This is a genomic window from Clostridium drakei, assembly GCF_000633595.2.
Classification (GTDB): Bacteria; Bacillota; Clostridia; order Clostridiales; family Clostridiaceae; genus Clostridium_AM; species Clostridium_AM drakei.
Genome location: NZ_JIBU02000009.1, coordinates 1 through 115,343 on the forward strand (window position 1 = coordinate 1; position 115,343 = coordinate 115,343).

A 115,343-nucleotide genomic window follows, 5' to 3' on the forward strand; every position below is an offset into this window, starting at 1 on the left:
AAAACGATTATAATAAAGATGTCAATTGAAATATTTTCTAAAAATTAAACACTAGTGAACTTTTATATAAGATAATTCTTATCTAATATTATATTCTTATCCAGAGAGGTGGAGGGACTGGCCCTATGAAGCCCGACAACCGGCATTTTAATATGTATCGGTGTTAATTCCTGCAGAATATAGTTATATATTCTGAGAGATAAGAAAAGTAGATTTTTATGAAATGAAAATTTTTTAAAGCTATCTTTCTTATAGAAGAAGGATAGCTTTTTTAATGAATTATAATCAATGTAAATATTAAAAGGGGGAGACTAAAGTGTCAAATAATAATAAAAGTAATAATGGTATTTCAGAAAAAAATCTAAATAAGCTTTTAGAGAGCTTAAAGGTTGTCAAGTATGGTTCTGTAACTTTAGTTATTCAAGATGGGGTGGTAGTTCAAATAGAAAGAAATGAAAAAATGAGAATAGTATGATTTTAAATAAATTTATCAAGAATGTTATTAGCATATTCGAAATATATATTATATATTAAGGGATGTTTAAACATTGAATCTTTTATGAAATTGCAGTTTAAATTTGGAGGTGAATTTATGAACTATAAGGTAGCTTTTGTTAGTAATGATGGAAAAAGTGTAAACGAAAACTTTGAAACATCAAGAAAGCTTTTTATTTTTGAGATTAAAGAAGATATAGCAGAATATTTAGAAACTAGAGAAAGTAGTTTATGTTTTGAAGAGCGTGGACATAATGAAAAGCATATGAAAACGTTATTAAATTTAATATCGGATTGTAAGGCTATTTTTGTTAAAAATATAGGATATATGGCTTTAGTATTTTTAAAGTTTAATGGAATAAAAGCTTTTGAAACAGATTATAGTATAAATGATGTAATTGAAGGAATATTAAGTTCTGCTTTTGAAATATAATTAAAGAATATTAATAACACTACCATCATTAAAATGTATTTTAGTGGAGGTAGTGTTATTTTATGATATAATTGATTTGATTACAGAAATAGGGAAAGGAGTTTAGTTTTTGTAATGAAAAAAAAATTGGACGTAAATAAAACAATCACTACAGTAATTATTTTAAATGTAATTCAAATAACTACGATTGTTATGGTGATATTGTACAATTATTTTCATAACAATGTTTTGAATTTTCAAGATAAATTTTACAGTGGAGAACTTTTGGTATATTTAATTATATCCATAGGAATTATAAATAGTTTTTTTGCAATTAAGGATATTCGATCGTTAAATGGTAACAATGATGAATATAAAATGCTTAAAAGTACATTAAAACAACTAGAGGAACTCAATAAAACCCTTAGGGCTCAAAGACATGATTTTATGAATCATTTGCAGGTAGTATATAGTCTTATGGAAATGGAAGAATATCATGATTCAAGAGAGTATATAGAAAAAGTATTTAAAGACATTCAAAAGGTAAACAAGGTATTAAAAACTGCTAATCCAGCAGTTAATGCACTGCTTCAAGCTAAAATACTTTATGGAGAAAAAAGAGGAATAAAAACAGAAATATTGATTACTTCCTCACTTCAAGATTTAAAGGTACCATCCTGGGAATTTTGCAGAGTACTTGGTAATATTGTGGATAATGCAATTTATGCACTTCAAGAAATAGATGGAGAAAGAATTATACAAATAGAACTATTTGAAGATTTAAAGTTGTATGGGTTTAAAATAAAGAACAATGGACCAGAAATTCCAGAAGAACTTGTGAAAAAAATTTTTAAAGCAGGAATAACTACAAAAGGTGAAAAAGGAGAAGGTATGGGACTTGCTATTGTGAAGCATATACTACAGGAATATGAAGGGGGAATTAAAGTATTTACAGAAAATGAATTTACTGTTTTTCAAGGATGGATTCCAAGATAAATAAAGTTTTTAGCGTTTGTAAAGTATATTAATGATTATTAGAAAAAATTTTTGTTATTATATCAGTATAAATTATCAAATAGAACTTCAAAGATGACATTTTAAACTAAATTATGTATTTTTGAACTACTATGCATTCATTTTAATCTATGTAGGAAGTATTATATTAGTATAGACAGATAGAAAGAAGTTATAATTAAAGGAGGAGGGAGAAATGGAGCTGGTAAGTTTTTTGTCTACTATAAGTTGGATTGCCATATTATGTTTCTCATTTGGATTTTTGCTGGTAGTTATAGAAATGTTTCATCCTGGATTTGGAATACCAGGGATTTTCGGAGCTATATTTTTAATAATGGGCATAGTAATAACAGCAAGAAGTATTATGGAAGCATTGATTTTAGTTAGTATCATCATTGCAGTGTTAGGAGTAGCTCTTACTTTAGTTCTGCGATCTGCAACTAAAGGTAGACTTTCAAAAATACTGATTTTGCGTGAAACCCAAAAGAAAGAAACGGGATATACAGGCTCCGAGGATTTACAATATTTTGTGGGTCAACAGGGAATTACTCTTACAATTTTGAGACCAGCTGGTATTGCAGATTTTAATGGCATAAAAATGGATGTGGTTTCAGAAGGAGAATTTATACCAAAAGGTGAGAATGTAAAGATCATAAAGGTAGAAGGAAGAATAATTGTAGTTAGAAAAATATTTTAGAAAATGAGGAGGAATGGATATTATGAATGGTCCTATTACTGTAGTTGTATTTTTAGGAATAATCATAATTTTTTTAGCATTGTTTTTTAGTTTTGTACCAGTAGGTCTTTGGATTTCAGCATTAGCTGCAAATGTAAAGGTAAGTATTTTCAATTTAGTGGGAATGAGACTTAGAAGAGTTCAACCTAGAAGAATAGTTTTTCCATTAATAAAGGCAACAAAGGCAGGTTTAGAGGTTAGTGTAAATCAATTAGAAGCACACTATTTAGCTGGTGGAAATGTAGATCAAGTAGTGGATGCACTTATTGCCGCTCATAGAGCAGATTTTAAATTACCATTCGAAAGAGCAGCAGCAATAGATCTTGCAGGTAGAGATGTACTTGAAGCTGTAAAAATGAGTGTTAATCCAAAGGTAATTGAAACACCTAATGTTTCAGGTGTTGCAAAAGATGGAATTGAGCTTTTAGCAAAAGCAAGGGTAACAGTAAGGGCAAACTTAGAAAGATTAATAGGTGGAGCTGGTGAAGCTACAGTAATTGCTAGAGTTGGAGAAGGTATTGTAACTACAGTTGGTACATCTACTTCACATAAAGAAGTTTTGGAAAATCCAGATGCTATATCTAAAACAGTTTTAGCAAAAGGATTGGATGCAGGTACTGCCTTTGAAATACTATCGATAGATATTGCTGATGTAGATGTAGGAAGAAATATAGGAGCACAACTTCAAACCCTTCAAGCAGAAGCAGATAAAAATATTGCCCAGGCAAAGGCAGAGGAAAGAAGAGCTATGGCAGTAGCAAGAGAGCAGGAAATGAGAGCTGCTGTAGTGGAAGCAGAAGCAGAAGTACCAAGAGCTATGGCTCAAGCTTTAAGAGAAGGAAAATTAGGAGTAATGGATTATTATGATATGCAAAATGTAATATCAGATACAAGAATGAGAGAATCTATATCTAAAGTTGGCGATAAAAAAGATAAAAAGACCTCATATGGCAATCCTAGTGATGTTAAGGAGTAAAAGATTATGAGTGATTTTGATAATTTGGTGGATATTATTTTTGATTCAGGAAAAGTGTTAAAAGACATTATAAAAGCCTCCAGTGAAAAAGCAAGAAAAGTAACTAATAAAACTAAAGGTAATATTTTTGATGATACTGATAGTAAAGATGATTATGATTGGCTAAAAGGAAAAAAATTGCAAGAAGATACACAAAAGAATTTAAGTTTTCCATATGATATAGGAGAAAGCGAAAATGCAGAACTTGAAAGAAATATAGAATATGAAAAAGCTAAAGCTCAAGAATTAAAAAAGAGATTAGAAGAAAGAACAACAATGAATTTAGAATTAAAAGAAGAAAATATTATGCAGGCTATAGTATATTCAGAGATATTAGGCAAACCTAGAGCAAAAAGAAGAAGAAGTAGGTGGTGATTTATTGGAGCTTAAAGTTCTTATTGGAGACGATGAAGAAGGCATGAGAATGGTGTTAAAAAAAGCCATTGAAAAAATAGATGGATTTAAATTAGTAGGAGAGGCAGCTGATGGAGAAGCTGTTCTCTCTTTTGTAGAGGAAAAACATCCTGAAATTATATTTTTAGATGTAGAAATGCCCAAATTGAATGGGGTGGAATGTGCAAAGAGAATAATGGATATAAATCCAAGAACTATAATTATTTTTGTTACAGCACATGATGCATATATGTCTGATGCATTTCAACTTTATGCCTTTGATTATATTGTAAAGCCTTTTAAGTTGGATAGAATTTATCAAACTTTAAATCGAATAAAAACTTTAAATGATGTTCAAAGCGAAGAAAATATGTATAAGATAATTCGACATGAAAAAGGACTAGATAAAATATTAATAAGGAATAAAGATGGCATAAGCTTTGTAGATATGAAGGATATAGTGATTATACAAAGAGAGGATAGAAATACAGTTATATACACAGTGGATAATTCTTATATTACTTCTGAAGGTATGAGTGAATTAGAAGAAAGATTGGATAAATCATTGTTTTTTAGAAGCCACAAGTCTTATATTATCAATTTGTCCATGATTAGTAAAATATATCCTTATGGAAGATGGACTTATATAGTGAAACTAAAAAATACAGATAAGGATGCGCTTATTACTCATGAAAGATACGAAATGCTTAAAAAAATGTTTAGCTTTTAAATTTTTATAATTTAAAAGCTAAACATTTGAACTTAATAAAAATATTGCTTTGCATTATGCTTAAACTGTGAAAGTTGAATTATTCAGATTTAGTTACTTTATTAGCATTCTTTTTATTCATGCCTTTTCCATAGTAGAAAGCAACTAATATTATAAGCCAAATTGGTCCTACAATAACTGCTATTAAAGTATCTGGACTTAAGCACATAACTACAAGTACAAATATTAAAAATGCTATACTAATGTAGTTTGCATAAGGATATCCATTCATAGGAAACTTTAATTTTTTTGTTTCTTCAGGAGTAAGAGATTTTCTAAATTTCATTTGAGCTAGTAATATTATAAACCAAGAAAAAATTCCTGCAAAAGTTGCAATACTCGTAACATAAGCAAATACTTTAGCTGGAACAACATAGTTAAGAAAAACACCTATAAGCATGAAAAACGCAGAAATTAAAATTGCATTACTAGGAACTTGTGATTTACTAAGTTTTCCAAAGGATTTTGGAGCTGAACCTTGAAGAGAAAGATTGTAAAGCATACGACCTGTGGTGAAAATACCACTGTTACAAGAAGATAAGGCTGCAGTTAATACAACGAAATTTATAATACCTGCTGCTGCTGCAATCCCCAATTTGCTAAATGTTAAAACAAATGGACTGCCTATTGTTCCTATTTGATTCCAAGGATAAAGTGACATAATTACAAATAATGCACCTACGTAAAATATCATTATTCTATAAAAAACTTTATTAATAGCTGATGGTATTGTTTTTTCAGGATTTTTTGCTTCACCAGCTGTAACACCTATAAGTTCGATACCAACAAAAGCAAAGGCAACCATTACTAAGGCCATAACTGGACCTTTTATTCCTTTGGCGAAAAAACCGCCATGACTCCATAAGTTTGAGATACCAATAGGAATACCTTTATTACCAATTCCTGTAATAATGATAACTAATCCTATAATAATCATAAGAACAATAGTAACAACTTTTATAAGTGCGAACCAGAATTCAAATTCTCCAAAGGCTTTAACTGCTGTTAAGTTTACTATGGACATTATAACAACAGCACCAAGGGCTGATAACCATTGAGGAATGCCAGGAAACCAGAAATTAACATAAACACCTACAGCGGTAACTTCAGCCATACAAGTAACAATCCACATAAACCAATAAGTCCATCCAGTCAAATATCCAGCAAGAGGTCCGATAAATTCATTAGCATAAGCACTAAATGAACCAGCAACAGGATGTTCAACTGCTATCTCTCCAAGTGCACGCATAATAAAGAATAAAATAGCTCCACCACCAGCGTAAGCCAATAGAAGTGCAGGACCAGCTGTTTGAATAGCTGCTGCGGATCCAAGGAATAAACCAACACCAATTGCACCACCAAGAGCCATAAGTTGAATATGTCTCTCTTCTAAACCACGATGAAGTTCCTCATTTAGGCCAGTGTTATCCTTGCTCATTTTAATCCCCCTCATAAAATTAATTAATAATTTTTAAAACAGATTATTAATCACTGTATAGACATATATATAATCTTATTAACACCTCCTTAAATTTCATAGATATTGTTTGGAAATTTATAGATTAATAATAACGTTTTCATAGGATATTTTAACAATTCTATTAATTTATAAGATATATGCAAGTTGTGCAAACTCAATATTAATGAAAGATTGAAAAATGAGCGATTTCATAGAGGCACTATTAAATGATATTCATGAGAAGCTTAAAAAATTCATTGAAATAGTAGTATGGATACATTATTAGTGTATAACAAAACATAATAGAATAACATTGATTTATAATATTTTAATATTTGATTAAAGCATGTATAGAGGTTAGAATGTAAATTGATAAGAATCCTGTCAAAATTTGATGTAATTAAGCTATTTTAATGTTATATAAATCACTATGCAAAAAATTAAAGTGAGAAAAATAGTTACTAATACCTATATTAAGAGTAAGTATTTATTGGATTATTATTTTTGTGAAAATTGTGGACAATCAATATAGATGGAATTCAGATATTATTACATATTTTATTTGTTGTTATAATTATAAAATTTAATAAATAAGGAGAAGAGGGATTTTGATAACTTCAATTGGATTGAAAAAAGTTTATGAAAATAAAAATATTGTATTAGAAGATATTAATTTTAAAGTTGAAAAAGGAGATGTTTATGGTCTTGTTGGCAGAAGTGGAGCTGGAAAGTCAACACTTTTGAGATGCATTAATGGTTTAACAGATTATCAGGATGGAAGCATGAAGGTTAATGGCCATGAAGTTAAAGATTTAAACACAAAGCAGATAAAAGAATTTAGAAAAAATATTGGTATGATTTTTCAGCATTTTTCTTTATTAGAGAGAAAGAGTATTTATGATAACATTGCTTTGCCTATGAGATGTTGGAAGTATTCAAAAAAGGAAATTGATAGTAAGGTTAATGAACTACTTGAATTAGTGGAACTAAAAGATAAAGCTGGAGCAAGACCAAGAAACTTGAGTGGTGGTCAGAAGCAAAGAGTTGCAATTGCAAGGGCTTTGACCATGAATCCAAGCATTTTGTTGTGTGACGAAGCAACGTCAGCACTTGATCCTAGTACAACAAACTCTATATTAGATTTGTTAAGGGATATAAATAAAAAAATTGGAATTACCATAGTATTAGTTACTCATGAAATGTCTGTTATTCAAAGAATTTGTAATAAAGTATCTATTTTAGAAAACGGCAAAATAGCTTCTCAGGGAACAGTTAAGGATATATTTTTAAATCAGCCACCAGCTTTAAAACGTTTAATAGGAGTTGAAAATAGTGAATTGCCTGAAAAAGGTAGAAATATACGATTTATGTACAGAGTTGAAAAATTAGAAGGTTCAGAATTAATTGTTAGAATTGTAAATGAACTGAATATCAAATTTTCTATTATGGAAAGTTCTACTCAATCATATAGAAATGATAAAATATCTACTTTTGTTATAAACATAGATGATAGTAATTTTAATTTAGTTACTAATTATTTAGATAAAAATAAAGTAGAATGGATGGAAATTAAAAATGATGGAAATGAGGTGAGAAATTGAGCGATTATACATTAACTGAAATTATTAATATGTTGATTTTACCAGCACTTGGAGAAACTGTAAGAATGGTTTTTATATCAGGTATGTTGGGAACCTTTTTAGGATTTTTCGTGGGGATCATTCTGGTAATTTGTGATGACAATGGACTTCAGCCTAATAAAGTTATTCATAGAATATTGGATACTGTAGTGAATGTAATTCGTTCTTTTCCATTTGTTATATTGATGATTTCTATTATTCCTTTAACAAGAATTATTACTGGAAGCTCTATAGGGCAAGCAGCAGCTATTGTTCCACTGACAACGGCAATTACACCATTTATTGCCCGTATTTTTCAAAGTAGTTTTAAAGAAGTGGATTCATCACTTATTGAAGCGGCAAAATCCTTTGGCGCTTCAAACAAGCAGATTATTTTCAATGTAATGTTAGTTGAAGCATTACCTTCAATAATTTCAGGTATGAGCCTAGCTATAATAAACTTGTTAGGTGCAACAGCAATGGCAGGAGCAATTGGAGCTGGAGGTTTAGGTGCAGTAGCTTTAACCCATGGCTATCAAAATTTTAATCAGAAAATTATGTATTCAATAGTTGTAGTATTAATTGTATTAGTATGTTTAATTCAATATAGTGGTGATACGCTTTACAAAAAATTGAAATAGCATATTATATTTTTAATTAATCTATTTATCTATACAAATTTTATTTTTTTAAGGAGGAAAACTTATGAAGAAATTTATGAAGTTAATGTTATGTATGTTAGTGATTACAACATCAATGACAGCATGTGGAAAAAATAATTCTACAAGCAATTCAGGGGATGAAAAGAAGTCAATCAAAATTGGAATGAGGGCAGACTCTCTAGATTATGGAAATGAAGCTGCTAAAGTACTTAAACAGAAGGGCTATGATGTTAAAGTTGTTACTTTTAATGATAGTATTGGACCAGATACTGCTTTAGGTGAAGGAAGCATAGATGCAAACATATATCAGCATGAACCATACTTACAAAATTACAATAAATCTAATAAGACAAATTTTGTTATGGTTAAGCCTAAACTTTGGTCTCCTGTTTTTGGCATGTACTCTAGTAAGTATAAAGACTACAAGGAAATTCCAGATGGGGCTACTATTGGTCTTTGCAATGATGCTACAAATCAATCAAGAGGTTTGAATTTATTAAACGAAGTTGGATTGATAAAACTTCCTGCTGATAAAAAATCACCATCAATTTATGATGTTAAAGATAATGCTGCTGTTAATCCAAAGAAATTTAAATTTATAGAAGCAGACATGCAAACACTTCCACAATCTTTGAAGGATGTAGATTGCATTTTGTTAGCAGCTACTCATATGGTAAATGCAGGCTTAGATGCATCTAAATATATTGCAAGTCCAAAAGATAATGAAACATATGCAGTTGGAGTTGTTGTGAAAAACGGTGATGAAAATAAAAAATGGGTTAAAGATTTAAATGAAGCATATAGAACAGAAGGAATTAAAGAATTATTAAAAAAGAAAGCAAAGGGAACTTTGATACCTTTATTCTAGTTTGTTGCTAAAGTAAAAAGCTATCATAATTATAAGAATAAGAAGGCGCTGTCTCACAATAGAATTTTTATATGAGGCAGCACCTTTTTATTTATATATATATAATAATTAGAGTTTAGTTTACAGGATTAATCTAAAATTTTAGGATTAATAGGATATTTACCATAGGTCCTTGCGGCCTGCATAAATAGTTCAACATTTTCTTTTGAAGTTTTCATAGGAATCTTACAGCCTGTACTCAATATAAATCCTTTTGGACTATTATATGATTTCCTTATACATTCTTTTACTTCATTGAAAATTTCTTTTTTCCCTCCGAAACATACTGTTTCAATTGGTTTAACATTCCCCATTATTATTGCCCTATTACCAACTGAGTTTTTCACATCTTCCATATCAACTATATTATCAACACTAATTACTTGGACACCTGTATCTGCTATGTCTTCCCATATTCCTTTTGTATTGCCACAGATGTGAATAGATGGACCACTTCCCCAGCGTTCAATTATTTTATCAACACATTTTTTTAAATATGGTTTTACAAAGGTTCTAAATTGTTTTGGACTTATGACAGTAAGTGAAGCAACAGGCTCTGCAAGGCTTGGCTTTACACCTATGTTACTGACAGCATCAATGTAGTTAAATATGCTTTCAGTAGAAATTTCTAAAAGTTTATGTACCCAATCAGGATTTTTTATAATATCTCTTAAAAAAACATCGGTTCCCCTTAAAGAAGCTGCAGTGGTGAAAGGGCCTCCAAGACTACTTGAAATTCCAACTTCAGTGCCTATTTTTTCATTAATTATTTTAGAAGCTTCTAAAAATAATGGTAATCTGCCATCCTTATATGGATTTACAGGAATTAGTTTTTTTATATCATCATGATTTTTTAAGAATGGTATGTCTATATATGGCATATCATTGTCAGGGTAAGCTAAGGTTGTACCCATAGCTTCTGCAATGCCAAATAAATTTGGACCAATACCAGCACCATCAAAACCAAATGAGTTGTAAGAATTTATTTCTGTATCTACCATCAACTTATAATCAAAACAAAGTTCACTTATTTTTACACCTATAAATTTTGCGCCTACTTCTCCCATTAATGGACAGCATTGAATTCGATCAACTGGTTCTCCAGAATTTATGGCTAATGCTCTTTCTTTAGGAGTCATGTCATCATATTGCATTTATATACACCTCTTTTTATTAAAATTAAAACCTGCTTATATTTGTAAATTAAGCAATTTGTAGGTTTAATTTAGCATCAATATTAATATAAGTAAGTTTTCTTAAACATGTATATTATAAATTAAATTTAAGGTTAATATATTAAGTATTTTAAATCTAAATATTTTATACTTTAACTATAAACTTTAATTATAGATGATAATTGTCCTTTGTCATCTGAAAAGGTTGTGTCGCATAAGTTCTAAAGAAATTTGAGTAATTACCAAATCCGGATTATTTGTAAACACTATTTATTGGATAGTTCTCAAGAATTAATTCTTTTACTTCAATTAATATATGGTTAATTATCACTAACTATAAAATATTAATATAAAAGTGTTGGTATTTATAAGCTTTTGCTATTTGACACAATAGTAACAAGGATATACAATAAATTCGATTGGTGTCTAAAAAATGATTATTTTGTATAAAATGCTAAAAGCATATCATTAATGATTGTGATTGATGTTTGATGTAAATGATATGCTTTATAAGAGATATAATCTTAGGGAAATGATCATATCTCATAAATTACCTATATTGCTATTTTTATATAGAATGGAGGAAGAAAATTGATAATTATAGAGAATCTTAGTAAGAATTATGAAGAATTAAATGTTCTAGATAAAATCTCACTTACAATTAATGATGGAGAAATTTATGGACTAGTTGGAAGAAGTGGAGCTGGAAAATCTACATTATTAAGATGTATTAATGGATTAGAAAATTTTCAAGAAGGTAATGTATTAATTGACAATGTAGATGTTAAGTCATTAGGAAGAAAAGAAATACGAAAATTTAGAAAAGATATAGGAATGATTTTTCAACATTTTTCAATATTAGAGAGAAAAACAGTATATGATAATATCGCGCTTCCAATGGAATGTTGGAAAGTAGAAAAGTCACAAATAGATAAAAAGGTACACGAACTTGTAGAACTAGTAGACATTAAAGATAAACTAAATATAAAAGCTAAAAACTTAAGTGGTGGTCAGAAACAACGTGTTGCCATTGCAAGAGCATTAGCAATGAATCCTAAAATATTATTATGTGATGAGGCAACATCAGCGTTAGATCCAAGAACAACAAAAGATATACTATCACTTTTAAGAAAAATAAATGAAGAATTAAAGATTACAATAGTGATTGTAACACATCAGATGTCAGTTGTAAGACAATTATGTACGAAAGTAGCATTACTGGAGAATGGAAAAATAGTAGAAAATGGAGATGTTCGAGAAATATTTATAAATCAATCAGCTGCTCTACAAAGACTATTAGGAGCTGAAAGTTGTGAATTACCAGAAGGATGTAATTATCAAATAATGACTACAGAGATTGATAAAAATGAAACATTATTGTCCATGCTGGCAATGGAAATTCAGGTTCCGTTTTCTGTTATAGATGGTAGAATAGAACATTTTAGAAACGATAAAATGGGGAAGTTTGTTATAAATTTTGATAACAAATATGAAGAGAATTTTCTTTTATACTTTAAACAGCATAATATTATTTATAAAAAAGTAGATGATGAAATGGAAAGCCTAGATGACTAGGGAAAGGAGGCAGTAAAATGAGAGATATACCATGGCAAGAAATTATTAATAGAATTATGTTACCAGCATGTATTGCTACATTAAAAATGCTGGTATTGGGCGCCTTATTAGGTGGTTTTTTTGGATTTATAGTAGCCATGCTTATGTATATGACAAGAAAAGATGGCATACGACCTAATAAAACATTTAATACAATTTTAAATGCTTTGGTTAGTGTTATACGTTCTTTTCCATTTATTATATTAATGGTTTCAATTATACCTTTAACACGTTTATTTGTGGGAAGCAGTATTGGTTGGCAAGCAGCAATTGTTCCATTAACAGTAGCAGCAACACCATTTATGGCACGTATGTTTGAAAATAGTCTAAAAGAAGTAAATCCATCATTAGTTGAAGCAGCAAAATCTTTTGGAGCTTCTGATATGCAAATTATTTTTAAAGTAGTTATTGTAGAAGCACTACCATCACTTGTATCAGGTTATATTTTATCTGTAATTCAAGTATTGAATTTTACTGCTGTTGCAGGAACTATTGGTGCTGGAGGATTGGGAGCTTCTGCACTACAATATGGTTATCAAAGTAATAATGATAAAGTAATGTATTCAATCGTTTTAGTACTTGTTGTGTGTGTTATTCTAATTCAGGTAATAGGCGATTTTGTATATAAAAAAATTAAATAAATGATTCATGTTTATTCTCCTCCTTTAGGATTTATTATTTTAAGTGATATTATTTATCAATCCATATAAGGAGGAAAATATAAAAACCTAATGGCTAAAAAGTTAGGTGAATTAATGTTTGTAAAATTATGCAAACGATTAAAAAAATATATAATTAAGGGGGAAAAAAATGAAGAAAAAAGTTTTAAGTGTATTATTATGTGTTGCTATGTCAGCAGTTATGTTGATGGGGTGTGGAAACAAGAGTGCTGATAAAAATGGAGATTCAAAGGATAAAAAGACATTGAAATTAGCTTGTGTAGCCTTTAACTATGATGAGGTGAATGATCCTGTAGCAATAAACAAATTAAAAGAACTTGGTTATGATGTCAAAGTTACAGTAATGGAAGACGCAACAACAATGAATGAAGCATGTATGAAAGGTGAATTAGATGCTTCTTTGCATCAACATAAGCCATGGATGGATGCATATAATAAATCCAAGAAACGCAATATGGTAATGTTAAAACCATATATTCATTATAATGTGTTTGGTATGTATTCAAATAAGTGGAAAAACGTTAAAGATATTCCTGATGGTGCGAAAGTTTGTTTGGGAGAAGATACAAGTAATCAATCAAGAGGACTTTTAATGTTAAAAAAATTAGGAATGATTAAGATTAAAGATGGTGTAACTGTGCCAACAACGTTAGACATTACTGAAAATCCTAAAAATCTTAAATTTACAACTGTAAATGTTGCACAGGTCATGAGTTCACTTCCAGATGTAGATATCTGTTTAAGTGCAAAAATGTTCCAGCTAAGTAATAAGATTAGTGATGACAAACAGATTTATACTTCAGATGACTTATATGATTTTGGAGTAGGATTTGTTGTAAGTCCTGATAATGCAAATGCAAAATGGGCAAAGGATTTAGTTGATGCATATACAACAGCTGAAATGAAAAAAGAAATTAATAAAATATTTAAAGGCTGTTATGTACCAGGTAAATAGTAAGGAGGAAATATGAAGATAACAAAGATAGATGTAATGCTTGTAGATGTTAAGTCTATTGACAATCCTGGATGGTCTCCAGTTGTATGTAGGATTTATACAGATGAAGGTATATATGGTGATGGTGAAGCTGCTATGGCGTATGGTGTAGGTGCTACAGGAGCTTTTGGTATTCTCCAGGATTTTGCAAAAAAGATTATTGATATGAATCCATTGGATAATGAAGTTATTTGGGAAAAATTATATAAGTCTACATTTTGGGGACAGAATGGAGGACCAGTAATATTTTCTGGCATATCAGCTCTAGATATTGCACTTTGGGATATTAAAGGTAAATATTTCAAAATGCCTTTATATCAGCTTTTAGGTGGAAAAATGCGTGACAAGTTACGATGTTACGCTAGTCAACTACAATTTGGCTGGGGAGATACAAGAGTAGCTGCAACAAGTATTGAGGATTATGTTTTTTATGCGAAAAAAGCAGTTTCAGAAGGATATGATGCAATAAAAATAGACTTTTTTACTTTTGATCCTGATGGGACAAGGTATAATAGTGAGAGAACAACAAGACTGCAACCTCCAAAGTATGTAAATATGGTAATTAATCGGTTAAAAGCAGTGAGAGAAGCAGTAGGTCCTGATGTAGATATAATCATGGAAAATCATTCATATATTGATGCTCAAGTAGCTGTTCAGCTTGGTTCACTTGCAAAAGAATATGGAATATTCTTTTTTGAAGAGCCATGCACGCCAAATCCTAAAATGAATAAGTTTGTATGTGATAAGTTGAATATTCCTATTGCACAAGGTGAACGTATATATACAAGATGGGGATATGCTCCGTATTTTGAAGATAATTCAATTCAATTAATACAGCCAGATTTAGGAAACTGTGGAGGTATTACGGAAGGCAAAAAAATATGTGACTTAGCACACATTTATGATGTAGGGGTTCAGATGCATGTTTGTGCTAGTCCATTATCTACTGCAGCAGCATTACATGTAGAAGCAGTTATTCCTAATTTTACAATTCATGAGCATCATGTATATAATCTACATGAATACAATAAGCAATTATGTATTTATGATTATCAACCTAAAAATGGATATTTTCAGATACCTGATTTGCCAGGCATTGGAAATGAGTGGTCGGAGTATGTGTTTAAAAATAGTAGGTTAGTTACAATAAAGTAATTTATAAAAATTTTGCTTTTAATTAAGAATCTCTTGTAAAATATAGGCCAAATAGAAAACAAATTATATTTGGCCTATATTAATTATAAATTTGGTTTCGTTGTATATATCAAAAATTCACAAAAGTTGTTAAAGGAAATAAATTACTTAGTAAGAACTCTTCTTGCAGTTAAGTAATCACTCCTGTTTAAAGGAGAAATTTTAATAACATCTCCTGTATGTGGAGCGTGAATATAGGCTCCAAAGCCTATGTACATACCTACATGGTGAGGGTCGCTAGCAGTTCCAAATAAAATTAAATCTCCAGGTTTTAAAGAATTTCTAGGTACTTCTGTACCATCTTTTATTTGGTCATAAGTAGTTCTACCGATGGATACTCCAAAATGTGCACACACATATTGTGTGAAACCAGAGCAATCAAAGCCTGGTTTTGGAGAGGTTCCACCCCATACATATGAAGTCCCTAAAAAGCTAGCAGCATAAGCTATAACTGAATCTGTATCAGAAGGAGAAGTTGAGTTAGCTTTACCCTTTATACTGTTAATATATTTGAAAGCATCTGAGATAGCTGATTCATCATTAGTTGAATATGAATTTTCTGCAGCTTGAGCTTGAATTAAAAGTTTTTGCTGAGATTCTTTAGCACTATTTAATTGAGTTAGCTTTTTCTCATTGTCAGTTTTTAATGCATATAACATATTGTTTTTTGAAACTAAAGCATCCTTTTTAGTATTTACTAAGTCTTTATTTTGCTTGTACTTATTAATAGTATTCTCATTTAGATTTATCAATCTTACAAGTGTATCAGTGCTTGAGAGTAAATCTCCAATATCTTTAGATTGAAGAAGCACATTTAAATAACCATCAAACCCATTTATATACATTGATTTTACTCTTTTATTGAAAAGATCTTTTTGATTATTAAGATTGGCTTCGGCATCTTGAAGTTCTTTTTCGGTAGTTTTAATACTTGCTTCAGTAGCAACTATTTGCTTATTATTATTATCTGTTTGTTTCATTACAGTTTCTATCTCATTATCAAGTTTTTCAATGTTAATTAGTAAATTTTCTACAGTAGTGGTTCCATTGTTAGCATTGTTTTCAACTGGTTCAGCATATGCTGTAGTAGTAAGTACTATGGACATTGTTAATGCTAAAATAGATTTTTTAAATAAGGAATTCAAGTTAATCACTCCTAAATTATTGTGAATTATTCTCGTTGTAAGTTTACATGACTATACACAATATTATAGCATTTTGTCCAAATAGAGAATATGAATATATTGTAAATAAAGTGAAAACAACTGGATATTTTCTTTATGTACAAAAAATGACAACACACTATGTATAAATTAATGCTATGAATTTAGGCATTATGTAGCATGAATTTTCAGAATATATGTGATATTATTTTCTTGTAGAAACAGTTTACAATTATTCAATTTTTTTTCTAAGATTTATGGTTGTTAAATTAAATTTATTTAAAATTTATTTAAAATTTATTAAATTACACACGTTATGCAAGCAAGACAAAAAGGAGGAAATAGTAAATGTTAATTATTGGAGAATTGATAAATACAAGTAGAAAACTTATAAAAGAAGCTGTTGAAAAAAAGGATGGCGAATATATAAAACAAATTGCAAAATCACAGGAAGAAGCTGGAGCAACATATATCGATGTGAATTGTGGTACGTGTATAGAAAATGAAATTGAAACTATGGAATGGTTAGTGGACAATATACTTCAAGTTACTAGTTTACCATTATGCATAGATAGTCCTAATCCAGTGGCTTTACAAGCAGGGTTAAAAAAGGCTGTTAATGGTAAATCGATGATCAATTCTATAACTGGTGAAACTCCAAGATGGAATGCAGTATTACCTTTAGTAAAGGAGTTTGATACAAAAATAATAGCTTTATGTATTGATGATGGTGGAATGCCAAAGACAAATGAAGATAGGATTAGAATAGCAGATTATATAATTACAAAATTAACTGGAGAAGGAATTAATATTGATGATATATATATAGATCCACTTATAAAACCAGTAAGTGCAGGACAAAAAAATGGAATAGAGGTACTGCAAGCAATACAGCACATTATGGAAAGTCATCCAGGAGTACACACTACTTGTGGATTAAGCAATATATCTTACAGCTTGCCTGCAAGAAAATTATTAAATAGATTATTTATGGTACAGACTATGGCTCGTGGAATGGATTCTTATATAATGGATCCAACAAATAAAGAAATGAGAGCTGAATTACTTGCATCTCAAACATTGTTAGGACAGGATAGATTTTCAAGAAAATTCTTAAAAGCATTCCGTGAAGGATTATATGATTAATAGTTATTTTAATAATATAACAAGCAAAGGTGGAGAAATGATGTGAATACTGTTATTGTAGCATGTAGAACTATTACAGATGAATTAAATATGGCTATAAAGGAAACAAGCTGCAAATATCCTGTATTATGGATAGAATCAGGTCTGCATACAAACACTGAGTCGTTGAGAAAACGTATTCAAGAAGAGCTTGACCACATATCAAATGTTGAACAGGTGCTTCTAGGTTTTGGGTATTGTGGCAATGCATTAATTGGTTTGAAATCATCAAATTATAGAATGATTTTTCCAAAGGTAGATGATTGTGTTGCTTTGTTATTAGGTTCCTGTGAAAGAAGAAAAAAAATTTCAGAGGAAGAAGGTACTTATTTTCTCACTAAGGGTTGGTTAGATTTTGAAAATAATATATGGGCTGAATACAAAGAAACTGTAAGACGACATGGAAAAGATAGAGCAGATAGGGTGTATGAAATAATTTTAAAGAATTATAAAAGGTTAGGGGTTATTGATACTAATACTTTTCCAATTGAAGACTTTTTAAGAAAAACTGATGAAATTGCTAAAGATTTAAAATTGAGACAAGAAGTGATTCCTGGAACTTTAAGTTACATTAAAAAACTTTTAACTGGACCATGGAACGATGAATTTGTAGTGATGAATCCAAATGAAACTATTACATTAGAACATGTTTATGGTAATGCTGAAATAGGGCAGCATTGTAAGGGCGTTTGTGATAATTTTAACCTCAATTCTAAAGGAAGGGAGGATGAGGTTAGATGAATTTAATTATTTTTAGTGGATTTCTTGGATCAGGGAAAACGAGTTTAATACTTTCTTTAGCTCATTTTATTGTTGAAAATCAAACATCAAAGAAACCTAATTTGGTAATTATAGAAAATGAAGTTGGAGACATAGGCATTGATGATAAGGTACTTAAATCTGGAGGCTTCAGCGTTAGAGAGCTATTTTCAGGATGTATTTGTTGCCAACTTACATCTGACTTAATAATTACTTTAAATGATATAAAAGAAAAAATTAATCCTAAATGGGTAATTATTGAAACTACTGGGCTAGCTTATCCGGGTAAAATATTGGGAAATTTAAATAAGTATGGAAAAGGAATAGACAGTATAAAAACTGTAACTGTAGTTGATGCAGAACGTTTTTATGAATTAAGAACTGTAGCGCCTGTACTTATAGAGAATCAGATATCTGAAGGAGAGTCAATACTCATAAATAAAGTTGATTTAACTGGGGATTCAGAACTAGAGATTATAGAGAAGGATGTAAAACGCCTTAATGAAAAGGCTAATATATATAGGGTATCTGCAAGTAAGAATATAGATGACTGTATGTGGAAAAAGGTGGTGGAAATCATTGAATGATATTCGTAAACTGCAGAAGCCTTTAGGCAAAGTTTACAAACATCAATATCATGAACATTCAAAAGAAGAATTATATGGTGAGCTTAAGGAAGTTCCAGCTGTCTTTTCAAATACGATTTCACTTGAACTTAATAAAGAAATATTAGTAAATGAGCTGCAAAAGTCTTTAGAAGCTTGGATAGAAAGTCTTAAAAAGTGGGTGCTAGAAAATAAATATTTCATAGGACACATTAAAGCTTTTATTGAAGGTGAAGAAAATTTCAACGTTTGGATTGCAACTACTGGTAAAAAAATAAATATAAAAACTTCGGAAAACCATGAAGATGAAAAAGTTAAAAGTATAACTGTAAGCATAACAGCAATTGTATTTGGAACTGATGAGAAAACTTTAAAATTTACAACATTAAAAAAATTAGAGGAATTACTGCATGTTAAGATACATTGTTAAAATTGGAAAATATATGTTTTGAGGAGTAGATATATGGGAATTAATTTTGATGATTTAATTAAAGATGCATTGGAATTAAAAGCTACTTATGCAGCAATGGCAGATACTTCAAAAATCAAGTTCCATGAAGATTATAGAAAAGCGTGTGAAAGAAATGTATGCCGCAAGTATGATACCAATTGGATGGGACCACCAGCTATAGGGCCCATTAATGAATTAATGGATAAAGTTAAAAAGTACAAACAAGGTATTTTAATACAAACTGCACATAAGTTATCGAGTTCTTTTGACTATAGAGGTATGGTTGCAGCAGGTAAAGAGCATAATGATATATTCGGAAAAATACTTGATCATGTAAAGAATAAATATAAATTTGAGGATGTTCTAGCATTAAAAGCAGGTTGTTGTGATATATGTGAGAGGTGTACTTATCTTGATGGAGAGAAGTGTAGATTTCCTGATAAAGCACTTTCTTCAGTAGAAGCTTATGGTATTGATGTTATGGCGTTAGAAAAAAGTGCAGGTATACCTTATTATAATGGTCCAAATACTGTTTCTTATGTAGGTTTAATACTTTTTAATGAATGAATATTAAACTATTTAGATTAACAATAAAAGATATTGAAGATATATACTTCAAATTTCTAAGTAGTAAAATAGATTAAATTAACATTATATATAATTAAAAAAATATTTCATAGAGGGAGGAAATATTATGAGTAAAAAATTAGTTGTGGCAATGGCTGATCTTGATGAAGATGTTGTTTTAGAAGAGGTAAAAGCTTTAAAGGCTCAAGGAACACCTGCATTAGAAATCATAGCTAGTTTACAAGAAGGTATGGAAATTGTAGGAAATAGGTTTGAGAAAAAAGAATACTTTCTATCAGAATTAATTATGTCTGCAGAGGTTTTCAATGAAGCTTCAGAGATAATTGGGGGTATGGGTGAAACGGGTAAATCAAAAAATGGAATATTTGTTATAGGAACAATATATGATGATATTCATGACATTGGAAAGAATATAGTAACTACTGTAATGAGAAGTAATGGATTTGAAGTTATTGACTTAGGGGTTGATATTCCTACAGCTAAATTTATTGAAGCAATTAAACAGTATAAGCCTAAGGTAGTTGGAATTTCCTGTCTTCTTACAACATGTTTTGATAACGTTAAAGAATGTATAAAAGCAATAGGAGATTCAGGACTTAGAGAAAGTACAAAAGTTTTAGTAGGAGGAGGACCTGTTGACGATGCTGCAGGTGAATATATGGGATCAGATATAGTATGCAAGAATGCTCAGCAGACGGTAGAATATTGTAAAAAATTTGTGGAGGTGAAATAAGTTGAAAACAACGCAAGAATTATATAAAGAACGTTTGGAGAGATTTAGAAAAACATTAGCATTGGAAAAAACTGATAGAACACCTGTTATACTTATGAATGATGCATTTGCTGCTAAACATATGGGACTAAAATTAGCAGATCTTTGTGGAAAGGACAGTGTTAAAAAATCAAATGAAGTTATAATAAACTCTATGAAAAATTTAGGAGATGTGGATGGAGTTAATTCAGCTTATTGTGTAGGACCTGTATTTCCATTAATATTTATGGCAAGAGTTAAGCTTCCAGGACGTGAACTTTCAGATGATATGCTTTGGCAGATCGATGAAGCAGAAATGATGAAGCCAGAAGATTATGACACAATTATAAATAAAGGCTGGAGCAGTTTTATGCCTGGTTACTTAAAAGATAGATTGGGAGTTAATATTGATGAAATTGGAGCAGATTTAGCTTATTCTCCACAAGCACAGCAGAATGTTAGAGATGCTGGATTTGTGTTATATAGTCCTGCTGTAGCTATAACTGTAAATGAGTATTTAAGTGGTGGACGTTCTATGTCAAAATTCATGAGAGATTTATTTAGAATGCCAGATAAGGTTGAAGCAGTTTTAGATGTTATTCAAAAAGAGATGATTCAAGGTATAAAAAAACAAATAAAAGAATCTAAACCAGATGTTTTCTTCCTTTCTCCAGCACGAGGAGCTAGTGAATTTTATTCTCCTAAGTTGTGGGAGCGTTTTGTATGGAAATATATTAAGGAAGCAGCAGATGCTATTATAGAAGAGGGCGTAGTATGTGACATTCATATTGATGGAAACTGGGAACGTGATTTACACTACTTTAAGGATTTCCCAAAGGGAAAGATTGTATTTGAAACAGATGGTATGACAGATATTTACAAGATAAAAGAAGAGCTTGGAGGTCATGTATGTATCAAAGGAGATGTACCTGCTGCAAAGCTTGTTCTCAGCACTCCTGATGAAATATATGACTATTCTACAAAACTTATTAAGGATATGGGACAAGGATTTATTTTATCTAGTGGATGTTCAATACCTCCAAATGCAAAGGTTGAAAATGTAAAAGCTATGGTTTCAGCAGCTACAGGAAGATAAAAACAAAATAGACTACTTTTATATTAGGGCTTGTTATATTAGTGAATTTGTATCACTAGGGCCAGCCCTTTTTAATTGTTATGATTTATGATATAACTTGATGAAACTAATTAAATATTTATGGGGGGGAGAAATGTTATGGAACAAAAATTAAAAAGATCTATTATTAATTTTTATGGAGTACCATCTTTTGGATTTCAGCTGCTTGTAAATGTAGAAGTATATTATTTTGCTGCATTTTTAACCGATTATGCAAAAATATCCGCAGCCTTAGCAGGCACTGTACTTATGATTACAAGTATATTTGACCTTGTATGGGTTCCTACTGCAGGAGTTATATTAGAAAAATGCAATATGAAATGGGGTAAATATCGTTCATGGCTATTAATAGGGCCTCCTTTTGCAGTGCTATTTTATATTTTAGAATTTTCTAAGATAGGTTCTTCAACAATGAACGCAATTATAATTTCAATAGGATTTATAGTGAGCCATTTAATTTGGAATATTTTTTATGCAGCACATGTAGCAATGAACTCTTCTATGACAGAGGTAAGGGAAGAAAGAATTGCTATGGCATCAAACAGAGGTATGTTTAACTCATTAGGTACTATTTGTTTTTCTTTAGTAAGTATGCCTTTAATATTGATGATAGGTAAAGCTGTAGGAAATCCTGCAGTTGGATATACTTTTACTGTTATACTTGGAGGCATTATTATGATTGCTTGCTACTATACATTATTTTTTATGACTAAAGACTATGCAAATGCTGGAGCTTCCGCTCAAACAGGTAAAGCAGAAGAAAAAATGTCTATAGGTGAGATGTTAAAACAAATAGTAGTAAATCCACCTCTTATAGGATTGTTATTAGGTGAACTTGGAAGATATTTAGGAAGGTTTGTTATTTTTGGGATGGCATTTTATTATTTTAAATATGTTGTAAATAATTTGGCAGTAGTCACTATATTTTTTACAGGGCTAAGTATAGTATGTCTTTTTGGTGCTGTTATTACAAATCCACTGGCTAAAAAAATTGGAGAAAGAAATACTTATGTTTTGTCCCTTGCAATATTTATAATTGGATTACTCATTGTATGGGCTTTACCAATGAATTATATGTCATTTATAGTATTGATGTTTGTAGCATATCTAGGATATGGTATTCCTGATGCATTAGGTGTTGCTATGTATTCATCTACGGTTGAATATGGAGAATGGAAAACTGGAAAGAATGCAAGAGGGTTTATTATGTCATTGATAAGTTTTCCAATTAAAATTGCAATATTTTTAAGAAGTATTATTATAACTTCTGTCCTTGTAGGTGCAGGATATGTTGCAAATATGAAGCCTACAGAACAGTTAATAAGTGGTATAAAAAACGGAATGGCATTAATTCCAGCAATTATAATGATAGTAGGATTAATTTTTATTGTATTGCTTTATAAAATTACACCTAATAGTCTTGAAAAAATGCAAAAAGAAATTGCAGTAAGGAAATCACAAGATGTAAATATTTAATTGTATTGTTATGTATTATGAAATTTGTGTATATGTTAAAAGGGATGTTTACAGCATATTTTGTTGTAAACATCCCTTTTGAATTAATTCATTTATGAATTTTTTGTAGATTATTGATGCTGTGTTTAAAATTGCATTCCTTTAGCAAATGCTCTATTAAAGTTCTTTTCAGCACCTAATTCAATATATTTTACTGTAGATGCAATATTATTAGAACGCTCATATTCTGTTCTTGATAGTAGGGCTAGTTTTGAACCGGTACCAGCAGCATTTCCTACCATTTTAACTTTACCTTCAAGATCCTTGGGAATTAAACCTATAGCACAAGCACTATGAGGATTCATATAGTTTCCAAAGGCACCTGCTAAAAGTACCTCTTTTATCTCACAGGTTGTTATAGCTAGTTTATCAATAAGTATGTTAATACCAGCTGAAATAGCTCCTTTTGCCAATTGAAGTGCTGTTATATCATTTTGCGTTATCATAATAGGACGTCCATGTGCTGTTTCGTCCTCAGGTACAACTAGAAAAGCATTTGCATTGTCATAAGTAACAATGCACTTTTCAAATGATTTTGCAAAAGGATTTATAAATTCACTTGGAGATAAAATCTTTCCCCTTTTATTAATTATACCCAATTCTACAAAACCTGCAATTATATCCAAGAGTCCAGAACCACAGATACCTTCAGGTTTACCATCTCCAATAACGGTGTAAGTCATTGACTTTCCAAAATTAAAATGATCTATAGCACCGTTAGCACCTCTCATTCCACTGCTAATTTGAGCTCCTTCAAAGGCAGGACCTGCGGCAGCGGAACAAGATACGAGTTTTTTTGAAGATCCTAATACAATTTCTCCATTGGTACCAATGTCAATAGCCAATTTTATATCACTATTTTTATCCATTTCTGTAGCGAGAATTACAGCTACTGTATCTGCGCCTACAAAACCTGCAATGGTGGGAAGTATAAAAATTTTACCACAAGGGTTAATATGGAGATTAAGATCTGATGCATTTAAATTTATTGGTTCACTTATTACAGGAACATAAGGTATAGCTGCAATATACCTAGGTGTCAAACCTAAAAATATATGGTGCATACAAGTATTTCCAACTATGGTGATACTGTAAACATCCTCTCTTCTCAGAGATACTTTATTTAAAGTGTCTCCAATTAATTTATCAATTGCCTTTAGAAGAGTAGTTTGCATCATTTTTATGCCATCTACATTTTGATTAGCATAGGTTGTACGAGAAATTACATCTGCACCAAATTTAACTTGTGGATTTAAAGTAGAAGAAACAGATAATTCTTTTCCAGTATTTAAATCTATTAAATATCCTACAATAGTGGTAGTTCCAATATCAAAAGCTATACCTAATATTTTTGAAGAAGTATTTCCTTTTTCTATTCCAAGTATTTCACTATCATCATTAATTACAGTGATTTTGTGTTGAGCTTCACGAATTATATCTGGTAAATCTTTCAAAGCAGAAAATTTAATTTTTATATTTTGATAGCTGATGTTTTTTAGTGATAACTTTTCTTTTAATCGTTTTAGATCAGATTTTTGCTCTTCAAGAGAAGGCAAGTCCACTTCGACATAAGTCTTGTTAATGAGCGGATCAACATTAGAAGTTCTTTCAACAGACCATTGTAATATATTATGTATATTTTCATCATTTTTTTGCAATTCTACAGTCAAATTGTCATGAATTTTTGTTTCGCAAGCAAGGTGTATACCTTGTGAAAATTCTTTTTCAGTTAAGTAGCTTTGCTCCTTAGGAGTAGGTGGTAAGGATTTTTCTAGAAGCTTAATACGACATTTTCCACAATTTCCAATACCACCACAAGGAAAATCAAAATCAACGCCTGATTTAATAATAGCTTCTTTGATTGTAGAACCTTCAGGCATAATAATTTCATTATCAAAAGGTTTAAAGACCACCTTATAACCATTCATTAGATTACCTCCAAAGTATGTATTTTATAATATGCAATTGTTTTGAGAGGATTTATCATCAATGTTTAATTCATTATATGATTTAGTTTTATTAATGTAATCTAGTATAGTAAAGGTTAAAATAAGTTTAAAACTTGTAATAGAATCATTTAAATTGATATCCATAATTTGTTGGATTTTTTCAATACGATGAGCTAAAGTGCTTCGACAAACCTTTAAAATATTAGCTGTTTCTAATTGGTTTTTTCCATTTAGTAAATAAGTATAAAGGCTTTTCATGTAATCTGTATTATTTGTATTGTCATATTTTATTAAAGAAAATATTGAACTCAGGCAAAAATTTTTTAAATTACCTTGTGATGAACACAGTTGCAAAAGATGATATATTGTAAAATCCTCATATGAAAAAAAGCACTCATTTGATTTTAAACTTATACCAAGTTCGATAGATTTTAAGGCTTGTTCATAATGGCTTTTCACATCAGTTAAATTATGAAAGCATCGGCTTAAACCAACAAAAATTTTATTTTTCTGTACAAATTCAAGTAGTTTTGAAAAGGTTTTATTTGTAGGGGATATTTTATTAGCACAGTTTATGATTACAACGATTGCATCCTTATATATAATAGATTTACTGTCTACGAGCATATAGTCAATTCTATTTCGTATTTGATTTAATGGGATATTTACAAAGTTGTTTTGTGGAACTAGTACCATCACATAAAGATTATGTTTAAAGTGTAAGTCTAAAAATTTTAATCTTTCATCAATGGTTATTTTGTCAATTTTTTCACCACTGAGTAAATGTATAATAAAATGTTCATATCTTGATCCTCTGGTATTTTCAATAAAACTACTTTTTTGCATTTCAGAGGCAATTACTTTACATAGGGTGAAAACTAATTCCATATCATTTTCGCTGAAAGGTTTGTTACATTCTAATGCAGCTAGATATCCTACAACTTTATTATCAATTTTAATATTTGATACTATTCTAGGAATTCTAAGTTTATCCTCACTCATGAAAACAGGGGAAGTACTTTTATGGACTACTTCGATGAATTTCTTTACGTTTGACATAGAGACAAAATTGTAGGAACAATATCCCTTAGTAAATAGTTCAACCCATATAGGATCACTTGGATTGATGTCTTTAGAATGAGTAATAATTTTAAAGCTTAAATCTATAACACATATTGGGTTCCCTAGAAGTTCAGAAGCAACATTTACTATATGTTTGATGCCTTTTTCGCTGGTTAAAGAATCCAGTAATGTCGCTGAATTTAAAGCAAGAGTTTGTTCAGCTTCTACAACTGATTGAAGATCATTAAAAACTGTAGCTAAGTCTATATCATTATTTAATAATATTAAGTTTAACATAGAGTTTTTTTTGTGTTTGTTAGGTAAAGTTTTATTTAAAATACAAACTAAATTAATGACAGTATTTTGAGGAAATACTTTTGGCAAATCTGATACTGTACTAACATATAAACAATTATCATTGAATGAGCATTGATTTTTTTGCAGCAATTTAATTGATTTAATTGATGTATTACAGTTTGGTGAAATGTGTAATTCAGGATTGTAGCTTCTTAGCTTACTTAAAAAAGTACTTAAATTTATTTCCATAAAAAACACCTCTTATAAAAATAATAATCTATTATGAGTAAAATTTAAATAGTTAATTTTAAATTATAATTTATAATATAAGCTTTATATATTAAATATTGATTTTTTAAGGTACGTATACAAAGTTTATTATAAACATTAATAGTGTTTATAATAATATATACTAATAGATTATCAGAAAAATTAGAATAATAGTATATGCATGATGTTTACTTTTATGTACTTAATTTGCGCATTATGTAAGATGTTTTAGTGATATATTTATGGTAGTTTATATATAAACGTAAGGTTATAAAAAAGGTTATTTCAGATTTAATGAGTGATCTTTTAATGTAATAAAAGATTTATTAATATATTATATGGATCGGAGAGGATGTTTTATGAGCAAAGAACTTATAAAAGCAATGGCGGAGCTTGATGAAGATAAAGTAATTGCACAAATAAAAGCTCTTGTAAAAAATCATGTGTCTCCTTTGGATATTATTGGATATTTGCAAAAAGGCGTTAGTATAGTTGGAAAAAGGTTTGAAGAGAGAATTTACTTTATGTCAGAACTTATTATATCTGGAGAAATATTTAAAGAAGCTTCAGATATATTAGGAGAAACGATTCTCCCAGGGACATCAAAACGTGGAATATTTGTTATAGGAACTATTTATGGAGACATTCATGATATTGGTAAAAATATAGTAAGTGTTGTTATGAGTAGTAATGATTTTGAAGTTATAGATTTAGGCGTTGATGTGCCTACAGAAAAGTTTATTGAAGCAATTAGAAAGTATAAACCTGAAGTAGTTGCTATTTCATGTCTTCTTACTAATGCTTTTGATAATGTAAAGGAATGTATAGAGAAAATTGAACAAGAAGGTCTTAGAGAATGTGTAAAGGTATTGATTGGTGGAGGACCTATGAGTGAAGAAGCTGGTGAATATGTAAAAGCTGATATAGTTTGTAAAACAGCTCAAGAAACTGTAGAGTATTGCAAAAAAGTATATAATAAATGTGAAAAGAAAAATTATTTGAGAGTTATCAAGTGATGGTTGAATTTTTAATAACAAATAAAATAAAAGCTATTCATCAGGTTTAAATAAAGTATAGTTATTTGATTTTAGGAAAGAATATATTTTAGAGTAAATATAATATATTGTTATAAAATTTAAAGCATAAGTTTTATGCTTTAAGTATGTTATGTTTATTAAGTATATTAAATTTACAATAATTATGTGGGTCAATTATTTTTAGACAAAGTTCTGCTAATGTATAACAACTAGTCAAAAATTAGTTAAAACCCAGCTTATTCGGGAGGTATATAAGCATGTCAGATAAGACAATAGTATGTAAAGATTGTAATTCAGAATTTGTTTTCACAGAAGGAGAACAAGAGTTCTATAAGGAAAAAGGATTCGAAAATGAACCACAAAGATGTCCAGCTTGTAGAAAAGCCAGAAAACAGCAAAGAAGCAATGATAGAAGATATTAACAACACTATATTTTTGTTGACAGTTTACAGAATATAACATATACTTATTTTAAGATAGAATAATGAATACAATAGGTGTTTGATATATATAAATAAGTTTTATTATATTGGAAGCGTTGAACTACATATTTATTTGGGCACTTTGTATGTAGGAAGCAATTAGTGCAACCGGCCAAATCTTGATTTGGTCGGTTTTTTTATATTTTCAATAATAAATATGTAAAATTTATTTGATGGAGGAATTCTTATGATTTGTGCTCTTATTATGGCTGGTGGAAAAGGCAAGCGCTTTTGGCCTCTTTCTACAGATAAAAAACCAAAACAATTTTTGAATTTATTAGGGAAAAAAACAATGCTTAGAATTACATTTGAAAGAATAGAAAAGTTAATTCCAAAAGAAAGGATTTTTATTGTTACTTCAAAAGAATACACTAATTTGGTTAAAAATGATATTCCAGAAATAGATTCAAGAAATATAATAGTAGAGCCATCAAGCAAAAATACAGCTCCATGTATAATACTTTCAGCGTTTATAATAAAAAAATATTATAAAGATGCTACATTAGTGGTATTGCCGTCAGATCATTTTATAGAAGATAATTATGAATTTATAAACACTCTAAAAATAGCAGAAAAATTTGTAGAAGATCATAAACAGTCCGTTATTACATTAGGTATAAAGCCTGACAGGCCAGAAACTGGATATGGATATATAAAATGTAGTGATAATTATACTAATACCTATGAGAAAAAAATATTTAAGGTCCATAGTTTTGTTGAAAAACCAGATATGTATAAGGTTAGTGAGTATTTGAAAAGTAATTTATATTTATGGAATTGTGGAATCTTTGTTTGGAAGATTAAAACTATATTAGATTTATCAGAAAAATATGCAAATGATATTTTTAAAAAATTGAGTGAAGTTGAAGTTTTTGAGGACAATAAACTAAATTTTATATTAGAACAAAATTATAAGAAAATAGAAAGTATATCAATTGACTATGCAATTATGGAAAATGTAAAAGATATTTATGTTATACCTTGTAAATTCCATTGGGATGATCTTGGAAATTGGACGAGTATAGAAAGATATAGAAAAAAGGATAAAGAAGAAAATGTAGTAAGTGAAAATAGTGTTATGTATAAATCTAAAAAAAATATTGTTATAACTAAGAAGAAAGTACTTCTTAATAATGTAGAAAATTTAATTGTGGTAGAGACTGAAGATTATATTCTCATTTCTTCAAAAGAAAAAGAACAAGAAATAAAAATAGCTAGGGAATTAGTTGAATAGCTTTAAATAGCTGCAGCTATTTAATATTTAAAAGTTATTTTTAATAGAAATAGGTGATTTAGGAGTTTTATAATGAACAATACTCATGATAATTTTAAAATTATATATGAATTTCCAAAGCCAAGAAAAAAAGATATGATTTCTATATTTTTAATTATATTTATTTCTGAAGTGATTTTAAGTATATATTTTGGGTATTTTAAGGGAATTGTTTTAAATGATGCTTTAAGTAGAACGGCTAATTCTTTTTATGTTTTATTTGTTAAACCAATAAGGTTTGCTTCAATTGGACTCGTTTGGAATCCACTACCAAGTGTATTGCAATTGCCATTAGTGGCATTATCAAAGATTTGGAGGCCAATGGTATCTAGTGAAATAGCAGGTGGAATCATTACAGCACTGTTTTCTGCATTAAGCTGTATGTATGTTTATAAAACCCTTATTAGATTAAAAATATCAAGAATTTATAGTATTATTTTAATAGTTTTATATATGAGTAATCCATTTATATGCTTTTATGGGTCTAATGGAATGAGTGAGATGATATTTTTCTTTACTATAATTTATATCATTTTGTGCTTGACTTTATGGATGAAAGAAGGAACTGCAGATTATATTATTAAGATGGCTTTTGCATTAGCTATGGCATTTCTTTGTAGATATGAGGCAATTCCTTTTGCAATGGCAATAGGAATAAGTGTTGCGCTTGTTATATTTTTTAGCAAAAGGGAAAGAAAGTTTATTCATAATAATAGTCTTAAAGAAAAGTATTTTTATTTAGAAAGCAGTATGATAATTTTATATACACCCCTTATATATTCAATAATTTTATGGATACTATTTAATTGGGTTATAAGTGGAAATCCTTTGTATTTCTTAAACTCATCTTATTCAAATACATCACAAAGTCAGTATGCAGTATCTGTTACAAGTTTTAGTTATGCACTAGAATATGTTTTGAAAAAGTGCATACCATTTATGCCACTATTTGCTGGAATTATAATAATAAGACTTAAGAATAAAAGATTAGTAAAAATAGATTTTTTAATATTATCACTAATTGTACTAATTATGATAATTTTTCATCTTTTAATGCTTGTTAAAGGAAATTCTTATGGATGGTTAAGATTTTTTTCTTATTCATTACCCATATGCTTTGCATGGATACCTTATGAGCTATCACAAATAAAAACAAAACATAAAAGATTTGAATTTTCAATATTAGTTGTTTCTTTGTTAATATCTTCAATTTTAACAGGAGTAACTTTATCAGATTCTAATCTTTCACCAGAAGAACATAATTTAATTATATCAAATGAAAGTCATAGGGTGGCAAAATATATAAATAATGAATTAAGTGATCAAATTGTATTGACAGATTCCTTTTTGACCTCAGGAATAGTAGTTGATGTAAAAAATATTAATAATCTTGTATTAAGCAGTAATTTGAATTTTAAAGAAGCTGTAAAAAATCCATGGAAATATGAAATTGGATATATTTTGGTTCCAGATAAATCAGGTGTAGGTAAGCTAGATGCTATTAATGTTGCATATCCAAATTTATATGAAAAAGGGGAAGAATGGTGCACATTAGTGGAAGAATTTGATGGGTACAAGCTATTTAAAGTGAATTATTAATATGTATACAAAGGGGGGGGAAGTCAATGTTATCTGTTGTTGTTCCGGTATATAATGAAGAAAAAAATGTTGAGGAATTAGTAAAACGAATAAAAGCAGTTTTAACAAATATAGAGTATGAAATTGTATTTGTTGATGATAGCGTAGATAATACACCTCAAATAATAGAAAATATGGCAATGAAAGATGAAAAAATAAAATTTATACATAGAAATAATAAAACAGGGCTTTCTTCAGCAGTAATTGAAGGCTTTGAAATTGCAAAGGGCGATATAATTGCAGTAATGGATGGGGATTTGCAGCATCCACCAGAAATATTAAACGAAATGATAAAGGCTTTATATAAAGGAGCAGATATTGTAATTCCAAGTAGATTTATACCTGGAGGAGATGATGGAGGCTTAAATTTATTTAGAAAGTTGATCTCAGCTGGAGCAAGATATATGGCAAAGGCTTTATTGAAAAAAGTAAGAAAATTTTCAGATCCTACAAGTGGAATTTTTATGTTCAGAAGAGAAATAATTAATAATAAAATGCTTCGTGCAATAGGCTGGAAAATATTAATGGAAATATTGGTTATAGGTGAGTATAAAAATCCAGTCGAGATTCCGTATAAATTTTGTGATAGAGGTTTTGGAAAATCAAAAATGTCCTTAAAGATTCAAATGGATTATATAGTTCATTTATTTAGTCTTATAAATAGAAGTAAAGAGGATAAAAGGTTTTATTATTTTTGTATGATTGGGTTATCGGGAGTTTTAGTTGATATGAGTGTATTTATATTAATATGCCATATTTTCCCTAAAATTACTGTAAAAACTACTTCAGCTATATCGGCATCTGTAGCAATTATATCAAACTATATTTTAAATAGTTTGATTACATGGGGAGATAAAATTGAATATAAACTAAAAATTAAAAATGAATTATTTAATTTAAAGTTTATTAAATATGCAGCAGTATGTTTTACAGGAGTTTTAATAAAATTTACTGTTTTGTTAATTATTTATAATTTTTTAAAATTCAATAAATATTTAGGAAATTTTATTGGGATTTTTTGTGCTAGCTTTTTTAATTACTATATGAGTAAATATTACGTTTTTGAATTTAATGAACGTAAAAAAATAAAATATCGAAGATCATTATAAAGCTTATTTAGTGTATAGAGGGTGAGTGTTTAGTTGATGATTGTACAAAGTACCAATAGCAATAGGATAGGCGAAAATCTTTTGAAATTGGGGTATATTTCTGAAGAACAATTAGAAATTGCATTAAAAATACAGAAAAAAACTAATAAACTTATTGGAAACGTATTAGTTGAAAATGGATTTATATCTCAGCAGCATTTAGCAGAATATGTTACGAATAGGCAATTTTCTAAAATTGGAGAATATTTAATTTATGTAAAAGCCATAACTGCTAATCAATTAAAACAAGCTATAGAGTATCAAGAAATCAATGGAGGAAGATTAGGAAGTATTTTAGTTTCATTAGGTTTTATTAGTCAAGAGATATTGGATAATTATTTGAATTCAAATTATAAAAATAAACTTCCAATAGGAAAAATGCTAGTAGAAAATAATGAAATAACCAAGGAACAACTCAATAAGGCACTTGATTTGCAGAAAAAAAGTGGAGGGAAACTTGGAGATATATTACTATTTTTAGGATTCATAAAACCTGAAAGATTATATAGATATTTAGCAACTCAAAATAATGTTGGTAGGGTTGGAAAAAATTTCGATATAAATGTTTCTAAAAGATTACCTTATAAATTAGCAATTAAATATAATGCTATAATAATAAATTCAAGAAATGATTGTTATGTAGTTGCTGTAAAAGAGTTATTAAGTCAGAAGCAATTAAAAGAAATGGAAGATTATCTTGAAAAACCAGTTGAGCAAGTTTTAGCTACAATGCTAGAAATAGATAACTTTTGGAATATGATTTATAAAAAAAAGCAAAGTGAAGAAAGTGTATTTAAATTATATGATGATCAACCAGAGAATTCAGCTATTGTTACTTTTTCTAAATCTCAATTGATAGTATTAATAACTATTTGTATAGTTATATTATTATCCATGGTAGCTGATTTCAAAGCAACATTGCTTGTAATAAATTTATTTTTCCAAAGTATATATGCATTTATGACGGTTTTAAAATTATATATAGTTTTAAAAGGTTCATATAAAGATAATCAAATGCATTTTACTGAAGAGGAACTAGAGGATGTAGATGAAAAGGAACTGCCAACGTATACTATTTTGATACCTGTTTATAAAGAAAAAGAGGTAATTAGAACGCTTATTAAGAATATAGAAAATATTGATTATCCTAAATATAAATTGGATGTTTGTATATTGCTTGAAGAAGATGATGATGAAACCATAGATACTGTAGAAAAGATGAATCTTCCTGAATATTATTCAAGTATTATAGTACCTAAAAGTTTTCCAAAGACAAAGCCTAAGGCATGTAATTATGGACTTATTAGAGCAAAGGGAAAGTATGTAGTAATATATGATGCTGAAGATAGACCGGAATCTGATCAGTTAAAAAAAGTTTACTTATCATTTAAGAAATTACCTGAAAATTATGTTTGTATTCAAAGTAAGCTTAATTATTTCAATAGTGATCAAAATTTTTTAACACGTTTATTTACACAAGAGTATAGTATGTGGTTTGAATTACTTTTAGTTGGAATAATGCAAATAAAAACTCCTATTCCACTTGGAGGAACTTCAAATCATTTTAAAATTGAATTTTTAAAAGAAGTTGGTGCATGGGATCCATTTAATGTTACTGAGGATGCTGATTTAGGAGTAAGATTGTTCAAAAAAGGTTATAATACAGCTGTTGTGGATTCTCGTACTTGGGAGGAAGCAAATTCAGATTTAACAAATTGGATAAGACAGCGTTCAAGATGGATAAAAGGATATATGCAAACTTGGTTTGTTCATATGAGACATCCTATACAATTATATAAATCATTAGGGTTAAAAGGATTTGTAGGATATCAAGCTATGATATTAGGAACACCTTTGCTTCCGCTTATTAATCCTGTATTTTGGCTAATGTTAATAGTTTGGTATGCAACTAAAGCTAATTGGATAAGAGATATGTTTCCAGGAATATTTTATTATATAGCAGCTTTTCAGTTGTTTTTTGGAAATTTCATGTTTACTTATACTAATGGAGTAGGAATGTACTGGGTTATAAGAGATTGTTCACTTAAAAAAGGACAACCATTTTCATATAGATTAGTTAAATATGCATTACTATCACCTATATATTGGATATTGATGAGTGTAGCAGCATATAAGGCTCTAATACAATTAATTGTTAAGCCGTTTTATTGGGAAAAAACTAATCATGGTCTAGCAGAAATAAGAGAGAAAAATTGTGGTTCACTTGATGTATAGAGATTTAATATTAAATAAATCAAAACATACAAATTATTATCACTGACTTTTGGAGGTAAATAATGTATATGAATTTAAAACTTAAAATTAAATTTATAATAATGTTTTTAATAATTGTTTTAGTAATTCCATTTAGTTGTGTTTTTGCAGAAGGAGATAATAATTCCAGTGCAAGTTATGATATTCCAATATTTAAAGATGATCAAAAGTTAAGTTTGCCTAAAAATGTGGGTTCATATTGGTTTACAGTACCTAAAGGCTTTGATATTGGAGATGATTGTTATGTTCAGTTGCATTTTACTTTTTCCAATACTTTGATTAGTACTCGTTCTAATATTACTATGCTTATTAATGATTATCCAGTTGAAACTCAGTGGACTTATGATATTCAAAAAGCTACTTCAGGTTGGTGGAATGTAAAATTCCCAACCTCTAAATTAAAAATAGATAGTATCAATGAGATTAAATTTCAAAGTAACCAAAGATCAATAGAAGGGGATTGTGCAGATATGGACAATCCAAGCAATTGGGTTGTTTTTCATAAGGATTCAAAATTACATGTAACAGTAAATAAGTATCCTGATGCTATATTATCAAATTTCCATTTAATATATTATGATAATTTTTTGAAGAATAATGTTCTATCTACTGATTTCATATTACCTAAAGATATAGATGATAACTGTAAAGCTGCATTATTAAAAACAAGTTCTTCTATTGGAAAGGTATCTACTGGCAAGGACAATATAGATTATGGAGTATTCAGAGAAAGTGATACAGCTACAGGAAAAAATAAAGTGTTCGTAGGATTGTATTCAGCCTTTGCTAATATTAATAATTTTTTTAATCCAGAAGATAACAAATTATCAAAGGATGAAGGATACTTATCTATAAGGCAGCAAAGTGGAAACATTTATAATACTTTAGTAACTGGAGAAAGTAAAGCTGGATTAAATAAAGCAGTAGATTTTATGTCTGATAATAGTCTTTTAAAGCAGGTTGCAGGTGATTCAATAAAAATTAATTCTAATTTGAAATATACTCCTAGTATTACGCCTATTAACACCACCGGAGTCTACAAATTTTCTGATTTTGGATATTCTGATGTCAATTTGCAGGGAGCTTTTCATCAGAAATTGGATATGTCATTTATTCAACCAAAGGGAATACAAAGCCAAAAGGGTTCATATATTGATTTGAAGTTTAAGCATTCTAAAGTGCTAGATTCTGATAGATCAGCTATTACAGTATATATAAATGGAATGGCAGTAAACAGTGCAAAATTAACAGTTGCTAATGCAGAGGATGGTGCCTTGAAAATTAACATACCTGAGAGTGCATTGAATTTACCAGAAATAAAAGTTTCTATAGAATGTTATAATTATTTAGGAAAAATTGATTGTTCTAAGGACTATTATGATAGTGCGTGGACTGTTATAAATTCTGATTCCAAGTTATGCTTACTTTCTAAAGAAACAAGTATTCAACCTACTCTGCAAAAGTTTCCATTTTTTTATACAAATTATTCTGATAAAGATACGCAGATAGCTATAGGAATGTGGAATACTTCAAATTTGTTTAATTTAAAAATAGCGTCAATGTTGGCAACTCGTATTGGTCAAAATACTGGAGAGGTATTTAATTGGGATATACTTGGAAAAGATGGTGAATTAACAGATAAGCAAAAGAATATGAATATGATATTTTTAGGGACATATGATGATGTAAAAATGCCAGAAAGTATAAAGAAACAATTGGTAATAGTACCTTCAAAAAGTGGAAATTTAGATATAAAAAAAGAAGTTAATTTAATTCCTGAAGTATTAAAAAATAAAGTAGTATTTCAAGTTATAAGATCACCATGGGATACTTCAAAACGGGTGTATGTCATATTATGTGATAACAATATTAGTAGTTTGCAATTATTAGAATCTACATTTAGTGATAGAAGTATATTGTTAAAATTAGACGGACAAGTTACTGTAGTAGATACTGATAAAAAGATTCAAACTATAAACATTAAGGAAACTGGAAGTGTTAAAGTTACTAAAACCTTATGGGAGCAAATAAAGTATGCTGAATTTAAAACACATATACCATGGTGGATATTACTAATCATACTTATAGGTATTATTTTTGGGATAGTGATGATAATTTATTTACGTAAAAGTAAGAATGAATTTAAGAAAAAAAGTGAAAAATTAAAAAGACAGGAAGGTTTTTTCTATGAAGATATTGAAGAAGATGAAGAAGCCAAGAATAATAAGGATAAACTTGAATAATGATTATGTTAAATACTTTAAGATTTTAGTGGGAACTTATTAAAGAATTTAATGTTAATTAAGTGAAATGAAAAAAATATCTTTAAATCTTTAAAAAATTATCAAAAAACTATTGACTTATATTTATACAGTAACTATAATATAAACATAACTTGAAATGCTTAAGAAAAGCAATGATAGGGAGAGTAAATATAATTCAGATTCAGAGCGAATTCGGGAAGGTGGAAGCCGAATATGAAGATTATATTGAAGAACACCCTGGAGTATCTAACCGAAATTTTTATAAGAGTAGGCTTAGACGTATTCCCTATGTTACAAGGGATAGGTATCGATAAATAAATTTTGTTATCTGTACTGATAAGAGATAGCTTTAAGGCTAAGTTAGGGTGGCACCACGGAATAGTATCCGTCCCTATACCGAAAGGTATAGAGACGGTTTTTTATATTCAAAAACAAATTTAATTTATGCAAATGCATAAATTCCCTAATGAAGCGGTAACTCTTATTTTATTACGTATGTATTTTAAATATACGGGATAAGTGTTTAAAGCTAAATTAGGGTGGCACCGCGAAGAAATTCGCCCCTGTATCTATTAGGATACAGGGGTTTTTTATTTGGAAAATGGGAAATATATGTTTTAGGAGGCAATATTATGGAAAGATTGTATGTAGAAAAAGTTAAGGAATCAGCTTCAGATGAAGTTTTAGTTCAAGGTTGGGTTCATAAAATAATTGATTTTAAAAACTTCGGTTTTGTTCATTTGAGAGATAAGACAGGAATAATTCAACTAGTAGTTGGTAAAGAACTTCTAAAAGGATTAAGACTAGAAATGAGTTTAGAGGTTGTTGGAACTAGGGTAGCAAATGAAAAGGCTGTAGGTGGAATTGAGCTGCAGGTTAAGGAATTGAAAGTTCTAGGAAAAACTTATTATGATAAACTTCCAATAACAGTAAATGAAAGAAAAAGTTCAGCTCATTTGGAAACACAATTAGATTATAGATATATAAGTTTAAGAAATCCGAAAACTAGAGCAGCTTTTAAGATTCAACAGGAAATAGTTACAGCTTTTAGAGAGTATTTATTAGAAAATGATTTTTCAGAAATTCATACACCAAAAATTTTAGGTGCAAGTACTGAAGGTGGGTCAGAAGTATTTACTATAAACTATTTTGACAAAAGAGCATTTTTAGCTCAAAGTCCACAGTTTTTTAAGCAAATGATGGTAGGCGCAGGATTTGAAAAAGTATTTGAAATAGCTCCAGCATATAGAGCAGAACTTCACAACACTTACAGACATTTAAATGAATATATAAGTCTTGATTTAGAAATGGGATTTATAAAGGATGAAAATGACATTATGGATTTAGAAGAAGGCTTTATGAGACACTTATTCCAGCATTTAAAAAAGACTTGTCAAAAGGAATTAGAAATGTATGATGTAAGTCTTCCAGAAAAAGTTGAAATTCCAAGAATACCTCTTGCAGAAGCTCATAAAATACTTTTAGAGAAGTATGGTAAGAGATCTCCAGTGGGAAACATTGATGCTGAAGGAGAAGAACTTTTTGCAAAATATATAAAAGAAAAATATGATAGTGACTTTGTATTTTTAACAGCTTATCCAATTAAAAAGAGACCTATGTATGCTATGCCAGATGAAGATGGAATGACAAAGAGCTTTGACCTTATATATAAAGGACTTGAAATAACTACTGGAGGTCAAAGAATACACGATTATGAAATGTTAAAAGAAAATATAAAGAAATTTGGATTTAATCCAGAAGATTATGGCTTCTATTTAGAAAGTTTTAGATATGGAATGCCACCGCACGGCGGATTGGCTATAGGACTTGAAAGAATTACAATGAAAATTCTTAACCTAAGCAATATAAGGGAAGCTACATTACTTCCAAGAGATATGAAGAGATTAGAGCCTTAGGATATTTTTAAAAAATTAGTATTATAAAGTATCTTGGGTTAGAAATAGGAGGATTTAAAGATGATAAGCATTGATGAGGTTAAATATATTGCAAAGCTTGCAAAACTTAAAGTTACTGATGAAGAAGCAGAAAAAATGGCTAAAGACTTTGAAGGAATATTAGGACATTTTGCATCTATAGATAAATTTGATTTAAGCGGCGTAGATTTGAATAAATATGAAGATGGATTAAAATCCTTTGTCAGAGAAGATGAAGTAAAAGTTTATGAAGAGAAGAAAAAATTATTCCAGAACGTTAAAAGCATGAGAGACGTTTACGTTGAAGTTCCAAAGATAATAGAATAATTAAAGTAGAATTAAGGTGCTTTAACCTTTTAAAATGCCTTGATTCTCACTCTAATTTAAAATCAGGAGGTTGTAAATATGGAAATACAAGCTATGACAGCTTTTGAAATAAAAAAAGGGATAGAAGAAGGAAAATTTACTTCAGAAGAAATCGTAAAAAAGCTTTTTGAAAGAATAAAAGAAGTAGATCCAAAGGTGGAAGCATATATTACACTTTGTGAAGAAGAAGCTGTAAAATCAGCTAAAGCAGTTGATGAAAAAGTTAAAAATGGAGAAAAGCTAGGAAAATTTGCAGGAGTACCTATTGCAATTAAAGATAACATATGTACAGATGGAATAAAAACTACTTGTGCCTCAAAAATGTTAGGAGATTTTATTCCTCCATATGATGCTACTGTAATTGAAAAATTGAAAGCAGAAGATGCAGTTATCATAGGAAAAACTAATATGGATGAGTTTGCTATGGGATCTTCTACAGAAAATTCAGCTTTCATGAAAACTAAAAATCCATGGGATTTTAAAAGAGTTCCTGGTGGATCTTCAGGTGGATCTGCTGCAGTAGTAGCAGCTGGAATTGCACCAGTGTCATTAGGTTCTGATACTGGTGGTTCAATTCGTCAGCCAGCAGCCTTTTGTGGAGTAGTTGGATTAAAGCCAACTTATGGATTAATATCAAGATTTGGACTTGTAGCTTTTGCATCATCTCTTGATCAAATAGGACCTTTTGGAAAGACAGTTGAAGATTGTGCAATGACATTAGAAACTATAGCAGGTTATGATAAAATGGATAGCACTAGTTCAAGAAAAGAAGTCGAAACAGATTATTTAAGTGCATTAGATGGAAGTGTTAAAGGATTAAAAATAGGAGTTCCTAAGGAATTCTTTGGAAAAGGCTTAAATGAAGAAATAAAAGCTTGTCTTGAAAATGTTATGGAAAAACTTAGAGAAATGGGTGCTGTTGTTGAAGAAACTACTATGCCTATAACAGAAGAAGGACTTTCTTCTTATTATATAATATCTTCAGCAGAAGCTAGTTCAAACTTGGATAGATATGATGGAATAAGATATGGATATAGAGCAAAGGATTATGAATCTGTTGATGATTTAATGGCACAAACAAGAACAGAAGCCTTCGGAAAAGAAGTTAAGAGAAGAATTATGCTTGGAACATATGCATTATCTTCTGGTTACTATGATGCTTATTACAATAGAGCTCAAAAACTTCGAAAAGAAATAACAAGACAGTTTAAAGAAACTCTTGAAAAATATGATTTAATATTGAGTCCAACTTCACCTGTACTTCCATTCTTAAGTGGAGAAAAGAGTGAAAATCCTATGGAAATGTATCTTGCAGATATATACACTGTAAACATCAACTTAGCTGGAGTTCCAGCACTGTCTCTTCCTTGTGGATTTAGTAAAGAAGGACTTCCAATAGGAATTCAAATCATAGGACCTCATTTTGGAGAAAAGAAAATATTAAAGGCTGCTTATGCACTTGAAAAAGAACTTAAAGTAGATACTTTAGCTATAAAGTAAGCAGAAGGGAGAAAAAATTATGAGTTATGAAACAATAATTGGTTTGGAAATACACGCTGAATTGAATACAAAGACAAAAATATTTTGCAACTGTTCTACTAAGTTTGGGTCTGAGCCTAACAGCAATACATGTCCAGTATGTTTAGGATTGCCAGGAACATTACCTGTTTTGAATGAAGAAGTAATTAACTTAGCTATAAAAGCTGGTAAGGTTTTAAACTGTAAAATAAATAAGTTAAACAAAATGGACAGAAAAAATTACTTTTATCCAGATCTTACAAAATCTTATCAAATTTCTCAGTTTGATTTGCCAATCTGCAGTGGAGGGTATCTTGAATTTGAATTAGATGGAGTTAAAAAGAAAGTAAGATTAAACAGAATACACATAGAAGAAGATCCAGCAAAACTTACTCATTTGGAAGATGAACCATTTTCATTAATAGACTATAATCGTGCAGGAATGCCACTAGCAGAAATAGTTACAGAGCCAGATATTCATTCACCAGCAGAAGCAGTAGCTTTTCTTAAGACATTAAAATCACTGCTTGAATATGCAGAAGTGTCAGACTGTAGAATGGATCAAGGATCTATGAGATGTGATGCTAATATATCTTTAAGACCAGTTGGACAGGAAGAATTCAATACTAAGGTAGAAATTAAAAACATAAACTCCTTTAAAGAAGTTCAAAAAGCATTAGAAAAGGAACAAAAAAGACAACAAGAGCTTTATAATTTTGGAGAAGGAGATAAAATAAAGCAGGAAACTAGAAGATGGGATAGCGGAAAGGGAAGAACTATTCCTATGAGATCTAAGGAAGATGCTGATGATTATAGATATTTCCCAGATCCAGATTTAGTACCAATAGTTATTAGTGACAATCAAATAGAAGGTATAGAGAAAACTATTCCAGAGCTTGCACCAGAGAAGAAAATTAGATTCATGGAGCAATTTAAGCTTACAGAAAAAGAAGTAGATATTTTAGTTTCTGATAAGGCATTAAGTCATTTCTATGAAGATGTTGTAGCACTTGGAGCAGATGCAAAAACTGCTGCAAATTGGATTTTAGCTGAAGTGCTTAGAATACTCAAAGAAAAAGAAATGGAAAGCACTGACATGACTCTTAAACCAGAGATGCTTTGTAAACTTATAAAGTTAATAGGTGAAGGAAAGATAAGTAATACAGCAGGAAAAGAAGTATTCAATGAAATGTTTGATTCAGGAAAAGATCCTGAAGGAATAGTAAAGGAAAAAGGACTTTCTCAAATAAGTTCATCAGATGTACTTGAAAAGATAGTAGATGAAGTTTTAAGCGCTAACCCTAAATCAATAGAAGATTATAAGAGCGGTAAACAGCAGGCAGCTGGATTCTTAATGGGGCAAGTAATGAAGGCTTCAAAGGGGCAAGCAAATCCTAAGATGGCAAAGGAACTTATTGAAACTAAATTAAAATCTATGTAGAGTAATAAAAGCTATGAAATTTAGGTTCACACCGTAATTTCATAGCTTTTTAAATTATTCAACAGAAACACTGACTTCTAAATTGTTAGTATTTTCACACTCTTTAATTTTTCCATAATCTATGTGAATTATTTTATCACCTAATAAACGAGCTTCTTCAGGATTGTGTGTAACTAAAATAACGTCTATGGAATACATCTTTTTTAACTGTAAAAATTCATCATATACTATGGATTTAGTTTGTGCATCTAGAGCTGAAAAAGGTTCATCTAAAAGAAGAACATCGGGTTTTATAGATAAGGCCCTAGCTAATGCAACTCTTTGTTTTTCGCCACCTGATATTTGCTTTGGATATCTCCTTTTTAAATGATCAATATTAAAAACCTTCATAATATGTTCAATGTAGCTGGTATCTTTTAAGTTTTTGCATTGTAAGCCAAATAATATGTTTTTTTCTATGGTCATATGAGGAAAGAGAGCATAATTTTGAAATACATAACCTATATTTCTATCTTTAATTTTCATGTTTATATTTTTTTTAGAAGAAAATATAGCTTCATTACCTACGGATATTTCACCTTTTTCAGGAGTTTTTATACCAGATATACAATCTAAAATTGTAGTTTTACCAGAACCTGAGTGTCCTTGTATAACAAGCACTTCTTTATTAAGGGAAAAATTTACATCTAAATCAAAACAATACATCTTTTTAAATATTCTAACGTTAAGCATAAAATCCATCCTTAAATATTATTTGCAGTTCCGCTTTGTCCACATGTTAAGACTATATATGGTTGTGAAACTGAAAATTAAAACTATTAACACAAGTATATTAGCAGTTCTGTTATCTCCACTTTCCACAGCAAAATATATAGCAGTAGGAATGGTTTGTGTTTTCCCTGGAATATTTCCAGCTATCATTAATGTAGCACCAAATTCTCCTAGGGCTCTAGCAAAAGATAGAACTAAACCACTTATTATACCTGGTAAGGCCAGTGGCAATGTTATTTTAAAAAATACTTTAAGTTCACTAGCACCTAATGTTCTTGCAGCGTTTTCACAGACTTTGTCCATATTTATGAAAGCTGCTTTGCAGCTTTGGTACATTAAAGGAAGAGAAACAACAAAGGAAGCTATACAAGCAGCAATTAGAGTAAAGATTATGCTTTTATTAAAAATATTTAGAATAATTTTACCAATAAAACCGTACTTACCTAATATAACCAAAAGACCATATCCTACAACTGAAGGAGGTAATACCATAGGTAAAATTACTAAAACTTCTAGAATATCTTTACCCTTAAAGTCGTATTTTGTAAATAGTCTAGCTAAAGCAATTCCTACTATACATGTAAAAAGTGTGGAAACTAAAGAAACTTTTAAAGAAATAATTATTGGACTTAGTATCATATGTAACAACCCACTTCTGTTTATTTTTCAATTCGTTATACTAATAATAGTTTAACGCAATAATCTTTTTATGTAAACAATTAAATTTGTACCAAAGCTGCTATATATAAAAATTCTATCATTTTTTATTGGAAGATTTCAATTTTATATAAGTCTAAGAATTACTTGGTTTTGAAAAAGTTCCATATACAACAGGTTTATAATTGTGTACCATAATTTTACCTTTGCATATAATTGTATTAAGGTTTAACTTTTTATCCAATATTAATAGATCAGCATCAAAGCCTTCAGAAACTTTGCCTTTATTTTCAAACTTTAAAAACTTAGCTGGTGAAGAAGTTAAAGGAATAAGAGATTCTTCCATTGAGATACCATTTTCTATACATTGTTTTATAGTTTCCATATTTGTAGATGGTAAGCCTATTTTTAAAGAAAGTAGTTTGCCATTTTCATCGAATATAGGCATACTTCCTCCAGAATCAGAACTCATAGTAATATGATAAGGAGATATATTTTCTTTAAGCATAGTTTTATAAACATCAAAAGCAAATAATGCAGTATCTCCTTCTGGTTTAATACCTGTAGTTATATCAATAAAACCTCCATTTTTAGCATATTCTATAGAATGTTTAAATGCTAATGGATTTCTGTTTACATGAGTAGGAAGTAAATTTTCATATGGTACTTCAGAGCCTTCTACTATATCAAATACAGGAGTAAGTCCTTTTTTTCCATCACCTATATGTATGTGCAAAATGCCGCATTTACCAGATAACATACCGCCAACTCTGGCTTCGGAAGCTAGATGAATTAAATCTTCAGAAGATGGATTACTGCTTCTATGATCAGATACAGCGATTTCACCTACACCTATTATTTTATCTACTAAAATAATATCTCCTCTGGCACTATCTGTTATTGTTCTTGTAGGCATTTCATAACATCCTGTCCAGCAGTGAGTACTAATACCTTCTGTTTCCAACGCTCTTGATTTTGCAAGTAAGTTTCCCATACTTCGTGTAATTCCATCAGTTCCTAACAATCCAACACAGGTAGTAATTCCGTTAGAGGTAAAGTCTGTAAGGTTTAGTTCAGGAGCTCTTGTGGTGAATCCACCTTCACCACCACCACCAATGATATGAACATGAAGATCAATTAAACCAGGTGTCAAAGTAAGGCCATCACCATCAATTATTTGAATTTCAGGAAAGTTTTTGTTTGGAACTTGTATATTTTTTGCTATATAAGCTATTTTATCAAAGCATATTAAAACATCGTTTTTACCTAAGTATTCTGGTGAGTAAATTTCTATATTTTTTATTAATATCATATTATATCACTACTTTCTATTAATCTAAAAATTTTATATTATAACTAATAATAAATTAGTTATACAACATTATAAATAATTTATGCTACCCTTATTCTTTTTATTCAAAAACGTACTTTTTTATAGTATTTTAAAATATAACATGTGCCTAATGAATAAAGATTAATGACAATGGAATTAATATAAATATAGATTAAGGGTTTTTAATATTATAATAAAAAGTAAGGAGATTTTTTATGCAAATAACAGGAAGAAATAAAATCAAAGGAAAAGTAATTAAAACAAAATCTGGTCAAGTGGCTGCTGAAGTTGAAATGGATGCTGGTAATGGTATAAAGATTTCAGGACTTATAACTAAATGTTCTTTAGATGAGTTGAATATTAAAGAAGGTGATGAAGTAACTGCTTTGATCAAAGCTACTTCTGTAATGTTTATAAAGGAATAATTTTCATCAAGTAATTATTATGTTCAGATGGACTTTACTTATGAGAATGGCTTTCTTCATCTGAACTGTAGAAGAACTTATTCAGGTGTGTATCAGTGCTTATTATCCACTTCGATAAATGGAGATATTAGCAATGGTGGTCATAAGATAAAAAGGCGTGAATTTTTCACGCTTTTTATATTGTATAAAGAAGATGTAAAAAGAAAAAATTTAACTTTAGAGTGGATATTTAAATTTAATTTGCATTGTAAATTAAGAGTTTTTATTGTAATATTATGAAGTAGGTTTCTTTACTAGTTCAATGTTTTTGGGAGGATATCATGTTTTTTATAGGAATATTTGGGGTAGAGGATAAGCAAAAGCAGATAAAAGACATAAACACCATAAATTGTAAGAATTGTAATGGTATTAGACATATATTAATAAAACAATATTCTTTTTTTCACATATTTTTTATACCAATTTTTAAATGGAATATAAGATATTTATTAATATGCAATAATTGCAATACTATTTATGAAATACCTAAAGAAAAAGGTATAAGGGCAGAAAATGGAGAAGATTCAGCTATTACTTATTGGGATTTAAAAATTATAGGAAATTATAATGGAGCACAGGCACAACTAAGATGTAGTAGATGCGGGAGGGGAATAGATTCTAGTTTTGAATTTTGTCCTTACTGTGGAGAAAGATTAAGATATTAATGAAAAAAATTACAAAAAATGTTGACATATAAAGAAAAATATATTATTATAATGCATGTAGTCGAAATGCTAAAGAAAAAACTTAATGTACAAAAGAAAAAATACGAGGCCCCTTGGTCAAGCGGTTAAGACACCACCCTTTCACGGTGGTAACAGGAGTTCGAGTCTCCTAGGGGTCACCATTAGTTAGAATGTCAGTGTATTGAAATTTAATACACTGACATTTTTTTATGCTTAAGTTTATTTTAGGTAACAATTTTTTACCTCCAAAGTGTCCTTATAAAACTGAAGTAGCAAAGGCATATAAATACTGTTGTTGCTAATAATAGTTTTTTATAATGATTAGAAATTTTTTATATCAAATGATTCTTAGACTCAGGTGGAGTTTTGGATAAAGAAAGTTGGGGGATTGGCAATGGTAGCTATGGGATAAAGCTTTGCAGATAGTTTATAATTCAGGTAAAAGCAGTGTTATTATTAAAATTGTATATCAATTTATTATTTTTATTTAAAAAAATTTTTGAACCTTTTTTGTATATAGTGTCTCTTATATAATAGGTGCACCTAGAAAGGAAGTTGATGACGTGGATGAAATCAGTTTAATACAACGATGTAAAGAGGGCGATATGGAGGCGTTTAACACTTTATTTAACCAATATAGCAATAAAGCAATTAGGACAGTATATCTTATAATTGGACGAAATGACATAGCAGAAGATATTGTACAAGAGGCTTTTATAAAGTGTTATGAAGAAATTAAAAGTTTAAAAAATACTGAAGCCTTTCAGTCTTGGTTTTATCGCTTACTTACAAGGATAGTTTGGCGTTATTGTTCAAAGAAAAAAAATTATTTACATACAGAAAGTATGGATGATAATAATAGAAATACAATTGCAGATAGTTTAGTACTATCTGATATAGCTGAAAAATATGAAATTAAAAGGTTTGTAAATGAAGCTATTGATAAATTAAGTGTACCCTTAAAAACAACTGTAATTCTTTATTATTATAATGAATTGTCCATTAAAGAAATATCAAAAATTTTGGGATGTTTTCAAGGTACAGTTAAATCAAGACTTCACAATGCTAGAAAGCTTTTACAAAAGGAGTTGAAAAGTAAAAAGTTTGAAGGATATTATTTTTATAATGGTTCAGATGGAAAGGAGCAAGATAAAAATGTCAAAGCAACAACAATTTGATGATATAGTAAAATCAGCTTTAGTAGGTAAAGCTGAAAAAGTATTTACATCAGAGAATATGTTTGAAAATATAAAAAATGGAATTCAATTAGATAGAAATAAAAAAATATTTAATTTAAAGGAAAGGTTACCATATTTTAATTTAAAAAAGTCTGTGATTACAGCAGCATGCTGTATGTTTGTAGCTGCAGGGGCAGTTTTTGCAATTTTTCCTAATGCTACAGTTTCGGCTCTTCAAAGTATAGAAGAATATGCTAATGGATATATAGGTATGAAAAGTTATGATAAAGTACCATCAAGTGACAAATTAAAAAAGGATTTAGGTTACGATGCAAAAATACCAGCAGTGTTTTCAGAAGGATACAAATTAATTGATGCTGAAATAACTGGTCATATTGATGGCTCAACCCCAGATAAACAATATGATAAAAAACAAGTAGAATGCATATATTCAAAGAATAACAGTAAAAAAGAAAGCGTGGACTTAAGTATTTGGAAAGTTGGAGCAAAAAAAGACCCACTAATATATAAAAATGCTAAAGCTGTAGCTGTTGGTAATATTAGTGCATATTGGGCAGAATATGTGGTTCATATAGTACCTGATAATGTTAAATTAACAAAAGATCAGGTTGCTAAAGAAAATAAAGCTTGCAAGAGTGGGAAAGAAATATTATCTTATGTTAGTAGTGATGATGATACAAATCTTAAAGAAGAATTTAAAACTAAACATTCATTAAAATGGACACAAAACAATGTGAATTATCAACTTACTGATGAAAATAATAAATTGAGTTTTGAAGAAATGTCAAAAATAGCTGAGAGCATAATGAATTCAAATTAAAATTAGAAAATCAAAATTAATTTTAATAAAGCATAAGAAGTATATCATATAATCAAGAATTTAATAAATGTTAGTTTGGATTTTAAATTATCATAGTAATATTTATGTATAACCAAAATCCAAACTAGCAGTTATCTATAATTCAATGATTAATAAATAATTTTAGCAAATAAGATAATGTATAATTTAATGTGATTTTTAATTTATAGTTTTTAATGTAAAAAAGAAACAAACACCCTTTGGTGTATTTTTAGCACCATAATTACTATTATGAAGTTCAAGGATTGCTTTGGATATAGCAAGTCCAAGACCTGTTCCACCAAACTTTTTATTTCGAGATTTTTCAACTCTATAGAAGGTTTCCCAAATTCTATTTATTTCAGCTTCGATAATATTTTTACCAGAGTTTTTAATTGATATTTTTACGTAGGTTATCATGTTTTCTAAGGATAACTCAATATATCCCTTTTCTGGTGTGTTATCTACAGCATTATTTATAAAGTTGAATAATACTTGGCTTATACGAAACTCATCTCCTATAACTAATATATCACTGCAGATATTGCAGTTTAGTGTAATATTTCTTTCTCTAACAATATTTTCGTATTTAGCACTTACCTTATTTATAAGATTATTTATATAGAATTCAGAAATATTAAGTTTATATCCTACAGATTCTAAGGTTGAAAGTTCTAATAAATCTTTTACAAGTTTATCCATTCTTTCTGTTTCATCGAGTATGGTTTTAAAAGCTAAATCTCTTTCTTCTCCTTCAGCAACATCATCTTTTATACTTTCCGTGTAGCCTCTTATTAATGTAATAGGTGTTTTAAACTCATGAGTTACAGCACCTAAAAATTCTCTTCGAAGCAAATCAAGTTCCATTTGCAAATCTAAATCCTTTTGCAATTTTTCATTAGCATTAGAAAGTTTATGAAGTGTATTTTCAAGATTATATGACATAACATTTATAGTTTTAGCTAAACTTCCTATTTCATTTTCGTTTGTTATTTCACATTTTTCAGAGAAATTTAAATTTGATATTTTAGATGCAGTTTTGTTTATTTTCAATATAGGCATTGCCACCCAATATGCAAGAATTATGGAAACAATAAAAATTAAAATAATTAAAAATAAACATATACAAATAGCATATTTTTTTAATATATTTGAAGATGTTGACGTAAAAACTTCTGGAATAATTGCAGCTACATAAATATAATCAGATTTTGATACCTTATATATTTCTTCCGATACTATATATTTGGTGGGAATTTTATATTTGTTATAAATACGGAAAAGGGGCATTTTATCTCCTGTATCAGGAAAATAGTGTATGCTGAAATTGTAATTTATAATTTTATTTCTAATATAGTCAACATAATAAGGATCAAATTGTGATTTTGTATTTTGTGTGATTTTTACATTATTTAAATCTTTATCAAATACAATAAAGTTTATCAGGTTTTGATTTTCAAACTTTTCCAAGGAGCTTAATTGTATTTTTTCAAAAGCAGTGAATTTATAATTTATTCCTTCATTATTGAAGATAATTTTACTTATAAAATCATCTGTAAACAATTCTATATGTCTTTCTCTTTCTATAGTGTTTTGGGAAATATTATAGGTTCTTCCTACTATAAATACTTGGATAAAAACAATAATACACAGAAAAGAAATTAATATTGAAGATAAAATTATAAAAAGTTTAAATATAATACTTTTATAAAATTTCATATTTTACCTCTATAAAGCATCAAATTTGTACCCTCTACCTTTAACTGTTACTATAAATTTGTGATTGTCACCTAGTTTTTGTCTTAATCTTCTAATATGTGTATCAATGGTTCTTGGATCTCCAAAATAGTCATATCCCCATACTTTATCAAGTATTATGTCCTTTGATAAAATAATTCCTTTATTTTTTATTAAAAATTTTAATAAATCATATTCTTTATGTGTCATTACTATCTTCGAATTGTCTACTGTAACTTCACCAGAATTAAAATCTATAATAAAACCATCTTTTGAAAAAATATTGTTATTAACATTTATTTTATTATCGACTCTATTTAAAAGAGCATTGGCTTTTGCTACAAGTACTTTAGGGCTGAAGGGCTTGGTTACATATGCATCAGTACCTTCATCGAAGCCCTGTAGTATATCCTGTTCTTCAGTTTTTGCAGTAAGCATAATAATGGGTACATTAGAGATCCTTCTAATGCATTCACAAACTTTAAAACCATTTATATAAGGAATCATTATATCAAGAATAATTAAATCTATTTTATTTAATTTGAATATATCTAAAGCTTGATTTCCATCTTCAGCCTCATATATATTGAAATTTTCCTTTCTAAAGTACATAGCTATTAAATTTCTAATTCCTGCATCATCCTCAACTATAAGGAGATTTTTAAACATAATACTTATCACCTCTTAATGAAATTTAAATTATTTCACGTTCCTGTAACATTGGAATTTTAATATAAACTTGTGTGACATTGACAGCTTAAATTATATACTATATCAATTTTTTATCAAGTTTTAGTTTAACTATAATAATTATTAACGAATTCTATTTAGTATGGAGGTTATAGTAGGTAATCGTAAAATAAAGTGAACGTTTTTTATACAAGATGTTTCTTATATTAACGAGTGAATTTTTTAAAGTATCAAAAGAAATATTTAATACTAGGATGGTAACAAAAAATGAAAGTTTACATTTTAAAGGAAGAAGGGGAATGATATGAAATTTAAATTTGATAAAACTAGGTTATTAAAGGCTGTATTATGGATTTTATTTATAGCGTATATTGCTGCTTTGTTTAAAATTTTGATATTTAGATATCTTTCAATAAGTCAATTATTTAGTGGAAGTTATGGAAAAATCAGGTCAATTAATTTAATTCCATTTAAAACAGTTATTCAAGATATTGTTAATAGTAGAACAATGGGATATATGAGAGCAATATCTAATACTTTTGGAAATATAATAATATTTATACCTTTTGGCTATTTTATACCTTCTTTAAATGAAAAATATTCAAGGTTTAGTAATGTGTTAATATCTACAGCTTGTTTTAGTTTATTTTTTGAAATTTCTCAGTATATTTTAGGTGTTGGAAGCAGTGATGTTGATGATATTATTTTAAATACTACGGGAGGAATTATAGGATATGTTTTATATAAATACATCAATAAGCTGATACCAAAAAGAAACACCTTTTATATGAGCATAATAATAACAACTTTTATATTTTTTATTGGTGGAGGTATTGTTGCTGTAGATCAATTTGGGACATACTTAGGAATTAGTAAATTGCATGAACAAGTTATTGGTGGAGAAAATGTTCCAAAAGGTAAAGCGGATATATTTGGAAAGTTGGTGAATAGTAGTGGTGATTTAGTTACTATAGATACAAATATTGAAAATGAAAAAGACGAAAGTATTAAAGACGAAAGTATTATAGTATCTTCTAATAATATTAAAAATGCTAATGAAAAGAAAGCTGAAGTAATGTTAAATAAATCCACTAAGGTTTATTTGAAAAAAGGTGTTTTAAAGAAAAAATTTTTAAAAGGATATAGTTTAACAGTTACCTATAGTAAAATTTCTACTGAGAATATAAGTAAGTTATCATCTGGTGCAAAAATATCTGTATGGGGAAAATATGAGAAAGGAAAATTAATTGCAAATGTAATTAGTATTGAAAATTAATTGCAAATGTAATTAGTATTCTTGATGAATCTAGGGAATAACAAAATTTTTAATCTTTAAATCACTGTTTAAAAATGAGGTATGGAGGTGTATATGAGTGAAAAAATTACTTATGATGCCAGTATTATTTCTGGCTGTAATAATGATGGTTTACTCAGTATTTAAACCAAATCAAACTATAAATAATTTAGCTTATGGAAGTGATAAAAAAACTGGTGATGTTTTAATTTTAGTAAATAGAGATCAGAGGTTATCAAGCAATTATATGCCTAAAAGTTTAACAATACCTAATGTGAATTTTGCATTTAATACATCTCATGAAGAAAAAATGATGCAGGGTGAGGCTGCTAGAGCTTTGGAAAATTTATTCGCATATGCGGGTAAGCAAGATATAAATTTGTATGGTAACTCTGGTTATAGATCTTATAAATCACAAAAGCAGGTCTATAATGAAAGAGTAAAAAAGGTTGGTAAACAGCAAGCTGATGAGTATGTGGCACAACCTGGAGCTAGTGAACATCAAACTGGTCTTGCAATGGATGTAACTAATAAAGAGGGAGCACAAGGTCGACTAATGGTAGACTTTGGACAAACTAAGGAAGGAAAGTGGTTAAAGGCTAATGCCTATAGATTTGGATTTATCATGAGATATCCAAAAGAAAAAGAATCTATAACAGGTTATAATTATGAGTCGTGGCATATCCGATATGTTGGAAGAAAGGCAGCAAAGCAAATGTTTGATAAAAATTTGGTATTGGAAGAATACTTAAATGAGAAATAATTTATATTTTTGAGAGGACAGTGACTGTCCTCTCAAAAAGTTGTATTACTTACATTGGATAGATTCAATTAATAATTCAATATAATCATATCTAACATTTCTATTTTTATAATCAAGTTTGGCGATATTCTCTACTTTATTACCTAATAATATAGGAAATATCAAAGTGCTAATTATTTGTAAGCCCATCATGTGCAAGTGATAATCGTCTTTAATATCTGTCAATTCTTTTAAAATATTCATTAAGCTTGTAATTCCTTCTTCTTGAAGAAATTTCATATATTCAGGTTGAACTTCTTCATTACATATAAGTTTGTTAACGAAGTTTTTAAATACATCAGGATATTCTATACTAACATCTGAATAACTTCTAAGAAAATTTCTAAGCCTTTCTACTGGTGGTAATTCATTATTGTCAAGAATTTTAAATGAGTTTTTAAACATACCAGTAAAACATTTTAAAGCTTCATTAATTACATTATCCTTTGATCCAAAATGATAATTAATAGATGCTATATTCACATCAGCAGCTGCTGCTATTTTTCTTGTAGTAACATTTTGAAAGCCTTCCTTTCCAATAATATAAAGTGTTGAATTTAGTATTCTTTCTTTTGCGTTTGACGCATTTTTTAAATTATTTTTCATATGAATTCCTCCTAAGCGGTTAACAGAAATCTATGATTTTGTGTGAATCGCTTATTACTATTATATATAAACAATGTTTAAAACATATTTTAATATTATCATACTAATTTATATATTTTTTGTCAACAACAAAAGTCATAAGTATATGTTTTTTTATTATAATTTACAAAAGTATTTTGGTAATATAAAGGTGTATGTAAAAATAACTTTTTTACATACTAACTTTAAAAAGAAAAATTATATTGACAACTAGTAAGGTTAGTATTAATATTTATTTAAACAATGTTTAAAACAATGATTAAAACAATGCTCAAAAAAATTTGAAAATCAATTGATTTTGGTTAGTAACAAAATTTTTAATATTTTTAATAAAGGGGGAAATATGTTTATGTTAAGTAAAAAAAGAATAAAAAAATTAATACCATTGTTATTATCATTAACTATCACAACATTATTTTCAGGATGTTTCTCGAATGAAAATAATTTTAAAGAGACTAGTGAAAATAAAACACAATCTGAAGATATATATATTTTAAGTGGAAAAATTCAAGCAGATAGTTATGCAAATGTATCTTCTCAAATCAATGCAAAAGTAACTGAAATTAAAGTAGATGTGGGTACTAAAGTAAATGCTGGTGATCCAATCATATACTTAGACAATAAAGACCTTCAATCTCAAGTGAATCAAGCAGAAGCTGCTGTTTCAACCAATCAAGCCAACTTAGATAAAATTAAAGCTGGAACAAGACCGGAATCAATTGCTTCCCAAAGGGCTCTTGTTGATGGAGATAAAACAGCTTATGATATTGCTCAAAAAAACTATAATCGTCAAAAACAGTTGCTTCAGGGGGGGAATACTGCTGAAGTAAACCTTGAACAAGCACAGCAGGCATTCTCTGCAGCAAAAGCTAAGTATGATGCAGATTCACAAGCATTAGCTTCTATGGAAAATGGTCCAACACAAAGTGATATAAATGCATCTTGGGCACTTGTGAAGCAAGCTAAAGCTGCAGTAGAAATATCGAAAACTTCATTAACTCATACAGTTATTACAGCACCAATATCAGGAACAGTTACTTTAAAAAATATAAATGTAGGAGAAATGTCTGGTGCTAACCAACCTCTTGTTACAATTGTAAGCAGTGATGGGTTTCATATAGATAGTTATGCACCAGAGAACTTACTTGCCAAGTTAAAAGTAGGACTTCAAGTTAATGTTAAAGTATCTGGATTTTCAGATAAAGTGTTTCAGGGTGAAATTTCAACAATAAATTCACAAATAGATTCTCGCAATAAGGATGCTTTAGTAAAAATAGATCTTAAAGATCATAGCGATATTTTAAAACCAGGTATGTTTGCAGAAATAGGGTTGAAAAATAAGGTGGGTGAATAAATTATGAAATCAAATAAAAAGATGTTAATAATTCCTGTGTTTATATTAATGTTAGTAGTTGTAGGAGGCATAATTGCATATTATTGGTACAATTCTACATATTTTGTTTCAACAGATGATTCAACAGTTCAAAGTGATTTGGTAAAAGTAGCGCCACAAATTACAGGTAAACTTGCAGAAATAAATATTAAGGATGGTCAGTATGTGGAAAAGGATCAAATAGTAGGTAGGGTTGATATGGGCAATTTAGCGGATATAGCTACAGACTCCTCCGTTGTAAGATCTCCAATTAGTGGAATTATATTAAAAAAGCAAGGAACTGCAGGTGAGGTGGTTACTGCAGGACAACCACTTGCTACAATGATAGATCCATATGATCTTTATGTGAATGCTAATATAGATGAAACAAAACTTAAAAAGGTAAAAGTGGGGCAAAGTGTTGATATTACTGTAGATGAATATAATGGATTAAAATTAAGTGGTAAAGTTATAAGCGTTGGAGATTACGCTAATTCTGATTTGTCTGTTATTCCTACGTCTACTAGTGGAACTTTCACGAAGGTTGTACAGAAAATTCCTGTAAAGATTTCATTATCTAAAAATAAATATAAACTATTACCTGGAACAAATACTGTTGTTAAAATCCATGTTAAATGAAAAGAGGTAGATTTTTATGGAAAAAGATATTACATCACATTCATATAGATGGTTTGCTCTTGCAGCAGTAGTTATGGGTACATTTATGGCTATTCTTGATACTAGCATAGTAAATATCGGAATACCTAAAATGATGGCAGTTTTTAATGTATCTTTGGATTCTGTTCAGTGGGTATTAACTGCATATACGCTTACATTAGGCGCTATCGTACCTCTTACAGGATTTTTAGGAGAGAAATTTGGAAATAAGAAATTATATATTTTTGCATTAATTTCATTTACATTAGGTTCTTTTTTATGTGGTATGTCCTGGAGCAATTCAGCCATGATAATTTTCCGTGTGCTGCAGGCTCTTGGAGGTGGAATGATTATGCCAGTTAGTATGACTATTATTTTTCAGATGTTTGAACCTAAAGAACGTGGACTTGCTATGGGATTTTGGGGAATAGCTAGCATGGCAGCTCCTGCTATAGGACCTACTCTTGGTGGTTTTATTATTGAAAAATTGGATTGGAGATTAATTTTTTATGTAAATGTTCCTATTGGAATTACAGCAATAATTTTATCAACAATATTGTTAAAGGAATTTCCACATAAGGCTCCTGAGAAAGTTGATATTACAGGTTTTATATTCTCAACGGTTGGCATTGTAAGTGTTTTATATTTACTAAGCGAAAATCCTATAGATTGGAGTGATGTACAGAATCCTGTTATTTTAACAATAGGTATTTTCAATCTTATTATGTTTGTTATAAATGAACTGACAGTTTCAGAACCACTTTTAGATTTAAAAGTACTAAAAAAATTAAACTTTTCATTTTCTTTAATTGCTTTAACATTAATAAATATGGCATTGATGGGAGGAGTATATGCTATACCTCTATTTTTACAAAGGCTCAAAGGATATACAGCTATGCAAACAGGTATATTAATGTTTCCATCTGCAATTGTTACAGGGTTAATGATGCCTATAAGTGGAAAGGTAGTAGACAAAATAAATCCCAAAGTAATAATATTACCTGGATTAGTTTTACTTGGAATATCATCATATCAATTGGCACAAATAGATTTAAATACGTCTAGGGATATGACGAATTTACTTTTGATACTTCGAGGTGCAGGATTAGGACTTTCTATGATGCCACTTACTACATTGGGAATGAATGTTCTACCACAAAGTTTAATTTCCCAAGGTTCAACTCTCCAGAATACTTTTAAACAAATAGCAGGATCTGTTTCCATAACTATGATGACACTTTCTCTTACAAGCAAATCAGATATATATTATTATAGATTATCAGAACAGGTAACACCTTTTAATGTGCAAGCAGCAGTATTTTTGAATCAAATGCAAAGTAAACTAACACTTAATGGAATATCATTAACTCAATCGCAAGTTCAAGCTAAAAGTATTCTTATGGGACTTTTAAAAAAACAGGCTTCTGTAAATGCATTTGATTATATATTGATGCTATGTGCACTATTTGTATTAATAGCATTAATTTCAACTTTATTAATAAAAATTAAACATAAAGTGGAAATTGAGTCGGTTGAGAACTAATATTTATGCTTGGCTAAAAATATTACATAAAAGCGTGATAAAAAAGTCACGCTTATTTTTATTCAAAATTTTATACTTAAGTGTTATTTGACTTAAAAAACAATTGCAATAATATATACGTTTACATTCATAATGTTGATTAAATGATAGTAAAAAGTGGTTTTAAAAAATAATTTATTAAAAAAATACGAATAAAATTATAAAAATGATATTGAAATATATAAATAATGGTGGTAATATAATAACAAGATTCATTTTTGAAAATTTTCATAGGATACTTTAATTTCGATCGATTGAAATGCAAATTCTAAAAGGGGGCAATAATTGTGAAAAATATATTTAGAACAAAACCCATTGAAGATCTCATAAGTGAGACGCAGGGTGAAAAATCATTAAAGAAAGTATTGGGGGCTTTCGAACTTACTATGCTTGGTATTGGTGCAATAATTGGTACTGGAATATTTGTGCTTACAGGTATTGCAGCTGCAAATTATTCTGGACCAGCGCTTGTTGTATCATTTATCATATCAGGTATTGCATGTGCATTTGCTGGATTATGTTATGCTGAGTTTGCTTCCATGGTTCCAGTAGCAGGTAGTGCTTATACCTATGGATATACAGCACTTGGTGAATTGTGGGCATGGATTATTGGATGGGATCTAATACTTGAGTATTTATTTGCTATTGCGACAGTAGCAATTGGATGGTCAGGATATATAGTTAAACTTCTTGCATCTGTAGGTATTATCATACCAAAAGCTTTAGCAAATGCTCCTGATGGAGGCGGTATTGTAAATTTACCAGCAATTCTTATACTTGCTGTAGTAACAGGTATCCTTATAATAGGTGTACAACAAAGTGCTAGATTGAATAATATAATAGTTGGAATAAAAATTGCCGTTGTTTTATTATTTATAGCATTAGGTGTAGGTCATATTAATGTAGCAAATTGGAGTCCGTTTATGCCTTATGGTTGGAGTGGTGTTTTATCAGGTGCTTCAGTAATATTCTTTGCTTATATAGGATTTGATGCAGTTTCAACTGCAGCAGAGGAAGTAAAAAATCCTCAAAAAGATTTACCAAGAGGAATTATAGGTTCATTAATTGTTTGTACTATATTGTATATTGTGGTTTCTGCAGTATTAACAGGAATGGTTCCATATCTTAAATTTAAAGAAACAGCAGCTCCAGTTGCATTTGCACTTGAGCAGGTTGGCATAACTTGGGGGTCAGCTTTGGTATCTGTTGGTGCAGTTTGTGGTCTTACTTCAGTATTAATTGTTATGTTATTTGGTCAAACTCGTGTATTCTTTGCAATGTCAAGAGATGGATTACTTCCAAAAGTATTTGGAGACGTACATCCAAAATTCCAGACACCTGTAAAAAGTACATTACTTGTTGGTATTATAAGTATGATAGTTGCAGGTTTTACTCCAATAGGAGTTGTTGCAGAACTTACTAATATAGGTACTTTAACAGCATTTATAATAGTTTCAGCAGCTGTTATAGTATTAAGAAAACGTGAGCCAGATAGAAAGAGAGCATTTAAATGTCCATTAGTACCTGTAGTTCCAGGACTTTCAATAGCTTTCTGTGCACTTTTAATATTTAAACTTCCAGTTATAACTCAAGTTAGATTTGTAGTTTGGTTAGCAATAGGACTTGTAATATACTTTGTATATAGTTATAAGCATAGCGCTATGAATAGTGGAAAAAGCAGTGCAGCATAATAATTTGCTGCATTAAGATGATATAAATTTTAAATGTATAAGCTATGAAATATAGGTTTTTACCTTAATTCATAGCTTTTTTAGTTACTTTGTAAAAAATTTTATTGAAAAGTGTATTTTTTTAAACATAAGTATTAATGCATAAAGCAGTAAAAGATAAGCTTTAAAAGTATAATTAGCATAAAGCTATCTAATATGATATAATTGGACAACAAGACTAAATTTTATTCGGTAATTAAACTACTGGATAACTGATTTAAAGTCATAGGAGAAACAAGCTTCAACTAAGTAGATTCATTGATATTGAGAAGGGAGATAAACCATATTGAAAGTAAATAAATTTAAATGTAACTGTGGTTGCCATAAATTTAAAATATTAGTGCTTAATATTCGAAAAAATAGTGAAATTTTAAAGTGTACCCAATGTGGACAAAAGTGGGTAAGAACAGGTTCTATTTATAAAGAGCAAAACGGCAAAAGCCTGTAGATATTACAGGCTTTTCGTACTAAGGAGTATAGCTATTATTTATTCCTCTAATGGAAACTTCACCAGAAAAAACTTTGTGAATGCTTCCGTCTTTGAATTCAACTATTAATTCACCATTTTCATCTAAATCTAATGCTTTAGCAAAGATTTCTCCATTCCTATTTATAATTTTAATTTCTTTTCCGATAAGTATAGAGTGATCTCTGCATATGTTTACAGAAGTTTTTATGTTATCTTCTTCTACAAATTCTTCATATAACTTTTCGAAGGTGTTGATTAAAATGCTTACAAATTCTTTCCTTTTTATATAATTTCCTGTTTCTATGCTTATAGAAGTAGCTTTATCTCTTAAGTCTTCTGGAAAATCTTCTTTATCTAAGTTTGCGTTTATTCCTATACCCATAACTACATAACTAACTTTGTTCAATTCTCCACTCATTTCAGTTAAAATACCGCAAACCTTTTTGTTGTTTAAAATTATGTCATTTGGCCATTTTACTTGCACTTTAATATTAAAGGCTTCACAAGCGTTTACAACAGCTGCAGCACCTATTTGAGTAATTCTAGGTACTTTTAAAGGCTCGATATCTGGTCTCATAATTATAGATATCCAAATACCTTTACGTTTAGGAGATACAAAAACTCTCCCCAATCTACCTTTTCCAGAAGTTTGTTCTTCGCTTATTACTACAGTGCCATGAGTTGCATCTTTTGAAGCAAGTTCTTTTGCTTTTGTATTTGTAGAATCTAAGCTTTCAAAGTAAAATAAATTTTTACCTATGTATTTTGTAGTTAAATTTTCGCTTATTTCTTCAAAAGAAAGTATATCAGGAGAAAAAGTTAATTTATATCCCTTTTTTGATATGGAATCTATGTGGTAACCTTCTTTTTTTAGAGTATTTATATATTTCCATATGGCAGTACGGCTCACATTTAATTTTTCACAAATTATTTGTCCTGATATGAAATTTCCTTCATTTTCTTTTAATAAATGAAGAATTTTATCTTTCATTAAATTCACCTCGCATATATTGTCTAATACATTATACTACAAAAAATAAAAAAGCAACAAGGTCCTAAAAAAGGACTTTGTTGATAATGTGTTGTTGATTATATATTGTGAGATAATTTTGAGCGTTTGGTGAACTTTTTACCATTAGAATGAGAACCTAATTTTTCTCCTTGAACTATTCCTATATCTTCACCATCTTTAGGATACATTTTTCTAAGTTCAGCATTAGATTTATCATCAGTTTTCATATGACTTTTATTGTTATCCATAAGTATACCTCCATGAAAAGTAAAATATATAATTAATATCCCCGGATAATAGAAAATTATTTATTTGACCGTTATTAAACCTTTATTAATAGTTTTCAACTTGTTTTTTGTATTCATTAACAATATGTTAATTTAATTTTAATTTGTTATTAAATAGTTAAAAAACATATAAAAAACACTACAGTTTTTACGAAAAAGAAGTTATAATTGAACTAGGAACTTAATAATTAAATAGGGGGTTTTCTTATGTTAAACGGTAAAAAAATTCGTGATATAAGATTGAATCTTGGATATACTACTCTGGATATCCAAAATCTTACGAAGAATCCGAAATACGAAACTTCAATTTCAAAATCTTACTTAGAGGAATTAGAAAGAGGGGATAAGAAAAATCCAAGTTTTCAAAAAGTAGTCGTCCTTGCGGAAGTTTTACGATGTAAGGTAGATGAGTTAATATTAAGTGCCTAATAAAATCCAAGTGAATACAAGGTAGCAGCTATATATGATTTTTACGTACAGCTGCTACCTTTATGTTTAAACAACTAATTATTTTTTATTTAACTCCAAATAATGTGAAATTTTATCTATACAATTATTGGGATTATAGTAAAATTCACTTTCTCTAAGTATAAAGAATTTCCAGCCAACTCTTTGAAGCGTCATTCTTCTGTTATGATTTTCTTCCCAATTTGAGGAAAATGCAGTGTCTTCACCACAGCAATCTATTGCTAGTCTGCCGTAAGTTCCTTCTAATACAAAATCTATTTTGTATTTTCCTATTTTTATATTAGGTTTAACATTAAAACCTCTTTTTTTAAGAGCAGATAATACGTCATTTTTAAAACCAGATACTAATAAATTATTTCCTTTTTCATATTGTAAGGATTTTTTTTCAATATCTAAGCAGTAACTTAAAAGGTTAGATCTTACACATTTGGGATTCAAATCTTCTATATCTACACTGTGAAATAAGAACATTTGGTTTTTGGCACGGCTTGCAGCTACATTAAATCTTCTTATATCAGATTCCTTAGTCAAAGCTGTAAACTTAGCATTTTTAGCAATGACTAAAGATAAGAAAATTATATCCCTTTCATCACCCTGGAAGGAATAGGCGTCACCACATATTAATCTTCTACGTATCATTTCTTCAATGCCTAGGTTTTCTTTAAGCATATTTTCTATAAGTTCACTTTGAGCTTCGCCTAAGAGAGATATAACACCCATGGTCATATTTTTATATTTTTCATCATTGCAGCACTGAACTATTTTATTTACTATAGCGCGGGCTTCCTCTTCATTTACATTTTTAGATAGATCTTTAAGACCATTTTCTACTTTAACTGCAGAAATTACAGGTGAAAATGAATCAGGAGCTTCAGGACATCTTAAAGGTATAATTTCTCCAGAATAACATAAATTATTGCTGAAATCTATTATACTAGGAGCACATCTAAAATGTTCTTTGAGTACTAAGCGACTAGGAAATACTCTTAATGCTGTGTGATAAAGGCTTGTTTTTAAATCAAACCATTCACTGTGAGGAATCTCTTTTAAATATCTATGAATTAGATTTTCCACCATTTCATTATCCTTACCGATAGCTTCAGGGCTTATTTGCCATTCATCACCAACAATAACAGCTCTCTTACCTCTAAGTAATACAGTAATTGCTGAAATGTCACTTTGGCTGCTTTCATCAACAATAACTACATCAAATAAGTCATCTTCTAACTTTATAGTTTCTATAACTTTGTTTAGAGGCATAATCCAAACAGGTATAACACCTTTACAATTTTCCATCTCTTTTTGAGCTAGCCTTCTATATTTTGAAGCTTGTTTTCCTGTACCTTTTCCAATTCTTTTTATAGATTCCATCCATGTAAAAAGACTTCTTTTTTGAGATTCAGTAGTGTGTTTAATTTGATTGTACCAGGTTTTTTTGGCTACTATCTCTTTTATTAGCATAGTTTCTTTTAACTTTTCAGCTTCTATATCTTGTTCTAATTGATCAGGTTTTAATTTGTAAATTTCATTTAAAAGAGAACTACCAGCTTTCCATTTCCAAGCATCATCCCAATTTTTGTAATTGTCATCAATAGAATTATCAGCCCACTGATTTAATAGTTTTTTAGCAAATATAGGACATGTACTTTTAAGTTTACTAATATAAGTATTTATTTTATCAGATGTATTCTTTATATCCTTGAGCTTCCACAGTTCATCATACAACTTTCTGATTTTTGTCTTATCATAGTCTGCAATCCAATCAGAAGCTTCACTTAAATAATCATTTTTTATAAATAGTTGTCTGGTAGCTTGTAATTTACTATTCAATTTTTCATATTCTCTTAAATACTTTACAGATTGGAATATGTTTATTAAATAATCATAATCTTTTTTACTATATAAATTAAGTTCAATAGGGAATTTGGAATTACCTAAGTATTCTTTTATGATTTTTGCGTAAGATTTATCCCAATTAATTATAAGGTCTATTTCCAATATATTTTCTGAAATAGCATTTAAAAGGTTGCTATCTGAATTAGTTATTATCTTTCCCCCATATTCTTTTACTGTATTATTCCATAATGTTCTAAGATTTCTTTCTAAAATTTCCTTATCTATAGCTTTGCTAAATATATCACACTGTTCTTTAGTGGTTAAAGGTCTATAATCTACTTCACAATCCTGCAGAATGTAGCTGCATTGATTATGAAGTAATTTAAATATGGAACCAAGTTTTCCTTTAGAATTAATTTGATTATGAATTATTTTGAAGTCATCCTTAAGCTTAGTTATATCTATGCCAACAGGAAATTTGATGTTGTGTGAATTTATTATTTGCTTTATAATACTTATTTCATTTACATGTTTATTTAGATTTAAAACTATATCCTTCCAAAAATCTTTATAAGCATCATTGGTATAATAGGATTTCAATATGGATTTCAGCCATCCATTTTCTATTAGTGCTATTTTATCTCTAGCTGTTGTAGTAAATTTTAAAAATTCTTCTAGTTGTTCATTGCCTATTTCTATAGTACATAATTCTATATTTTTTTTATATTTATTCAAATTACCTTCTAAGAAATTTACTCTGCTTAAGGTTTCTGTTAGTTCATTGTAAGAAGGAAGCTTGTACAGTAAATTTCCAACCTTATTTAATTTGTCTATATATTCCTTTTTATTTTCCTTCATGAGCTTTATAAGGTTATTAAAATCCTGTTGCGACAAGGATGCTCTAGTTTTCATTTCTATACCATCATCTATCCATGAACAGGTATTTTTATTTTCATTAATCCATTTTGATAATTGAGTAAGGGTAAAGCCTTCATTTCTATAATTTATAGTTTTATTTTCAAAGGATTCTGCCTCTTTTAATTGACTCATAAGATTTTCTATATTTTTTCTGCATTTCTTTAAATCTTCTTCTACAGGTTCTATTTCTTTTAAAAGAGTATTAGGATTAATAGATAAGTTTTCGGTGATTTTTCTTACTGATTCATCTAAATCCTTTAAAGCTTTTGTATCATTACCTAAAAGACTTATGCATAAGGATCTTATTTCTTCTGGTATTTTTTCAGATAATACTTTTAGAGCTTTATCTGTTTGACTGGTAACTAAAACCCTTTTTCCGTGAGCCATAAGATGACATATTAAATTACATATAGTATGGCTTTTCCCAGTTCCAGGAGGCCCCTGAACTACTACTCCAAAATTGTTAGCAAGTCTTTTTGTTATTTCTTTTTGTTCTTCATTAGCTGGCAGAGGAAATAATATATTCTTACCTATGCCTTCCCATTCATTATAAATATCGGTATTACCTAAAGAATTTGTTTCTTTTACTAAGGCTTCTATAGTTTTTGGAATAGGGTTACCTTTATCTATGTAGTTTAAGATATCATTAAGTTCTACATCCCATATCCTAGTATCTATATTTCTTAAAATAATGCAGGGAGAATTATAAAAAACAGGTGATGTTGAAACCTTTATGGAGTTTAAAGGAATAATATCTTTATTTAATGAACTTTCTTCAAGCTTTGCGCTTAAACAATTTAAAATGTTCATTAAAGTAGTTTCTATATTACACATGTTTCTTGCATCTAATCCGTTCTTTTTTATATCTAATGAGATATCTAATATCTTATCTAGATTAGGTAAGTCCAAACCTTCCAGTATTCCTATTTCAAAGTTTGTTATATTATTGTAGGGAGAAAGAGTAAATATGGCTTTTTCACTATTAAAATTCAACACCATTTTGGTACTAAACATTGGATGAATTATTTTTTCGCCATTTACTTCTAAACTTAAAACTCCGTGTCCCCAAATTATTTCAAGATCTTCACTGTTTTTCTCCATAGTAGAATATATTTTAAATAAAGTGTTGTATAAACCATCACATTCTTTACTAACTGTAAGCCAGTTTTCATCATCACTTTTATTTATTAAACATCCTTTTTTGTTATACAAATCCGGTTCAGAAATTACTTTAATATATTTTGTAACATCTCTTACTATTTTTTTATCCATGTTCTTTATACTTAGCAAGTACAAAAATATATTTCGTATTTTTTCTCTCGCGTCCAAAATAAAAACCTCCTAAAATAGTCTACATTAAATCATACATTTTATTATAGCATAGATGTTTAATCATTAGTATTAAAACCATTTTATATTACTATATTCATATTGAAAAAAAACTTCAGTAATTGTAAGATTATTTTATAAATATTGCACTAATTTAAAGGTGGGGATGTTCATGATTAAAATTAATGGCAAGAATGTAATAATGAAGAAAGGAGATATTACAAAGGAAGAAACAGATGCTATAGTTAATCCTGCAAATGGAGCGCTGAAGCATGGTGGAGGTGCTGCAGCAGCAATAGTAAAAGCAGGTGGAATGCAGATACAAAAAGATAGCAATAATTTAATTAAAAAAAGAGGATTTCTAGATGCAGCTAATTGTGTTGTTACTGATGGATATAAATTACCATGCAAATTTATATTACATGTGGTAGGCCCTAGAATGGGAGAAGGAAATGAAGAAGAAAAGCTAAAAAAGGCAGTTGATAATGTATTAAATGTGGCAGAAGCATATGGATTAAAATCCATATCCATGCCAGCTATAAGTTCTGGCATATTTGGATTTCCAAAGGATAGATGTGCAGATATATTAGTAAAAACTGCAGTTGAATTTTTAAAAAATAAGGCTGACAGTTTAGAAACTGTAGTTATGTGCAATTATGATGATGAAACCTATAACATATTTTTAGAAAAGGAAAAAGAATATGTTTAAAATTTATTAACAGGTTTGACAATATGTTGTAACAGTAGGCAATTAAACTTAAAAAAGTAATTAGAACTATTTGTTAATCTTTGATTACTGATTTAAAGTTGGGGGATTGAACATGAATAAAACTGTATTAATTGTAGATGATGAAGAGAGAATGAGGTTTTTAATAGATGCTTATTTAAAAAAAGAAGGCCTTAATGTGCTTCAAGCAGAAAATGGTAGGGATGCATTGAAGCTTTTTAAAGAAAATATTGTGGAATTAGTGGTACTTGACATAATGATGCCTATAATGGATGGATGGACAACTTGTAAAGAAATTAGAAAAATATCTCAAGTTCCAGTTATTATGCTTACTGCAAAAGCAGAGGATGAAGATCAAATATTGGGCTTTGAGTTAGGAACAGATAACTATGTTACAAAACCTTTCAGTCCTAAATTGTTAGTAGCTAAAGTAAAAGCACTTTTAAAGAGAGCTTATCCAGATGAAAATAATCAAGATAACTTTTTTGACGGACTTTATATAAATGAAAAGGCTCATGAGACCAAGGTCAATGATGAAGATATATATTTGTCTCCAAAAGAATTTGAATTGTTAAGTTATTTTGTTAAAAATAAAGGAATGGTGCTTAGCAGAGAACAAATTTTGGATTCAGTATGGGGAATGGATTACTATGGAGATTTAAGGACTGTTGATACTCATATAAAGAGACTTAGAGAAAAACTTGGTGAAAAGGCATATTTAATATCTACTATAAGAGGAACAGGATATAAATTTGAAACGAAAGGATATGCTTAGGTGTATTGAAGATGAAATTAAACATAAAATTTTTAAGAGGTAATATATCAAATAATATAAATAAAAGTATAACTTGGAAGTTATTTATTGTAACTTTTATAGTTTTTATAATTTTTATAAGCACTAATTTTTTAATTCAATCTTTATTCTTTGAAAAATTTTATGTGAGTAAGAAAAAAGCTAATTTGCAAGATGGTATACAAAAATTCAAAGTAAGCTATAACAAAGCTAAAACACAAGAAAAAGAAATGGAACTTATAAGAGAATTTGAAGATGGTAATAATGCTAAAATAGCCATATTAGATAATAATGGTAATTTGAAATTTATAGTGAAATCCAATAACGAAAAAGCAGATAATTTAAAAATTAGAATCATTAATGAAGTTATAAAGTCTTGGACAATAAGCTCTGATATTATGGAAATCATGAAAAAGGAAGATAAGACTATAACAAGAATAACTTCTAAGAAAAGTAATGAAGTGAGGACTATAGTAATTGCTAGCTCTAATGTTGCTAAAGGAAATATAATATTTGCTATATCTTCACTTCAGCCTGTAAATGAAGCATCTTTAGTAATAAAAGAATTTTATTTTTATTTTTATATAGGAGCGGTAATACTGATTATTATATTATCATTAGTATATTCTAATATGATATCAAAGCCCCTTTTAAAAATTAATGAAACAGCATCTAAAATGGCAGCTTTAGATTTTTCGGAAAAGTGTTATATAAGAAGAGAAGATGAAATAGGAAATTTATCTAATACTTTAAATTTTTTATCGGAGAACTTAAATGAAGCATTGACTTCGTTAAAAGAGGCTAATATTAAGCTAGAAAATGATATAGAAAAAGAAAGAGCATTAGAAAAAATGAGAAAGGAGTTTGTTGCTGCAGTTTCTCATGAATTGAAAACTCCTATAAGTTTAATAGAAGGATATGCTGAAGGAATTAAAGATGGCATATTTGAAAGTGATAATAAGGACTATTATATAGATATAATAATAGATGAATCTAAAAGAATGGGGAATTTGGTTTATGACATGTTGGATTTATCTCAGTTAGAATCTGGAAATTTTAAATTAGTTAAGGAAGAATTTTTTGCACATAAGCTTATAGAATCAACTATTAAAAGATTTTCAGCACCAATAGAGAATAATTTTATAGATTTTAAATTGAATTTACAACAGGATATAAAAATATATGCAGATTGGAGAAGAATGGAGCAGGTTTTAATTAATTTTATTACTAATGCTATAAGACATACTGGAGAGCATGGATACATCAAGATAAGTTTAGAAAAACTAGGAAATAATAAGGCTTTAGTTTACGTGGAGAATAGTGGCAAACAAATATCAGAAGATGAAATGGATAAAATATGGAGCAAATTTTATAAAATAGATAAGTCAGGAAACAGAAAGTTAGGTGGAACTGGAGTAGGCCTTGCTATAGTAAAAAACATACTCATGCTCCATGGATATGATTATGGTGTGAAAAATATAAACAATGGGGTTAGGTTTTATTTTATAGTAAGTTTATATAAGGCATCTTAAAAAAATAACTGGACTAATTATTTTCTTGAAGATGTCTAAGTAATTTTAAAAATAATCCTTCTATGATTTCTTACTTTTATAAAGATATTAACAATTTATTCATTAACTTGTCACGAATATGTAATTTAATCATAGTAATATAAGCTTATAAGTTAGGAGGGTTATAAGTGAATAATATAAAATTAAAAATAAAAGATAAGATACATTTTAAAATGAATGACAAGACAAAATTTTATATAGATAAACTAATGTTAAATATTAGAGATAATTTAGATTTAATTTTGTTTTTGATTATAATATATGTAAAGGTCATGCATTATGGAAAACAAATATCTCCAGATTATTTTTATTCTAAGGTAAATAGACCTATTATAGCGTCTATATTGATATTGGTCAGTTTCTTTACACTGTTTAAGCAGAGTAAAAGAATAAAAATGTTATTCATATTAGATATTTTAATAAGTTTAATCTTAATATCAGATATTATATATTTTAGATATTATAAGGATGTAATAACGGTTTCAGCTGTAAAAAATGCAAAACTTTTAACTGGAGTATCTGCTAGTGTAAAAAGTTTAATTAACGTAAAAGATTTTTTATATTTAATAGACATAGTATTTCTTGTACCTATTATGAAAAAGTTTAAAGTTGTAAATAACAATAAAAAAGTATTTTTAAGAAAAGTATGTATGTTTATGATGACATTACTTATTGGAGTTGCAATAGATACTCAATCTGTTTATGCAGTATCTAAAGAACAGCCGACTCTTATAAGTTCCATGAGTGATAGGGTATATTTAACAAAAATGATAGGAAATATTAATTTTCATGCTATAGATGCATATAATTTTGTAAGTACATCTATAAGAAATTCATCTAAACTTTCAACTGAAAGAGAGCAGGAAATAAAAGACTTTTTGGCTAAAAATAATGAAAGTACGGCAACTAACTTAAAAGGTGCAGCGGAAGGAAAGAACCTTATAATGATACAGGTGGAAGCACTACAGGGGTTTGTCATAAACCAAAAAATAAATGGACAAGAAATAACTCCAAATTTAAATAGATGGATAAACAAAAGCATGTATTTTGATAACTATTTTTATCAAGTAGCAGGAGGAAATACTTCTGATGCAGAGTTCATGTCCAATAATTCATTATATCCTGCAGAATCAGGTGCGGCTTATTATAGTTATAGTGGTGATTCCTATAGTTCTTTGGCTAAAGAACTTAAAGAAAAACAATATGGCACTGCAGCTTTCCATGCTAATAACGAAGGATTTTGGAATAGAAATGTAATGTATCCAGTGCAGGGATTTGATAAGTTTTATGGACAACATAGCTTTAATATAGATGAGAATGTTGGACTTGGTCTTAGTGATAAATCATTTTTAAACCAAAGCTTGGATAAATTGAAAACTCTTAAGCAACCTTATTATTCGTTCTTAGTAACCCTTAGCAGCCATTATCCTTATGATGACACAAAAGGATATGGAGATTTTAATGTAGGCGAATATGAAGGAACTCTTTTAGGAAACTATTTAAAGGGAATACATTATACAGATGAACAATTAGGAACATTTTTGGATAAATTAGAAAAAGAAAAAATGTTAGATAATTCAATTGTAGTTCTATATGGTGACCACTTTGCAATTCCAAAAGATAATGAACAGGAGCTTTATAAATTTGAAAAAATAAATAATGCTACTGATTATGATTGGGTAAAATATCAGAAAGTGCCAATGTTTATACATTTTCCTGGAGATGAAAATAAAGGTGTAAATCATACTTATTCATCACAAATGGATTTGTATCCTACTTTAGCTAATATGTTTAATTTACCTAAACAATATATGCTGGGAAAAGATATTTTAAATAGTGATAGTGGTAAGGTTATTTTTAGAAATGGGTCTTTTACAAACGGAAAGGCGTTTTATGTATCCTGGACCAATACCTATTATGATGTAAAAACAGGAGAAAAAATAGCAGAGACTGAAGCTTTAAAAGCCGAAAAAGAACAATATTTGAAAGAACTTCAGTATTCTGACGATATATTGAATCATAATTTAATAAAGGACTTCAAAGGAAAATAAATAGAATTGAAATTTATTTTTATTGGAGTATCATTTATGTTAATGAAAAGTATTTTTTCTTAAGTGGATTTATCATTGAAACATTAATTTAAATTAAGGTGGTGTAAGGATAGTGAAGGGTGTAGATATTGAAAAGTTTAAAAATTTATCCTTTGATGTAATAGTTATAAGTATAATTTATTTTACCATTAATCTTATTAAAAAGTGTTTAACTTAATTAGGTATTGTGTGATTCTAAATGAGATATTAGTATAACCCTTGTTGTTCAGTGTTTACTATGATACCATGTAGTAAAGTCACTTATGAGCAGGAGGTAGAAATTAAATGATTAAAGCAATCTTATTTGATTTAGATGGAACACTTATAAATACTAATGATCTTATTGTAAAGAGTTTTAAATATGCATTTAACAAACATTTTAATAAAGATATTTCAAGAGAAGAAATAGTAAGGACTTTTGGAGAACCTTTAAGAGATGCTATGGCAAGATATGACAGCGAAAATGCTGATTTGCTCTTAAAGCTTTTTAGAAGTTTTAATGAAAGCAAGCATGATGAATTATCTACAAAATTTAGTGGTGTAGAAGAAGGTCTTAAAACTTTAAAGGGCATGGATGTAAAACTTGCGGTAGTTACTTCAAAAAGAAGGAATATGGCACTTAGAGGTCTTGAACTTATAAATATATATAAATATATGGATGTGGTAGTATGTCCTGAAGATACAAAGAAGCATAAGCCTTTGGGAGATCCAGCATTAAAGGCTTGTGAGTTACTTAATATTTTGCCAGAAGAGACTATAATGGTTGGAGATAGCCATAATGATATACTTTGTGGAAGAAATGCTGGATGTAAAACTTGTTTAGTAAAATATACAGCTCTTTCATTAAAGGAACTTATAGAATATAAACCGGATTATATTATAGATAGTATTGAGGATTTAACGGAAATTTGTAAATCTGCTGAGAAAAATGTAATATAAATATGAAAATAAGATATAAAAAATAGTAGACCAAGCGTATTGGATCTGCTATTTTTTTATATCTTATTTTCATAATGTTAAAAAATTATGCATATATAAATTGTAGAAAAACATATTAAGAAGTTTACCTAGTAATTTTAATCGGTGGTGAATATTATAAAAAATGAGCTTATTAAGGTTTTTGATAGCAGCTTTAATAGTAGAAGCTTTATGGGAAACAACAAAGATGTTCTGGCAGGATGGTAAGTTTAGCTATGATAGACTTGGTGCCTTAGCTTTTGGAGAACTTGTAGCTATTGGATCCAATATAGATTTAATGAATGCAGTAGGGCTTCCAATAAATGTACCTTATATAGGAATGATACTTACAGGAGTTATTATATCTAGAGGATCTAATTTTATGCATGACTTTTTAGATAGTATAAATAATTTCCAAAAAAGAAGCAGAGGAAAATGATTTAAAGTATAAAAATGCTTTTTTATAGAAAAAATAATTTAAAAGCATTTTGTTACTAATACTTAAGGAGGAAAAATGATAAACAGCTTGCCGCAACATCTTATAACACCAGTGATATCCTTTATATCAATAATACTTGGAGCAATAATTGGAGGTGTTTTTGGTTGGGTTACAACTAAAAAATCTACTGATAGGAATATAGAAGTGCAAAATAAAATAGTAGAGGATAATAGAAAATACCAAGAGAGCATAAGGGAAAAAAGGAGCCGTCAATATGCTAACATAATAAGATTGGATTTATGTACTGCTATTTTTCAGAGTATTAGACTCTTAAAATCATTTAATGATAAAAATGGTGTAGATATGTACCCAATACCCATGGATAGCGAATATTCAAGTGGTGTTGCTTATTTAAAAAATGAATTTGATTTAAAAGAATTAAGTTATATATACCAGTTATATGGGATTATAGAAAAGCTGAATAGAGATACAAATGAATTTAATTATTATGATAATAATAGTTATAATTCGGTAAAAATAGATTGTACAATGCTTTTAAAAAAGCTCTATGGAGAAAATTTGGAGAAAGTAGTTAATATGGATATAGATAGTGTAACATATAAACAGTTATATGAAAATGAAATTGTAAAAAAAGGCTATAGAAACATTTTATCTAAGTTAGATGAAATTTGTTCGGAAAAATAAATTCATGGAAAAGAAGCCTTAAAATATATATAATAAAAAAATGCCTCTGAGCAAAACTATAAAAAGGAGGTGGTTTTATGACTTATCGTTCAATGGCAAAAACAGCACCAGATAAAACTCAAGACTTAGATCAAAAAAATCCAGAAAACACTCAAGCTCAATCTGTACAGAGTACTGACATGCATACAAAGACCCATTGGAAGGTTCATAGTGCAGAAGAGGGAGAATTTAAATGTGAAAATGAAATAAGAAAGCAAATATAATGTAACACCAGATGTAGTGGCAGTTTGTATTTTAACTTTTATTCAATAAAGTTAAAATACAAACTGATAAATTTATTTGTTAAACATTTAATTTAATTGTTATAGATAATAATAAATAAAAGTTGTATTGAACTGCACTTTATGCTGTGTAATGCATATTATATGAGTATACAGTTCTATTTTTCGAAGATAAGTTATAAAATAAAAAAAGAGAAATATTTAAGTAGGTGGAAAAAGTGGCAAATGAAGACTTTTTCACTTTTAGTGAATATATGAAAAAGGAATGTGATGTACTAACTGCTTCTATGGAAGACTATTTGGAAATGATTTATAGATTATCAGAAAAAGTGGGTTTTACACGTATACATGAATTAGCAAAGGCTTTAAATGTACAACCTCCTTCTGCAACTAAGATGGTACAAAAATTATCAGAACTAAAGTTTGTAAAATATGAAAAATATGGAATTATAATCTTAACTAAAGAAGGTAAAAGCATGGGAGAATATCTACTTAATAGACATAATATAATAGAAGCATTTTTTAAAATTTTAGGCATTTCTAATAGAGTTCTGGAGCAAACTGAAAAGGTAGAACACACTATAAATGATGAAACTGTACAATATTTGCAAGATTTTGTTAACTTTTTAAAATTGAGACCAGAAATAGTAGATGATTTTGTAATGTTTAGAAAAAGTAAGAAAGTTAAGTGAGATTTGACTTAAGGTGAAATATGAAATTTCATCTTAAGCCAATACTTTTTATAATCTTTTCTTTGACTCTATATAGAGAACTTTAACAAATTTTTTAGTATTAATATGAACTGATGAAATAGATGAGCTGCTTTCATTTTGTAGTTCAAGCATTTTTTTTCGAACTTCTGTAAAATCAAAAAAAATAGCAGCATATTCTTCAAACTTAGGATTGGAATAGTCAGTTAATCCCAAGGAAGCTAGATGGTTTAGTGCTTGATATATTGATCTTCGAATTCTTTGCTCTGAAGCTTTTATTTCTTTATTTAAATCCATTGAATCACATAGAGGTCCTAATTTTTTCATGGCTACATCAATAAAAATTTTTTTTAAAGATGGAAATCCAAGGTCAAAAGGCTTTTCATTTTCACATTCAAACAAATATTGAACTATATCTAACAAATCTCTACTTCCACTTTCTCCTATTATACCTAGTTCTGTTAAAAGAAATTGACCAGAACTAGTTATGTCTTTGCTCATAAAAGAATGAACCTGTTTATCTTTTCCTTTATTAAATTGCAATATATTAAGTGTTTTTTGTATATCTTGTATGGATTTTTCAAGTTTCATATGTTCAATTACTTTTTCAATAACAGATATCACTTCAAGTCTATTAATTGGTTTTGTAATATAATATTCAATTCCAAGAGAATAGGCTTTTCCAATCATTTCTTTATCTTCTACTTGAGAAAGCATTATAGTTTTTCCGGAAAAACAATCACCTAAATCATGAATTGTTTGAAGACCATCTTTAAGAGGCATTAACAAATCAATAATAATGATATCAACTTTTTTTGATTTTAATAATTGATTATTTATATTAGAACCATTTTCAGCTTCTGCAACAACTTCGCCTAAATCATAATCTTCGATAATATCAGCTAGCATAGAGCGAATAGCCTCATCATCGTCAACAATGAAAAAATTCATATTTACCACCCTTTCGATATCAAATTGTTTATTGGAAGCTTTATAGTAAATACTGTTCCATTTTCAATAGAATTATCCTTTAGTGTTACAGTTCCTTTTAGAGTTTTAATTAATTCTTTTACATAAGGAAGACCCATTCCTGTAGAGGGTTCACCATTTATATCATATTTTGTAGTATATCCGGGTTTAAATATTAAGTTTTTTTTCTTTTCAGGAATACCAGGACCAGTATCGCAAATTTCAAAATTGATAAATTCATTATCCTTACAAATAGAAATTTTTATACTACCTTTATCTTTGATTGATTCTACAGAATTAGAAACTAAATTATTAATAAGAGATAATATAGTGTAAACATGTAAATTTGGGAAATAGTCATTAATGCTTAAAATAAATTCAATGTCTTTGCCAAGGCAACGAGCATATTTCTCATTAGTTTCAACAATAATATGTCCTATCTTACTAATATTCATATAATCAGTTGAATTTTCTGCGGAAATCATTTTGGAAAGACCAGAGTAAATTCTTTGGTTATCTTTTTTTATTTCATGTACTTGACCAGCAATAGCTAACAATTTTGAAGCTAAATCTTTTTGACCAAATTCGTATTTTGAATCTTGAAAATTTTGATATAAATTATAACAATTTTTGGTTATATTTTCTGCGTCTTTTAGAGATTTTTTCAATTGAACTGATTCTGCATATAAGCCAGAGATAACAAGAAGCATATGTTCATTTTGTTCTTGTTGCTGCTTTGCTGCTGCCTTTATTTCATTTAACTTAATTATATTAAAAAAGCTAAGAACAAAGAAACTTCTAATAATTGATATTATAATAATAATTCCTAAGGTAGAGAGATAAAATTTATTACCTAAAAAGCAATACCTAAAAAATAATTCAACAATGCTTGATATTATATCTATTAATGCACATAAGCAACCTAGTAAAAGTGGACGGTGGTACAGCTGGTTTATCTTTGTTAAATAAAAAAGGGTTGAGTAAGTTGCATAATAAAAGAAAGCAGAAAAATGATAAATAAAATCTGGAAAAAATTGAAAACTTCCTTTTACAAAAAAGTCTAAAATTGTGCGAAATATTATAACGCTAAAACCAATTATAAATCCTGGTATAAACAAAGGCAATTTTTTTATCCATAGCAAAAAGAATAAAAAAATCGGTGTAGCAAAACTGATACGAAAAGTATCATGAAATGGATACATTTTAAGTTCTCCCGTTAAAGGTATTGTAATAATCATTAGTGCTAGTATAAATAAATCTTCTTTCAATTTCGGTACACTTCCTTGAAATTATATTTTACACTTTCAACAAATATATTTCCAGTTAAATAACTTAATAGAAAAAGAATAGCAGAAAAATTGTAAATATGCTAGTACTTGGGAAAATATAACTTTAATGCAATATATATATTTAATGACGATCATTATGTATACAATTGCACAATAATAGTCATAATTAATTAGTAAACGTATACAAATGAATAAAAATAATTCAAATATTCATTAGTGAGAAAAATTGAAAAAGTTATTTTGTAGTTTTAAGTTCGATTTAGTAGATTTTTATAGGATTTATTATAAAATTTCTATGTAAATGGATTCGTTATAAAAAAATAAATTATAAATTTAATAAAAAAATAAGTTATAAATTTAATAAAAAAATAAGTTATAAATTTAAAATCTATAAATTAGAAAAAGAAAGGATGGTAAAAGTGAAAAAAAAGAAATTAGGTTTAGCCACTCAAATTCTTATCGGACTTATACTTGGTGTTATAGTGGGTGCTGTATTTTATGGAAATCCAGCAGTTAGTACTTATCTACAGCCAATTGGAGATATATTTTTAAGATTAATAAAGATGATAGTTGTTCCAATTGTATTTTCAGCACTTGTAGTTGGAATTGCTGGAGGAGGAGACATTAAACAAGTTGGAAAACTTGGTGTAAAGACTTTAGTGTATTTTGAAGTGGTAACTACTGTTGCTATTGTACTTGGATTAGTAATAGCTAATGTATTCCACCCAGGAACTGGTATCAATATGCATTCACTTGTAAAGAGTAATATTTCAAATTATGTGAATACAGCTGAAACAGTAGCACATCACGGATTTGCAGATACTTTTGTAAACATAGTTCCTACAAACATTGTTGAATCTCTAGCTAAAGGGGACATGCTTGCAATTATATTCTTTTCCGTTATGTTCGGTTTAGGCGTTGCTGCTATAGGAGAAAAAGGAAAGCCAGTTTTAGCTATATGCCAAGGTGTTGCTGATACAATGTTCTGGGTAACTAACCAGATCATGAAAACAGCACCATTTGGAGTATTTGCATTAATTGGTGTAACAGTTTCAAAATTTGGAGTTAAGTCTTTAATTCCTCTTGGTAAGTTAGCAATAACTACTTATGGTGCAATGATCTTTTTTGTTCTAGTAGTGCTTGGAATTATAGCGAAAATGGCTGGAACAAGTATTCTTACACTTATAAAAGTATTAAAGGATGAACTTATACTTGCATATAGTACAGCAAGTTCAGAAACAGTTTTGCCAAAAATCATGGAAAAGATGGAGAAATTCGGATGTCCAAAGTCTATTGCTACATTTGTTGTTCCAACGGGCTATTCTTTTAATTTAGATGGTTCAACATTATATCAAGCTATTGCAGCATTATTTATTGCTCAACTATATGGTATGCATTTGCCAATATTAACTCAAATTAATTTAGTAGTAGTATTAATGCTTACTTCGAAAGGTATAGCAGGGGTTCCAGGAGTATCCTTTGTTGTGCTTTTAGCTACATTAGGTTCTGTAGGTATACCACTAGAAGGATTAGCATTTATTGCTGGTATTGATCGTATTCTTGATATGGCGAGAACTGCTGTAAATGTTTGTGGTAATTCATTAGCAGTTGTAGTTGTATCTAAACTGGAAGGAAAATATGATAATGAAAAAGGAAAGAAATATGTGGAATCTATTAAAAGGGCTGCATAATTTAAAGTAAGTACAGTGCGACACAACTTTTTAGGTGGAGTCCGCATTGAATATATGGTGTATAAAAGCCAAGCATTCATTAAGAAGCTCTAATGCCTAAATTCTCTCAAAAGCTTTTATACACCATATCTTCAAAGCTCCCTCAACCTAAAAAGTTGTGTAGTAAGTATTGTAATTTTAATATAAAAAATTGCTTGTAATACATTATGATACAAAGCCTAGCTTTCATAACATTTACTATTTACCTTAATTTTTATAAGGTATTGATAAATATAATTTTCAATTGCTAAAGTGGCTTATAAGAATTTAATTATTTACGTACACTTGAAGTTACTAGTTTGAATTTTAACTTTTATGAAGTGATATATGATAAGGGTGTCATCACATTAGCTAAATTGTTTTAGTATTATTCTTAGCTCAAAATTTTTGAAAGCCTTAGAACTTTAGTCCTGTCTGAGGGAACCGAGTTTGACAAAGTTCTTAGGCTTTCAAAAATTTCGAGCTTTAGAATAATTAAAACATTTAGCCGTGATGACACCCTTATCATATATCACGGAATGAAAGTTAAAATCCAAACTTCCACTGCATCCTTACGTCGCATAATTTTTAAATTGCTAAGGGTGAAGTGTTTTTTAAAGAGTTAAATACATCTCATATTGTGATATAGGATTTTTCACAAATCCTATATGGTTTATAAATCCTTGCATTAAGTTATTATTAGGAAATCCTATGGATAGTTTAGATAAATTTAAATCAATGCAAGCTGAGGATAATAAAGTTTTTCCTATGGATTTGCATCTATAGTGTTTATTTACCCATAAAAATATTATTTTTCCATTAGAGTCTATGCATAAAACTCCTAAAAGACTATATTGTTTATAAGCACTATAAAAATAGACATCATCGACTTTAGCCATATAATCAATATCATTTTGCCAGTTTATGTGAAAATCCTTTAAATTTTTAAATACTAGTTTTATATCGTTAATGTCTTTTCTTTTTATTTCTAACTGCATATTATTATTTTTTATTAAAGGTTTCATATTTTGCGTATAAAAATAATTCAATTCATATATTTTCTGATAGCCCATATTTTCATAAAATTTTATTGCTCTAAAATTATCCTTAATTACTTCCAAAAATAATTGTTTACATCCATTTCTTACAGCTTCATTTCTATGTAGTTTGAATAATTCTATACTTACATTTGTACCTCTATAGGATGGGTGTACAGCAAAGCTTCCGCATCTCATGGTAGGAATGCCTTCATAGTTTTTTATTCCTCCTAAAATGATTCCTATAGGATTGTTAGAGTCAAATGCTATAAATGATCTTTCTATAGAATTACCTTCAGTATTAAAAAATCTATTTATAAAAATTTCCTTGGATATATCCATTTTTATCATATAATCGCTAAAGCTAATTTTAAAAGCACTAAAAACTGAATCTATGTTTACTTCTGAGCATCTTTTATAGTTAATCATCTTGTTTCTCTCCTTATTATTTCCTATATAGTATATTATACAATAAAAATGTTTTTTTTTATAAATTCAAAGAAAAAAGTTTCAAATTATAACTACAATCTGAATTTTTAGTGATCATTTTTTAACAGTTTTAAAAGTGAAAACGCTGTAAAGTTTATATATAGTAATATTGGAAGAAAAATGGTATAATTTTGACAAATGGCAATATACAATTATGGTTTTAAGAGGTGAGAATTGTGTGAAAAATAGAATATTATTGATATTAGTTCTTGTCTTCATATTTCAACTTTGTTTAATAGGCTGTTATAATGAGCACAGAGGATGTATAGATGTTCCTGACAAAATTATAGTTTATAGTGAGGGTAAACAAAAGGTGATTGAAAAATCCAATAAGAAAACGGACAATATTGTAAAAATAGCAAATAAAAGATTTAATCAAAAAGTTTTTAATATAAAAAAAGATGTTAGTGAAGAGCTTATAAACAAAAGAAAAAATGATGCATTATCTATAGAATTTATATATCTTCAAGAACATGAAATGGATATTATAGGTAATGGGGTAAAGCCATTTAGGTATACAAGATTATTTTTTCCTATACAAATGGAAGGACCACGTAATGAAGAAGAATGTTTTATGTATTATGGAGATGGTAGGAAGTACTTCGATAATCCTATAGCAAATTTATATTATAATGAGGATTTAGTAAACGTTTTATGGGATTTAAAGTAAGTAATTAAAAAATGCTATTGTAAATTTTATTCTGTATTTTAGTGTCAATTAATGTATAATATTAAAATAACAAAACATAATATATAATAAAAGTTTTTTGAGATTATTGAATTATTTCATGATTGTGGTAAGATTTATATATAATAAACTTTAGGAGGTCGTATACCATGTGTTGTTGTTTAAATTTTCGTTTAAAATCAGATACGACCTGCATACGTTAGAAATATTTTTTGAAATTTAAGTAAGTTTATACACTGCAGGTGATTTTTATTAACCTGTAGTTTTTTATTACCTAAATTCGTATAAAGAACTTTTTTGTAATGCATAAAAACAAAAGTATTGAAGGGAGAGGCTATCTATGGATTTTTATGTTTATAACACTATATCCAGAAAAAAAGAAAAATTTGCACCTATATTGGAAGGAAAGGTGGGAATGTACACTTGTGGACCTACCGTTTATAATTTTGCACATATTGGAAATTTAAGAACATATATATTCGAAGATGTATTAAAGAAATCTTTAAGATATTTAGGTTATGAAGTAAAACATGTAATGAATATTACGGATGTAGGTCATCTTCAGTCTGATGCAGATGAAGGTGAAGATAAAATGGAATTAGGTGCGAAACGTGAAAATAAAAGTGTATGGGAAATAGCAAAATTTTATGAAAATGCATTTTTAGATGATTGTAAAAAATTAAATGTGGAAATTCCAACTGTAATTTGTAGAGCTACAGAACATATTGATGATATGATAAATTTAATAAAAAAGCTAGAAGAAAAGAGATACACTTATATATCAAATGGAAATGTATATTATGAGATTGATAAATTTGAAGATTACAATAAGCTTGCAAATTTGAGCATGGAGGAATTAGAGGCTGGAAATAGAGTAGAAGTAGATGAAAATAAAAAAAATCCACTAGATTTTGTACTATGGTTTACAAATTCAAAATTTAAAAATCAAATTATGCAGTGGGATTCACCTTGGGGAAGAGGGTTTCCAGGTTGGCATCTTGAATGCTCAGCGATGTCTATGAAATATTTAGGAGAAAGAATAGATATACATTGCGGTGGAGTAGATCATATTCCGGTTCATCATACAAATGAAATTGCTCAATCTGAAGGAGCAATAGGACATAAGTGGGTAAATTACTGGATGCATGGAGAGTTCCTTGTACTGGATAGTGGAAAAATGTCAAAATCTAAAGGTGATTTTTTAACAGTAAATAAATTAGAGAAAGAAGGATTTAATCCACTAGTTTATAGATATTTTTGCCTTCAATCAAGATATAGAAAACAATTATTATTCAGTTTTGATGCGCTAAAGGATGCGGAAACTGCATATAAAAAATTAAAAAATAAAATATTAGCTTTAGCAAAGGATGCAAAAGAAGACCAAAGATTAGATCTAGAAAAAATAAAAATTTACAAGGATAAATTTTCAGAAAAAATAAGCGATGATTTAAATATGCCAAATGCCTTTACTGTTCTATGGGAAGTAGTAAAGGATAATGAACTTACCAGCAGAGAAAAATGCAATTTAGTAGAAAGCTTTGATACAGTATTATCAATGAATTTATTTGAACCAAATGAGGAACAAAATTTAGATTCTAATGTAGATAGTGAACTTGTGGATAAACTTATAAAAGAAAGAGATATGGCAAGAAAGAATAAAGATTGGTCTAAAGCAGACGAAATTAGAGATAAATTAAGTTCAATGAATATTGAAATTTTAGATTCTAAAGAAGGAACTAAGTGGAAGTTGAGTAATTAATAATTACTTTAGGAGGAAATTTATATGAGAAAATATAAAATAGGAGAGAAAATTCAGTTTACACAAAATGCTGTAATAGAAACCAATAAAGGAAAAAAGGTAAAAATTAAAAAAGGTGATGAAGCTATGGTTATTAGAAGAGTAGATGACGAATGTGGTGAGATAGTTTATGTAACAGGAGAAGCAGCTGGTTTAAGCCAAGTAATAGCAATAGAAGTAGATGGAGAATTAAATACAAATTATTTTGCAAAGAAGATAATGGAAGAGTTATAAAAGAATATTTTTTAGGATAGAATATAAACTTTTATCTGAAATCAAAGACCATATACAGGGGAAAACAAATTCCTTTATATATGGTTTTTATTTATGAAAATTTGCAAACATTGAATTTTGAAACAGCTAGTTATTTATATATCTAAAAATCTTCCAACAATTGCTTAGAAGAACACATTGATAAAAATTCTTTTATATTATCATTATTAGTCTTAAAAATAATATAACTTTTGATTTGAGGTGCATCAAAATCAATTAATGGTATGTTTATTAGTGAATTGCTTCTTATATAAGGTTCCACAATGCTTTTGGGAAGAAAACTATAACCAATGCCATCAAGTAAATATTGTATAAGTTTTGTACTGTTGTCAATTTCAAAGTGAAACTGATAATAAGAAGGAAATAATGAACGTATAAATTGTCCAGTTTCTTTTAGTGCAAGGTCACACATAAGATAATCTATTTTTAATAGGTCATTTTTACAGATACCATCTATGAAGAAGCTATTTTTAGGGCTGGTAACAAGAAGAAGTTCATCTAAAGCAAAAGGAATACACTGATATCCAAACTTCTTATAATATATATAGGAAAAAACAACATCTAATAGTTGATCTTCTAACATCTGAAGCAAGTCATGTGAATGCTCAAGTATTACTTTAACAGATATATCTTTATTAGAGGATATAAAAGAATGGATAATAGAATATAAATGACATTCATAAACAGTGTTAGCACTACCAATCCTAAGTTCATTTTTATAAAAATTTGATTGATTCATTTCTTGTATAGCAATCTTTTCTAATTCTAAAATTCGCTTTGCATAATTTTTAAATACAATACCTTCAGGAGTTAGCTCTATATGTTTCTTATTTCGTATGAATAATTTTTTTTCTGTTTCTTTTTCCAATTCGGCAATACGATTTGTGACAGTTGATTGTGCTATAAATAATTTTTCAGCTGTAAGTGAAAAGTTTTTTAATTTTGACAGTAGAAGAAAAGTTTGTAAATTTTGTGTGTCCATTTTAAACTCCTTACTATTCGATAATCGAATTAATATTATCAATAAAATTCATTTAACAAATACTAACATATGTAATATAATAAATCAAGATGTTATATAGTCGAAAGAGAGTTGTATTTAAATGAACGAGAATAAGCACAAAAAGTGGATGATATTTGCGGTAACTAGTATGGCCAATCTAATAGTATCATTTTCTGTAAATAGTTTAAATCTTGCACTTCCAACACTTGCAAAAGAATTTGGTGTTACTCAGAATAGTGTTAGCTGGTTAGCTTTAGTATATTCTTTGATACCATGCTGTGCTCTGCTAATTTTTGGACGTACAGCAGAACTTTATGGATACAAGAGGCAATTTAAAATTGGCTTTTTATTTTTTGGAGCAGTATGTGTTGCAGCACCATTACTGTCGCTAAAGTTGGGAATGCTGATTTTTTTCAGATGTTTACAGGGAATCGGATACAGTATTATGGTTTCTATTACTCAGGCAATTGTTAGTCGAACTTTTGATTTAAATGAACGTGGAAAAGCTTTAGGGGTGAATTCTGTATTTATTTCTGTAGGATTAGCTGCAGGACCTACTATTGGTGGATTTTTATTGACTCATTTTTCATGGCATGCTATTTTTTATTTTAATGTACCACTTTGCATTTTAGGTTTTATTTTAACTTGTATTGTTATGCCGGATGACAGCAAAGAAACTTCTGAAAACAGGAGTATGGATTGGTTTGGTGCAATTTTATTTGCAATGTCAATAGGTACTTTCTCAGTAGGACTCAATTTTAGTAATCAATTGGGATGGAAATCATTTTTAGGATGTATGTTTTTTAGTATTTTAGTATTAAATATATTTATTATGCATGAAAAACATATAAAATCACCATTAATGTCTTTACAGTTATTTAAAAATAGAACATTTTCTATGGCAAATGCAGCATGCATGTGTTCATATTTAGTTCAACAATTGATTACCTATTTGTTACCATTCTACTTAATAAATGTATTATCACTACAATCAGATAAGTCAGGACTGATCATGTTATCATCTTCAATTGCAATGATGGTAATGTCACCTGTTGGAGGTAGTATGACTGATAAATATGGAACGCGTTTGCCATCCAGTGTGGGATTGATTTTTATTTGTGTTAGTTGTTTAATTATGAGTTCATTAAAAGCATCATCCAATTATGTTGTAGTAATTATTGCATTGATTGTTATGGGAATTGGAAATGGTTTGAGTGTTTCTTCCATTAATACAGCTATCCTAAGTTCAGCTCCTAGAAAACATGCTGGAGTTGCTTCTGGAATGTTAGCAACTATGCGTAATCTTGGACAGACATTGGGAGTTGCATCTAGTACCATTATTTTAGCGTCTCGTCAATTGGTTTATAATAAAAAGATGCATTTAGGGGTGAAAGATGTTTATCTACTTGCACAAAGAGATACTTATTATTTTGGAATCATAATTTTGCTAATGGCACTTATTTTTATATTTTTACTTCCTCCCTCCATAAAAGGTAAAAGATTGGATGATGATAAAAATTTGAAAAATCAAATACCAGTTTAAGTTATAAAATTAAAGAAGTTTTTATTATATATTTTTAAGATTATTAATAAAATTTAGGTATAACATATTTATAAGGTGGATGAATATGAATGTACTTAAGTCTATGAGAGATGTAAAAAAAATTAATTTACTTATGCTCATAACAGTTCTGTATTTAGGAACAATATTAGTTTTTGGAATAATTTATTGGAAAATAGCTAATTTATCCTCAGGAGAATTTTTTGTATTTCAAGAGGATATAAATACAAACATTAGAATAAATGCTTTTAAAAGAAGTATGGAAATAGGTACATGCAGTAAAGATCTAAAAAATGCTATAAATAATTTAATAATAGCGGGAGAATATAAAAGACAGCCAGTAAAAATTTTAGATGGAAAAGAACTGTATAATTTTGATTTTAATAATTCATTAGGTGATGCGTGGGCTAATTACTACTATTTATTGGTTCAGGAAAAAGGAATTACTCATATAAAAATAAAAAATGTCAAGGAATATGATGTGGTTAGTAAATTTAAAACATACATGGTAGAAATTTCTTTGTATAGACTTAATGATAAAAATGAAGATGGTAATTATCAGGTGTACAAAGGTGATAGTAATAGATTTAAAAAGATTGATACAGTAAAAATATGGATAGAAAATTACCCTATGATTTATGATAAATTTTTTAATAATGAAAACTATTTTTATCCTCTAAATTTTTATTTTATAAATTTAATGAAAAATTCAATTTCATTTTTAGATGATAGTCCTATAGTGTTAAAGAAAATCGTAAATGATAAATTTAAACATTCCCTATGGAACTTCTTATATTTTAGCACGGTAACTATTACTACTTTAGGCTATGGTGATATTTTACCCAATTCTACTTTAGTGCGTGTACTTGTTATGGTTGAAACTATATTTGGTGTATTTATAATAGGGACCTTTGGGTCTTGTTTATTCTGGAACAGTAAAAAGTAAAAAAAACTTTAAAAGTTTTATGAAAAAGGATAAAATATAGTTAAATGCTTAAATTATGAAGGGAGCTGTTTAGTTTGACAGAAAAACTATATTATAAGGATGCTTATATAACAGAGAGTGAAGCAAATGTTTTAGATATAATAGAAGAGGATGGAAAGGTACTTGTTGTACTAGATAAAACACCATTTTATCCAGAGGGAGGAGGACAGCCTTCAGATACTGGAACAATAGATGGAATAAAAGTAAGTTATGTTTCAGAAAAAGGTGATATAATATATCATCATATGGATAAAGCACCAGAAAATAAGAAGGTAAAATGCTCAATAGATTTTGAAAGACGTTTTGACCATATGCAGCAGCATTCAGGGGAACATTTACTTTCAGGAGCTATTTATAAGCTTTATGGTGGAAACAATAAAGGATTCCATTTAGGAGAAGAATATGTAACTGTAGATATAGATATAGATCCTTTTACTGAAGATATGGTTAAAAAGGTAGAAGATGAAGTAAATGAGTACATATATGCAAATAGAAGCTTTGATACATATATAGTTACTAAGGATGAAGTGGATAAAGTACCTGCAAGAAAAAAGATAAATGTAGATGAGGATATAAGAATAGTAGAAGCAAAAGATATGGACTGCTGCCCTTGCTGCGGTACACATGTTAAAACTACTAGTGAAGTAGGTATAGTAAAGATTTTAAAAGCTGAGAGATATAAAGGAATGACTAGAATTTATATTAAATGTGGAAAGAGAGCTTTTAAGGATTTTCAAGTAAAACATGATATTATAACAAGTTTAAATAAAGTTCTATCTGTAGATGAAAATGGAATATTGGATAGAGTTAATAAACAGTTTGAAGAAATAGAGAGTTTAAAAAGAGAATTTAGCAGATTAAAAAGTACTATAGCAGGAATTGAAGCAGAAAGTATAATTAAAAATGCAAAATCTAAACTTATATCTATACAATTTGAGGATAAGAACTTTGAAGATATACAATTAATAGGTTCTATACTTGAGAATAAAGGTTACATAGTTATTTTTGCATCATTAGAGGACAAAAAAATATTATTCCTAAATAATACAGATATAGATATAAGCTGTGGAAAATTATTTAAAGAACATATAAGAGAATTTAATGGAAAAGGCGGCGGAAAAGATAAGAGAGCTCAAGGAACCTTCGATAATAAAGAAGACCTTACTAAGTTCTGTGAGTTATTATCTGCCACTGTAAGAGAAAAACTTTAAAAAAGGCTTTAAAAAAACAGTAGTATATGCTACTGTTTTTTATATGGGACTTTTGCATTAAGGGGGAATTTTAATGAAGAAGGTTGGAACTGCTGTTATACTTTGTGGGGGTAAAAGCAGTAGAATGGGTTTTGATAAGAGTAAGATAGAAATAAAAGGCAAATATTTATTGGAGCTTACCGCTGAAAAATTAGAAACTGTCTTTGATGAAGTAATATTAGTAGCTGAAAAAAAGGATAAATTTAAGGAATTAAAATATACAGTAATAGAAGACTTAAAAAAAGAGTATGGTCCAGCAGGTGGAATATATACAGGGCTAAAAGATGCTAATTCTAAGTATGTTTTCTTCATGGCTTGCGATATGCCTGTAGTGAATATAGAATATATAAAGTATATGATGAAAATAGCTGAAGAAGATAACTGTCAGTGTGTTGTTCCTAAAAATGGGAAATGGGTGGAGCCAATGTATGCTTTTTATTCTAAAGATTTAATAGAAGATTTTCAAAAGGGAATAGATAACAATGATCTAGTTCTTTATGATATAATAAAAAATTCAAAGATTCATTATATTCCAGAAGAGGTTACAAGAAGTTATAGCAAGGATTTGGAGATGTTTGTGAATTTAAATTATGTTAAAGATTTAGAGGTTTTAAAGAAGTTGTACTAGATTATATAATTTTACATAATCTAAGAATAATATTAATTAAATTATTTAAAAATTTCAGATAACAAGTGCCAGATAAGGATGAGTTTATTGAACTTACATTTTTACAAAAAATTTGTTTAGTAAGTAGACAAGTTGGTAAAAATATAATATACTTTATATTGATGAAAAAGTATGTTAAATAGTTTGCTATATAAAGTTAAAAAATACACAAAGTTATATTTATAATATAAATGAGAATTATAATTTTTCTATGAGGTGATTTCTATGAGCTTTAATCCAGTATCAAGCAAAAAATTATATCTTCAGATTTACAATCAGATTCTTTCACAAATTCAGCTGGGGATATTTAAGATAGGGGACAAATTACCACCAGAAAGGGAATTGTGTGCACAGTTTAATGTAAGTCGTGCACCTGTGAGGCAGGCTTTAAGTGCTTTGGAATTAAATGGATATATTTATTCTCGTCAAGGTGAAGGTGTTTTTGTTATGAGCATTCAGCCAAATACCGGAGACAATAAATCAGATACAATGCTGGAATCGGTGACTCCAGAAGAGATTGTTGAAGCAAGGATGAATATAGAACCTATAATTGCTAAATTTGCAGCGGAAAGGGCTACAGATGAGGAAATTATGAACATACAGAGGATTGAAAATAAGTTCGAAGAAGAAGCAAATGAAGGTATTTATAATCCAGAAACAGATGAAGAATTACATAGTGAAATAGCAAAGGCTTCTCATAATGATTTATTTATCAAATTTACAAATGATATAAATAACGTAATGAGAGAGCAGAAAATGTGGATTTTGCTTCGAGATAGAACTGTTACTAAACCAGAATATAGGAATATCAATGTAAGTGAGCATAAGGCCATTGTCAAATCTATTAAAAGTCGCAATAGTGAAGAAGCAATGAAGGAAATGACTAAACACATGAATAATTTGTATGATAGATATTGGAAAGAATAACAGGTATAATGTACTACCAAATAAAGTGTTTTAAATGAAAAGATACTTTGTTTGGTAGTTTTTTTATATAAAATTATTTCATAGAAATCAGGGAATAGTGAGATTTTATCACTATTTTATTTTTTGAAATTTAAGAAAAAAGAAAAAAGTTTTAAAATTTATTATTGACAAAAGTTGAATTCAAAGTATAATGAAAATATAAGGTAACTTAGTAGACAAGTACACAAGTAGATAAATATTTAACGAGGTGATTTGTATGAAGGATTTAAGTGTTGAAGAATTAAAACAAAAAGCTATTGAACTCAGAAAAACAGCTCTTACTATGATTTATGAAGCAGAATCTGGCCATCCAGGCGGATCATTATCTTCAGCAGATATAGTATCAGCACTTTATTTTAAAGAAATGAATATTGATCCTAAAAATCCTAATTGGGAAGATCGTGATAGATTTATTTTATCTAAAGGTCATGTTTGCCCAATTCAGTACGCTGCATTAGCATTGAAGGAGTTTTTTCCATATGAAACTATACATACATTAAGACAATATGGATCAATCCTTCAAGGACATCCAAATATGAATAAATGTCCAGGGATAGATATATCTACTGGTTCTTTAGGACAAGGACTTTCTGTAGGAGTGGGTATGGCAATTGCTAGCAAACGAGATGAGAAAGATTATAGAGTCTTTGTTATAGTAGGAGATGGAGAAAGCCAGGAAGGACAGATATGGGAAGCAGTTGAAACTGCAGTTAAATATCAATTAGATAATTTAGTTGTATTTATTGATGATAATGGACTTCAATGTGATGGTGCTTGCAAAGATATTATGCCAAATCAAGATATAGAAAAGAAATTTAATGCATTTGGTTTTGAAACAAGAAGAATTAATGGACATTCTATGGAAGAGATAGTTGAAACTTTAGATTATATAAGAGAAGCAAAGAATGGAAAACCTAAATGTATTGTGATGAATACTGTAAAGGGAAAAGGAGTATCATTTATGGAAAATGTAGCTTCATGGCATGGAGTTGCTCCTAATGATGAAGAGTACAAACAAGCTATGAAAGAATTAGAAGGAGGTTTAAAATAATGAGTATGATGAAAAAAGCAACAAGACAAGCTTTTGGAGATGAAATATTAGCATTAGGAAAAAAGAATAAAAACATATATGTTGTTGATATAGATATTGGAAAGTCATGTAAAACTGGAGAATTTTTAAAGCAGTTACCTAATCAACATATAAATGTTGGCATAGCTGAACAAAATGCTTGTGGAGTTGCAGCAGGACTTGCTACAACTGGAAAAATACCATTTGTAAGTACATATGCTATATTTGGATCTTTAAGAATGGGTGAGCAGATAAGACAAGAGGTTTGCTATCCAAACCTAAATGTTAAAATTGCTTGTTCTCATGGTGGACTTACTCCTGCAAATGATGGTGCTAGCCATCAATGTATAGAAGATATGGGAGTTCTTAGAACTTTTCCAAATATGACAGTAGTTATGGGTGCGGATTATTATTCTACTAGAAAGTTAGTGCAGCAAGCAGCAGAAATTAATGGACCTGTATATCTTCGTTTTACAAGAGATGCTATTCCAGTAATATATGACGAAAATGAAGAATTTACAATAGGTAAAGCAAAAAAACTAAAAGATGGAAAAGATATAGCTATTATTGCTAATGGAGATACTGTATATTTAGCATTAGAGGCATCTAAAGAATTAGAAAAGGAAGGAATTTCCGTAAAGTTATTAGACATGCATACAATTAAACCTTTAGATAGAGAAGCAGTACTTGAATGCTTGAATATTGGAAAGATAATTACTGTTGAAGACCATAACATTATAAATGGTTTAGGAAGTGCAGTGTGTGAAGTAGCTGCTGAAGAAGGAAAAGGTAAAGTAGCAAGAATAGGAGTTCAAGATCAATTTGGACAATCTGCACCTTATGAAAAACTTATGGAAATCAATGGGATTACTATAGCTGATATAGTAAAAAAAGCTAAGGAAATGATAAAGTAATTATATTTTAAATAAATTATAGATTACATAGGTTTATATGTAGTCTATGCATAAAATAAATAAAAATTAATCAGTGTACTAATAGGTTCACTGGATATAAAAGGAGAGATAAATTATGTTTGAATTAAGCGGAAAAGTAGCAATAGTAACGGGAGCCGGTTCACAAAAAGGAATAGGACGTATTATAGCACTGACACTTGCAAAGCAAGGAGCTGCAGTTGTTATAGCAGATTTGAATGCTGCAGGAGTAGAGGATACTGTAAAAATTGTTAAGGAAGCTGGTGGAAAAGCATTAGGTATAGCATTAGATGTTACAAGTAAGGAATCAAATGAAGCTATGGTGGAAAAAGTGCTTGCAGAGTATGGAAGAATAGATATTCTTGTAAATAATGCAGGTATCTCGCAGAAAGTTACTGTTGAAGATATGACTTTGGATGACATGAAAAGGATATTCAATGTAAACGTGTTCGGGTTATTCTTATGCACTCAAGCTGTAATGAAAGTAATGAAAAAACAGAAATATGGTAGAATAATAAATCTTTCTTCAGTATCAGGCAAAAGAGGCGGCGGAATATTTGGTGGAGCACACTATTCAGCATCAAAGGCTGCAGTATTAGGATTTTCCAAAAACCTTGCTCGTGAAGTAGCACTTGATGGAATAACAGTAAACAGTGTAGCACCAGGACTTATTAATACAGAGATATGGAAATCGCTTCCGAAGGAACAAGCTAATGGGATTATCGCAAATATACCTATAGGAAGACCAGGAGAAACTGAAGAAATTGCAGCAACAGTTGCTTTCCTTGCTTCAGAAGAAGCTTCATATATAACAGGCGAGGATATAGACATCAATGGTGGACAACACATGGATTAATCCATAAACTCTCTTATGATATTATAATATAGGGTATCTAGTTAAAAGTTAAGATATCCTATATTATAAGAGTAGCTTTTTATTGAATTTATATTTTTATATTAAAATAATAAAAACAATTTTCAGAATTATTTTTAAAATGGAATAGTAATCGTTTTCTAAAAATAAAAAATGCAGTAATTGTATAGTTTTAAATATTCAAAATTGACTTGACGCAATGATAAATATAATACATTCAGTTACAGTAATAAATAATTAAAACACTTTATTAAAAATTAAGAAAAGTTATAAAATTAATATTAAAATTATTTGGAGGTAGAATTATGGATGTAAAACAAATTGAGGCTTCGACGGTGAAAAAAGTTACTTTAAGACTAATTCCATTTCTGTTCATATGTTTCGCAATAGCAATAATGGATAGGGTAAACATCGGATTTGCTGCATTGACAATGAATTCAGATCTTGGTTTTTCCAGTGCTGTTTTTGGATTTGGTGCTGGAATATTCTTCATCGGATACTTCATATTTGAGGTACCAGGAAGTGCAATGATGACTAAATGGGGAGCAAGAAAATGGATTGCAAGGATAATGATTTCCTGGGCATTTATTGCAGTAGCTATGGCTTTTATAAAAACTCCAATACAATTTTATATAGTTAGATTTTTTTTAGGAGCAATGGAAGCTAGTTTCTATCCATGTATGGTATGGTATTTAAGTAATTTTTATCAGAGTAAGAATCATGCCAAAGCTATAGCTGGATTCATGCTTGCAATACCAGCAGCTAATGCAATAGGTTCTCCAATTGCAACTGTACTATTAGGGGCAAATATATTTGGACTATCAGGATGGCAAAGTCTATTTATATTGGAAGGTATACCATGTTTGATTTTAGGTATAATTTGCTTAACTTATCTTGATGACAAAATTGAAGATGTAAAGTGGTTGACAAAAGAAGAATTAACTTGGCTTATAGATGTTACAACGGAAGAAAAACTTCATAAAGAAAAAGTAAAACATTATACGTTTGTTGATGCTTTAAAGGATAGAGATGTTTTGGTAATGTCTTTTGGTTATTTTTGCTGGATGACGGGTTACTATGGAATAAACATGTTTCTTCCAACTATCACTAAAGGAATGGCTAAATCATTCAATTTAAGTACTATGGGTTTAGGATGGCTTGTAGGAGGCATGTATCTTTGTGCTATGGTTGTTATGTATCTAGTTGGTAATCATTCTGATAAGACTAATGAAAGACGTTTTCATGTTTTTGCATGTTTAGGTATAAGTGCAATTGCGATGTTGATAAGCATTTATGTTGCAAAAACAAGTGTAGTAGGAGCTTTTGTGGCATTAACTATCTCTGTATGTGGAGCATTTGGTTCATATTCACCATTCTGGTCGATTCCACCTTCATTCTTAACTGGTGCTGCTTCAGCAGGTGCGATAGCTCTTATAAACAGTATAGGTAATCTTGGAGGATTCTTTGGACCTTACGTTGTTGGATATATCAAAGATATAACAGGTTCATTCAATGCAAGTATGATATTCCTTGCAGTTGTTTTAGCCTTAGGTGGTATTGTTATTGGATTTATAGTTAGAGTTTCGGGGAAAGTTGTAGTTGTTAATCAAGGAGAAAAAAACAAATTAGGATAAATCTCAAATAGCAAAATAAAATTATGGTATATGATTCGGTATTGTATGTGATTTAGTTGGTAATGGTGAGATAATTCTACCCCTGAAATAAAATTGAAAGATATATCAATAAAGGTAAAAGTGAAAATATAATAATGACTGAAAGAATGTATTACATATAAGAACTTTGAAAATATATACAAGAAAAGATGGATATCACTGTAAGAAGTATTGTTTTGTGATATATGCAAAGAGGCGGTGAAATATCAGCTTTTGATAGAATTACAAAGAAAGGCGGTATTGTTATGGCATTAGTTACTACAAAGGAAATGTTTGAAAAAGCTTACAAGGGTAAGTATGCTATAGGAGCTTTTAATGTTAATAATATGGAAATAGTGCAAGGAATTGTGGAAGGAGCAAGGGCACAAAAATCACCTGTGATTCTTCAGGTTTCAAAAGGAGCATTGGAATATGCAGGACCTAAATATTTGAAAGCTATGGTGGATGCTGTTGTAGCGGATGCGGGTATAGATATTGCTTTTCACCTAGACCACGGGCCAGATATAGATACAATCAAAATATGCGTAGAAAATGGATTTACATCTGTAATGTTTGATGGTTCTCATTATGATTATAAGGAAAATGTAAGGAAGACTAGAGAGGTTGTTGAATATGCTCATGCTCACGGTGTAGTTGTGGAAGCTGAACTGGGAGTACTTGCTGGAGTAGAGGATGATGTTAAGAGTGATATGAATATTTACACTGATCCTGACCAAGCTGTAGAATTTGTTAACATTACAGGAGTTGACTCACTAGCTATAGCTATAGGAACATCACATGGAGCTTTCAAATTTCCAATGGACTTTAAGCCAGAATTGAGATTTGATATATTGGAAGAAATCCAAAGAAAATTACCAGGATTTCCAATAGTTCTTCATGGAGCTTCAGCTGTTGATCCAGATACAATTGAAATCTGCAATAAGTATGGTGCAAAAATAGCTGGTGCAAAGGGAATTCCTGTAGATATGTTAAGAAAAGCATCTTTACTAGCTGTATGCAAAATTAATATGGATACAGATTTAAGGCTTGCAATGACTGCAGGTATAAGAAAAGTTTTTGCAGAAAACCCATCTGAAATAGATCCAAGAAAGTATTTGGGTGAAGGAAGAAAGCTAATAAGAGAATTAGTAGAGAAAAAAATAGTTGATGTACTTGGATCAGACAATACATTATAAGTTTTCTTATATTGTAAATATTATAACTTAATTTACAGAAATTTAGATTTCTAATTCCAGTAAAAATTTAATTTTTGCTGGAATTATATATTTTTCACCTTGAATGGTAATATTTTTAAAATTATTAATAAGCAACATATCATCTTCTAAATTTTCTTGTACATTTAAAAAATGCAATTGCATTGGATTAAGTGAACTTATATACTAATTCATCATAGGTATAAGAAATATTCAGGGAGGATAACATTTATGAAAAAAGAAATACAAATATTTGATTATGCTAACGTGATTATGAATGCGCTTAAAACAGGTGTTTTACTAACAACAAAGGTAGATGATAAAGTTAATTCTATGACTATTTCATGGGGAATGCTAGGAATAGAATGGGGAAAAACAATTTTTAAAGTTTTCGTGAGAGAAAATCGTTTTACAAGACATCAACTTGAAAAGAATCCTGAGTTTACCATAAACGTACCATTTGGCGAATTTGATAAAAGAATATTAGGAGTTTGTGGTACAAAATCTGGTGGTTTAAGTGATAAAATCAAGGAACTAAACTTAACACTGGAATCACCTAATAGCGTTTCAGTTCCTGCTATTAAGGAGTTTCCACTTACACTTGAGTGTAGGATTATATATAAACAAAAACAAGATAAGGATGAGATTCAAGAAGAAAATAGAAATAAATTTTATCCGCAAAATGTGGAAAGCTCATTTCATGGTGCGAATAGGGACTTTCACACAGCTTACTATGGAGAAATTATAAGTGCATACATAATTCAATGACATAATAATACAACTAGTTTAGCTTTAAATTTAAAAAATGAGGGTATAGTTTTTAATGAAATTGATAAGCGCAAGCTAGCAAGTATATGATTTATTATAATATAAAATGTAATGGTGGTGAAGAATTATGATTTCAATAGGCTGTGATCATGGAGGTTATGAATTAAAAGAAGTAATTAAAAAAAGTTTTGAAGAAAAAGGAATTAAATATAGAGACTATGGTACATATTCTAAAGAATCAGTAGATTATCCCAAGTATGCTTTGGCAGTTGCCGAAAGTGTGGCAAATGAAGAGGGTGAATGTGGAATTATTTGTTGTGGTACAGGAATTGGAGTTTCTATTGCAGCAAATAAGGTACCTGGTGTGAGAGCTGCTGCAGTAGCTGATGTATTTAGTGCTAGAGCTACAAAACAACATAATAATGCCAATGTACTTTGTCTAGGACAAAGGGTTATAGGTGAAGGGTTAGCATTGCTAATAGTAGATGAGTGGTTAAATACTAAATTTGAAGGTGGAAGGCATCAAACGAGAATTAATCTTATAAGCAAGATGGAAGAAAAATATTGTAAATAGTTATTTTGAAATATAATAAATACATCACATGATGGAGGTTAACACTGATGAGAGTAGGGGTCTTAACAAGTGGAGGAGATGCTCCAGGAATGAACGCTGCTATAATGGCAGTAGTAAAAGCAGCAAATTATTATGATATAGAAGTAATTGGAATAAAACATGGATATCAAGGGTTGATGAATGGTGATATGCATAGATTAACTTCTTCTGATGTAGAAAATATTGCAGATAAAGGAGGAACTATATTAAAGACTGCTAGGTGTATGGAATTTATGGAGGACTTAGGAATAAAAAAAGCTGTAGAAGTACTAAAGAATCTCGATATAAATTCTTTAATTGTAATAGGAGGTGAAGGATCCTTTAAAGGTGCAGATAGATTACATAAGTTAGGCGTTAATGTTATTGGAATACCTGGTACTATAGATAATGACTTAAAATATACTGATTATTGTATAGGATTTGATACCACCTTAAACACTGTCTTAGAGTGTATTGGCAAAATAAAAGATACAGATTATTCACATGACAAAACCACTATTGTTGAAGTTATGGGAAGATATTGTGGAGATTTAGCTTTATATTCGGCCTTAGCAGGTGGTGGGGAAATAATATCAACTCCAGAAAAGAAATTAGATTTTGATACTATATGCTCAAAACTAAGCTTAAGGATGAATAGTGGAAAAAATGATAATATAATTATAATAACAGAAAGAATGTACGATTTACAGGAGCTTCAAAGATATATTGAGGAAAAATTAAAGACTAGTGTAAGAACTACTATATTAGGTTTTATACAAAGAGGAGGAAATCCATCAGGATTTGACAGGGTATTGGCAAGCAAAATGGGAATAAAAGCGGTAGATTTATTAAACAATGGTTATTCAGGACTAGCTGTTGGAGTTAAAAACAATAAAATAATAGATATAGAGTTTGAGGATGTTAATAATGAAATAGTTGATAAGCAGGATAGTTATGATATGTTAGATATACTTCTTCATTAATTCTAATGATTAAAAATTAATATAATAAAAAATAGAACTTGCTAAGGTTTGAATTCTTAGAGGTTCTATTTTTATTTTGGATACATTGAATTCAAGAAAATGATATCTTCTTATGTAGTTTTTTCTTAATAGAAGATTAGGTGAAAATAATGGAAGTAATAAAAATAGTGTCTTTCACAATTTAACCTCATATTATGACGACAGGATTCCAATAATACTTGTATTTACAGTAATTTATTTTGGTAGTTATATATTTTTGATTATTAACTATATAATAATTAGCAATATAAGTAAAGAACATTGTTATAGGTTTTTAATAGCTGATTTACTAGGAAAGTTAATATGTGGAGTTATATACATAAGCTTTCCAACCATAAATGTAAGGCCAGATATTACTACATGTGGGATTTTTATGAATATGATTGAACTTTTATATAAGATAGATGCAGCAGATAATCTTTTACCTTCAATCCATTGTTTAGTTAGTTGGTATCAATATTTTTCTTTAGCTGTAATACCAAATGTATATTATAAAAATTTTTCAAAGAAAATAATAAAAAAGTTCCTAGAAATAAAAAAGTTATTTCTTTAACTTTTGATGATAGACTTGACCCTAAGTATACACTTATGCTTTTAGATGTACTTAGAGCAAATTATATAGAGTGTGCATTTTTTGTTCTATCAGAAAATGCACAAAATAACCTGGCATAAATTGAAATTATAATTTTCATATTATAAAATAAATTGGAAAAATATCGATAATTCTTAATAATTTTTTAGTAAAAGATTAATATTTATATTTTATATTGATCTTATGCTAATGCAGGAGGAAGATAAAATGGAAATTGGTAGATTTATGGAGCAATATATAAAAAATCCAAAAACAGTAGGGGCTATAGCACCAAGTTCAGATAAGTTAGCATGTAGAATGATTGAAGATATTGATTTTTTAAATGCTACTTACATTGTTGAATATGGACCAGGTACAGGTGTTTTCACAGAAAAAATATTAGATAAGAAGAAGGATAGCACTATATTTATAGCCATAGAATATAATATGGATTTTTACAATATCCTAAAAGATAAGTTTAGAGATAGAACAAACTTCATACTTGTAAATGATTCAGCAGAGAACTTAAAAAAATATTTACATAAGTATAATATTGATAAATTGGACTATATAGTTTCGGGACTTCCATTTGCAAGTTTACCACAGGACATGAGCAAAAAAATATTATCAGTTACAAAAGAAATATTAAAAGACAAAGGAGAATTTATAACTTTTCAGTACACTTTGTTTAAAATGAAGCTTTTTAGAAAACATTTTGATAGAATTAAAACAAAAAAGGTACTCTTAAACCTGCCACCAGCTTATGTTTTGAAGTGTAAAAACTAGGTGAAATAACATTAGACTGTTGATTTCAAGGCCTAAATCCTATTCTTTTCCTTAAGGACATACATTATGCTCAAAATTAATAATAATATTATTACAATTAGGATATATACAAAAAATTCCTTTGTTCACTAGATTATATTAATGCAATAGTATATGATTATATTAAAATTGTGTTCTTTAGATAGAAAATTTATTGATTATTTTAATAAGGACAATTAGTCCTGAAAAAGGAAGGTTTGTATGGAGACGAATATTTTAGTTGTAGATGATGATAAGAGCATTCGAAATTTAATAAAGGTTTATCTTGAAAATGAGGGATACAACATTATGGAAGCTTCTAATGGAGCTGAAGCTTTAGTTATGATTAATGAAAATAATTTTGATTTAGTTATTTTAGATATTATGATGCCAATTTTAGATGGCATAAGTGCTTGCATAAAAATTAGAGAAACTTATAATATGCCTATAATATTTTTATCAGCAAAGGATGAGGAAATAGATAAAATACAGGGGTTAACAGTAGGTGCTGACGATTATGTGTCTAAACCTTTTGGTTCTATGGAGCTTATAGCCAGAGTAAAAGCTCAACTTAGAAGGTATAAAAGATTTAATGCAGAACCTCAAAACAGCAGTACACTTACCATTGATGATTTAACCATTAACTTTGATACCCATGAAGTTACGGTAAGAGGTGATAAAGTTAAGCTTACACCAAAGGAGTTTGATATATTAGAATGTTTAGCTAAAAACAGAGGCATGGTATTTTCAGTTCAGAAATTATATGAAGTTATTTGGAAAGAGGAGTTTGTGGTATCAGATACTTCTATTGTGGTTCATATAACAAATCTTAGACAAAAAATTGAAGTTGATCCTAAGAAACCTAAGTATGTGAAGACAGTTTGGGGAGTTGGATATAAGATATGAAGAAAGGAAGAATCAATAAAATAGGAGTCAAATTACTGATTTTGATTCCAATCGATATTATAGTAACTTTTTATGCTTGTGCATTTTTGGTGAGTATGATGAATAAGATTTTTGGGTTAGGTCCTTATTATTATGAAAAATATGCAGTATATTTAGCGTTTGTATTTTTTTTATTAGTATTAATAATTTTTATATCTATTTTTCTAGCTGCAATTAATGGAAGAATCAAATATTTAAATTATATTAGCAAAAGCGTTACCAATATAAAAACAGAAAAATATTTAAATCCTATAGATATAAAAGGCAGCGATGAATTTGCTCAATTAGCTAAGGATATAAATACCATGTCTGAAAGGCTTAAAGAAAATTATGAAAAAGAAAAAAAGCAGGAAGAAGCTAAAAATGAATTAATCGTTGCTGTTTCACATGATTTAAAGACTCCTTTAACATCTATAATTGGATATTTGGAACTTCTTGATAAGGGCAAGGAAGTTTTATCAAAAGATCAACAGGGGTTTTTAGAAGTAGCTTATAAAAAAAGTACGGATTTAAAAAAATTAATTGAAGAGCTTTTTGAGTATACAAAGCTTTCAAATAACTATACTAAATTAGATAAGGTTCCATTTAACATAGCTGTTTTAGTAAATCAGATAGTGGGAGAGAATATATTATTTCTATCTGAAAAGAACATAGAAGTTAAAATTGAATGCACTAAAAATGAGCTGATGTGTGAAATTGATATGCAAAAATTTATTAGAGTTATTGAAAACTTAGTAAAAAATGCGGAAAAATATAGTTATAGAAACTCAACTTTTATAATTAGAATGTGGGAAGAGGATATGAATGTTAAACTTTCCTTTATTAATGAAGGTGACAATATTAGTGAAGAAGATTTGACAAAAATATTTGATGAAATGTATAGAATAGACAAATCTAGAAATGCTGAAATAGAAGGTTCTGGACTAGGGCTTGCTATTTCAAAGAAAATTATAGAACTTCATGAAGGAAGGATTTGGGCAGAGTGTAATGGTAATGTAATTAGTTTTAATATTGTATTACCTAAGAAAAATCTTAATAATTCTTAATGTTTTTCTCCATCTTTATTTAATAAATAGTATATATAATAAGTTTCATAGTTAGAAAAGCTATGAAATTTTAAATATAAAAATAGAGGTGGAATAATGAATAAGTTATTTAAAGGTATGATCTTTTTATGTTGGATAGCAATCCTAGGTGTATTTTTTAAATATCAATTATATATTGATGGAGCAAGCAAAATTACTAGTTTTTTACAAGCATATCCTAAGTACAGTACGTTATTGTTCTTAACAATTGCTTCACTTAGAATTTTTACTCTAGTTCCTTGTACCGTTTTTATTATAAGTGCAGGAATACTATTTAATCCAGTTGAAGCATTTATTTTAGTTACCATAGCAAATTTATTAAGTGAGATTTTCTTGTTTTTATTTGTTAAGGCAACAATTGGTATGGGATATCAAGAAAAGATAATCAATAAATATCCCAAAATATACTCATTAATCCAAAATAATAATGTTAAAATCCTGGCTTTAGGAGTTTCATCTCCTATAGTACCATCAGATGTAGTATGTTTCTTTTCTGTGTTAACTGGGATGTCTTTTGTTAAGTATGTTTTAACTATATTTATAGCTGATACTCCAGTTATTCTTCTATATACCTTTTTAGGGATAAGCATGAAGTATTCTCTATATGTATTTATCATTACACTAATTATTATAGTTTCAATGAGCTATGTGAATTATAGAAAATGGAATAGTCAAGTTAATTTGTAAAATATAGGATGGATATTATATGGAGCCTATTTATATAATAACAATATCTATAGTAGGCTTTGAATTTGAAACTTTACTATCCTTTATTCATATATGCATTTTGAAATACATTCTTCTACTTTAATTACTGGCATTTTCTTTTTTTCGCCTTGAGAATAGCTGCTTTCAATGAACTTTTTGGAAAAATAATTATAAAAATTACTCTTAAAGTTACAACAATAGGGGATATTTTATTAAAAATACTTTCTTGGACAGTATGGTAAAATCAAATCAAATTATGGATTTTTGGATATAAAAAATAAATATCCACTAATTTAGTTGGTGGATATTTATTGAAAATTTTAACTAAAGACAATGTAAAGCCTATGGCTTTTTTATTTTTTATAGCAAATAAGACTGGCAGAGTACTAAATTAACCAGCACCAGCTTAAATAAAGAAGTTAGTACAAAATTATTATTTCATTTTCACATGAACGATTCGAGAGGTACCAATGACTTTACCACATGAATTTAATGCATTTACTTGAAAATATGGTCCACATGAATTAACATTAATTTTAGTTTCAAATCCAATGCGTGGAGTACTAATTATTACCACTGACAATCTATTGTGCGATGGTCCTGCTAGTACTTGCCAAGCAACAGTTTCAGTTGAACCGTTCCATGATGCATAAACAATTGCAGATTTACAAAATAAATCTACAGCAATACTAGGCGGATAAAGCGGCAAACCTATCCATTTATTCTTAAATGCTCTATATGACAAATTTGTACTAGGAAACTGCATGTCATATAAAAAATTTAATGAGGGATCTTTCTTAGTATTGCCATCATTTTTAAATTCAGAAAGATATGGTTCCTGTCCCCATCCAATGAATTGATTTCTATTAGATAATTTTTGAACATTTCCTTGACTTGGAACATATAGTGCTGGATTATGATAGTACGTTTTATATACATTTGCAGTCATGGTTTTGAAATTAAGTCGAAGTATTAAACCATGTGCTTGACACTGAGGTGGAGAGCTTGAAGAAGCACAACAAGCATCATCAAACAAGCTTATTTTATTTCCAGATCTATGACGTGCATCATGTTGCCAAGAAAATGTAGCATTTCGACCAAAAGTAAAATTACTTTGTTTTCCACCAAGTTGCCAAATTATATTTCCTGTTTTTTTATCAATTTTATAAATAGCCCACATATTACGCATGCTAATTAGGAGTGTATTGTTTGAACCTTCTTCAACTGAATTCACGTGGAAACAATCCCAAATATTATTAGAGCTCTTTGCAGATGATGCGGGTAACATCGAGTCGGCAGGATTAACATGGTCAAGTACATTCCAAAAGAAAAGAAGCTTGCCTGTTTGAAGATCAACTTCTTGAATGGAGTAATTATCGAAATATCCATTTGATGGACCTCCATATGGAGTTAGATTTACAGGGACTTGTTTCACAGCAGTGAACAAAGCAGTATTTCGATTTGTAATAGTAAACTCATGAACATCAGCAGTGAACCCTTTTTTGGCAATAACTTTTTTTATCACTTTATAATTCTGATTTATGATTTGAAAATAGGCACCAGGTTCAGGATCTCCTGCTGGAAGATTAGGATTGGCGGACTGAGTTCCTGATATAGTTCCTTGCCACATAGTGAGAATTGGTTTAGATTTATAATATTGTACTCTAAAGTCCGTATTTTGTATATATCTATTACTTAGAGGCTTAAACCAGACTGGATTACCAGCCTGGTCCATGATCAGTGCACCTGTTTGACCGATCATGGTTGCTCCATAAGAAGTATATGGTGCAACGAATATTAAGCCGGAATCTGTTCCTGATCTATTTACATTTATAGTTACCTTCATGGGATGCAATGCAGGGGCTGAAACAAAGCTCCATGCTTGAGAAGTTGAATTATTTATACATGTTTGTGATAGTATTTCAGGTTCAAAGTTATTCATTCTTATCATCTCCTATTATTGTTATCTGTTATAAAAGATAACGTCAAAAGCTAATTGATTATATAATTAAATAAACGACTCAACTCTTCAATATCTTAATACAAGATTGACTTCTAATAGCACTTGAATGGACATACTTAACTAATAATATATTCTATGATATTCTAAATCCAGAAGTTATGTGAATATAATGTAGAATCCCAAATTTTATATACATTAATTCTTACATTTCTTGAATTTAAGAGGATTTTCTAGTATTAAAAATCATTTGAATTGGAATAAAGTAAATTCTTTAAGTTACAGGTATAGATAAAGTTTTTATTAAGAAATCAGCAAAGAAGATCCAAGAACTACCATATAGCTATTCATATATTGAAAGTAAAAGATTAATTAGATAAAATTTCATTTAAATTATGCATACATCTATGATATTACTTTAAAAATGAGTATAATTAATATGTCTATAACTATAAAAACATAAGTTATATTAACTTTGTTTTTTATTGAATTTACTTAAAGAAAGGATTTAAAGTATATGGGAAAAATATTAGTTCTTGCAGAGAAACCATCCGTTGGTAGAGAAATTGCAAGAGTATTGAAATGTGGTAAAAAAGGCAATGGATGCTTGGAAGGAGAAAAATATATTGTAACTTGGGCTTTGGGACATTTAGTTACTTTAGCGGACCCAGAGGCTTATGATGATAAATATAAAACATGGAAGATGGAAGATTTGCCAATGCTTCCTAAATATTTAAAGCTTGTAGTTATAAAACAAACTAGTAAACAATTTAATGCAGTAAAGGAACAGTTAAATAGAAAAGATGTAGTGGAAATAGTCATTGCTACAGATGCTGGAAGAGAAGGAGAATTGGTAGCAAGATGGATAATTGAAAAGGCTAGGATAAATAAGCCTATAAAGAGACTTTGGATTTCTTCTCAAACGGATAAAGCTATTAATGAAGGTTTTAGAAATTTAAAACCTGCAGCACAATATGATAACTTGTATAGAGCAGCGCAAAGTAGGGCAGAAGCAGATTGGATTGTAGGACTTAATGTTACAAGAGCACTTACATGCAAGCATAATGCTCAACTTTCAGCAGGAAGAGTTCAAACTCCAACTTTAGCTATGATTGTTCATAGAGAAGAAGAAATTAAAAACTTTAAACCAAAGGATTACTACAGTATAACAGGAAGTGCTAATGGATACACTCTCCAGTGGCAAGGTGGCAAAGGGCATTTTAATACCTTTGATGAAGATTTTGCAAACAAGATAGTATCAAAGGTTAATAATCAAAATGGAAAAGTGGTTGATGTAACAAAAAGTGATAAGAAAAAGTATGCACCAGCACTTTATGATTTAACAGAGCTTCAAAGGGATGCCAATAGGCTTTTTGGTTTCTCAGCAAAGCAGACACTTTCTATAATGCAAAGATTATATGAAAATTATAAGTTCTTGACTTATCCAAGAACAGATTCAAGATATATTTCAGATGATATAGTACCTACACTGCCAGATAGATTAAAGGCAATATCAGTAGGAAACTATAGTAAATTTGCTATGGAAATTATGAAGGGAAAAATAAGAGCACATAAAGGCTTTGTGGATAATAGTAAGGTTTCAGATCACCATGCTATAATTCCAACAGAAGAAAGAGTTAATCTTTCAAAGTTAAGTAATGAAGAGAGAAAAGTATATGATTTAGTAGTTAAAAGATTTTTAAGTGTATTGCTTCCTCCATTTGAATATGTGCAAACCACTGTAAAGGTAGAGGTTAATGGAGAAAACTTTGTAGCCAGTGGAAAGGTAATTAAATCAAAGGGCTGGAAGGCTGTATATGATAAAGATGAAGACTTTGATGATAATGATGCACATGAAAATGAATTAAAGGAGCAGGTACTTCCACAAATAAATAAGGGAGATAGTATAAAGCTTACAGCAGTTAAGATGCATAAAGGCCAAACTAAACCACCTGCAAGATTTAATGAAGGAACATTGTTGTCTGCTATGGAAAATCCTCAAAAATATATCAATATGAATAAGGAATATGCAAAAACTTTAGGAGAAACAGGTGGACTTGGAACAGTTGCTACAAGAGCAGATATAATTGAAAAGTTATTTAATACTTTTTATATAGAGAAAAAGGGTAAGGAAATAATCCCAACTTCTAAAGGAAAACAGCTTGTAGAATTGGTACCAGAAGATTTAAAATCACCACTTTTAACTGCAAAATGGGAAACTGATTTGGATTTGATAAGTAAGGGAAAATTAAATGATAAAAGCTTCATAGGTAATATGAGAAACTATTCAGTGAAGCTTGTGGATGATGTAAAAGGAAGCCATGATAAGTTTAAACACGATAATTTATCAGGTGCTAAATGTCCCGAGTGTGGCAAATATATGCTTGAGGTAAATGGAAAGCATGGAAGAATGCTTGTATGCCAGGATAGAGCTTGTGGTCATAGAGAAAATTTAGCAAGGTTAACTAATGCTAGATGTCCGAACTGTCACAAAAAACTTGAGCTTAGAGGACATGGAGATGGCCAAATTTATGTTTGTACAACTTGCAGCTTCAGGGAAAAAGCTGCATCTTTCAATAAAAGATTTGACAATAAGGAAGGTAAGAACAGTAAAAGAGATGTGGCAAATTATATGAAGAAGATGAAAAAGGAAAATGAAGCTCCAATGAATTCAGCTTTGGCAGATGCACTAGCTAAATTAAATTTAAAATAAAAAGGAGATAGATAGCATGGAAAATTATTTAGGACAAAATATTCCGAAATTAGGATTCGGGCTTATGCGTTTACCGATGTCAAATGATGAAATTGACGTTGAAGAGGTAAAGAAGATGGTTGATCTGTTCTTATCAAAGGGATTCACATATTTTGATACAGCGTATGGCTATAATAATGGAAATTCTGAACGTGCCATAAAAGAGGCATTGGTAGAACGTTATCCACGTGATAAATATCTTCTTGCAACAAAATTACCTGCATGGGCAGGTGCAAAGACCAAAGAAGAAGCACAGCAGATGTTCCACACATCGCTTGAAAGAACAGGAGCAGGCTATTTTGATTTCTATTTGTTGCATAATTTAGGTGAAGCACGTACTCAGTCCTTTGATAAATTTGGAATTTGGGACTTTTTGAGACAAAAGAAGAAAGAAGGTCTGATTCGTCACTTAGGTTTCTCATTTCATGACAAGGCTTCTGTATTAGATAAAATTCTAACGGAACATCCTGAAATGGAGTTTGTCCAACTTCAAATCAACTATGCAGATTGGGATAATCCGATGATTGAGTCTAAAATGTGTTATGAAACTGCTAGAAAACATGGTAAGCCAGTTATTATCATGGAACCAGTAAAAGGAGGTATATTAGCATCACCTCCACCTGCTGTGGAAAAGATTTTTAAGGATGCTAATCCAAATGCGTCTTTGCCTTCTTGGGCAATTCGTTATGCAGCGTCACTAGATGGTATTATTACTGTGTTGAGCGGAATGTCAAATATGGATCAGCTAGAGGACAATATTTCATACATGAAGAATTTTCAGCAACTTACTGAGAAAGAGTATGAGGTAATAAATAGGGCTCAAGTGGCACTTGATGCAATTTCATCAATTCCGTGTACATCATGTGCTTATTGCATGAAAGGATGTCCACAGTCCATAGCAATTCCAGGCATATTTAAATCTATGAATATGATTAATATATATAATAATGAACAAGCTGCAAAGGGTTCTTATGCATGGAATACAAAACTTAGTAACTTAAATGGTGCATCGGCCTGTATTGAGTGTGGTCAGTGTGAGAGTGTTTGTCCGCAGCACATCAAGATTATTGATGAACTTAAGAAAGCTTCTGAAGTATTTGAATAAGTATTGGTGATAATAATATAAATAATGATAAACATCCTCATCATCAAAGCATATAATGTTTGATGATGAGGATAATTTTATTTTGCAAAAACATTTTGACTTGGAATGTTACCATAAGTGATATTCTACTACTATTTTATGATAAATAAAAAAATAGTATTGGAGGAAGAAACATTGGAATTAAAGAGATTAAATGATAAAGAACTTTTTAAAGATAAAAAGGAAATATTAAGGTTAAAGAAAATATCCATAAAGGATAAAGAGCTTTTTAAGGATTTTGATTATATTGGTTCAGATTATGTATTCTCATATATTTATATGTATAGTGAACTTTACAAATTAAAAATTTACCATGATGATAGGACAATAATCATATATTCAGATTATGAGAAACCATTGTTTTATATGCCGTTAGGAGATACCGAATATGGTATAAAGCTTGTTTTACAATATTGCCGTAATCATCAGTTGAAACCTTATTTTACAAAGATACCTGATAGTCATATTGAAATATTTAAATTTATGAATTACAAAATTGAGGAAGATAGAAATTCATTTGATTATATATATTCAAACTCATCATTGACAACTTATGAAGGACATGATTTTAGAAAACAGAGAAATAATCTTTCTAATTATCTGAAAAAATTCATTCCTGTTTACAGCAGTGATATAGTTTCTAATATAAAAAAATGCAAAGAATTCACACTAAAATATTACGATAAAACCGATGTGGTACAACCTACATTGAAAATATTGGATTGTATTGATAGCTTAAATTTAAAAGGAGGTATAGTATGGAATGGCAGTGATATGCAAGCATACTGTATATATGAAGAAATAACTAGTGATATGGCTATTTCTCATGTAGAACTTACCGATAATAGCCACAGAGGAGTTCACGCTTATATGATAAATGAAATGTCCAAGAATATGAATGTGAAGTTTGTTAATAAGGAAGATGACATGGGAATAGCTGGTCTTAGAAGGTTTAAGGAGAATTATAATCCGTGTAAACTTGCTGTAAAATATTCTGCTTATCTAGGCGTATAGTAGTGCTTATCAAACAGTCGACAATGGGAGAAGGAGTTTCATATAAAGAAGATGGTTGTATTAGCAATGGTAGTAATGGGATAAAATAATATTCAAGATTATGTAAAAGTATCAGGTTTTTTTGAATTTTATATTTTCAGATAAGTAAAAGAAAACTAAATAATTTGGTGGGCTGCAATATTTGCAGCCCACTTTTGATTAATTTTAACGTATAAAATTAGTAAAAACTTTAGATTCTATTTTTGGTAACTGAACTCCGGCATTTTTACCAGCTTCGATAGATTTTAAAAGCCAAGCCATGTTTTTACCTAAAGTTCTCATTGTCTGCATTCCTTCTAAATCTTGTTTAACTTCTTCTGGAGTATTACCATGAACCATATTCCAATACTGAGAAGATACAATAGGCATATTGGATATAGTAAAGTATTTATTTAACTGTTCAAAAGCAGCAGTTGAACCACCACGACGACAGCTTACAATTGCTGCGCCAGGTTTGTATTGAAAACAGTTTCCAGCATAAAAGAATCTATCTAAAAAAGATGTAATTGCACCAGAAGCACTAGCATAATGTACTGGTGAACCAAAAATAAATCCATCAGCTTGTTTAGCTTTTTCTAAAGCTAAATTTACAGTATCATCATTAAACACACATTTGCCATCAGTTTTTGAACAACCTCCACAAGCCATGCAGCCTCGGATTGGTTTGTTTCCAACATGGAAGATTTCAGCCTCGATGTTTTCTTTTTCTAATTCTTTAGCAATTTCAGTTAAAGCTGTATAAGTACATCCATTACTTTTAGGACTACCGTTAATAAGTAATACTTTCATTTTTACACCCCATTTTGATTGTATATTATAGTATTACTATATAACAATACAATCAAAAAAGATAGAAGGCACTTAAAAGTAGTATACTACCTAAAAGGAGACTTATAAGTTATAGGTATATTTAAATTTATCTCAGTGTTACTATTCATAATATATTAACCTTCTACAGATATGCGCTTGGTTAAACAGAAAATTTAATACTTAATTTGTTGAAGATTTTTGCTAAAATTTTGACCTGTTTTAGTATTAGCAAGTCCCCCTAAACATGTACATCTCAGCTCTCTTGGAAGCATTTTTCCAACGCTGTACATTGAATTAATTACTTCATCTAATGGAATGACTTCTTTAACTCCTGCAAGAGCCATATTTGCACATGAAACTGCATTAGAGGCTGCCATTATATTTCTAGTCATGCAAGGTATTTCTGCAAGTCCTGCTACTGGATCACACACTAAACCTAATACATTTTGTAGTGCTATAGAAGCTGCAGTAATTGATTGTTGAATTGTTCCTCCAGCAAGGTAGACTATACCAGCAGCAGCCATGCAGGAAGCAGAACCACATTCAGCCTGACATCCACAGGTTTCAGCAGCAAAAGTAGCATGAGATGCAATAAGTGCTCCTATAAGTCCTGAACAAAATAATGCTTTGATACAGCTTTCATCATCTAAGTCTATTTCTTCACATATAGAAATTAGTGTGCCAGGTATTATACCGCAAGATCCTGCAGTTGGAGCAGCAGTAATAACTCCCATAGAACTACTTGTTTCCATACAGGACATGGAGTAATATATTATTTTATTTAAAACACCAATGTTTATCAAACGTCCTTCGGCTTCAGCTTTTTTAACCAAGTGAGCTTGATGTTGTAAAATATATGGCATTTTAGCATTTCCATAAAGCCCTTTTTTAATTGACTCTTTCATTATTTTAAGTATGTATGTCATCTTATATATAGCTTCTTCTTTAGTGATATTTCCTCTGGTACATTCATAAAACACAGCAGCTTCAAATAAATCCTTATTCTCATTTTCTGCATATTTTAATATTTCTTTAGTGTTATTAAAGGGTACTGAACAGTTTTTTCTGGATAGTATGGGTAAAATTGGTGAAATCAATTTTGCATAATCTACAGGAGTAATTTTTTTAATTTTATCAAGAATTTCTTTAGACAGTTCTTTAGATAATTTAATATTGATCAATATTCCTTGGGGATTTTCAAAAGTATTCACATACTCTGGTTCAATATAATTTTCTTTTAATATTTTCAAAATTGTTTTATAATAATCCTCTTTGTAAGAATTGAATATTAAAATAAGCTCATAAAAATCTCCGCAAATTGAAATATTATAGCCATTAAATTCAATTAATTCTACCATTCCACCACCTGTTGAAACACCTGTGATATAGAATTTATTATTATTGATATCTGTTAACACAAGCTTTACTGTATTAGGATGTAGTGTATCAAAATTAGTTATGTTGAATGAGATTTTTATCCTGCGTTTTTTCGCTTCATTTAAAGAATTAATTATTCTTGCATCTTCAGGCTCCCAACCTAAAAGACCTCCAACGAGGCCCTTATCACTTCTTTGACCTTTATAAGTCATAGCAAAGGAACCTTTAGTTTCGAAATATATGTCTGCTCTGGATAAATCGTTTACAAGAAACTGCTTAGAAAGCTTACCTATTCTAGTGGGGCCGGCTGTGTGAGAACTGGAAGGACCTGTCATGACTGGTCCAATGACGTCGTTAAAAATACTGACAAATTTATTCATTGTAGTTCATCTCCAATCAATCTTGAAAATATAATATTTTACTGTAGCTAAAATAGATCCTATATATAAAGTTTAAAGCATTTTAACAAGAATGTCAGCCATATCTTTAGGGGAATTTTTCATATCATCCTTAAGCCATTGTTGTACAACCCCAATACAGCCTGATATAGCAAAAGGCATACAATACTTAGCTTCTACTGCTGATGATGTATCATCTAGAGGAATTTTACAGTGTTTTATAGCATCTTTAAGTTTTTCTATAAAAGTATATTCGCCACTTTGGCAAAGAAATATTTCAAACATTTCACTATTATTTTGTACAAACTCAAATAGATAGATAAAAAAATGGAATAAATCATCATAGGTAGAAGCTTCTTTTGAAAATTTGTCATAAGTTTCGCTGAAATCGTTGATGAGTTCACTTTCTATTTTATCTACCATATCAAATATGTCCTTGTAATAAAGATAAAAAGTTGATCTATTAACATCAGCTAAATCAGTAAGCTCTTTTACTGTAATATTATTAATTTTCTTTTTAGACATGAGTTTTGTTAAGGCTTGAAGTAAGGTTCGTTTTGTTTTTCTTATACGTCTATCGAGCTTCTTTTCTTCCATAATTAAACCTCCAGAAAGAATATTTTTATCTTAAATGGATTGATGATTAAAATTATACTACATACATTCTATAATAAACACATGTCGATAAAAATACAAGTGTTTTATATCAATTAAACCCTGTAAAAGGCAATTATGATTTGAAAATAATTTTCTATTGAGTATAAAAGTTGTGTATCATTACATATTGCAACACCATCTGCTATTTTACAACACACAATATTAAATATCTATAGAAAATTTTAGGATAACGTTTCCTGTTAAAAAGTTACATAAAACTGATGTTTTTAGTAGAAGTAAATTTAAATATTATAATGGTTAATCAAAGGATTAGAATATTATAAAGGTTCTGATTTTTTGCGTAATCATATGAATTGGTATATTGATTGCACAGCTGAAAACACCTATGGTGCCTAGAAATTTAAGAAATTTATAATTTATTTAATTAGGGGGAGAAATGCATGTAGACTTATAAGAATTTAAGGTATTACATAATATCCTTACTTTAATGAATATAATTCTTAAAAAAATTTAAAAACTTGTTGACATTATAGAAATCGTTTTATATAATAAAGACATAGAAAACGTTCCCTATCAAAATATGACATAATTTTGATAAAATTGTTTTGCATTAAAAATATTGGAATAAAGGTAATGCAATAAATTGTTTTTGTGAAAAATGTAATGTCAAAAGTTTTGAAAAGGGTTTGTTTGAAAAAATTATTTACAAATGGAGGAATTTAATAATGAAAAGAGAATGGGGCGGAATATATCCAGCAATAATGGTACCACTAAATGATGATTATTCAATCAATGAGAAGGAGTTCAACAATTATATAGATTGGTTACTTCAATATGCTGACAAAGGAATAGCAGGATTAGTTACAAATGGACATACTGGAGAAATAACAGGATTTTCAAATGAAGAAAGAGCACATGTTACAAAATTAGCAGCTGACAGAGTTAAAGGCAAAGTTAAAATTATTTCAGGAGTTTGTGCAGAAGGAACTTTTGATGCTATAAACCAAGCTAAAGCAGCAGAAGCAGCAGGAGCTGATGGAATTTTACTTATGCCACCACACTTATGGTTAAGATTTGGTATTAAACCAGAAGGAGCTCTTAAATTTGTAAAAGATGTTGCAGAAGCTATAAATATAAAAATATTTATACATCTTTACCCTTCAAATACAAAATCATTTTATCCAATAGATTTATTATTAGAAATGTGCAAGATTCCAAATGTTGTAGCTGTTAAGATGGGAACTAGAGATATGCCTCTATATGAAAGAGACGTTCGTATATTAAGAGAAAAGACACCTGAAACAACATTACTTACTTGTCATGATGAAAATGTTTTATCAACAATGATTCAAGGACTTGATGGAGCATTAATAGGTTTCTCAGGATGCGTACCAGAATTAATAACTGCTTTATTTAAAGCTGTTCAAAATGAAGATTTAAAAGAAGCTAAAAAGGTTAATGAAAAATTATTTGCAGCAGCTCAAGGTATCTATGGAATAGGAGAACCTACAGGAGAAGCTCATGCAAGAATGAAAGAATTCTTAGTACAACGTAAAGTATTCACATCACCATTAATGAGACCACCTCTAATGCCTTTAAACCAACATGAAATAGATGTAGTTACTAAAGCATTAGCTGATTCAGGTGTTGAAAAAGTTAATTTAGTTTAATTTGACAATATATGCGTTTCTTAGTATTAAGAAACGCATATTAAATTAATATAATAGGTAAACGATGTCACTATATTGTGCTTTTAGCATGATAAAAAAGAAAGGACAGATTAGTATGAGTCAAAGTTCAAGTGCGTTAGCTTCAGATTACAATTCTTCAATAGATCGTTATTCAGAGCTTCTTGCACGTATGGAAAGTGTACCTTTTTCACGATGGCACATCAAATCCCGTGTTATTGTAGGTACTGCTTCTTTTTTTGATGGATATGGTGCTTTATCACTTGCATATGCACTGCCAGTATTAATTAGTTTATGGCATTTAAATACTGCTCAATCGGGTATGCTAATTGCAGCAGGATATTTAGGCCAAGCAGTAGGTGCAATAATTTTTGGCGTTATAGCAGAACGTTTTGGTCGTGTATTTGGTATAAAAACTTCTATGTTTATGATGTCTGTAATGGGAATTGCATGTATGTTTGCTGGCAATTATACTGCATTATTTATATTACGATTCCTTCAGGGAATTGGACTTGGCGGTGAAGTCCCTGTTGCTGCCACATATATAAATGAATTATCAGCAGCTCACGGGCGTGGAAAATTTTTTATGATATTTGAAGTAATATTTCCTGTTAGTTTGATGCTAACTGCACAACTTGGAGCTGTGATTGTACCAAGTCTTGGTTGGAAATGGTTATTTTTATTGGGTGGTGCAATAGGATTAATTCTTTTACCACTTTTCTTTATGCTTAGAGAATCGCCACGTTGGTTAATTTCTAAAGGAAAATTTGATGAAGCTGAACGTATCATTGAAGAACTGGAAGCAAGTACAGATAAGCGTTTACCTGTAAATATGGGTGCAAAAAAGCCAACTGTAAAAGCTAACTGGAAAGAATTATTTTCTCCATTTTACCGCTTTAGAACATTGATTGTATGGGTATTATGGTTTTCGGCATATTTCATATCTAATGGATTAAATAACTGGCTTCCTAGTTTGTATAAAACTGTTTATAAACTTCCGCTTAAAGAATCTTTATATGCAGCATCAGTTACAAATATTCTTCAAGTAGTTATGGTATTAGCCTGTGCACTTCTTATTGATAAAGTTGGACGTAAGAGATGGGCAACTTTTGCTTTCATCGCAGCTGCTTGTTTACTTCTAGCACTTTTCCTTACTGGAGCAAAATCTGCAAGAAGTGTTATGTATTTAGGATCATCAGCTTATGGTGTTATAGGATCAATTACAGTTTTGCTATATCTTTATACTCCAGAAATATATCCTACAAGGATGAGAGCCATGGGGACAGCATTTGCTACAACGTGGTTACGTCTTGCTTCTGCAATAGGGCCTATGATAATTGGAATTGTATTAGATGCTAAAGGAATTTCATATGTATTTGTTGGTTTTGCAGTTATTTGTATTATAGGATCATTAGTAGCTACAAGAATGATTGAAACAAGTGGAAAAGCATTAGAGGACATTGCACCTTAAATAAAAATTAATTTGTTATTTTATGCAAGTAAGATGAGTGCACATATCATCATACACATGGACCCGATATGTGTATGATAATGTGTGTATTTTTAGATTATTAATATATATATATTTGTAAGTACAAATTTTTAAATTCATCAAATATTTCTGCAAATAAAACGTATAGTATGCTGAAATGGATGAAAAGGGAGGACAATAACTATGAATGTAAGGGAAAAATCTTTAAAATTACATAAAGAAAAAAGAGGAAAAATAGAAATTGTGGGTACTATGCCTGTGGCCAATAGCACAGATTTAGCAGTGGCATACACTCCTGGAGTAGCTGAGCCTTGTTTGGAAATAGCTAAAAATAAAAATAATGCATATCAGTATACAATGAAAGGAAAAACTGTTGCTGTAATTACAAATGGAACAGCAGTTCTTGGTTTGGGCAATATTGGGCCGGAAGCAGGACTTCCAGTAGTAGAAGGTAAAGCATTATTGCTAAAAAGGTTTGGAGATGTTGACGCTATTCCTATAAGTTTAGATTCTATGGATCCGGATGATATAGTAAACACTATAAAAAACATTTCTCCAGGTTTTGGCGGAATACATTTAGAAGATATTAAAGCACCAGAATGTTTTTATATTGAAAACAAATTGAAAGAATTGCTGGATATACCAGTGTATCATGATGATCAGCATGGAACTGCAATTGCAGTGCTGGCAGGTTTATATAATGCTTTAAAATTAGTTAACAAAGATATAGAAGAAGTAAAGGTTGTTATAAATGGTGCAGGGGCATCTGGTATTGCTACAGCTAAACTTTTGATGTCAACTGGAGTTAAAAATATAGTTTTATGTGATATAAATGGAGCACTTGTTGAAGGTGATAGTGCTTTAAATGATGCACAAAGTGAGATGTCACAAATAACCAATAGAAATTTTGAAAAAGGAACCTTAGCAGATGTAATTAAGGCGAAGGATGTATTTATAGGTGTTTCAGATGGTAACGTATTAACTAAAGAAATGGTTGAAACAATGAATAAAGATAGTATAGTTTTTGCATTGGCTAATCCTACTCCAGAGATAATACCAGAGCTGGCAAAGGCTGGTGGAGCTAGAGTTATAGCTACAGGAAGATCAGATTTCCCAAATCAAATTAATAATGTATTAGTTTTTCCAGGTTTGTTTAATGGTGTATTAAAGGTTAGAGCAAAAGAGATATGTGATGAAATGAAGATTGCAGCTGCAAAAGGAATTGCAGACTTAATAAAAGATAGTGAATTAACTGAAGATAATATAGTTCCTAGTGTGTTTGATAAAGGTGTTTGTGAAGCTGTTTCAAAGGCAGTAGTAGATATAGCTTGTAAACTTGGTTTGGTTAGAGAATATTTAATATAGAATTTGAACATTTACGACCATAAGCTTCAATAAACGAAAGGAAGATTATTAGTATGCCTATTGGAGTTATAATTAATAGTTTAGCAGTATTTTTAGGAGGTCTAATTGGAGCGTTTTTAGGAGATAAAATTCCAGAAAGAGCACGTGCAAGTTTACCTTTAACATCTGGTGTGGCATCTATGGCTATGGGGGTAAGCTTAATATTAAAGATGAATGCAATGCCTGCAGTTGTCTTATCATTAATTCTTGGAAGTGCTATAGGTGAGTTTACTAAATTTGAAAATGGAATTGAATGGTGTGTTCATCGTGTACGTGGACCAATTGAAAAAATATTTTCTAATAAAGGGACTGTAGATAATCAAAAAGAATTTATGGAAAAGTTTGTTGGTATAGTAATTTTATTTTGCGCCAGCGGTACGGGAATATTTGGTGCATTGAAAGAGGGAATGACAGGAGATCATTCTATACTAATAA

The 115,343-nt window shown here is 29.3% G+C and carries 105 protein-coding genes, 1 tRNA gene, 2 riboswitches and 1 other annotated feature (1 of these 109 running past the window's edge); of the genes, 84 read left to right on the plus strand and 22 right to left on the minus strand.

The features are described 5' to 3' along the window. The first annotated feature begins 93 nt into the window (after positions 1-93). Positions 94-206: riboswitch (SAM riboswitch) on the plus strand. A gap of 110 nt (positions 207-316) precedes the next feature. From EG57_RS25695 to EG57_RS0205050, 7 genes are all read left to right on the plus strand, one after another. Further along, on the plus strand, positions 317-475 hold the full coding sequence (locus EG57_RS25695) for a YezD family protein (protein WP_084572165.1): 159 nt from the start codon (positions 317-319) through the stop codon (positions 473-475). A 117-nt stretch (positions 476-592) separates the two neighbouring features. After that, positions 593-928, plus strand: coding sequence for a NifB/NifX family molybdenum-iron cluster-binding protein (locus EG57_RS0205025; protein ID WP_032076191.1), 336 nt, complete (start codon positions 593-595; stop codon positions 926-928). 114 nt (positions 929-1,042) lie between these two features. Further along, entirely contained in the window at positions 1,043-1,903 is an 861-nt protein-coding gene (locus EG57_RS0205030) for a sensor histidine kinase (protein WP_032076192.1), read from the plus strand. Between the two features lie 214 nt (positions 1,904-2,117). Beyond that, the gene (locus tag EG57_RS0205035) at positions 2,118-2,618 is read left to right on the plus strand and encodes an NfeD family protein (RefSeq protein ID WP_032076193.1); all 501 of its coding nucleotides are present in this window, start codon (positions 2,118-2,120) and stop codon (positions 2,616-2,618) included. A gap of 22 nt (positions 2,619-2,640) precedes the next feature. Next, entirely contained in the window at positions 2,641-3,633 is a 993-nt protein-coding gene (floA, locus tag EG57_RS0205040; RefSeq protein WP_032076194.1) for a flotillin-like protein FloA, read from the plus strand. Positions 3,634-3,639: 6 nt separating this feature from the next. Then, positions 3,640-4,047, plus strand: coding sequence for a hypothetical protein (locus EG57_RS0205045; RefSeq protein WP_032076195.1), 408 nt, complete (start codon positions 3,640-3,642; stop codon positions 4,045-4,047). 4 nt (positions 4,048-4,051) lie between these two features. Continuing rightward, entirely contained in the window at positions 4,052-4,795 is a 744-nt protein-coding gene (locus tag EG57_RS0205050; protein WP_032076196.1) for a LytR/AlgR family response regulator transcription factor, read from the plus strand. Positions 4,796-4,874: 79 nt separating this feature from the next. Here EG57_RS0205050 and EG57_RS0205055 read toward each other — a convergent pair whose 3' ends face one another. Then, entirely contained in the window at positions 4,875-6,272 is a 1,398-nt protein-coding gene (locus tag EG57_RS0205055; RefSeq protein ID WP_032076197.1) for an amino acid permease, read from the minus strand. 629 nt (positions 6,273-6,901) lie between these two features. On the opposite strand from EG57_RS0205055, the gene EG57_RS0205060 reads away from it, so the two are divergent. From EG57_RS0205060 to EG57_RS0205070, 3 genes are all read left to right on the plus strand, one after another. Next, on the plus strand, positions 6,902-7,894 hold the full coding sequence (locus EG57_RS0205060) for a methionine ABC transporter ATP-binding protein (RefSeq protein WP_032076198.1): 993 nt from the start codon (positions 6,902-6,904) through the stop codon (positions 7,892-7,894). Next, positions 7,891-8,553, plus strand: coding sequence for a methionine ABC transporter permease (locus tag EG57_RS0205065; protein ID WP_032076199.1), 663 nt, complete (start codon positions 7,891-7,893; stop codon positions 8,551-8,553). The genes EG57_RS0205060 and EG57_RS0205065 overlap by 4 nt, the downstream gene beginning before the upstream one ends. A 64-nt stretch (positions 8,554-8,617) precedes the next feature. Then, positions 8,618-9,442, plus strand: coding sequence for a MetQ/NlpA family ABC transporter substrate-binding protein (locus tag EG57_RS0205070; RefSeq protein ID WP_032076200.1), 825 nt, complete (start codon positions 8,618-8,620; stop codon positions 9,440-9,442). Positions 9,443-9,570: 128 nt separating this feature from the next. On the opposite strand, the gene EG57_RS0205075 is transcribed toward EG57_RS0205070, so the two are convergent. Further along, the gene (locus tag EG57_RS0205075; RefSeq protein WP_032076201.1) at positions 9,571-10,635 is read right to left on the minus strand and encodes a uroporphyrinogen decarboxylase family protein; all 1,065 of its coding nucleotides are present in this window, start codon (positions 10,633-10,635) and stop codon (positions 9,571-9,573) included. Between the two features lie 612 nt (positions 10,636-11,247). On the opposite strand from EG57_RS0205075, the gene EG57_RS0205080 reads away from it, so the two are divergent. From EG57_RS0205080 to EG57_RS0205095, 4 genes are all read left to right on the plus strand, one after another. Next, positions 11,248-12,231, plus strand: coding sequence for a methionine ABC transporter ATP-binding protein (locus EG57_RS0205080; protein WP_032076202.1), 984 nt, complete (start codon positions 11,248-11,250; stop codon positions 12,229-12,231). Positions 12,232-12,248: 17 nt separating this feature from the next. Beyond that, positions 12,249-12,911 carry a methionine ABC transporter permease gene (locus EG57_RS0205085; protein ID WP_032076203.1) on the plus strand — a complete coding sequence of 221 codons (663 nt, stop codon included), beginning with the start codon at positions 12,249-12,251 and terminating at the stop codon, positions 12,909-12,911. A gap of 169 nt (positions 12,912-13,080) precedes the next feature. Then, a complete protein-coding gene (locus EG57_RS0205090) occupies positions 13,081-13,905 on the plus strand; it encodes a MetQ/NlpA family ABC transporter substrate-binding protein (protein WP_032076204.1) in 825 nt (274 codons plus the stop codon). 12 nt (positions 13,906-13,917) lie between these two features. Further along, entirely contained in the window at positions 13,918-15,099 is a 1,182-nt protein-coding gene (locus tag EG57_RS0205095; RefSeq protein ID WP_032076205.1) for a mandelate racemase/muconate lactonizing enzyme family protein, read from the plus strand. Positions 15,100-15,242: 143 nt separating this feature from the next. Here EG57_RS0205095 and EG57_RS0205100 read toward each other — a convergent pair whose 3' ends face one another. Then, positions 15,243-16,283: a C40 family peptidase gene (locus EG57_RS0205100; RefSeq protein WP_032076206.1), complete on the minus strand. Its 1,041-nt coding sequence runs from the start codon at positions 16,281-16,283 to the stop codon at positions 15,243-15,245. A gap of 366 nt (positions 16,284-16,649) precedes the next feature. Between EG57_RS0205100 and EG57_RS0205105 the strand changes: the two genes are divergently transcribed. The 8 genes from EG57_RS0205105 (at position 16,650) to EG57_RS0205140 (ending at position 23,251) form a co-directional block, all read left to right on the plus strand. Then, positions 16,650-17,447 carry a methyltetrahydrofolate cobalamin methyltransferase gene (locus EG57_RS0205105; RefSeq protein WP_032076207.1) on the plus strand — a complete coding sequence of 266 codons (798 nt, stop codon included), beginning with the start codon at positions 16,650-16,652 and terminating at the stop codon, positions 17,445-17,447. Positions 17,448-17,489: 42 nt separating this feature from the next. Then, entirely contained in the window at positions 17,490-18,227 is a 738-nt protein-coding gene (locus EG57_RS0205110; RefSeq protein WP_032076208.1) for a DUF1638 domain-containing protein, read from the plus strand. Further along, entirely contained in the window at positions 18,224-18,832 is a 609-nt protein-coding gene (locus EG57_RS0205115) for a CobW family GTP-binding protein (protein WP_032076209.1), read from the plus strand. Before EG57_RS0205110 ends, EG57_RS0205115 begins: the two co-directional genes overlap by 4 nt. Next, the gene (locus tag EG57_RS0205120) at positions 18,825-19,280 is read left to right on the plus strand and encodes a hypothetical protein (RefSeq protein ID WP_032076210.1); all 456 of its coding nucleotides are present in this window, start codon (positions 18,825-18,827) and stop codon (positions 19,278-19,280) included. The genes EG57_RS0205115 and EG57_RS0205120 overlap by 8 nt, the downstream gene beginning before the upstream one ends. Positions 19,281-19,313: 33 nt before the next feature. After that, positions 19,314-19,868, plus strand: a complete 555-nt coding sequence (locus EG57_RS0205125; RefSeq protein ID WP_032076211.1) for a DUF2284 domain-containing protein — start codon at positions 19,314-19,316, stop codon at positions 19,866-19,868. A 127-nt stretch (positions 19,869-19,995) separates the two neighbouring features. Further along, entirely contained in the window at positions 19,996-20,622 is a 627-nt protein-coding gene (locus tag EG57_RS0205130; RefSeq protein ID WP_032076212.1) for a cobalamin B12-binding domain-containing protein, read from the plus strand. Between the two features lies 1 nt (position 20,623). Then, positions 20,624-21,736, plus strand: a complete 1,113-nt coding sequence (locus EG57_RS0205135) for a uroporphyrinogen decarboxylase family protein (protein ID WP_032076213.1) — start codon at positions 20,624-20,626, stop codon at positions 21,734-21,736. Positions 21,737-21,874: 138 nt separating this feature from the next. Then, positions 21,875-23,251, plus strand: a complete 1,377-nt coding sequence (locus EG57_RS0205140) for an MFS transporter (protein ID WP_032076214.1) — start codon at positions 21,875-21,877, stop codon at positions 23,249-23,251. A gap of 125 nt (positions 23,252-23,376) precedes the next feature. Here EG57_RS0205140 and EG57_RS0205145 read toward each other — a convergent pair whose 3' ends face one another. Together EG57_RS0205145 and EG57_RS0205150 are read right to left on the minus strand one after the other, a co-directional pair. Continuing rightward, positions 23,377-25,218: an ASKHA domain-containing protein gene (locus EG57_RS0205145; protein ID WP_032076215.1), complete on the minus strand. Its 1,842-nt coding sequence runs from the start codon at positions 25,216-25,218 to the stop codon at positions 23,377-23,379. Positions 25,219-25,242: 24 nt separating this feature from the next. Further along, on the minus strand, positions 25,243-26,847 hold the full coding sequence (locus EG57_RS0205150) for a PucR family transcriptional regulator (protein ID WP_032076216.1): 1,605 nt from the start codon (positions 26,845-26,847) through the stop codon (positions 25,243-25,245). A 380-nt stretch (positions 26,848-27,227) separates the two neighbouring features. Between EG57_RS0205150 and EG57_RS0205155 the strand changes: the two genes are divergently transcribed. The 11 genes from EG57_RS0205155 (at position 27,228) to gatB (ending at position 42,243) form a co-directional block, all read left to right on the plus strand. Continuing rightward, positions 27,228-27,884 (plus strand): cobalamin B12-binding domain-containing protein, encoded by a 657-nt coding sequence (locus EG57_RS0205155; protein WP_032076217.1) that lies wholly within the window; start codon positions 27,228-27,230, stop codon positions 27,882-27,884. A gap of 278 nt (positions 27,885-28,162) precedes the next feature. After that, entirely contained in the window at positions 28,163-28,327 is a 165-nt protein-coding gene (locus tag EG57_RS0205160) for a zinc-ribbon domain-containing protein (RefSeq protein WP_029160491.1), read from the plus strand. 100 nt (positions 28,328-28,427) lie between these two features. After that, a riboswitch (cyclic di-GMP riboswitch) is annotated at positions 28,428-28,510 on the plus strand. Positions 28,511-28,574: 64 nt separating this feature from the next. Next, positions 28,575-29,621 carry a mannose-1-phosphate guanylyltransferase gene (locus EG57_RS0205165; protein ID WP_032076218.1) on the plus strand — a complete coding sequence of 349 codons (1,047 nt, stop codon included), beginning with the start codon at positions 28,575-28,577 and terminating at the stop codon, positions 29,619-29,621. Positions 29,622-29,693: 72 nt separating this feature from the next. Then, entirely contained in the window at positions 29,694-31,259 is a 1,566-nt protein-coding gene (locus EG57_RS0205170) for a glycosyltransferase family 39 protein (RefSeq protein WP_032076219.1), read from the plus strand. A 26-nt stretch (positions 31,260-31,285) separates the two neighbouring features. After that, positions 31,286-32,407 carry a glycosyltransferase gene (locus EG57_RS0205175; protein ID WP_032076220.1) on the plus strand — a complete coding sequence of 374 codons (1,122 nt, stop codon included), beginning with the start codon at positions 31,286-31,288 and terminating at the stop codon, positions 32,405-32,407. Positions 32,408-32,443: 36 nt separating this feature from the next. Next, positions 32,444-34,681, plus strand: coding sequence for a cyclic di-GMP-binding domain-containing protein, MshE-related (locus EG57_RS0205180; protein ID WP_032076221.1), 2,238 nt, complete (start codon positions 32,444-32,446; stop codon positions 34,679-34,681). Between the two features lie 62 nt (positions 34,682-34,743). After that, entirely contained in the window at positions 34,744-36,963 is a 2,220-nt protein-coding gene (locus EG57_RS0205185; protein WP_242859811.1) for a cellulose biosynthesis cyclic di-GMP-binding regulatory protein BcsB, read from the plus strand. A 164-nt stretch (positions 36,964-37,127) separates the two neighbouring features. Beyond that, positions 37,128-37,380: a binding site (T-box leader), on the plus strand. A 236-nt stretch (positions 37,381-37,616) separates the two neighbouring features. Continuing rightward, positions 37,617-38,900: an aspartate--tRNA(Asn) ligase gene (gene aspS / locus EG57_RS0205190; RefSeq protein ID WP_032076222.1), complete on the plus strand. Its 1,284-nt coding sequence runs from the start codon at positions 37,617-37,619 to the stop codon at positions 38,898-38,900. Positions 38,901-38,960: 60 nt separating this feature from the next. Further along, the gene (gene gatC / locus EG57_RS0205195) at positions 38,961-39,245 is read left to right on the plus strand and encodes an Asp-tRNA(Asn)/Glu-tRNA(Gln) amidotransferase subunit GatC (RefSeq protein ID WP_007060199.1); all 285 of its coding nucleotides are present in this window, start codon (positions 38,961-38,963) and stop codon (positions 39,243-39,245) included. A 78-nt stretch (positions 39,246-39,323) separates the two neighbouring features. Then, complete coding sequence (gatA, locus tag EG57_RS0205200) at positions 39,324-40,784, plus strand: Asp-tRNA(Asn)/Glu-tRNA(Gln) amidotransferase subunit GatA (protein ID WP_032076223.1); 1,461 nt, start codon at positions 39,324-39,326, stop codon at positions 40,782-40,784. Positions 40,785-40,803: 19 nt separating this feature from the next. Then, positions 40,804-42,243 (plus strand): Asp-tRNA(Asn)/Glu-tRNA(Gln) amidotransferase subunit GatB, encoded by a 1,440-nt coding sequence (gene gatB / locus EG57_RS0205205; RefSeq protein WP_032076224.1) that lies wholly within the window; start codon positions 40,804-40,806, stop codon positions 42,241-42,243. A gap of 54 nt (positions 42,244-42,297) precedes the next feature. Here the strand turns inward: gatB and EG57_RS0205210 are convergent, their stop codons facing one another. From EG57_RS0205210 to iadA, 3 genes are all read right to left on the minus strand, one after another. Further along, the gene (locus EG57_RS0205210) at positions 42,298-42,975 is read right to left on the minus strand and encodes an ATP-binding cassette domain-containing protein (protein ID WP_032076225.1); all 678 of its coding nucleotides are present in this window, start codon (positions 42,973-42,975) and stop codon (positions 42,298-42,300) included. Between the two features lie 18 nt (positions 42,976-42,993). After that, complete coding sequence (modB, locus tag EG57_RS0205215) at positions 42,994-43,653, minus strand: molybdate ABC transporter permease subunit (RefSeq protein ID WP_032076226.1); 660 nt, start codon at positions 43,651-43,653, stop codon at positions 42,994-42,996. 154 nt (positions 43,654-43,807) lie between these two features. Next, entirely contained in the window at positions 43,808-44,983 is a 1,176-nt protein-coding gene (gene iadA, locus EG57_RS0205220; RefSeq protein ID WP_032076227.1) for a beta-aspartyl-peptidase, read from the minus strand. 236 nt (positions 44,984-45,219) lie between these two features. On the opposite strand from iadA, the gene EG57_RS0205225 reads away from it, so the two are divergent. From EG57_RS0205225 to EG57_RS0205245, 5 genes are all read left to right on the plus strand, one after another. Next, positions 45,220-45,429, plus strand: a complete 210-nt coding sequence (locus EG57_RS0205225) for a TOBE domain-containing protein (RefSeq protein WP_032076228.1) — start codon at positions 45,220-45,222, stop codon at positions 45,427-45,429. Between the two features lie 320 nt (positions 45,430-45,749). After that, positions 45,750-46,133, plus strand: a complete 384-nt coding sequence (locus EG57_RS0205230) for a zinc-ribbon domain-containing protein (RefSeq protein WP_032076229.1) — start codon at positions 45,750-45,752, stop codon at positions 46,131-46,133. A 107-nt stretch (positions 46,134-46,240) separates the two neighbouring features. Next, positions 46,241-46,315 (plus strand) — tRNA-Glu (locus EG57_RS0205235). A 402-nt stretch (positions 46,316-46,717) separates the two neighbouring features. After that, on the plus strand, positions 46,718-47,332 hold the full coding sequence (locus EG57_RS0205240; RefSeq protein ID WP_032076230.1) for an RNA polymerase sigma factor: 615 nt from the start codon (positions 46,718-46,720) through the stop codon (positions 47,330-47,332). Next, a complete protein-coding gene (locus EG57_RS0205245; RefSeq protein WP_032076231.1) occupies positions 47,310-48,173 on the plus strand; it encodes a hypothetical protein in 864 nt (287 codons plus the stop codon). Before EG57_RS0205240 ends, EG57_RS0205245 begins: the two co-directional genes overlap by 23 nt. Positions 48,174-48,371: 198 nt before the next feature. On the opposite strand, the gene EG57_RS0205250 is transcribed toward EG57_RS0205245, so the two are convergent. Next, positions 48,372-49,910, minus strand: coding sequence for a HAMP domain-containing sensor histidine kinase (locus EG57_RS0205250; protein ID WP_032076232.1), 1,539 nt, complete (start codon positions 49,908-49,910; stop codon positions 48,372-48,374). Positions 49,911-49,919: 9 nt separating this feature from the next. Beyond that, positions 49,920-50,597, minus strand: coding sequence for a response regulator transcription factor (locus tag EG57_RS0205255; RefSeq protein WP_032076233.1), 678 nt, complete (start codon positions 50,595-50,597; stop codon positions 49,920-49,922). Between the two features lie 325 nt (positions 50,598-50,922). Between EG57_RS0205255 and EG57_RS0205260 the strand changes: the two genes are divergently transcribed. Next, positions 50,923-51,894 carry a VanZ family protein gene (locus EG57_RS0205260; protein ID WP_032076234.1) on the plus strand — a complete coding sequence of 324 codons (972 nt, stop codon included), beginning with the start codon at positions 50,923-50,925 and terminating at the stop codon, positions 51,892-51,894. Between the two features lie 97 nt (positions 51,895-51,991). Continuing rightward, positions 51,992-52,675 carry a M15 family metallopeptidase gene (locus tag EG57_RS0205265; RefSeq protein ID WP_032076235.1) on the plus strand — a complete coding sequence of 228 codons (684 nt, stop codon included), beginning with the start codon at positions 51,992-51,994 and terminating at the stop codon, positions 52,673-52,675. Between the two features lie 45 nt (positions 52,676-52,720). Here the strand turns inward: EG57_RS0205265 and EG57_RS0205270 are convergent, their stop codons facing one another. Then, a complete protein-coding gene (locus tag EG57_RS0205270) occupies positions 52,721-53,320 on the minus strand; it encodes a TetR/AcrR family transcriptional regulator (protein WP_032076236.1) in 600 nt (199 codons plus the stop codon). A gap of 388 nt (positions 53,321-53,708) precedes the next feature. Here EG57_RS0205270 and EG57_RS0205275 point away from each other — a divergent pair, with 388 nt between their 5' ends. The 4 genes from EG57_RS0205275 (at position 53,709) to EG57_RS0205290 (ending at position 58,661) form a co-directional block, all read left to right on the plus strand. Next, a complete protein-coding gene (locus EG57_RS0205275; protein ID WP_032076237.1) occupies positions 53,709-54,713 on the plus strand; it encodes an HlyD family secretion protein in 1,005 nt (334 codons plus the stop codon). A 3-nt stretch (positions 54,714-54,716) separates the two neighbouring features. Beyond that, entirely contained in the window at positions 54,717-55,370 is a 654-nt protein-coding gene (locus tag EG57_RS0205280; protein WP_032076238.1) for an HlyD family secretion protein, read from the plus strand. A gap of 16 nt (positions 55,371-55,386) precedes the next feature. After that, on the plus strand, positions 55,387-56,931 hold the full coding sequence (locus tag EG57_RS0205285) for a DHA2 family efflux MFS transporter permease subunit (protein WP_032076239.1): 1,545 nt from the start codon (positions 55,387-55,389) through the stop codon (positions 56,929-56,931). Positions 56,932-57,257: 326 nt separating this feature from the next. Beyond that, complete coding sequence (locus EG57_RS0205290) at positions 57,258-58,661, plus strand: branched-chain amino acid transporter BcaP (protein ID WP_032076240.1); 1,404 nt, start codon at positions 57,258-57,260, stop codon at positions 58,659-58,661. Positions 58,662-59,167: 506 nt separating this feature from the next. On the opposite strand, the gene EG57_RS0205295 is transcribed toward EG57_RS0205290, so the two are convergent. Together EG57_RS0205295 and EG57_RS26695 are read right to left on the minus strand one after the other, a co-directional pair. Next, positions 59,168-60,160, minus strand: a complete 993-nt coding sequence (locus tag EG57_RS0205295) for a biotin--[acetyl-CoA-carboxylase] ligase (protein ID WP_032076241.1) — start codon at positions 60,158-60,160, stop codon at positions 59,168-59,170. A gap of 98 nt (positions 60,161-60,258) precedes the next feature. After that, positions 60,259-60,429, minus strand: a complete 171-nt coding sequence (locus EG57_RS26695) for a hypothetical protein (RefSeq protein ID WP_108849501.1) — start codon at positions 60,427-60,429, stop codon at positions 60,259-60,261. 246 nt (positions 60,430-60,675) lie between these two features. Here EG57_RS26695 and EG57_RS0205300 point away from each other — a divergent pair, with 246 nt between their 5' ends. Further along, a complete protein-coding gene (locus EG57_RS0205300) occupies positions 60,676-60,897 on the plus strand; it encodes a helix-turn-helix domain-containing protein (RefSeq protein ID WP_029160516.1) in 222 nt (73 codons plus the stop codon). 78 nt (positions 60,898-60,975) lie between these two features. Here EG57_RS0205300 and EG57_RS0205305 read toward each other — a convergent pair whose 3' ends face one another. Next, positions 60,976-65,019, minus strand: coding sequence for an AAA domain-containing protein (locus EG57_RS0205305; protein ID WP_032076242.1), 4,044 nt, complete (start codon positions 65,017-65,019; stop codon positions 60,976-60,978). Between the two features lie 172 nt (positions 65,020-65,191). On the opposite strand from EG57_RS0205305, the gene EG57_RS0205310 reads away from it, so the two are divergent. The 9 genes from EG57_RS0205310 to mntR all read left to right on the plus strand — a co-directional run bounded on the left by EG57_RS0205310 (position 65,192) and on the right by mntR (position 73,274). After that, the gene (locus EG57_RS0205310; RefSeq protein WP_032076243.1) at positions 65,192-65,728 is read left to right on the plus strand and encodes a macro domain-containing protein; all 537 of its coding nucleotides are present in this window, start codon (positions 65,192-65,194) and stop codon (positions 65,726-65,728) included. Positions 65,729-65,840: 112 nt separating this feature from the next. Further along, positions 65,841-66,521: a response regulator transcription factor gene (locus EG57_RS0205315; protein WP_032076244.1), complete on the plus strand. Its 681-nt coding sequence runs from the start codon at positions 65,841-65,843 to the stop codon at positions 66,519-66,521. Positions 66,522-66,532: 11 nt separating this feature from the next. Continuing rightward, positions 66,533-68,071 carry a sensor histidine kinase gene (locus EG57_RS0205320; RefSeq protein ID WP_032076245.1) on the plus strand — a complete coding sequence of 513 codons (1,539 nt, stop codon included), beginning with the start codon at positions 66,533-66,535 and terminating at the stop codon, positions 68,069-68,071. 212 nt (positions 68,072-68,283) lie between these two features. Next, entirely contained in the window at positions 68,284-70,161 is a 1,878-nt protein-coding gene (locus tag EG57_RS0205325; RefSeq protein WP_052037750.1) for an LTA synthase family protein, read from the plus strand. 324 nt (positions 70,162-70,485) lie between these two features. Beyond that, positions 70,486-71,139, plus strand: coding sequence for a pyrophosphatase PpaX (gene ppaX, locus EG57_RS0205330; RefSeq protein ID WP_032076247.1), 654 nt, complete (start codon positions 70,486-70,488; stop codon positions 71,137-71,139). Positions 71,140-71,302: 163 nt separating this feature from the next. Continuing rightward, entirely contained in the window at positions 71,303-71,596 is a 294-nt protein-coding gene (locus EG57_RS0205335; RefSeq protein ID WP_032076248.1) for a hypothetical protein, read from the plus strand. Between the two features lie 75 nt (positions 71,597-71,671). Then, positions 71,672-72,301, plus strand: a complete 630-nt coding sequence (locus tag EG57_RS0205340; protein WP_032076249.1) for a hypothetical protein — start codon at positions 71,672-71,674, stop codon at positions 72,299-72,301. 77 nt (positions 72,302-72,378) lie between these two features. Further along, on the plus strand, positions 72,379-72,564 hold the full coding sequence (locus tag EG57_RS0205345; RefSeq protein WP_032076250.1) for a hypothetical protein: 186 nt from the start codon (positions 72,379-72,381) through the stop codon (positions 72,562-72,564). Between the two features lie 236 nt (positions 72,565-72,800). After that, a complete protein-coding gene (gene mntR / locus EG57_RS0205350) occupies positions 72,801-73,274 on the plus strand; it encodes a transcriptional regulator MntR (RefSeq protein WP_032076251.1) in 474 nt (157 codons plus the stop codon). Positions 73,275-73,322: 48 nt separating this feature from the next. On the opposite strand, the gene EG57_RS0205355 is transcribed toward mntR, so the two are convergent. Together EG57_RS0205355 and EG57_RS0205360 are read right to left on the minus strand one after the other, a co-directional pair. Then, positions 73,323-74,243, minus strand: a complete 921-nt coding sequence (locus EG57_RS0205355) for a response regulator (RefSeq protein ID WP_032076252.1) — start codon at positions 74,241-74,243, stop codon at positions 73,323-73,325. A 2-nt stretch (positions 74,244-74,245) separates the two neighbouring features. Beyond that, on the minus strand, positions 74,246-75,529 hold the full coding sequence (locus EG57_RS0205360; RefSeq protein ID WP_032076253.1) for a sensor histidine kinase: 1,284 nt from the start codon (positions 75,527-75,529) through the stop codon (positions 74,246-74,248). A 431-nt stretch (positions 75,530-75,960) separates the two neighbouring features. Between EG57_RS0205360 and EG57_RS0205365 the strand changes: the two genes are divergently transcribed. Further along, on the plus strand, positions 75,961-77,241 hold the full coding sequence (locus EG57_RS0205365) for a cation:dicarboxylate symporter family transporter (protein WP_032076254.1): 1,281 nt from the start codon (positions 75,961-75,963) through the stop codon (positions 77,239-77,241). 632 nt (positions 77,242-77,873) lie between these two features. Here the strand turns inward: EG57_RS0205365 and EG57_RS0205370 are convergent. Further along, positions 77,874-78,725 carry a GNAT family N-acetyltransferase gene (locus EG57_RS0205370; RefSeq protein WP_032076255.1) on the minus strand — a complete coding sequence of 284 codons (852 nt, stop codon included), beginning with the start codon at positions 78,723-78,725 and terminating at the stop codon, positions 77,874-77,876. A 238-nt stretch (positions 78,726-78,963) separates the two neighbouring features. Here EG57_RS0205370 and EG57_RS0205375 point away from each other — a divergent pair, with 238 nt between their 5' ends. The 3 genes from EG57_RS0205375 (at position 78,964) to EG57_RS0205385 (ending at position 81,505) form a co-directional block, all read left to right on the plus strand. Continuing rightward, positions 78,964-79,455 (plus strand): hypothetical protein, encoded by a 492-nt coding sequence (locus EG57_RS0205375; RefSeq protein ID WP_242859812.1) that lies wholly within the window; start codon positions 78,964-78,966, stop codon positions 79,453-79,455. A 358-nt stretch (positions 79,456-79,813) separates the two neighbouring features. Continuing rightward, entirely contained in the window at positions 79,814-81,232 is a 1,419-nt protein-coding gene (gene cysS / locus EG57_RS0205380) for a cysteine--tRNA ligase (RefSeq protein ID WP_032076256.1), read from the plus strand. A 24-nt stretch (positions 81,233-81,256) separates the two neighbouring features. Further along, positions 81,257-81,505, plus strand: coding sequence for a hypothetical protein (locus EG57_RS0205385; RefSeq protein ID WP_032076257.1), 249 nt, complete (start codon positions 81,257-81,259; stop codon positions 81,503-81,505). 142 nt (positions 81,506-81,647) lie between these two features. Here the strand turns inward: EG57_RS0205385 and EG57_RS0205390 are convergent, their stop codons facing one another. After that, on the minus strand, positions 81,648-82,526 hold the full coding sequence (locus EG57_RS0205390; protein WP_029160534.1) for a LysR family transcriptional regulator: 879 nt from the start codon (positions 82,524-82,526) through the stop codon (positions 81,648-81,650). 121 nt (positions 82,527-82,647) lie between these two features. Between EG57_RS0205390 and EG57_RS0205395 the strand changes: the two genes are divergently transcribed. From EG57_RS0205395 to EG57_RS0205480, 19 genes are all read left to right on the plus strand, one after another. After that, complete coding sequence (locus tag EG57_RS0205395) at positions 82,648-84,090, plus strand: MFS transporter (RefSeq protein WP_032076258.1); 1,443 nt, start codon at positions 82,648-82,650, stop codon at positions 84,088-84,090. An 85-nt stretch (positions 84,091-84,175) separates the two neighbouring features. Beyond that, positions 84,176-85,054: a potassium channel family protein gene (locus tag EG57_RS0205400; protein WP_032076259.1), complete on the plus strand. Its 879-nt coding sequence runs from the start codon at positions 84,176-84,178 to the stop codon at positions 85,052-85,054. 74 nt (positions 85,055-85,128) lie between these two features. After that, the gene (locus tag EG57_RS0205405) at positions 85,129-86,304 is read left to right on the plus strand and encodes a serine-tRNA(Ala) deacylase AlaX (RefSeq protein WP_032076260.1); all 1,176 of its coding nucleotides are present in this window, start codon (positions 85,129-85,131) and stop codon (positions 86,302-86,304) included. A 73-nt stretch (positions 86,305-86,377) separates the two neighbouring features. Further along, positions 86,378-86,971 (plus strand): molybdenum cofactor guanylyltransferase, encoded by a 594-nt coding sequence (locus EG57_RS0205410; protein WP_032076261.1) that lies wholly within the window; start codon positions 86,378-86,380, stop codon positions 86,969-86,971. A 264-nt stretch (positions 86,972-87,235) separates the two neighbouring features. Then, positions 87,236-87,937, plus strand: a complete 702-nt coding sequence (locus EG57_RS0205415) for a FadR/GntR family transcriptional regulator (protein WP_032076262.1) — start codon at positions 87,236-87,238, stop codon at positions 87,935-87,937. Positions 87,938-88,193: 256 nt separating this feature from the next. Continuing rightward, positions 88,194-89,027 (plus strand): transketolase, encoded by an 834-nt coding sequence (locus EG57_RS0205420; RefSeq protein ID WP_032076263.1) that lies wholly within the window; start codon positions 88,194-88,196, stop codon positions 89,025-89,027. Further along, a complete protein-coding gene (locus EG57_RS0205425) occupies positions 89,027-89,959 on the plus strand; it encodes a transketolase family protein (RefSeq protein ID WP_032076264.1) in 933 nt (310 codons plus the stop codon). The genes EG57_RS0205420 and EG57_RS0205425 overlap by 1 nt, the downstream gene beginning before the upstream one ends. 115 nt (positions 89,960-90,074) lie before the next feature. Next, positions 90,075-90,833 carry an SDR family NAD(P)-dependent oxidoreductase gene (locus EG57_RS0205430; protein WP_032076265.1) on the plus strand — a complete coding sequence of 253 codons (759 nt, stop codon included), beginning with the start codon at positions 90,075-90,077 and terminating at the stop codon, positions 90,831-90,833. Between the two features lie 323 nt (positions 90,834-91,156). Beyond that, on the plus strand, positions 91,157-92,485 hold the full coding sequence (locus EG57_RS0205435; RefSeq protein WP_032076266.1) for an MFS transporter: 1,329 nt from the start codon (positions 91,157-91,159) through the stop codon (positions 92,483-92,485). Between the two features lie 284 nt (positions 92,486-92,769). Next, positions 92,770-93,699 carry a class II fructose-1,6-bisphosphate aldolase gene (gene fba, locus EG57_RS0205440; RefSeq protein WP_032076305.1) on the plus strand — a complete coding sequence of 310 codons (930 nt, stop codon included), beginning with the start codon at positions 92,770-92,772 and terminating at the stop codon, positions 93,697-93,699. A gap of 249 nt (positions 93,700-93,948) precedes the next feature. Beyond that, positions 93,949-94,485: a flavin reductase gene (locus EG57_RS0205445; RefSeq protein ID WP_032076267.1), complete on the plus strand. Its 537-nt coding sequence runs from the start codon at positions 93,949-93,951 to the stop codon at positions 94,483-94,485. A gap of 124 nt (positions 94,486-94,609) precedes the next feature. After that, on the plus strand, positions 94,610-95,059 hold the full coding sequence (gene rpiB, locus EG57_RS0205450) for a ribose 5-phosphate isomerase B (protein WP_200880532.1): 450 nt from the start codon (positions 94,610-94,612) through the stop codon (positions 95,057-95,059). A gap of 47 nt (positions 95,060-95,106) precedes the next feature. Continuing rightward, complete coding sequence (gene pfkA / locus EG57_RS0205455) at positions 95,107-96,060, plus strand: 6-phosphofructokinase (protein WP_032076269.1); 954 nt, start codon at positions 95,107-95,109, stop codon at positions 96,058-96,060. 256 nt (positions 96,061-96,316) lie between these two features. Beyond that, positions 96,317-96,652 (plus strand): hypothetical protein, encoded by a 336-nt coding sequence (locus EG57_RS0205460; RefSeq protein ID WP_052037749.1) that lies wholly within the window; start codon positions 96,317-96,319, stop codon positions 96,650-96,652. Continuing rightward, positions 96,643-96,771, plus strand: a complete 129-nt coding sequence (locus EG57_RS27440; protein WP_108849500.1) for a polysaccharide deacetylase family protein — start codon at positions 96,643-96,645, stop codon at positions 96,769-96,771. Before EG57_RS0205460 ends, EG57_RS27440 begins: the two co-directional genes overlap by 10 nt. 127 nt (positions 96,772-96,898) lie before the next feature. Continuing rightward, positions 96,899-97,456, plus strand: coding sequence for a class I SAM-dependent methyltransferase (locus tag EG57_RS0205465; RefSeq protein ID WP_032076270.1), 558 nt, complete (start codon positions 96,899-96,901; stop codon positions 97,454-97,456). A 240-nt stretch (positions 97,457-97,696) separates the two neighbouring features. Continuing rightward, positions 97,697-98,380, plus strand: coding sequence for a response regulator transcription factor (locus EG57_RS0205470; protein WP_029163369.1), 684 nt, complete (start codon positions 97,697-97,699; stop codon positions 98,378-98,380). Beyond that, a complete protein-coding gene (locus EG57_RS0205475; protein WP_032076271.1) occupies positions 98,377-99,465 on the plus strand; it encodes a HAMP domain-containing sensor histidine kinase in 1,089 nt (362 codons plus the stop codon). Before EG57_RS0205470 ends, EG57_RS0205475 begins: the two co-directional genes overlap by 4 nt. A 96-nt stretch (positions 99,466-99,561) precedes the next feature. Next, positions 99,562-100,191 (plus strand): TVP38/TMEM64 family protein, encoded by a 630-nt coding sequence (locus EG57_RS0205480; protein ID WP_032076272.1) that lies wholly within the window; start codon positions 99,562-99,564, stop codon positions 100,189-100,191. A 454-nt stretch (positions 100,192-100,645) separates the two neighbouring features. Here the strand turns inward: EG57_RS0205480 and EG57_RS0205485 are convergent, their stop codons facing one another. Beyond that, positions 100,646-102,163 carry an arylsulfotransferase family protein gene (locus EG57_RS0205485; protein ID WP_341350103.1) on the minus strand — a complete coding sequence of 506 codons (1,518 nt, stop codon included), beginning with the start codon at positions 102,161-102,163 and terminating at the stop codon, positions 100,646-100,648. A gap of 526 nt (positions 102,164-102,689) precedes the next feature. On the opposite strand from EG57_RS0205485, the gene EG57_RS0205490 reads away from it, so the two are divergent. The 3 genes from EG57_RS0205490 (at position 102,690) to EG57_RS0205500 (ending at position 107,082) form a co-directional block, all read left to right on the plus strand. Beyond that, positions 102,690-104,885, plus strand: coding sequence for a DNA topoisomerase III (locus EG57_RS0205490; RefSeq protein ID WP_032076274.1), 2,196 nt, complete (start codon positions 102,690-102,692; stop codon positions 104,883-104,885). Between the two features lie 16 nt (positions 104,886-104,901). Next, positions 104,902-106,029 (plus strand): aldo/keto reductase, encoded by a 1,128-nt coding sequence (locus tag EG57_RS0205495; protein ID WP_032076275.1) that lies wholly within the window; start codon positions 104,902-104,904, stop codon positions 106,027-106,029. A gap of 174 nt (positions 106,030-106,203) precedes the next feature. Further along, a complete protein-coding gene (locus EG57_RS0205500) occupies positions 106,204-107,082 on the plus strand; it encodes a phosphatidylglycerol lysyltransferase domain-containing protein (RefSeq protein ID WP_029163363.1) in 879 nt (292 codons plus the stop codon). Positions 107,083-107,286: 204 nt separating this feature from the next. Here EG57_RS0205500 and EG57_RS0205505 read toward each other — a convergent pair whose 3' ends face one another. The 3 genes from EG57_RS0205505 to EG57_RS0205515 all read right to left on the minus strand — a co-directional run bounded on the left by EG57_RS0205505 (position 107,287) and on the right by EG57_RS0205515 (position 110,303). Next, positions 107,287-107,910 carry a flavodoxin family protein gene (locus tag EG57_RS0205505; protein ID WP_029163362.1) on the minus strand — a complete coding sequence of 208 codons (624 nt, stop codon included), beginning with the start codon at positions 107,908-107,910 and terminating at the stop codon, positions 107,287-107,289. A gap of 194 nt (positions 107,911-108,104) precedes the next feature. Next, a complete protein-coding gene (gene sdaAA / locus EG57_RS0205510) occupies positions 108,105-109,688 on the minus strand; it encodes an L-serine ammonia-lyase, iron-sulfur-dependent, subunit alpha (RefSeq protein ID WP_032076276.1) in 1,584 nt (527 codons plus the stop codon). A 72-nt stretch (positions 109,689-109,760) separates the two neighbouring features. Continuing rightward, on the minus strand, positions 109,761-110,303 hold the full coding sequence (locus tag EG57_RS0205515) for a TetR/AcrR family transcriptional regulator (protein ID WP_029163360.1): 543 nt from the start codon (positions 110,301-110,303) through the stop codon (positions 109,761-109,763). A 746-nt stretch (positions 110,304-111,049) separates the two neighbouring features. On the opposite strand from EG57_RS0205515, the gene EG57_RS0205520 reads away from it, so the two are divergent. The 4 genes from EG57_RS0205520 to EG57_RS0205535 all read left to right on the plus strand — a co-directional run. Further along, on the plus strand, positions 111,050-111,994 hold the full coding sequence (locus tag EG57_RS0205520) for a dihydrodipicolinate synthase family protein (RefSeq protein WP_082141596.1): 945 nt from the start codon (positions 111,050-111,052) through the stop codon (positions 111,992-111,994). An 88-nt stretch (positions 111,995-112,082) separates the two neighbouring features. Then, complete coding sequence (locus tag EG57_RS0205525; RefSeq protein ID WP_242859813.1) at positions 112,083-113,483, plus strand: MFS transporter; 1,401 nt, start codon at positions 112,083-112,085, stop codon at positions 113,481-113,483. A gap of 204 nt (positions 113,484-113,687) precedes the next feature. Further along, positions 113,688-114,869: an NAD(P)-dependent malic enzyme gene (locus tag EG57_RS0205530; protein WP_032076277.1), complete on the plus strand. Its 1,182-nt coding sequence runs from the start codon at positions 113,688-113,690 to the stop codon at positions 114,867-114,869. Between the two features lie 53 nt (positions 114,870-114,922). Further along, positions 114,923-115,343 carry the 5' portion of a DUF554 domain-containing protein gene (locus tag EG57_RS0205535; protein ID WP_029162828.1) on the plus strand. 299 nt of this gene lie beyond the right edge of the window, so only the first 421 of its 720 coding nucleotides appear in the window; its start codon is at positions 114,923-114,925; its stop codon lies off the right edge, out of view.

Excerpts from the sequence above, each read along its gene's own strand:
- EG57_RS0205025 (WP_032076191.1), top strand. The coding sequence starts at position 593 with ATGAACTATAAGGTAGCTTTTGTTAGTAATGATGGAAAAAGTGTAAAC.
- EG57_RS0205030 (WP_032076192.1), top strand. The coding sequence starts at position 1,043 with ATGAAAAAAAAATTGGACGTAAATAAAACAATCACTACAGTAATTATT.
- EG57_RS0205035 (WP_032076193.1), top strand. The coding sequence starts at position 2,118 with ATGGAGCTGGTAAGTTTTTTGTCTACTATAAGTTGGATTGCCATATTA.
- floA (WP_032076194.1), top strand. The coding sequence starts at position 2,641 with ATGAATGGTCCTATTACTGTAGTTGTATTTTTAGGAATAATCATAATT.
- EG57_RS0205045 (WP_032076195.1), top strand. The coding sequence starts at position 3,640 with ATGAGTGATTTTGATAATTTGGTGGATATTATTTTTGATTCAGGAAAA.
- EG57_RS0205055 (WP_032076197.1), bottom strand. The coding sequence starts at position 6,272 with ATGAGCAAGGATAACACTGGCCTAAATGAGGAACTTCATCGTGGTTTA.
- EG57_RS0205070 (WP_032076200.1), top strand. The coding sequence starts at position 8,618 with ATGAAGAAATTTATGAAGTTAATGTTATGTATGTTAGTGATTACAACA.
- EG57_RS0205075 (WP_032076201.1), bottom strand. The coding sequence starts at position 10,635 with ATGCAATATGATGACATGACTCCTAAAGAAAGAGCATTAGCCATAAAT.
- EG57_RS0205085 (WP_032076203.1), top strand. The coding sequence starts at position 12,249 with ATGAGAGATATACCATGGCAAGAAATTATTAATAGAATTATGTTACCA.
- EG57_RS0205090 (WP_032076204.1), top strand. The coding sequence starts at position 13,081 with ATGAAGAAAAAAGTTTTAAGTGTATTATTATGTGTTGCTATGTCAGCA.
- EG57_RS0205095 (WP_032076205.1), top strand. The coding sequence starts at position 13,918 with ATGAAGATAACAAAGATAGATGTAATGCTTGTAGATGTTAAGTCTATT.
- EG57_RS0205105 (WP_032076207.1), top strand. The coding sequence starts at position 16,650 with ATGTTAATTATTGGAGAATTGATAAATACAAGTAGAAAACTTATAAAA.
- EG57_RS0205115 (WP_032076209.1), top strand. The coding sequence starts at position 18,224 with ATGAATTTAATTATTTTTAGTGGATTTCTTGGATCAGGGAAAACGAGT.
- EG57_RS0205125 (WP_032076211.1), top strand. The coding sequence starts at position 19,314 with ATGGGAATTAATTTTGATGATTTAATTAAAGATGCATTGGAATTAAAA.
- EG57_RS0205130 (WP_032076212.1), top strand. The coding sequence starts at position 19,996 with ATGAGTAAAAAATTAGTTGTGGCAATGGCTGATCTTGATGAAGATGTT.
- EG57_RS0205140 (WP_032076214.1), top strand. The coding sequence starts at position 21,875 with ATGGAACAAAAATTAAAAAGATCTATTATTAATTTTTATGGAGTACCA.
- EG57_RS0205145 (WP_032076215.1), bottom strand. The coding sequence starts at position 25,218 with ATGAATGGTTATAAGGTGGTCTTTAAACCTTTTGATAATGAAATTATT.
- EG57_RS0205150 (WP_032076216.1), bottom strand. The coding sequence starts at position 26,847 with ATGGAAATAAATTTAAGTACTTTTTTAAGTAAGCTAAGAAGCTACAAT.
- EG57_RS0205155 (WP_032076217.1), top strand. The coding sequence starts at position 27,228 with ATGAGCAAAGAACTTATAAAAGCAATGGCGGAGCTTGATGAAGATAAA.
- EG57_RS0205160 (WP_029160491.1), top strand. The coding sequence starts at position 28,163 with ATGTCAGATAAGACAATAGTATGTAAAGATTGTAATTCAGAATTTGTT.
- EG57_RS0205165 (WP_032076218.1), top strand. The coding sequence starts at position 28,575 with ATGATTTGTGCTCTTATTATGGCTGGTGGAAAAGGCAAGCGCTTTTGG.
- EG57_RS0205170 (WP_032076219.1), top strand. The coding sequence starts at position 29,694 with ATGAACAATACTCATGATAATTTTAAAATTATATATGAATTTCCAAAG.
- EG57_RS0205175 (WP_032076220.1), top strand. The coding sequence starts at position 31,286 with ATGTTATCTGTTGTTGTTCCGGTATATAATGAAGAAAAAAATGTTGAG.
- EG57_RS0205180 (WP_032076221.1), top strand. The coding sequence starts at position 32,444 with ATGATTGTACAAAGTACCAATAGCAATAGGATAGGCGAAAATCTTTTG.
- EG57_RS0205185 (WP_242859811.1), top strand. The coding sequence starts at position 34,744 with ATGTATATGAATTTAAAACTTAAAATTAAATTTATAATAATGTTTTTA.
- aspS (WP_032076222.1), top strand. The coding sequence starts at position 37,617 with ATGGAAAGATTGTATGTAGAAAAAGTTAAGGAATCAGCTTCAGATGAA.
- gatC (WP_007060199.1), top strand. The coding sequence starts at position 38,961 with ATGATAAGCATTGATGAGGTTAAATATATTGCAAAGCTTGCAAAACTT.
- gatA (WP_032076223.1), top strand. The coding sequence starts at position 39,324 with ATGGAAATACAAGCTATGACAGCTTTTGAAATAAAAAAAGGGATAGAA.
- gatB (WP_032076224.1), top strand. The coding sequence starts at position 40,804 with ATGAGTTATGAAACAATAATTGGTTTGGAAATACACGCTGAATTGAAT.
- EG57_RS0205210 (WP_032076225.1), bottom strand. The coding sequence starts at position 42,975 with ATGCTTAACGTTAGAATATTTAAAAAGATGTATTGTTTTGATTTAGAT.
- modB (WP_032076226.1), bottom strand. The coding sequence starts at position 43,653 with ATGATACTAAGTCCAATAATTATTTCTTTAAAAGTTTCTTTAGTTTCC.
- iadA (WP_032076227.1), bottom strand. The coding sequence starts at position 44,983 with ATGATATTAATAAAAAATATAGAAATTTACTCACCAGAATACTTAGGT.
- EG57_RS0205225 (WP_032076228.1), top strand. The coding sequence starts at position 45,220 with ATGCAAATAACAGGAAGAAATAAAATCAAAGGAAAAGTAATTAAAACA.
- EG57_RS0205230 (WP_032076229.1), top strand. The coding sequence starts at position 45,750 with ATGTTTTTTATAGGAATATTTGGGGTAGAGGATAAGCAAAAGCAGATA.
- EG57_RS0205245 (WP_032076231.1), top strand. The coding sequence starts at position 47,310 with ATGTCAAAGCAACAACAATTTGATGATATAGTAAAATCAGCTTTAGTA.
- EG57_RS0205250 (WP_032076232.1), bottom strand. The coding sequence starts at position 49,910 with ATGAAATTTTATAAAAGTATTATATTTAAACTTTTTATAATTTTATCT.
- EG57_RS0205255 (WP_032076233.1), bottom strand. The coding sequence starts at position 50,597 with ATGTTTAAAAATCTCCTTATAGTTGAGGATGATGCAGGAATTAGAAAT.
- EG57_RS0205260 (WP_032076234.1), top strand. The coding sequence starts at position 50,923 with ATGAAATTTAAATTTGATAAAACTAGGTTATTAAAGGCTGTATTATGG.
- EG57_RS0205270 (WP_032076236.1), bottom strand. The coding sequence starts at position 53,320 with ATGAAAAATAATTTAAAAAATGCGTCAAACGCAAAAGAAAGAATACTA.
- EG57_RS0205275 (WP_032076237.1), top strand. The coding sequence starts at position 53,709 with ATGTTAAGTAAAAAAAGAATAAAAAAATTAATACCATTGTTATTATCA.
- EG57_RS0205280 (WP_032076238.1), top strand. The coding sequence starts at position 54,717 with ATGAAATCAAATAAAAAGATGTTAATAATTCCTGTGTTTATATTAATG.
- EG57_RS0205285 (WP_032076239.1), top strand. The coding sequence starts at position 55,387 with ATGGAAAAAGATATTACATCACATTCATATAGATGGTTTGCTCTTGCA.
- EG57_RS0205295 (WP_032076241.1), bottom strand. The coding sequence starts at position 60,160 with ATGAAAGATAAAATTCTTCATTTATTAAAAGAAAATGAAGGAAATTTC.
- EG57_RS26695 (WP_108849501.1), bottom strand. The coding sequence starts at position 60,429 with ATGGATAACAATAAAAGTCATATGAAAACTGATGATAAATCTAATGCT.
- EG57_RS0205300 (WP_029160516.1), top strand. The coding sequence starts at position 60,676 with ATGTTAAACGGTAAAAAAATTCGTGATATAAGATTGAATCTTGGATAT.
- EG57_RS0205310 (WP_032076243.1), top strand. The coding sequence starts at position 65,192 with ATGATTAAAATTAATGGCAAGAATGTAATAATGAAGAAAGGAGATATT.
- EG57_RS0205315 (WP_032076244.1), top strand. The coding sequence starts at position 65,841 with ATGAATAAAACTGTATTAATTGTAGATGATGAAGAGAGAATGAGGTTT.
- EG57_RS0205320 (WP_032076245.1), top strand. The coding sequence starts at position 66,533 with ATGAAATTAAACATAAAATTTTTAAGAGGTAATATATCAAATAATATA.
- EG57_RS0205325 (WP_052037750.1), top strand. The coding sequence starts at position 68,284 with ATGAATGACAAGACAAAATTTTATATAGATAAACTAATGTTAAATATT.
- ppaX (WP_032076247.1), top strand. The coding sequence starts at position 70,486 with ATGATTAAAGCAATCTTATTTGATTTAGATGGAACACTTATAAATACT.
- EG57_RS0205335 (WP_032076248.1), top strand. The coding sequence starts at position 71,303 with ATGAGCTTATTAAGGTTTTTGATAGCAGCTTTAATAGTAGAAGCTTTA.
- EG57_RS0205340 (WP_032076249.1), top strand. The coding sequence starts at position 71,672 with ATGATAAACAGCTTGCCGCAACATCTTATAACACCAGTGATATCCTTT.
- EG57_RS0205345 (WP_032076250.1), top strand. The coding sequence starts at position 72,379 with ATGACTTATCGTTCAATGGCAAAAACAGCACCAGATAAAACTCAAGAC.
- EG57_RS0205355 (WP_032076252.1), bottom strand. The coding sequence starts at position 74,243 with ATGAATTTTTTCATTGTTGACGATGATGAGGCTATTCGCTCTATGCTA.
- EG57_RS0205365 (WP_032076254.1), top strand. The coding sequence starts at position 75,961 with ATGGTAAAAGTGAAAAAAAAGAAATTAGGTTTAGCCACTCAAATTCTT.
- EG57_RS0205370 (WP_032076255.1), bottom strand. The coding sequence starts at position 78,725 with ATGATTAACTATAAAAGATGCTCAGAAGTAAACATAGATTCAGTTTTT.
- cysS (WP_032076256.1), top strand. The coding sequence starts at position 79,814 with ATGGATTTTTATGTTTATAACACTATATCCAGAAAAAAAGAAAAATTT.
- EG57_RS0205385 (WP_032076257.1), top strand. The coding sequence starts at position 81,257 with ATGAGAAAATATAAAATAGGAGAGAAAATTCAGTTTACACAAAATGCT.
- EG57_RS0205390 (WP_029160534.1), bottom strand. The coding sequence starts at position 82,526 with ATGGACACACAAAATTTACAAACTTTTCTTCTACTGTCAAAATTAAAA.
- EG57_RS0205395 (WP_032076258.1), top strand. The coding sequence starts at position 82,648 with ATGAACGAGAATAAGCACAAAAAGTGGATGATATTTGCGGTAACTAGT.
- EG57_RS0205400 (WP_032076259.1), top strand. The coding sequence starts at position 84,176 with ATGAATGTACTTAAGTCTATGAGAGATGTAAAAAAAATTAATTTACTT.
- EG57_RS0205410 (WP_032076261.1), top strand. The coding sequence starts at position 86,378 with ATGAAGAAGGTTGGAACTGCTGTTATACTTTGTGGGGGTAAAAGCAGT.
- EG57_RS0205415 (WP_032076262.1), top strand. The coding sequence starts at position 87,236 with ATGAGCTTTAATCCAGTATCAAGCAAAAAATTATATCTTCAGATTTAC.
- EG57_RS0205420 (WP_032076263.1), top strand. The coding sequence starts at position 88,194 with ATGAAGGATTTAAGTGTTGAAGAATTAAAACAAAAAGCTATTGAACTC.
- EG57_RS0205425 (WP_032076264.1), top strand. The coding sequence starts at position 89,027 with ATGAGTATGATGAAAAAAGCAACAAGACAAGCTTTTGGAGATGAAATA.
- EG57_RS0205430 (WP_032076265.1), top strand. The coding sequence starts at position 90,075 with ATGTTTGAATTAAGCGGAAAAGTAGCAATAGTAACGGGAGCCGGTTCA.
- EG57_RS0205435 (WP_032076266.1), top strand. The coding sequence starts at position 91,157 with ATGGATGTAAAACAAATTGAGGCTTCGACGGTGAAAAAAGTTACTTTA.
- fba (WP_032076305.1), top strand. The coding sequence starts at position 92,770 with ATGGCATTAGTTACTACAAAGGAAATGTTTGAAAAAGCTTACAAGGGT.
- EG57_RS0205445 (WP_032076267.1), top strand. The coding sequence starts at position 93,949 with ATGAAAAAAGAAATACAAATATTTGATTATGCTAACGTGATTATGAAT.
- pfkA (WP_032076269.1), top strand. The coding sequence starts at position 95,107 with ATGAGAGTAGGGGTCTTAACAAGTGGAGGAGATGCTCCAGGAATGAAC.
- EG57_RS0205465 (WP_032076270.1), top strand. The coding sequence starts at position 96,899 with ATGGAAATTGGTAGATTTATGGAGCAATATATAAAAAATCCAAAAACA.
- EG57_RS0205470 (WP_029163369.1), top strand. The coding sequence starts at position 97,697 with ATGGAGACGAATATTTTAGTTGTAGATGATGATAAGAGCATTCGAAAT.
- EG57_RS0205475 (WP_032076271.1), top strand. The coding sequence starts at position 98,377 with ATGAAGAAAGGAAGAATCAATAAAATAGGAGTCAAATTACTGATTTTG.
- EG57_RS0205480 (WP_032076272.1), top strand. The coding sequence starts at position 99,562 with ATGAATAAGTTATTTAAAGGTATGATCTTTTTATGTTGGATAGCAATC.
- EG57_RS0205485 (WP_341350103.1), bottom strand. The coding sequence starts at position 102,163 with ATGATAAGAATGAATAACTTTGAACCTGAAATACTATCACAAACATGT.
- EG57_RS0205490 (WP_032076274.1), top strand. The coding sequence starts at position 102,690 with ATGGGAAAAATATTAGTTCTTGCAGAGAAACCATCCGTTGGTAGAGAA.
- EG57_RS0205495 (WP_032076275.1), top strand. The coding sequence starts at position 104,902 with ATGGAAAATTATTTAGGACAAAATATTCCGAAATTAGGATTCGGGCTT.
- EG57_RS0205505 (WP_029163362.1), bottom strand. The coding sequence starts at position 107,910 with ATGAAAGTATTACTTATTAACGGTAGTCCTAAAAGTAATGGATGTACT.
- sdaAA (WP_032076276.1), bottom strand. The coding sequence starts at position 109,688 with ATGAATAAATTTGTCAGTATTTTTAACGACGTCATTGGACCAGTCATG.
- EG57_RS0205515 (WP_029163360.1), bottom strand. The coding sequence starts at position 110,303 with ATGGAAGAAAAGAAGCTCGATAGACGTATAAGAAAAACAAAACGAACC.
- EG57_RS0205520 (WP_082141596.1), top strand. The coding sequence starts at position 111,050 with ATGAAAAGAGAATGGGGCGGAATATATCCAGCAATAATGGTACCACTA.
- EG57_RS0205525 (WP_242859813.1), top strand. The coding sequence starts at position 112,083 with ATGATAAAAAAGAAAGGACAGATTAGTATGAGTCAAAGTTCAAGTGCG.
- EG57_RS0205530 (WP_032076277.1), top strand. The coding sequence starts at position 113,688 with ATGAATGTAAGGGAAAAATCTTTAAAATTACATAAAGAAAAAAGAGGA.